The following is a 92,269-nucleotide window of genomic DNA, read 5'->3' as shown; positions in this document are numbered from 1 at the left end:
GCGCGGAAACCGCCATAGCATGGCCCTCGCTGCACCTGCCCCTCCCACTGGACAGCGTCCTGAGCTGATCGACTACACCGCCGAGGAGATCCGCCGCCTGCTCCACCAGACCATCTGGCACATCCACCACCTGCCCGTGGTCATCGCCGCCCAGTCACTATGGCGCCGCGCCCACCAAGCCGCCGCCCGCAAGATCCACTACGAGAAACGCCGACAACAAGCTCTCGAAGCTCCCCTGTAGTACCTGGAAGCCGGTCGACACGACGGTCCGGGCTTCGCAGGCGAAGGGTTTTGAGTTCGCCAACACGACGAACGAGGGGCGGAGCTGGTTCGGCACGGACGCGGACCGGCTGGTGCGCTTCCAGTCGCCGGACGGCCGTTCGGTCACCCTCGGCCTCGACGGCGCGGCCGGTGCGCTGAAGCCGGCGGCGAAGGGTTCCACGGTCACGTACAAGGACGCGGCGCAGGGCGCTGATCTGGAGTACGTGGTCGGTCCGGGCCGGGTGAAGGAGAACATCACCCTCGCCGAACGCCCGGACGACCCGCTGAAGTTCACGTTCACGCTGGACACCGACGGGCTGATACCGAAGGCCCGCAAGGACGGCTCGATCGCGCTGTACGGTGAGCTGCCGCACACGCCGGTGATGGTGATCCCGGCGCCGTACATGACGGACGCGAAGAAGGCGGACTCCTCCGTCTTCGGCCGCACCTACAGCACGAAGGTCACGCAGAAGCTGACCCGGGACGGCAAGTCCTGGAAGCTGACCGTCACTCCGGACGCGAAGTGGCTGGCGGCCAAGGAGCGGCAGTACCCGGTGGTGATCGACCCGACGATCACGATCGCGCCGTCACCGTCGCAGTCCCAGGACACGATGGTGCTGTCGGACCAGCCGTCGACGAACTTCAACACCACCTGGAAGCTGTCGGCGGGCCGTACCTCGACCACGGCGAACTCCCGTTCTCTGATCAAGTTCCCGTTGGACGAGATCCCGTCGGGCACGAAGATCGACTCGGCTCGGTTGGAGATGTACTTCGACCAGGCGCACACCACGGCCACCACGAACACGCAGATCGGTGTGTACCGGGCCACGAAGGCGTGGGACGAGACGACGGCGACCTGGTCCAGCACCAGCGACCTGGTGGGTGAGCAGTCCGCGACGACGGTGCAGGTCGACGACGAGGACGCGGGCACGGCGGCGGTCGGCGCCTGGCCGACCTCGGCGGCGACGACGAGCGCGGTCGGGGACACCTTCCGCTACAACCTCGACTCGATCACCGGCGACAAGTTCACCTGGCCGGTGCGGGTGCCGGAGACGGCCTCCTACCGGGTGGACGCGCACTATGTGCAGGGCGCCAACCGGGCCACCAACGCCCCCTACACGGTCACCGCGGCCGGCGGCGCGACCAGCACCTACACCGTCAACCAGACCACCGGCACGGGCGGTGTGTGGACGCCGCTGGGCGGCGACACCAACGAGCTGACCTTCAACAAGGGCGGCGCCTACAAGGTCGAGCTCAAGGACACCTCCGTGGCGACCAGTCAGGCGCTGGTCGCGGACGCGGTGCGCCTGGTCGACCCGGCGAAGATCACCAAGTCGGCGGGTCAGTACAACCGCTGGCACAGTTTCCCGGTCGGCGACACGGTGCAGAAGTGGGTGGACGGTACCGCCACCAACTACGGCTTCGTGCTGAAGGCGACCGACGAGGCGGCAAACCCCCTCGGCGGCCCGCGCTACGAGGCCGGCGACGGCGACTACGGGGGCGAGACCGCCACGATCCCGCGGTTGACGGTGACGTTCGGCAAGGTCGGCACCGAGCTGAACTCGCCGACCGTGATCCACTCCACGGGCCCGGAACTGAGCTGGAAGGCGTACTCCAACACCACCGGTGACGCCGACCTGAACATCGCCGAGTACCAGTTGCACCGCTCCACGCAGCAGGCGTTCACCCCGTCCGCGGCCACCCTGGTGGCCCCGATCGACAAGGGTGCGACGACCTACACGGACACCACCGCGACCCCGACGCCGGACTCCTCCAGTGCGGAGATCGGGCGGTCGTACTACTACCAGATCGCGGTGAAGACGGCCGACGGTCAGCTGCTCGGCTCGCCCACCCGGATCGTGGGCGTGCCGAAGGCGGGCCGCACCATGCGCCTGATCCAGGGCACCGCGTCCGGCACCGCGGACACCACCCTCTCGTCCACGGCGGCGACCACCAACCTCGACACCATCGACTCGGCGGGCGCCGGCCAGAACTGGCTGACGGTGGGCAACAACTCGCCCACGTACGGCAAGACGCGTACGGCGCTGAAGTTCCCCACCGGCGCTCTGCCCACCACCGCCACGGTGCTGGAATCGCGGCTGTTCATGTGGGGCGCGGAGACCACCACCGGCACCGACGGCGCGATCTACGAACTCCACGGTCTGAACCGGGACTTCAACGAGACCCAGGCCACCTGGAACAGTGCCGCCACCGGCACGGCGTGGACGACGGCCGGCGGCGACTTCTCCGCGACGGTCTCCGACACCGTCGCTCAGGTCTCCGAGGTGGGCCGGCACTGGTGGGACGCCACCTCGCTCACTCAGGGCTGGGTGAAGACCCCGACGTCCAACAAGGGCGCCCTGATCAAGCTGAAGGACGAGACGTCCACCGGGCCGCAGGAGCGGACGGTGTTCCTGGCCTCCGAGACCTCCGACCAGCAGCTCGGCCCGCTCCTGCGCGTGATCTACGTCGACTCGACGACCGAGGACACGTACTACGCGCCGCAGACCCCGGCCCGGATGACCCCGAACTCGACGTACACAGTGGACTTCACGGTCACCAACACCACGAGCTCCGCGTGGGCGAGCGGTGAGCGGCAGCTGTCGTACACCTGGAAGCTCCCGGACGGTACGGACGTCACCACCGGCGGCAACCAGCTCTCCACGGCGGTCCCGGCCCTGAGCCCCGGCCAGTCCGCGACCGTCCAGGCGCAGGTCAAGACGCCGATCAACTCGGACTCGGGCAGTAAGCGCACTGAGTACGTGCTCGGCTGGGACATCAAGAAGGTGTCCGACGGTAGTTGGCTGTCCGCCGGCACCGGCGGGATTCCGTCGCTGAAGCAGAGCGTGGCGGTGGAGGATCCGACGTCCAACGCCCTCGGCCTGGAGAAGTTCTACTCCTACACCGGCAAGAACACCGGTGCCGGGTCGACGTTGATGAACAACCTCGCCTCCGGCAACACGGTGTGGTCGTACAACGCGTTCAACAATCCGGGGCGCGGCCTTACGACGTTCGCGCGGTTCGCGTACAACTCGCTGGACACCTCCGACACGGTGACCGGTGCGGGCTGGTCGGCGCAGCTGGCAGGCCCGATCCGCCTCGGCGCGCCGCTCGACTTCCATCCCAACCCCAACTCCAACGCGACCGAGATCCGCCTTCCGGACGGTGACGGCACCACGCATGTCTTCCGCAAGCAGGCGGACGGCACGTGGAAGGCCCCTGCGGGCGTCCACTACCGCATCACCATGAAGGCGGGCCTGGACTGCACCCCGAACAAGGACCCGATCCCGGACGCGTGGACGCTGATGCGCCCCGACGGCACGCGGTTCCTCTTCGGCTGCGACGGCTACCTGACGTCCGTCGTGGACAAGAACGGCAACACGCAGGCGTACACGTACGAGGAACGCAAGTCCAACAACAAGCCGACCAAGTTCCTCACGTACATCACCGACCCGGCGGGCCGACAGTCCCTGCGCGTTGAGTACTACAAGAAGGGCGACGCGTCGTACGACTACATCGACGACACGGGCGCCAAGGTCACGGGTTCGAACCTGACGAACTCGAAGATCTACGACCACGTCAAGTCGATCACGGACATCTCCGCGTCCGTCTCCGGCCTGCCGGTCCGGAAGATCTCCTTCTTCTACACGACGAAGGGCCTGCTCGGTCAGTTCACCGACGGTGACGGCTCCAGCCAGCCGAAGGTCTTCAAGTTCACCTACGACGCCACCCAGGGCAACAAGAACGTCAAGCTGGTCAAGGCCACCGACCCGCGTGGCAACGGCACCGAGCTCGCGTACTACGCCCCGCAGGCGGGTGACGACCCGAAGTACCACTGGTGGACCAAGACCATCACCGACCGGCTGAGCCACGGCACGGGCTTCGCGTACGCGGCCAACGCGACGAACACGAAGTTCACCGACACCACCGTCACCGACGCCGAAACCCACGCCACGAAGTACGTCACGGACGACTTCGGTCGCCCGGTGCAGACCACCAACGCCAAATCCCAGACCACCAAGATGAGCTGGGACGCCGACAACAACGTCACTTACCTTGAGGAGGACAACGGGGCGAAGACCGCGTACTGCTACGACCAGAAGACCGGCTACGCGCTCTGGCAGCGCGACGCGGAGAACAACAAAACGGGCGTCCCGGACCAGACGACCACCTGCGTGACGGACACCACCAAGTGGCCGGCCAACACGTCGAAGTACGAGTACCAGACGCGCGCCGACGGCTACTCCGCAGACCTGTTCCGCAAGACCTCCCCGGAGGGCCATGCCTGGCAGTTCGGCTACGACACCTTCGGCAACTTGAAGTCAGTCACCGACCCTAAGGGCGTCGCCACCACGACGGCGGGTGACTACACCACGTCGTACGAATACAACTCCTACGGGCAGCCGACCAAGACGACCGACGCCAACGGCAACCCGACGACATACAGCGACTTCGAGCCCACCGGGTACCCGAAGACGATTACCGACGCAAAGAACTTCTCGGCCCATTTCGACTACGACGAGCGGGGCCAGGTCACCCAGGTCACCGACGCCAACAGCAAGGTGACCACTCAGACCTACGACACGTTCGGACGCCCGCTGGTCAAAACGGTGCCCAAGGACCAGAGCGCGGGGGTGCTGATCACCTCGCCCGCGCCGGAGTACGACGAGAACGACAACGTCACCAAGGCGACAGCGCCGAACGGCGCGGTCTCGACCGCGGTGTACGACGACGCGGACCAGATCACCTCGGCGACGGCTCCGGCGAACAACCAGACCGACCCGCGGACCACGACGTACACCTACGACAGGGTCGGCAATCCGAAGACGACGACGGAGCCCAAGGGCACGGCGACGACGACGGACACGATCGACTACGTCACAACCAACTACTACAACGAGATCTACCAGCTCGCCTCCGTGGTCAACGCGAAGGGCGACAAGGTCTCGTACGAGTACGACAACGTCGGCAACGTCACCAAGGTCATCGACCCGAAGAAGAACGCGACGACCGACACGACCGACTACACGACCAAGACCGACTACGACCTGAACCACCGGGCCACGGTCGTCACGGACGCGGCCGGCAAGACCACCAGGCGGGGCTACGACAAGGACTCGCTGGTCACCTCGGCCACGGACGCGGAGAACAACACCACGCTCATCAGCTACGACGAGCGCGGCAAGCAGACCGAGGTCAAGGTTCCGCACGACGGCACCACGTCGATCACGTACAACACCACGAAGTACGAGTACGACCAGGTCGGCAACACCACCAAGGTGCTCACACCGCGGGCGACGACGGCCGGTGCCACGGACGCCTTCAGCGTCCGTACGGACTACGACGAGCTGAACCGGCCGTTCAGGCAGTACCAGCCGTACGACCCGGCGGACAGCCGTTACAACAACCCGAACGTCTACACGGAGACCACGTACGACAAGGTCGGCCGGGTGGCGAAGACCTCGCTGCCGCCGTCGCAGGGTGAGACGGTCCGTAACGACACCACCTACGGTTACTTCGACAACGGCTGGGTGAGGTCGGCCACGGACCCGTGGGACATCAGCGCGACCTACGACTACAACGAGCTGGGGCAGCAGACCAAGCGGACCCTGACCTCGGCGGCCGGCTCCTCGGACCGCACGATGACCTGGTCGTTCTACCCCGACGGCTCGCTGAAGTCACGCTCCGACGACGGCGTCCCGGTGGGCAAGTCGGTCGTCCTGGTGGACAACTCCGACACCCAGAACACCTCGAAGACCGGCACCTGGACGAAGGGAGACATCACCGGCCAGCAGGGCTACAACCACGAGACCCACGCGGCGGGCACCGGCACGGACGCCTTCACGTGGACGCTCAACATCCCCAAGGACGGCACGTACACCGCGTACGTGAAGTTCCCCAAGGTCACGGGCGCCGCGACGACGGCCAAGTACACGCTCACCCATGAGACCGGGACGGCCGACAAGACGATCGACCAGAATGCGACAGCCAACCAGGGCACCTGGGTCTCGCTGGGCTCCTACTCCTTCAAGCAGGGCAACGCCGCCAAGCTGCAACTGTTCCAGAACAGCGGCGGCGTGGTCGTCGCGGACGGCGTGAAACTCGTCCGTGACACCAGCGGCGACCCGGCCGACACGGAGAAGAGCGACTTCGCCTACTCCTACGACCTCAATGGCAACCTGACGTCGATCGACGACACCTCGTCGACCGCGGAGATCGACGCGTACGCGATCACCTACACGGGCGTCAATCAGGTCCAGAAGGTGACCGAGGCTCTGTCCGGGCAGGAGAAGAAGTCCACGTCGTACACCTACGACGCGAATAGCCAGCCGGACACGATCACGCACCCCGACCAGTTCTCCAAGTACACGTACGACCTGCGTGAGCTGGTGAAGACAGTCTCGGTCGGCAAGACGGCGACGGACACCAATCCCAAGGTGACGTCCTACACCTACACCGACCGCGGCCAGACGTTCCAGCAGACCAAGGCCAACGGCAACAAGGTTGACTACAGGTACTACCTGGACGCGGCGCTGAAGTCGACCACGGAGAAGAAGCCCAACGGCACCCTTGTCTCCTCGCACACCTATGCCTACGACCCCAACGGGAACAAGTCGCAGGACGTGGCGCAGAAGATGAACGCCGACAACCACGCGGCGTACCTGTCGTCGACCACGAACTACACCTACGACCCGGCCGACCGCCTCACCAAGTCGGTCAAGACGGGCAACGGCGCGGAGACCGAGAGCTACGTCTACGACAACAACGCCAACGTCATCAGCCAGACCGTCAGCAACGTCACAACCAACTACGACTACGACCGCAACCGCCTGCTGAGCGCCACCGCTGACGGCGCAGCCACGTCGAACTACAACTACGACCCGTTCGGCCGCCAGGAATCCGTCACCTCGGGCGGGCAGATCATCGAGAGGAGCGTGTACGACGGCTTCGACCATGTCGTGGAGTCCCAGAAGAGGGACGACACAGGTGCGATGAAGTCCACCACGTACAGGTACGACCCGCTCGACCGCACCACGTCCAAAACAGCGGACGGCAAGACCACGGACTACGCGTACCTGGGCCTGTCCAACGAGGTCCTGGACGAGAAGGTCGCGGGCGAGCTGACCAAGTCGTACCAGTACAGCCCGTGGGGGGAGCGCCTGTCGCAGGTCACGCACAACGGCGACGGCACGACCGAGGACGGCTACTACGGCTACAACAGCCACACCGACGTCGAAACTCTCACGGACAACAACGGTGACACGAAGGCCACCTACGGCTACACCGCCTACGGCTCCGACGACACGTCCGAGTTCACCGGCATCGACAAGCCGAGCACCACGGATCCGACCAAGGAGACCTACAACCCCTACCGGTACAACGCCAAGCGCTGGGACGCTCAGTCCGGCACCTACGACATGGGCTTCCGTGACTACAACCCGGGCCTGAACCGCTTCACCAGCCGGGACATGTACAACGGCGCGCTCGCGGACATGGGCCTCGGTGCCGATCCCTTCACCGGGAACCGCTACGCCTTCACCGGCGGAAATCCCATTTCGCAGATCGAAGTCGATGGCCATACGTCGGTCGATGCCCTGTGTGGGGGGATCAGCGGGTGCAATGCCGTCACGATTGGCCGGAACGCACTTCCCGGAAAGACAGGGAACAAGACCAGTCGACACAATGCGGCCCAGGACCGTGCGATCCTGGAAATCGAGGCGCAAGCCGCAAGCATCGGGGCGACTGACTTCTCAGTGCTGCCGCCGACGAAGATTGACGGGGCGAACAAGGAGTGCATGTACCCCCGCAATGGCAATCGAGGGACACCGCGGAGGAACCGAGGACTCGCGGTTCCCGACTGCAGTGTCGGCACACCCGACATCCTCGGATACGACGCCAAGGCCGACGTCTACTACGTCTGGGAGGTCAAGTCGGCTGGGGACGCGAGCAAGGCGGTACCCGAGGCCCAGTGGTACGTGAACCGTCTCAAGGCCCAGGGGAAGAACGCAGTCCTCGGTTGGATGATCGGCGGGCCCTATGAGGTCGGAAACGGCGACAAGGTCATGGGGCCGGAGGAAGGCGCCGTCATTTACGGCAGGGACACGAACAAGAAGTTCAAGCAGATCTACAACAACAGCTCCATGGCAGCGGCGCGACAAGCCGCCGCCAGTCAGACGCCGAATCCATCGGCGGGTCCCGGACCTGGTGCATACCCAGGTACGGGTTATCAGGAGGGAGTTGGAACGAGGCCGCTGTCCAACAACGGCGGGTGGGACCCCTTGGTCATCCCGCTGTTCACGCTGGGCGGCGCGGCAGTGGTCGCGGGCGCGGCAGTGATGGGCCCGGAGGCAGCCGTAGGCGCAGGTGCGGCCGCTCTCACCGGGTACGGGCTGGCCGCTTGATGTTCGGAACCCCCGCGAATAACATATTCGCGGGGGTTCCCGCATAATCGAAATAACTGGTGGTGTCCGTGAAGGAACTGTCCGACTTCTTGAAAGAGTTTGTAACGCCCAAGTTGAAGCCCCTTGGCTTCAGAAAGAAGGGGCAAGTGTACAGGCTCGACGGTGACTCTGGGGACGTTGCCTTCATCCACTTCACGCCCATGCGTGTTGATCCTCAGGCAGTTGTTTTTCATGCCCAGTGTTCGTTCGTTCCGGAGCCTCATTGGCAGTTCTTGAACCGGCAGTACATGGTTGCCGGAGTTCCCGAGGTCAAGGAATCGGGAGCCCTGGCGTCCTACTCTTTGATGCCGCCGGATTCGGCGGCTCATGACCCTGCTTCGTCGGGTGTCTTCCGTACGAGATGGGCCTTTGGTGACAGGAACCGCGCCGAGGTGGGGAAGGTCCTTGGGGAAGCGCTGCTGGCCGAGGTTCCAAGGATCCGACAACTGCTCGTCCGAGAGAACCTTCTCGCGGCGATCCAGTCGTCGGAAACGCCGTCCATTCGTCGTCGCGGGGCGCTCCAGTCGGAGTTGCTGCTCATGGTTGACGACTATCCTCCGGAGAGGGTTCAGGATCTGCTCTCCAGGATGGGCGAAAACGATCCGTTCATTGAACTCTTCACCCAATGGGTCGATATGAGACGCGGTCTTCAGCCCTGACAGAATTGACGACGGTGCCGGTTCTCGTGGACCTGTACTGGAGGGACGCAAACTGTGAGTCACGCGTGCATCCAGGCGGACGCCCTCGGGCGGAGCGTCTGAGCCGAGGCAGATCGGCTACAACAGTGACGACCCCAGTCGCAGGGCATTTGAGATCCGTCAACGGCGGGCTGTTCGGCGCCGACCACAACGTCGCCGTGGCGAAGGTTCAAGGAGAGGCTGGGGCGATCCGGGAAGTCTCGGCCGTGAGTGGCCCCACTGGACACTCGGAACAGAAGATCCTGGATGAGCTCAGCGAAGGGGACAAGATCCTCAAGCTGTACAGCTAGCGCCAGCCCCGGAGCAGGGGCGCTTGGTGCGCCGTTGGAGTTGCACCCGAGGGCGAATGCCAACGCCACGGAGACCCGTCTGCCGGACGGTGACGGCACGACACCCGTCTTCACGAGCAGGCCGACAGCATGTGTAAGGCCCCGACGGGTGTCCACTACCGCATCACGATGAAGGCGGGCCTGGGCTACACCCGCACAAGGACCTGCTGCCGGACGCATGGACGCTCCTGCGTCCGGACGGCACGCTCTGCCATCAGCGTCACGCCGATCTACGGGAACGCCAACTCCGGCGTCCCGTATACGACCTCGGGTCGGATCCGGTGTACTGCACCGTCATCAATCAGCCGGCGAAGGGAGGTACGACGTGCACGTGACGGCTACTTTCGACGACCTGCGGGAACTGCTCGGCGAGCCGCGTTTCCTGTGGACCGATCCGGAGCCGTGGTCCAGCCTCGAGCGGGATCTCGGCATCCGGTTCCCGCAGGACTACCGGAAGTTCGTGGACGCCTACGGGCCGGTGCTGATCAACAATCAGCTGACCGTGTTCCACCCCGCGACGGTCTGGTACAACCTGGGTGAGGCGATCAGGGAAGAACCGGATAATTGGGCCGACTTCGCAGAGGAGGACCTGCCTCCGCATCCCCTCGGCACCGGTCCGGGCGAGCTCTTCCCCTGGGGGAATTCTGCCTCGGGAGAGGCGGTCTACTTCAGAGTGCCGCGAGATTCCTCGGAGCAATGGGGCATCGGGGTCATCGAGCACGACGAATCCGGGTACTACGAGTACGCGATGACATTCAACGAGTGGATGCTGGCGTACCTGAAGGGCGAGGAACTGACCGTCTGCTCACGAAACTTCGCGCCCGACCGACCCTTCTTCAATGAGCTGCCACAGCCCTAGCGGCTAGTACCGGCAACGAACACAGCGAAGGCTCGCCAGGGCATTCCTGGCGAGCCTTCGCCACCTATCGACCGGGCAACTCATGGCACCACTCCTCCCGCTACCGAGCAGCGGCTTCTGTTTCCGCACCGCAATGCACGGGGCTCGCGAAGAGGACGACTTGTGTCCCCTATCAGGCGACCCCACGTACAGTGGACGCCGGACCGTGCCCACCGGATTCCGGATATCCGCCTACGGGACGAACCCGCACGGATCCACCGGCGTCCAGATCGAGGCCTTCGCTTCCAACGCATTGTTGAACCGCCGGAACCTGGGCATGTTCAACGACCAGAACACCGGGCGGCAAATTCCCACCGGAGAGATGCCATGACCGGATCGGGCACAGCAGAAAAGGGGCAACAGCATGTCGGCGTGGGACGACCTTCAGCGCCTCATGCCCCGCACGGCCGAGAGCGGCACTTCGGTGGACTGGGGCCGCGTGGAACAGTCGTGGGGGAGGAGCTTCCCGTCCGACTACCGCCGGTTGATCGACTTCTACGGTGCGGGTGGAGTCGAGGACTGCCTGGGGATCGTCGCACCCGAGAACAGGCACGAACCCCCTGCCTCGCCCTACGGCGGCATGATCCACGAGACGGCCAACGCCGAGGGCCGACATTCTGTGCTGGGACGCCTCGGCAGAGGATCCGGACACCTGGCCGCTGCTCGTCTACAACCGGAACGACAACCTGTGGCGTCGCTACGACTGTGGCGTGGTCGAGTTCCTCGTCCGTGTCATTCAAGCGGAATTCGACGACTGCCCGCTCGGGGACGAGTCCTTCTGGGGTGCGGGCTCGGCCCTCTATCTCAACGAGGCCGAGGAGCGGCGCCGCATCGAGCAAGGCCTGGATCCGTGGACCGGTGGACCTGATCCCTTCGCGGGCATGTCCTTCGGCTGATGTGACCGGTGTGGGCCGGGTCGGGCTGCGGCCCGGCCCACACCCGGCCATGAGTCCCGATGTCAGAGGCGTGCGTTTCACTGTCTGTCATGAATGAAGAGGAACTGCTCGCAGCTGTCAACGGCTTGCTCCGGCCTGGGACGGGAACCTTGGAGTGCCGCGAGGCGGGGCACCCGGCAGGGCATGTGTGCCTGGCGGCTTCCGGCGAGGTCGGATCGTCCGCGCTGACCGAGGGTCTCAGCGGCCGGTACGGGCAGCCACGCGCTCTCGTCATGGGCGGGCACGTCGATCCGGCGGTGACCGAGAGGACAGGGCTGCCGCTCCTCGTCCCATTCGGCGAGCGGCTGGTCGAGATGCGGGCGTGGGCGTACGCCGGCCGATGGATCGGCTGCGGTGCGATGCGGACCAGCGAGGGCATGAGGCCCGTCGTGGTCGTCGCCGAGCGGCTCGATCCGGCGGTGGACGTGCTGCCGGAGGATGCCTCCTGGGTGGACCGCGTCGTCGCGGTCACCGGGTGGGAATCGGACCTGGCCCGTACGTTCGACTGGGCTGCGGTTGAGGACCGGCTGGGGAGCGCACTGCCCAACGACTACAAGCGGTTGGTCGAGTTCTTCGGCCATGGCGCGTTCGACGGCTTCCTCCAGCTCTCCGTACCCGATGCCCCGTCCAAGAGCGCCGACATCGTCCGGCACGCCGAGTGGCTTGCCGAGTGGTCGCGGGTGCGCGGTAACGACCTGTGGGAGCCGTACGACCTTTTCCCGGCTCCCGGGGGGTTGCTCGAGTGGGCCGGCTCCGAGCAGGCCGACCGGTTCTACTGGCTTACCGAGGGCTCCGACCCGGACAAGTGGCCCGTCGTCATGTCGGAGGAGGTCCCCGACTCCTGGCAGCGGTTCGACGGCTCGACCGCCGAGTTCATTCATCGCATGCTCACAGACCCGCACCACCCCTTCTCGACCGCCCGTTACTTCGACGTCCACTGGTTCCAGAGCTACGAAAGCCCTGAATCGGACGGCGACTGACCACATCGGCAGCCCTCAGTGCAGTTACTCGAGAGGCCCGAACGGGTTCGAGAACGAGGTCAGGTCGCTCACCCGGACCAGGCTGAGCTCGCTGGGTTCGGTCTCGAAGCCGGACAGGACCAGTTCCGTGCTCTCGACCCGTCCCCGTGCGACCCAGCAACGGTCGCTGCTGTTGCGCCAGAGTTCGAACGTCATGGGCTTCCCGTCCGTGGTGATGGTGACGGGTTCGGAGGTCGGCAGGCCGGCCGGGTATTCGTCGCCGGGGTGGTAGTACATCTCCAAGGCCCGCTCCAAGGTCTCGACGGCCTCTGCGTTGCCGGAGGAGGCGCTGAAGACCGTGACATGCTCGACCTGCGGGTCGTAGTACTGGGAGCCGAACCACAGGCGCACATAGATGTCGCCGGTGGCCTCGTCGTAGCCGTGCCCCATGACCTGCCGCGACTCCGGCCAGTTGGCGTCGACGGCGAAGACGCTGAAGCCTTCCCCGCAAACCCGGGCGCGCGAACCAACCGTCCCGTCGCCGCCGACGTACCAACGCCTCAAAGGTTGTGCATCTGCTGTGACTTACGTGTGTGCGAATCGTCACGCCAGTGACCCGTGATGTTCGTGAGGCGACATCCGCTTGATCGATCGGGAGTACCGGAAGCAGGTCTCCCGGCTGATCGAGCAGAGGGGTGGGGGTCCCATGAGTCCGCAGGACGGGCGTGGCACGGGCACCAGGAACATGCGGTCGTGTGCGGCGGAGTTCGTCGCCCGCGTCACCGCCCGCAACCGGTTGCCGCTGGACTACTCCGTGGCCAGCCTGCGCGTCGTGGACTTCCTGATCGACGGGCTGCGCAAAGGCGGTACCGGACGCGAGCAGGTGCGGGACACGCTGTTCGGGCTCGGTGCCTACGTCGGTGAGGTGCTCGTGCGTCGCGCGGGCGCTGTGTGGGTGGACTTCGACGCCGACCAGCGCGACTACTTCGGGCAGCCGGTGGGGGTGCGGATGCCGGACGGACGGGTCTGGAACCCGCTCGGAAGGGTCCGCAACCGCTTCGAACTCGGCGGACCCGGAGAATCCCTGCAGACCTTCTATCTGACGCTGCACGGTCGGGTCGGGAGAGTCGTCGCATGAGAAGGATCTCTGCCGCGACGGCGGTGCTGTTCGCCGCCGTGCTGACCGGCTGTGCGGCCTCCGTGGACGAGGGGAAGCCCGCGGGGTCCGCACAGACCACCGCCCAGCGCACCCAGGCCGCCCCCGCCGAGCCCGAACCGCCGCGCACCGCCGCCGAGTTCCTCGCCCGCGCCGAGGAGGCGATGGCCGGGCAGAAGGGGTGGACGTTCTCGGTGCGGGGCCGTGAGGCTCTGGTCCTGCCCGGCCAGGAGAGCGCCGCGACCTACACGGCCACCGTGCGCCGGACAACGGGCGACCGCTGGGCCCTGCACTCCACCGGCGCCACCTTGAGCAAGGGCGTGAGCAAGCCCGAGGAGATCTACGTCGCCGACGGGACCGCTTACGTCAAGAAGGGCACCGAGGCATGGGAACAGGGGCCCGTCACCGCCCCGGAGTTCGCGGACCGGGTGGAGGACCCCCTCGCCGCACTCGACGCGTTCCGGCGGTACGGCGACGAGGTCACCCTCGCCACGCCGGACGGCCGCGTCGAACTGCGCGCCCGCACGACTTCCGCCCCGCTGACCGGAGTTCGGGCTCGTGGCGTCGTACGAAAGGCCCTTCGCGAACTCGCCCCGACCCTGCGGCAGTTGCGCGCGGCCGGGGTCGCCGCGCCCGAGAGCGGGATCAGCGTCGGCGGCATCGAGGAGACGCTCGTCCTCGACGCCGCCACGTACCGGATCACCGGGCACACCTTCAAGTGCACCTTCCGGATCCCTTACGACGGGCAGCACATCCGGTACGAGCAGGATGTGACCGAGCGGACCTCGGGGACGTACAACGGGACCGTCTCACTGCCGGAGGGGTTGAAGTGATGGACACGGTCGAACTGGTCTACCGGCCGACACGCGCCGACATTCTCGCGGGCATCCTGGTGCGTGAGCGCCGTCGGGGTCTGTTTCTGGTCCGCTGGGGCCTCACCGGGCTGTTCGGGACAGCCGCCGTACTGGCGATGACCGCATCGAACGGCTCTGCGGTGTCAGGGGTGCTCGCCCTCTTCTGCGCCGCCATGATCTGGTCGATCCCCCGCCTCCAGGCCCACCACGTGCTGCGCACCGTCTCCTGGCAGGGCGAGTACCGGACGACCGTGAGCGGGACGGGGATCGCGACCGAGACCGTGCACACGACCCTCGTCCAGCGCTGGTCCATTTTCTGCGGTTACCGCGAGGCCCGCGACCACGTGGTCCTGCTCAGCCGGGACCCGAACATCCTGCTCGTGGAGTTCCTGCCCAAGCGAGGGCTGCGGTCCGAGCAGGACGCGGAGCGGCTGCGCGACCTCTTGAGCCGTCACCTTCCCCGCATCTGACCCGTCTGGGCCGTCATCGGCCCCGCATCTGACCCGCTGTCATCTGCCGCGTATCTGACCCGTCACGCCGCCCGGGCCTGCGTCGACGCCACCGGAAAGCCCTCCGTACGGAACACCCGCCGCTCGGCGTCCACGGCGAACACCTCGCAGCCCGCCCGGGACGCGGCCCACCCGACTCCCTCTCTGCCCACCGCGAACGCGGCCGTCGCAACCGTGTCCGCGACGGTCAGGGAGGACGCCACCACGCTCAACGAGAGCAGACCCGTCGCCGGACGCCCCGTGCGGCCGTCGATGATGTGGTCGCCGCGCTCGTAACGGGCGGACGTCGCGATCGCCCCGTCGGTCAGTTCGGCCACCGTGCACAGCTTGTCGGCCTGTTCGGGGTGCCGTACCCCCACCCGCCAGGGCCCGCCGGCGGCGACCACGTCACCGCCGGCGTTGAGCACGAAACGCCTCGAACCCGCCGCCCGCAACAGCTCGGCCGCCCGCTGCACGGACCAGCCCTTCACCACCGCGCACGGGTCGAGGCCACGTCCGGGCAGCCGTACGTCGAAGGCGCCGCCGGTGGCGATCCGGTACTCCTCGCACAGCCCCAGCACTTCGGCGAGGTCCGTGCTGACGTCCGCCTGCGCGATCTCGCCCCGGTCCAGTCGGCACACCTCGCTGTCCGCCTTGAACGGGCTGAACCGGGCGTCGACCTCACGCAGCCACGCGAACACGGCGTCCGCGGACTCGGCACACACGTGCTCGTCGTCGACCCGCAGCGAGACCGGGAACCCCATGACGTGTTCGACTCGGTGCATGATCAGCCCTTCGCGTCGATCGCGGCCTGCAACGATTCCCTGTAGCCGTCGCTGGTGATCGTCGCGCCGGAGACGGTGTCGATGTCCGCGCTCTGGGCCTGAAGCGTTTCCGCGACGAGCTTCGGGACTGCCGCCGTCGTCTGGGGGTGGTTCGGCTGCTGGAGCATCTTCACCGAGGCGATCTTGTCGCCCTCGAAGGTCACCTGGACCTGCACGGTGCCCTTGTCGGTGTTCACCGCCGAGCCGTCGACCGTCTGAGACTGCGAGGCGGCGGAGGACGAGGCCGCCGAGTCGGCCGAGTCCGCGTTCGCGTCGATGGCCGCCTGCAACGATTGCCTGTAGCCGTCGCTGGTGATCGTCGCGCCGGAGACGGTGTCGATGTCCGCGCTCTGGGCCTGAAGCGTTTCCGCGACGAGCTTCGGGACCGCTGCCGTCGTCTGCGGGTGGTTCGGCTGTTGGAGCATCTTCACGGCCGTGATCTTGGTGCCCGTGAAGGTCACCTGCACCTGCACCGGGCCCTTGTCGGTCTGCACGGTTGAGCCCTTGACCACGGTGCTGCCGGATGCCCCCGCGGGGGCCGATGCCGAAGGCGTCGAGGCAGGCGAGGCGGTCTCCGTGGTGGCCGTGCCGAGGGACGGCTCGTAGCGCCAGACCGGGATCAGGCCCGCGATGCTGAGGACCAGGACAGGTATTGCCCGCTTCATGATGTCTTTCCCGTCCCTTTCAGCCGGCCAGGCTGAAACGCTCGAAGTGGACCTGCTCCTTGGGCACGCCCAGCTCGCGCAGGCTGCCGATCACCGCGTTCATCATGGGCGGCGGGCCGCAGAGGAAGACGTCCCTGTTCGTGATGTCGGGGACCAGCCGTTCCAGCTCCGCCGGGGCCAGCTTGTCCGGCGTGACCGGGCCGGTCACCAGGTGCAGCTCGGCGCCCTTCGCGTGGGCGAGCTCGACCAGCTCGCCGTACAGGACCGCATCCTGGTCCGAGGCGACCCGGTAGATCACGACGGCATGGCCGTGCAGTTCCTCCAGCAGCGCCCGGATCGGCGTGACCCCGACGCCGCCCGCGATCAGCACGGCCTCCGGCCGGCTGCGGTGCAGCGCGGTGAAGGCGCCGTACGGGCCCTCGGCGAAGACGCGCGTGCCGACCTTGAGGTGCCGCAGCGCCGCCGAGCCGTCGCCGGCCGCCTTGGCGGTCAGCCGCAGCCCCCTTCCGTCGGGGGCCGCCGACAGGGAGAACGGGTTCGCCTGCCACCAGCGGTCCTTCGTCAGGAACCGCCACAGGAAGAACTGGCCGGCCCGCGCGGGCAGCTTGTCCAGGTCGCGGCCGGTGACGTAGATCGAGACGACGTTGTGGGACTCGGGCACCACCGCCGAGACACGGAACTGGTGGCGCCAGTTCCGCCAGAGGGGGAGGACGAGACGGCCGACGAACACCGAGGCCAGGGCGACTCCCCACACGCCGTACCAGTACGCCGTGGCGGCGGAGGAGGAGGTGAAGGACGTACCGACGGCGACCTGGTGCGTGAACGCCAGGACCACCGCGACGTAGGTGTACAGATGGATGAAGTGCCACGTCTCGTACGCCAGCCGGCGCCGCGCGAACCGGGCCGAGACGACACCGATCACGATGATGATCCCCAGCGCGACAACGGCGCGCAGCACGCCCTCGACCGTCTCGGCGAGGTCGATCAGCTGGTTCACCGGGTCCAGCGAGGACGACTCGGCGTAGCCGAAGACGATGAAGACGGCGTGCGCGAGCAGGGCCCACAGGACGCTGAAGCCGGTCCACCGGTGCCAGGACGTCAGCCGGTCCATGCCGATCCGGCGGTCGAGCCAGGGCAGTCGGGCCACCAGCAGCAGCTGGAAGGCCATGAGCAGCGCGCCGAACAGGCCGGCCAGGCGGCCGATCACGATGAGCGCGTTCGAGGCGAAGCCGGCGGCGAAGAAGAAGTAGAGCACCACGGCCACGTTCGCGGCCAGCACGGCGTACAGACCCGTGCGCGCCACCACCCTGGGGCGTATCGCCGTGGGGGGCGCAGGGGGCGATTGGACGGTCGTCACGGCGACAGCTCCTTGATCTCGTCTGTGGCTTTTGAGCTTGTCCGGCGAGAGCTGTCGAAAAGCTGTCGTACTTCTTTCAACTGGTTATCGATGTGGTCGTGGGCCCGCACCCGGCTCATGGGACCGGCGCCGGGTGCCGCAGTATGAACGCGTGGAGAAAGTACGCCTGCTCGTCGTGGACGACGACCCGCCCATCGCCGACCTCGTCGCGACGGTCGCTCGCTACGAGGGCTGGGACGCGGTCACCGCGAACTCCGGCGAGGAGGCGCTGCGGCTGGCCGCCGAGTTCCATCCGGACATCGTGGTGCTGGATCTGATGCTGCCCGACCTGGACGGCTTCGGCGTCCTGGACCGGCTGCGTGCCGCCGGGGCGATGGTGCCCGTGGTGTTCCTCACCGCCCGGGACGGGGTCGCCGACCGGGTGGCCGGGCTGACCCGCGGCGGCGACGACTACCTGGTCAAACCGTTCGCCGTGGAGGAGCTGATGGCCCGGCTGCGGACCGTGCTGCGGCGCAGCGCCGGGCCCGGCTTCCAGCGTTCCGTCCTTCGGGTGGCGGACCTGACGATGGACGAGGACACCCGCGAGGTCCGCCGCGGCGACAAGCTGCTCACGCTCACGCCCACCGAGTACGAGGTGCTGCGCTATCTGATGCGCAAGTCGCCGACCGTCCTCACCAAGGCGCAGATCCTCGACCATGTCTGGGAGTACGGCTTCGGTGGCCGCTCGAACGTCGTCGAGCTGGTCGTCAGCAGGCTGCGCCGCAAGCTCGACGACAGCGGCGCCCCCTTGATCCACACCGTGCGCGGCTTCGGGTACGTGATCCGGCAGGCCGCCGAGTGATCGGGCGGCTGCGGCGGGCGTATCGCGGGATGCGGCTCGGGACCCGGCTGGCGCTGGGCCTCGGGGTGCTGTCGCTGGTGGTGTTCGCGGTCGTGGGCACCGCGCTGACGACGTATATGCGCGACTATCTGTCCGCCCAGCTCGACACACAGCTGGCGCAGGGCCAGATCGCCCAGTCCAGGTCCATCGCGGACTACGGCACGCTCTCCGGCAAGAAGTACTACAGCTGGTTCTACGCCGTGTACGACGTGGCCGACGGCAAGCCCGTGCTGCGCAGGCCCGAGGACCCCGCCGATCTGCCGGCCGACGTCGACGACTTCACCTCCCTGGCCCGGCAGCAGGCCGGCGCGGACACCGAGGTCCTGCGCACCGAGCACCTGAAGGGCAAGGGCGAGTACCGGCTGCGGGCCTGCGAGGTCGAGCCCGGTGTGGTGCTGGTCAGCGCGGCGCCCATGGAGGACATCGAGGACACCGTCGGCCAGCTGATCACCATCCAGGCCGTCACCTTCGGGCTGGCGCTGCTGGCCCTCGTGGTGTTGGGGCGGGGGATGCTGCGGCGGGGCCTGAAGCCGCTCAGCGACATGGCGCACACCGCCCGCGGTATCACCTCGCACGACCTGACCGACTCGGGGCGGCTGCCCATACGGCACGACGTGCGCGGCGGCGGGCCCGAGGTGGAGGAGCTGCGCACCGCGTTCAACACGATGCTGGAGCACATCGACGACTCCCTCGCGGTACGCGCGGAGGCGGAACAGCGGCTGCGCCGCTTCGTGGCCGACGCCTCGCACGAGCTGCGGACGCCGCTGATGTCGGTACGCGGCTACGCGGACCTCTTCCAGTACGCCGCCGCCAACGCCCCCGAGGAACGCGACAGGCATCTGGCCCGGCTGCGCGCCGAGGCCGCGCGCATGGGGTTCCTCCTCGACGACCTGCTGCTGCTCGCCCGGCTGGACGCCGCCGAGGTCGAGACGCCGCTGCGGCCGCAGGAGGCGGACCTGGTGGAGCTCGTCGAGCAGGCGGCGGACGCGTTCCGGGTCACGCACGGCGACCACCCCCTGACGGTGGCCCCCGGGCCCGGCTCCCTGAAACTGCGTCTGGACCCCCAGCGCATCCGCCAGGTCCTCGACAACCTCCTGACCAACGCGGCGGTGCACACCCCGGCCGGCACCCCGGTGTCCGTGGCGGTGTCGGTCGCGGGCGGCACGGCCCTGGTCCGGATCGCCGACGCCGGCCCCGGCATCCCGCCCGCCGACCGGGAGCGCGTCTTCGACCGCTTCTACCGCGTCGACAAGGCCCGCAGCCGGGACCGGGGCGGCAGCGGGCTGGGACTGGCGGTCGCGCAGTCCCTGGTCCGGGCCCACGGCGGCCGGATCGACCTGACGAGCGAGCCGGGGGCGACGGTGTTCACGGTGACGGTTCCGCTGACGGTCGGAGCCCTTACGAACCCGTGACGTGGCGGGTGGCGAGCGTCAAGAACACCCCTCGCCGCCCTAGCGTGAGCGTATGCGCGTACTGGTCACCGGCGGTGCCGGCTTCATCGGATCCCAGGTCGTCGAGGCGCTCGTGGCGCACGGGCACGAGCCCGTCGTGTACGACGTCCGTACCGACCCCGGCTCGGACGTGCGGGACGCCGCCGCCGTCCGCCACGCCCTGACCGGCGTCGACGCCGTGTGCCACCAGGCCGCGATGGTCGGACTCGGCACAGGTTTCTCCGACGCCACGGAGTACGTCTCCCGCAACGACCTCGGTACCGCCGTGCTGCTCACCGCCATGGCGGAGACGGGCGTACGGCGGCTGGCGCTGGCCGGGTCGATGGTGGTGTACGGGGAGGGACGCTACGAGTGCGAACGGCACGGTGTCGTACGGCCGGGCCCGCGTGCCGTAGCCGATCTGGAGGCGGGCCGGTTCGAGCCGCCCTGTCCGGTGTGCGGCGCCGACCTCGCGCCCGGACTGGTCGGGGAGGACGCCCCGGCCGATCCGCGCAACGTGTACGCCACGACCAAGCTCGCCCAGGAACACCTCGCGGCGGCGTGGGCACGCGCGACCGGCGGCACCGCGGTGTCGCTGCGCTACCACAACGTGTACGGCCCCGGCATGCCCCGCGACACCCCCTACGCCGGCGTCGCCTCCTTCTTCCGCTCGGCCCTCGCGCGCGGAGAGGCGCCGCGGGTCTTCGAGGACGGGCGTCAGCGGCGGGACTTCGTCCATGTACGGGACGTGGCCGCCGCCAACGTGGCCGCCCTGGAGGCGAGTTCGACGGCCGTGGCGGAGGGCGCGCTCACGGCGTACAACACCGGCAGCGGCGACCCGCACACCGTCGGCGAGATGGCCCAGGCGCTCGCGGCGGCGTACGGCGGCCCCGAACCTGTGGTGACCGGTGAGTTCCGGCTCGGCGACGTACGGCACATCACGGCCGACTCGAACCGGCTGCGGGCGGAGCTCGGTTGGAAGGCGCAGGTGGGCTTCGCGGAGGGAATGCGGGAGTTCGCCGAAGCGGGTATGCGCTCGGCGTAGCCTGCCCAGGACCGGTGGTGCTGCCCGCATTCAGGAAGCGGCGGCGGGCAGCACCACCTCGAACCGGCAGCCGCCGGGAACGTTCCGCACGCTGGCCCGCCCCTGGTGCGCCTCCACGATGCCCCGCACGATGGCGAGACCGAGCCCGGCGCCCGCCGGGGGCGTACGGGCGTGCGTACCGCGCCAGCCGGTGTCGAAGACGCGGGGCAGGTCCTCCTCGGGAATGCCGCCGCAGCTGTCGGTCACGGACAGCACCACACCGTCGGGCGAGCGTTCGGCGGCGATGGCCACCGTGCCGTCGGCCGGGGTCCGCCGGATGGCGTTGACCAGCAGATTGCCCAGGACCCGGCTCATCTCCTTGCCGTCCACCTCCACCGGCACGCCCTCGACCCGTTCGCCGACCAGCCGGACACCGTGCTCGCGGGCCAGCGCGTCCGCTCCCGAGAGGGCGTCGCCGACGAGGTCGTACAGGGACATCCGGGCGAGCGAGAGCGTGAGGGTGCCGGCGTGTATGCGGGAGAGCTCGAACAGGTCGCTGACCATGCCGTTGAGGCGCTCGACCTCCATACGGATCTGCTTGAGGTAGCGGTCGGGGTCGGCGGCCACCCCGTCCTCCAGGGCCTCCGCCATCGCGCGCAGGCCGGCCAGGGGGGTGCGCAGATCGTGGGAGATCCAGGCGACGAGTTCGCGCCGGGAGGTCTCCAGGGCCCGCTCGCGCTCGCGGGACTCGGCGAGTCTCACGCTGGTCGCCTCCAACTCGCGGCTGAGTGCCGCGAGTTCGGCGGTGGCGGGGCCGTCGGGCGAGGTGAAGCCACCGCCGTCGCCGAAGGAGCGGGCGGCGAGCGCGAGGGCGTGGCTGCGGGCGACGACCCAGCGGCCGAGCAGCAGGGCGGTGGCCAGGGAGACCACGGCGGCCATGGCGACGACGGTCGTGACGACGGTCAGGTCGTGCCCGGACAGGAACATCGCCTGGGCCACCGCGAGTGTGCCCGCGAGCATCGCGGTGACACCGACGCCGGCGACCACGGTGAGGTGCGCGATCAGCGAGCGGCGCCGGACCAGGCGCAGCGCGCACGCGCCGAGCACGCCGGCCGCGGCCGCGCCCAGGAAGGCGAAGAGGGCGATGAGGAGGGTGTCGCGCACGGTCAGGCCTCCGGGTCGGGGGAGGGGCCGGGGGTGTCGAAGCGGTAGCCCACGCCCCACACGGTCTGGATCAGCCGTGGCCTGGCCGCGTCGTCCTCGACCTTTCCGCGCAGCCGGCGGACATGGACCGTGACGGTCGACAGGTCGCCGAAGTCCCAGCCCCACACCTCCCGCATCAGGTCCTCACGGCTGAAGACCCGGCCGGGGTGGCGCAGGAAGAAGGCGAGGAGGTCGAACTCACGGATGGTGAGGGCGAGTTCGGCGTCGCCCTTGAGGGCGCGGCGGGCCGCCGGGTCGACCGAGAGCCCGGCCGCGCGGAGTGTGCCCGCCGACTGGGCCGCGGGGGCGCCCCCCGCGCGAGCGGGCAGGGTGCGGCGCAGCACCGACTGGACGCGCAGAACGAGTTCGCGGGGGCTGAAGGGCTTGGTGACGTAGTCGTCGGCGCCGACCTCCAGACCGAGGATGCGGTCGTCCTCGTCGCCGCGCGCGGTGAGCATGATGACCGGGACGGGGGCGTCACCGCGGATCCGGCGGCACACCTCCAGGCCGTCCATGCCGGGCAGCATCAGGTCCAGGACGACGAGGTCCGGCCGGTGCGCGGCGGCTCGGGCGAGGGCGTCGGGGCCGTCGCCGGCCCGGTCCACGACGTAACCGGCGCGGTCGAGGTATCCGGAGACGACCTCCGCGACCGTGGGGTCGTCGTCGACGACCAGGACCCGGGTGCCGGCCTGTGGGTACGGCTGTTGCTGCTGCTCCATGCCGCCAGCCTCGCACCCCGCGCGCGCGTATGCGGCCGCCGGCTCCCGACGTCCTCGTTTCGTAAGGAGCCACTGCCCGATATGTCTGTTTCCCGCTCGTAGGGTGAAAGCCGTGACGACCCCATCCGCAGATACGAACGCACCGCTCACGGCGTCCGTCGACGTCGTGCTCCCCTGTCTCGACGAGGCCGAGGCACTTCCCTGGGTGCTGGAACGCATCCCGCCCGGCTGGCGGGCACTGGTGGTGGACAACGGCTCCACGGACGGTTCGGCCGCCGTCGCAAGGGCGCTCGGCGCGACCGTCGTCCATGAGGAGCGGCGCGGTTTCGGCGCCGCCTGCCATGCGGGGCTGACCGCCGCGACGGCCGACATCGTCTGCTTCTGCGACTGCGACGCCACGCTCGACCCGGGCGACCTGGTGCCCTTCGTGCGGCGGATCGCCGCGGACGAGGCCGACCTGGTCCTGGGCCGGCGCCGCCCCGGCACCCGTGCCGCATGGCCGCCGCACGCCCGCGCCGGCAATCTCGCCCTGACCCGGCTTCTCCGCCGCCGCACCGGTCTGCGCCTGCACGACATCGGCCCCCTGCGCGCCGCCCGCCGCGAGGCCCTGCTCGCCCTCGAACTGACGGACCGGCGCAGCGGCTACCCGCTCCAGATGGTCGTCCGCGCCGCCGACGCCGGCTGGCGCATCGCCGAGTACGAGGTGCCGTATCTGCCACGCACGGGCGCGTCGAAGGTGACGGGCACCTGGCGGGGGACCTGGCAGGCGGTGCGGGACATGAGTCGGGTGCTGGCTGAGGACGGGGGCGGCGCCGACCGCCGCGAACCCGCGCTCACCGACAGCCCCGGTGCCCGGCCGGTCACCCCCGCGCGGAAGGGAACCCGCCCGTGACCACGCTCCTAGTCATCGCCAAGGAGCCCCGTCCGGGCCGGGTGAAGACCAGACTGACGCCGCCCTTCACGCCCGAGGAGGCGGCCGCGCTCGCCGAGGCGTCCCTCGCGGACACCCTGGACGCCGTGGCGCGGACACCCGCACGGCGCCGGGTGCTGGTGCTGGAGGGCACGCCCGGGCCCTGGCTGCCGCCCGGCTTCGAGGTCGTACCGCAGTGCGCGGGCGGCCTCGACGAACGGCTGGCCGAGGCGTTCGCGCGCTGCGCCGGCCCGACCCTGCTCATCGGCATGGACACCCCGCAGGTGACACCGGAGCTGCTGACGGTGGACTGGACCGGGTGCGACGCCTGCTTCGGCCCCGCCGAGGACGGCGGCTTCTGGGCGCTGGGCCTGGCCGAACCAGACCCGGCACGGCTGCGTGGCGTCCCGATGTCGACGGCACGGACCGGCGCCGCACAGCGAGCCCGGCTCGCGGACCTGCGGGTGCGGGAGCTGCCCCGGCTGCGGGACGTCGACACGGCGTACGACGCCGACCTGGTCGCCGATGCGGCACCGGGCGGACGCTTCGCGCGGGCCCTGGCGCGCCTCGCCCCGGCGGCGGAACGATGAGCGGGCTGCGGGAGATGACGACGGCACGGATCGCCCGCCAGGCGGGCCCGGTCGACTCCGGCGGCCGGTCACCGGGAGCGGACAGCACCGGTCTTCGCCTCTCGGACACCCACCCCTCGACCGACCGCACCTGGTCCGCCGACCCCTACTCCCACGCCCTGCGCACCGGCCGGGGCCCCCTGTTCCTGCGCCGGACCGACGGCTGGCTGCTGCCGCTGGACGTGGAGCGCTGGTGCGCGGACGCCGACGCCGCCGATCTGGAGGTGCTGCGGCGATGCGAGGGCGTGGTGCTCGACGTCGGGTGCGGGCCGGGGCGGCTCGTGGCGGAGCTCGGCCGGCAGGGGCGGCGGGTGCTCGGCGTCGACGTCAGCGCGGCGGCCGTGGCCCGCACCCAGCGGCTCGGGGGACCGGCGCTGCGCCGCTCCGTGTTCGAACCGCTCCCCGGCGAGGGCCGCTGGGGCACCGCGCTGCTGATCGACGGCAACGTCGGCATCGGCGGCGACCCGGCGGCCCTGCTCGACCGGGTGGCCCAACTCCTCGCCCCCGGCGGCCTGTTGATCGTCGAGACCGCGCCCGACCCGGACCTCGACGAGCGCGTCCGGGTCCACGTCACCGACGCCCACGGCACCACCGGCGCCCCCTTCCCCTGGGCCCGCCTCGGCACCGCCGCCCTGCTGCGGTACGCGGAACGCGCCGGATGGCGGGTCGCCGAACTGTGGACGGCGGACGGGCGTTCGTTCGCCGCCCTGAGGACCGGCTGAGAAGCGACGGACGCACAGGTCGGTCCGGGTACACGTGTCACACACCGGCAGGAGGCCCGCAACACAAGCGGTCTAGACTCGGGCGTCAATGGCCCGGGCCCGTGGTCGAAAGCGGGCAAAATCTGCCAGACCCGAAGGGTATTCGGCGTTTTGATACGGATAGATTCAGTCACCAAGCGGTACCCGGACGGCACGGTGGCGGTCGACCAACTCTCGTTGGAGATACCCGACCGCTCCATCACCGTTCTCGTGGGGCCCTCGGGCTGTGGGAAGACGACCACGTTGCGGATGATCAACCGGATGGTCGAGCCCAGCGAGGGCACGATCCTCCTCGACGGCGTGGACATCCAGCAGCAGCCGGTCAACACCCTGCGCCGGTCCATGGGGTACGTCATCCAGAACGCCGGTCTCTTCCAGCACCGCACGATCCTCGACAACATCGCCACCGTGCCCAGGATGCTGGGCTGGGGCAAGGAGAAGTCGCGGGCGCGGGCACGGGAGCTGATGGAGCGGGTGGGCCTCGACGGGGCGCTCGCCAAGCGGTACCCGTACCAGCTCTCCGGCGGTCAGCAGCAGCGCGTCGGCGTGGCGCGGGCGCTCGCGGCGGATCCGCCGGTGCTGCTGATGGACGAGCCGTTCTCGGCCGTCGACCCCGTGGTCCGCAAGGGACTCCAGGACGAACTCCTGCGCATCCAGGAGGAGTTGGGCAAGACCATCGTCTTCGTCACCCATGACATCGACGAGGCCGTCAAGCTCGGCACGATGGTCGCCGTGATGCGCACCGGCGGCCATCTCGCCCAGTTCGCCCCGCCCGCCGAGCTGCTCTCCCACCCCGCGGACGCTTTCGTGGAGGACTTCCTCGGCGCCGACCGCGGCATCCGGCGGCTGTCCTTCTTCCCCTCCGCCGGACTGGAGTTGCTGACCGGGCCGATCGTCGCCGTCGACGCCACCGCGGAGCAGATAGCCGGCGCGAGCGCGGCCGACCTCCCCTATCTCCTCGTCACCGACCCGGACGGCAAGCCCCTCGGCTGGAGCGAGCCGCGGGAACTGGCCGCGGGCCGGATCGAGACGGGCCGACTGCTGTCGTACGGGCGGCCGTTCGTCGCCGGTACGGACTCACTGCGGGCCGCCCTCGACTGTGCCGTGCTCTCGCCCACCGGATGGGCCGTCGCCGTGGACGCCGACGGCCGGGCCGCCGGAGTCGTCTCGCAGCAGAGCATCGGCGAGGCCATCCGCGGCGCGCACGCCGAGGGACGCGGGGACGACGGACGTCCCGAGGGCCGTACGGACGTGAAGGTCGCCGGATGAACTGGGACCGCTTCTTCGACATACCCAGCGACCTCCAGGCCAGCTGGCTCGGGCTGATCGGGCTGCATCTGCGCGAGGCCCTGCTGCCGGTGCTGGCCGGACTTGTGGTCTCGCTGCCGCTGGCCCAGCTGTGCGTGCGGTTCCGCTGGCTGTACCCGCCGGTGCTGTGGGTGACGACCGTGCTGTACGCCATCCCCTCGCTGGCCTTCTTCGTGCTCCTCATCGACTACACCGGCCAGACCGAGCTCACGGTGATGATCCCGCTCACCGTATACAGCCTCGTCGTCCTGGTCCCGGCGATCGTCGACGGCGTCCGCTCGGTCCCGCAGGAGACCCTCGCCGCCGCGACGGCCATGGGCTTCGGTCCCGTACGCCGTTACGTCCAGGTGCAGTTGCCGATCGCCGTGCCCGCGATCATCGCCGGGCTGCGGGTGGCGACGGTGTCCAGCATCAGCCTCGTCAGCGTCGGCGCCCTGATCGGCAACCAGGGTGCGCTCGGCAATCTGATCAACGACGCCAACATCTACAACCGGCCCGAGCTCGCGCTGAACGCCGTGCTCACCATGGCCGTCCTGGCGATCCTCGCCGACGGTCTGCTGGTGGCCGTACGCCTGCTGCTGACGCCCTGGATGCCGCGCCGGGCGCGCACCACACCGAAGGCCGACCGGCCCGACCCGGCCGCCGCAGCCCTGGAGGACGCAGCCCGGTGAACCTGCTCAACTTCATCACTGACTTCTTCCGCGACAGCGCGCACTGGCAGGGCTACGACGGCATCCCCACCCGCGTGGGCGAGCACGTCCAGTACACCCTCCAGGCGCTCGGCATCGCCGCCCTGATCGCCCTGCCGGTCGGCCTGGTCACCGGCCACTACGGGCGCGGAGGCAACGCCCTCGCCTTCATCGCCGTCGCAGGGCGCGCCCTGCCCACCTTCGGCCTGCTGGTGCTGATGACCCTGCTGGTCGGCTTCGGCATGGTGAACGTGATGACCCCGCTGGTCGTCCTCGCCGTCCCGCCGATCCTCGTCACCACCTACGAGGCGATGCGCTCCGTCGACCCGTCGCCGGTGGACGCCGCGCGGGGCATGGGCATGAGCGAGTTCGGGGTCCTCTTCCAGGTCGAAGTCCCGGCGGCGCTCCCGCTGATCCTCAGCGGCCTGCGCTCCGCGGCCATCCAGATCGTCTCGACGGCCACCATCGCCGCGTACGTCGCCCTCGGCGGCGTCGGCCGCTACATCGTCGACGGCCTCTACCAGCGCGACTACGAGAAGGTCGTCGGAGGCGCCACCCTGGTGGCGGGGCTGGCACTGGTGACGCTGGGGGTCTTCTGGGCGGCGGGACGGTTCGCGGTGTCACCGGGGGTGCGGGGCCGGGTCTGAGCGTCCCCGGCAGTGCCCCGTCAGGGGCGCGGGGAACTGCGCGACCAGCCACGACGGCGCCGCAGACGAACGGACACCCCAGCCCTGTCTAGCGCGGCCCTCCCCGCGGAGCGGTACGCGCCAGCGCCAGTTCCAGTACGACCAGCAGCGCGTCCCGCACCGAGCCGCGCTCGCGGGCGTCGAAGACCACGACCGGGACGCCCTCGGTGACGTCGAGGGCCCAGCGGATCTCCTCCAGGCTGTGCTCGATCTGCCCGTCGAAGGCGTTGGCGGCCACCGCGAAGGGGATGCCCTTGTGCTCGAAGTAGTCGACGGCGGCGTAGCAGTCGTCCAGGCGCCGGGTGTCGACGATGACGAGGCCGCCGAGCGCGCCCTCCACGATGTCGTCCCACATGAACCCGAACCGCTCCTGGCCGGGCGTGCCGAACAGATACAGCTTCAGCGTCGGGTCGATGGTGAGACAGCCGAAGTCCATGGCCACGGTGGTCGTGGTCTTGCGCGGGGTGTGCGTGAGGTCGTCCACGCCGGCCGCGACCTCCGTGATGGCGGCCTCGGTGGTCAGCGGCTCGATCTCGGATATCGAGCCCACGGCGGTGGTCTTGCCCACGCCGAAGCCGCCCGAGATCACCATCTTGACCGGCAACGGCGGTCGTACGGTCGCCGGTTCAGTCGCTGTCACTGAGTATCCCTTGTGCGTCGGGGATGGCGCGCAGGCCGTCGATGACCCTGCGCAGGACGGATGCGTCGTGGACGACGCCGGAGTCGGGCACGTGCACCGTCAACTGCCCCGCCGCGCGCAGGTCCTCGGCGAGGACGCGCACCACGTTCAGGTGCAGCCGCAGCCGGGCCGCGATCTCCGCGAGGGACTGCGGCAGCCGGCACACGGCGACGATGTCGCGCTGCTCGAAGGAGAGCCGGTCGAGCGCGTCGATCCCCTCGGCGGTGGCCACCACCTGGGTCTCGACGGGCAGCGACGGGCCGTCGCCGCCGTCCGCCACCCGGCCGGCGGTGAGCAGGAACGGCCGTACGGCGGAAGCGAAGCCGACCGGGTCCGGACCGCTCGGGTCCGGCGGTGGAGTGCCGTCCGCCATGGCGTTGTCCGTTCTCCTCGACCGGGTGTGGCGTGTCCTCCCGGCCCGGTCAGCGGGCCGAGGCGGCGCCGACGCTGTTCTTCAGCTCCAGCACGAGCTGCGGGCTGAGGGCACTGCCGGCGCGGTTGGCGAACACGGTCATCTCGTAGGCGATGTTGCCCAGCTTGGCCTCCTTGTCGGTGACGACGCCGAGCACGGCGCCGCTGCCGATCGCGGAGACCAGGACATGGCCGCCCTCCAGGTCGATGATGACCTTGTTCAGGCCGCCGAGGCCGTAGTTGCCGGAGGCTCCGGCGGCGAGGCTGGTGATGCCGGAGACGATCGCGGCGAGCCGCTCGGAGTCGGCCTGCTCACGCAGCTCGGACACGGCGATGAGCAGTCCGTCGGACGAGACGGCGATGGCGTCCACGACACCCGCGGTCTCGGTCGCGAAGCGGTTGAGCAGCCAGGTGAAGTCGGCTGCGGCGGCCTTCAGTTCGGCCGGCGTGGCGCCTTTTGCCGGGGTGCCACCTGTCGACGTGCTCACTGCTGCGCTCCTTCCGGGAGGTCGTTCTGGTCGTGCGAGTGGGGGGTCGCGGGTGCGGCGGGCCGTGCTCCGTCGCCGGGTCTGCTGTCGCGGTGCGCGCGTTCCACGGCAGCCTCGAACTCGTCGAGCGCGGCCCGCACCGCCTCCGCGTCGAGGGCCGGTGCGCTCTGTCGCGGCACCGCCTGCCGGTCGGCGGCGTCGCCGGTCGTGCGCAGGGTGGCGCCACGGACGCGGCGACGCAGGGGGCGCGCGGCGGGAGCCTCGTCGGTGGCCGCGGGAAGAGTGGGCTTCCCGGCGGGCCGGGTCGCGGTCGCGGACGGCTCCGGCCGGTCGGCCCGGGCGTGGTCGGCGGGGGCCGGGTCATGGGCGTCGACCCGGGGCTGTGCCGCGGCGGGGCCCTCACCGGCGTGTTCCTCGGGGGCGTGCGGCTCCGCGTCGGACGCGGACCCGCGCTGGGAGACCCGGCGGGGGAGCGGCCGCAGCCCGTCGTCGTCGGCACCGTCGTCCGCCCGTACGGCGTCCATCTGCGCGGCGGGCGACGGCACCGGGCCGGTGGCAGCGGCGGCCTGGGCGGCGTCGTCCGTCTCCGGTGCCTGCGAGCGGCCGGCGATCGCGGCCAGCGCCGCCGTCGTCGTGGACCCCGTGGTGCTGCCCGTCACCAGCAGCGACGACGGCACCGTCACCTCGGCCGTCACACCGCCGCCCGGCGTCCGCGACAGCGTGACCGCGATCTCCCAGCGGCGCGCCAGGGTGCCGACCACGAACAGGCCCAGCACCTTCGTCGGTACGACGTCCAGCCGCTCACGGCGGATCAGACGGGCGTTCTCCTCGTCGAGGCGCTCGGGGCTCATGCCCAGGCCGTGGTCGGCGACGACGATCACCGCGTCGTCCCCGGCGGCCGACACCGCCACCTCGACCGGGCTGCCCTCCGGCGAGAACGACACCGCGTTCTCCAGCAGTTCAGCCATCATCAGGGTCAGGTCGCCGATGACCTCCGGCTCCACCACGGCCTCGGTCCGCGCCCGCAGCTCCACTCGCTGATAGCCCTCGATCTGGCCGAGCGCGGCGCGTACGACGTTGGTGAGCGAGGTGGGACCCGCGTCCAGAGCCGCCTCATGGATGCCGGCGAGCAGCATCAGGCTGTCGGCGTTGCGGCGCAGCCGGACCGCGATGTGGTCGATGGAGTAGAGCCGCTCCAGCAGCGCGGGGTCCGTCTCGCCACGCTCCACCGCGTCGATCAGCGCGAGCTGACGTGTCGTCAGGTTGCTGACCCTGCGGCCCACGTTGCCGAACATCTCGGCGACATTGCGCCGGCTGAGCACCTGCCGCTCCAGCAGCGCGGCCGCCGTGGTCTGCACCTGGTTGAACGCCTCGGCGAGTTCGCCGATCTCGTCGCGTGCCGTCACCGGCATCTCGCGCAGCCGCGGCGGACCGTCGTCCTCGGCGTCGTCGTCGGCCACCCGGGCCAGCTCCCGCTCGGCGACGTCGGCGACCTGCCGCGCGGCACCCGTGAGTGCCGTGACCGGGCGCACCACCGAGCGGCGCACCAGCATCGCGAGCACCAGCCAGACGGCGAAGCCGAACACGGCGCAGCCCAGCAGCAGGACCGCCCGCCACGCCGCCGTGTCGGAGGCGCTGTCCGCCTGGTCGGCGATCTGGTGGATGAGCGAGGTGGTGATCGCCAGCCGGGTCTTCGCCTGGTCGCGGTAGGCGCCGTAGGAGTCGAGCGCCGCCGCGAGCGACTGACGGATCTCGGCGGCCGAGTCGGCCTGCGCGGCGCCGGGGTCGATCTGCAGGTCGGCGTACTGCCGGCTGATGACGCTCTGCGCCGCGGTGTACTTGATCCCGGCGAGCTGGGCGGACTGCGCCTCGGTCGCGAACCGGGCGAAACGTTCGGCCTGGCGGGTGTACTCGTCGTAGGAGCCGATCGCGCCGATGAACTCCAGGAGCGCGTTGGAGTCACCGGTCGACGCGGAGAAGACGCTGGTCTCGAAGGCGCTGTGGGCGGCGCCCGCGCGCAGCAGGGAGTCGAGCAGGTTGCCGGTGAAGGTGGTCGCGAGATCGGGGTTGCGGTCCAGGCCCAGGCCGTCGATCAACTGCTGGGCGGCGTGCGTGTAGGCGGGGTCGATGTTGCTGGCCGGCAGATAGCCCTGCTCGATGGTGTCACGCAGGCTGCTCAGGCCCTCGACGCCCCTCAGCGCCTGCGCCTCGGTCTCCGGCAGCCGGTCCTCGAAGGCGTCGCGCACCCGCTGGACCTGGGCGTTGACCATGGACTGGGCGGTGCGGTAGGCGGCGGTCGAGGGTTCGTCGCCGTCGGTGGACTCGTGCCGTACGGAGAGCAGAACGGCCTGCTGGTGCTCGGCGGCCAGCCGGTCGACGAGGGTGGCGACCTCCGCGCTCTCCCGCACCAACTGCGCGGCGTTCGCCGCTTCGCGCGACTGCGCGGTCTGGTCGGCGATGAGGTAGGACAGCAGGATCGCGACCACGGCCAGCGGTACCCCGACGAGGAGATTCAGCTTGCGCTGGAAGGGCCAGCGGTCGACGAAGCCGCGTATGCGACGCGGGTGGGGTGCGCCCTCCTCGTTCGTGGACACCGACTGGCCTCCTTCTGGGCGTCGCACGGCGCGCGAGGTCTCACGTGACCGCTGTTGTTCGGGTGCGGAACGGCTTTGTGCGGGGACAGTACAGCCCTTTGAATGCCGTGACCGGAACTGTACGTCAAGAATCCGTTACAGCCCCCTGCACCCCAACCGTCCCCCCTTCACATCAGAATGCAACTGTCCGTTACCTTCGGATTTTTGAGGCCAATCGGTGACCTGACCGGTCTTGACTGACCGAGAACCGGCTGGATTGGATCAGTGGAAGAGCTCTCCCACCCCCCTGAATCCGGAACGGGAACCGTGACTTTCACCCCTTCACGCAGCAGGTCCCTCAGGAACCATCCCGGCGCGGCCACCATCGCGCTCGCTGCCACGGCGGCGCTGCTGGCGGGATGTTCCTCCTCCGACGACAAGTCCGACCCTCTGGCCGGGGACGGGGCGAGCGGTGACACCGTCGTCGTGGGCTCCAACAACTTCGCCGAGAGCATCCTGCTCGCCGACATCTACGGCGAGGCTCTGAAGGCCAAGGGCATCAAGGTCACCTACAAGCCCAACATCGGCAGCCGTGAGACGACGTACGGCCTGCTCAAGAACGGCTCCATCACGGTCCTGCCGGAGTACAACGGCTCGTTGCTCGCCTACCTCGACTCGAAGGCGGAGCAGAAGTCGGCCGACGCCGTGAACGCCGCGGCCAAGGGCAAGCTGGACCCCAAGCTGACGCTGCTGGAGTCCTCGCCGGCCGAGGACAAGGACTCCGTCAGCCTCAACGCCGAGACGGCGAAGAAGTACAAGCTGACCGCCGACTCCAGCCTGGAGGACCTCAAGGAAGCCGCCCCCGACCTGGTGTTCGGCGGTTCGCCGGAGTTCCAGACCCGGCACCAGGGCCTGAAGGGCCTGGAGTCCGAGTACGGCCTGCAGTTCAAGTCGTTCAAGGCGCTGGACGCGGGCGGTCCGCTGACCCAGGCGGCGCTGACGAAGAACACCGTGCAGGCGGCGGACATCTTCACCACGGACCCGACCATCACCAAGGAGGGCTTCGTCGTCCTGAAGGACCCGAAGAACCTCTTCGGCTTCGCCAACGTGACCCCGCTCGTCTACAAGAGCGGTCTCTCCAAGGAAGGCGTGGCAGCGCTCAACGCGGTCTCGGCCAAGCTGGACACCAAGACCCTCCTCGACCTGGACTCCCAGGTCCAGCTGGAGAACAAGGACCCGCTGGACGTGGCCAAGGGCTGGCTGAAGTCGGCCGGTCTGGGCTGACGTACGGCAGGCGGGCTTTCTCGCGGGGTTGTGACGGGTGCCCGTCACAACCCCGCTGTGCTTTTCAGTAGCCGATCTGGAAGGTGGCGTCCTGGCGCTCGGTGGCCGTGGAGACCGGATCGATGCGCAGGGCGTAGTTCGCGTGTCTGATGTAGCGCGTGGGGTTGTTGTACGAGCGGAACGACGCCCAGGAGGAGTCGGCGAGCCCGGCCGTCCGGTGGAAGGTGGCGTCGGCGGCGAACGTCGACGTGCCGTCGTTCTCGTCGAGGCGCAGCGCATAGCTGTAGTGCCGCAGATACCGGGCCGGGTAGTTGACCGACTGGAACGAGACGCCGGAGGAGTCGGCGAGCCCCGGCACCAGCTTCCACTGCGAGTCGGGGAACGGGTCGAAGGGGTACTCGTCGATCCGCCCGGCGAAGCCGCTGTGCCGGACGTAACGCGCCGGGTGGTTGTAGGACTTGAGCCGGTTCCAGACGGGGGTGCCCCACTTGGCCGTCAGGTTGCTGTACTCGGTCGATGTGATCGGGTGGATGCCGCAGTGCTTGGAGTTGAGGGGCTGGGTGTACAGCTTCTGGTCCAGGGCCGTCCAGGTCCCGGAGGCCAGGTCGCTCGTCTGCCAGACGTAGAAGACGCCGTTCGGCGTGTACGTGTCTCCCCAGAGGTACCACGTGTTTCCGGTCAGGGACCTGACCACCGTGGGGGCCTCCGTTCCGCCGTGGTTCACGGCCGTGCTGAACGGGGTGAAGCTGCCGGGGTTCAGGCTCGTCGAGCGGGCGCCGACCAGGGTGCCCTCGCGTTTGAAGTAGAGGTAGTTGACGCCGTTCACGCCGGTCGTGAGGTTGCCGTCGATGACGTCGTAACCGGGGTCGAAGAAGACCTGGGGGCTGGTCGTCGTACGGAAATCGGTCGTGTAGCTGACCATGATGACGTTGTGGCCGCTGCTGTTAACCGACGAGTAGAGGATGCCGTACTGACGGCGTGAGGCGTCCCAGAAGGCCTCCGGCGCCCAGCTGTGCGTGGTGGTCATGTCGTGCAGCTTCAGCAGCCGGTAGCCGGTGAAGGTGCGCAGGTCGGTGGAGTCCCAGACGTGGATGTGGACGCTGGTGCGGGTCCAGTCCGTGCCGCTCAGATCGGTGGCGAGGACGACGAACGTGCCGTCCTGCTTGCGCAGCAGGAACGGGTCGCGCAGACCGCCGGCGCCGAGGGTGGGGGTGGCGACGGGGTTGTTCTGGTTGAGCGGCGTCCAGCGCAGACCGTCGGTGCTGACGGCGAGGTGGAGGTTGTAGTTCGCCTCCAGCATGGTGTTGGACTCGGTGAAGTAGACCATCGCGTACGCCGAGTCGGCGGCGTGGGCGGTCCCCGTGCCGAGGGTCAGGGCGCCGGTGGCCGCGAGCGGGACGGTCGCGGCCATGCCGAGAAAGTGTCTGCGGGAGGGGTGTGACATGCGGCTCTCCAAGGGATGCGAGGGGGCTTTCCTTGCGGCTCATCGGTCGATATACCGAACGAAGTTCGGTGAACCGACCAGAAGGTAGGAGAGCGTTGATGGCACGTCAATCACATGGTCAGCCTTGGCGGATTCCCGCCACTCGGATACGACGCCTGCGGGCTCAGTCGGCCTTGCGGGCGTCCGCGATCAGCTGGTCGATCAGGGCGATCAGCACGTCCCGGCACGACTCGCGCTCCCGCGCGTCGCACAACAGCACCCGCACATGCTCCGGCAGGGCGAGAGCCTCCCGGATGTCCTCGGCGGGGTAGGGATGTTCGCCGTGGAAGCCGTTGACACCGACGACGAAGGGGATGTCCCGGCGTTCGAAGAAGTCGATCGCCGCGAAGCTGGACTCCGGCCGGCGGACGTCGACCAGCACGACCGCGCCCAGCGCGCCGATCGCCAGGTCGTTCCACATGAACCAGAACCGCTGCTGTCCGGGCGTACCGAACAGATACAGCACCAGCTCCCTGCTGATGGTGATCCGGCCGAAGTCCAACGCCACGGTCGTGGCGCGCTTCTGCTCGATGCCGTGGAGGTCGTCGATGCCGAGGCCCGCGATGGTCAACGGCTCCTCGGTGCGCAGCGGGGTGATCTCGCTGACCGACCCGACCATCGTGGTCTTGCCGACGCCGAAACCGCCGGCTATGAGGATCTTGACCGTGTCTGGCGGCGCGACCGCTTCCACGGTGGTGTCAGAGCCGGCCAAGGCCGTCCCTCACTTTCTGCAGCAGGTCCAGGTCCGGTGTTCGGGGGGTGACGGGGTGCGGCGGGTGGACGCTGATCAGGCCCGCCTCCAGCAGATCGCAGAGCATGATGGCGACCACGCTCACCGGGAGGTCGAGATGGGACGCGAGCTCCGCGACGGCGATCGGCCGGGCGCAGCGCCGCAGGATCCGCGTCTGCTCGGGCTGTGGGCGGGGCGCCCGCTCCGGCGGCGGATCCACCGCCGTCACCGTCGTGATCAGTGTGAAGTCGGTGCGGCTGGGCCGGGTCCGGCCCCCGGTCAGCGTGAAGGGACGGACCAGCCGACCCGCCGGATCATCTCCGCCCACCTCACGCGCCAGGGCCGACATGGGCCCGCGGTGCCGCCGAGAGGTGCTCGCCGATCTTCTTCACCAGCATGTTCATCTGGTACGCCACCACACCGACGTCCGCGCCCTGGTTGGTGAGGACGACCAGGTGGGCGCCGGGTCCGGCGGAGGTGAGGATCAGATAGCTGTTGGCCATCTCGATGAGCGCCTGGCGCACCGGTCCGCCCCGGAAGTCCATGCTGACGCCCTTGCTGAGGCTCATCAGGCCGGACGCGGTCGCCGCGAGCCGCTCCGCGTCGTCGCGCAGGAAGCCGGTGGACTTGCTCACCACAAGCCCGTCCTCGGAGAGCACCACGGCGTGGTTGACGTCGGCGACCCGCTCCACGAGTCCGGTGAGCAACTGGTCGAGCTGGGTGTCCGTGGCGGGGGTGGGGCGTGTCATGGCGATGTCCTTCATGAGCGGTCGGCGGGCGGAGTGGAGGACGTGGGAGCGGCGGCCGGGGAGGAGACGGCGGTGTCGCCCGCGGGCGGCTCGTCGGGACCGGTGTCATCACGCGCCCGGCGCGCAGCCGGAACCCGCTGGTCCCCGCCCGCGGGCGCGTCCGCCGCCGGGTCGCCGCCGTCGTTGTCGTGGGGTGTGTCGCGCTGGGGTTGGGCGGGCGCGTCCGCCGTCGGGTCGCCGTCGTTCCCGTGGGTGTGAGGTGTGCCGGGTTGGGGTTGGGCGGGGGCGGCCGGGTCCTGGTGGTGCGTGGTGTCGAGGGGGTGGCGGGTCTCGTCGCCGCTGTCGTCGCGGGCCTGAAGTGTGCCGCGCTGGAAGCCGGCAAGGGAGGAGGCGGCCTGCTCCGCGGTGAAGTCGTCGGTGTGGCCGTTCTGTTCGGCGGGCCGGGACTCCTCGCGCAGCTCGGCCGCCAGGCTGGTCTGCGGCACTCGGCGCGGCAACGGCGAGAGACCTCCCCCACCCTCGGCGCCGTCGGAGCGAGAGGTCCCCGGCCGGTCCGCGGCGGTCGCGGTTCGAGCCGGCACGACGGGGCGGGACTCCCGTACCGGCTCGTCCGGTTCGGCGGCCCCGGCGTGCTCCACCTCGTCCCGGTCGGGCGCGGGCACGTCCCGTACCACCACGTCGTGCGGGATCAGCACGATCGCCGTGGTGCCGCCGTACGGCGAGGAGCGCAGCGTGACCGCGATGCCGTGCCGCCGGGCGAGCCGGCCGATCACGAACATACCGAGCCGCAGGTCGTCGGCGAGCGCCACCACGTCGAACTGCGGGGGCTCGGCCAACTGGGCGTTGAACGAGGCGTAGTCCTCCTCGGACATGCCGAGCCCACGGTCCTCGACCTCCACGGCCAGCCCCTTGGCCACCATCGCGGCCCGCACCCCGACCGGCGCCGGAGCGGGGGAGTACAGCGTGGCGTTCTCGATCAGCTCGGCAAGCAGATGGATGACGTCGGCCACCGCGGGCGGCGCGAGATGCACCTCCTCCTCGGTGTGCACCTCGACCCGCCGGTACTCGGCGACCTCGCCGACGGCACTGCGCAGGATGTCGATCAGCGCGACCGGCTCGCTCCAGCTGCGGCCCGGCCGCTCCCCGCTGATGATGACGAGGTTCTCCTCGTAGCGGCGCAACTGGCTTGCGGTGGAGTCCAGTTCGTACAGGCCCTTGAGGACTTCGGGGTCCTGGTGCGCGCGCTCCAGCGCGTCCAGCTTGGTGAGCTGCAGATTGACCAGGTTCTGGCTCTGCCGCGCGATGCCCAGGATGATCTTCTGGAAGCCGCGCCGGGTGTCGGCGAGTTCGACGGCGGTGTGCACGGCGGTGCGCTGCGCCGTGTTGAACGCCTCGGCCACCTGGCCGAGTTCGTCGTGGCCGTAGTCGAGTGGGGGCGTCGCCAGCTCCACGTCGACCTTCTCGCCCCGCTCCAGCCGGGCCACCACATCGGGCAGCCGCTCCTGGGCGAGACCGAGGGTGGCCTCGCGCAGGCCGCGCAGCCGCCGGGACAGCGAGCGGGTGATCCGCCAGGACATCCCGACGCACAGCAGCAGGGCGATCAGCCCGCCCGCGCTCAGGGAGGCGGCCTTGATCAGCAGATTGTGCGCGTTGTCGGCGCTGCGCTGCAGCAGTCCGTTGGTCTGCTGCCGGATCAGCGTCTCGTACTCGTCGGAGACCTTGACCAGCGCGGTCCGCCACTCCTTCTGCGCGTCCGGAACGGTGATCCTCCCGTTCGGGCGGGCCGCCGCCCGGGCCGCGAGCACCTGGTCCTCCACGGTCTCCAGGGCCCGCCACTGCGAACTGCCCAGGATCCGCTCGGTCTCCGCTTTCGCGTTCCCCGCGAGCGCGGGCAGGATCTGGTCCCCGACCAGCCAGCGGCGGGTGTTCACCAGCTCCGCGAACTCGTTCCAGGTCTTCTCGTCCATCTTCCGCGACGGCGACGCCAGCGTCAGCAGCGCGTCCTCCCGCGACACCAGTTCCGCCGCGTGCTCCAGCGAGACGAGCGGACCGGCCTGCGAGGTCAGGTCGCCGTCGTCGACCTGGGAGAGCTCCTGGAAGGCGTGGATCTGGTCGTCGATGATCGACGTGTACTGGCCGAGCGCCTGAACGGCGGAGATGTCGGTGGGGTTGTCCACCTGGCCCCGGTAGTACTCCAGGCTGCTCGCGGACGCGACGACCGAGTACAGCCGGTCCTTGATCCGGGAAGGGGCCTGCTGGATCTCGTCCGACTGGGCGAGCAGCTTGGCGACCGCCTTGTCGGTCTTGCGGCGCTGCGCGTCCAACGCGGTGCGGGCCGCCTCCTGACGGGTGGCGAGCCATACGGCGGAGTAGCTGCGCTCCCGCTGGAGCGCGAGCGTGGCCTCGGTGCCCATGGCCCCGGTCGACCTGCTCAGCCCGGTCTGCGACCGCAGCCCCAGGCCCTCCGAGAACATCTGGATCGTCGTCACGCTCCAGACGGCGGCGAGCGTGACGGTGGGCACCAGCGCCAGCAGGATCAGGGAGAGACGTATGGAGCCGAGACGGCGCCGGGGACCTGTCCGTGGAGACATTTGTCGTCCTTGGGCGATCAGCGGAGGGCGGGCGGGGTCAGCGCGGAGACAAAAAGGGGCGGGGGACGAGCGCCAGGGGTGACTGCGTGTCCGGTACGTCACAGGGGGTGCGCAGGATGCTATCCGTACAAGTGAGCGTACGCGTCATGCGTGACCGAATCTTTGGCGACACCGTGGGGAGAACTGTCCGGTCAGCGGGTTCCGTTGGCGGCGAACCTCGCGACCGAGGCGACGTTCGCCTTCGTGACGAACGCGGGCCCGGTGAGCACGGGGGCCTCGCCGCCGCCGAGGGTGTTGCCGTTCTTCCGGTAGAGCCAGAGTGAGTCCACCGCGAGGTAGCCCTGGAGATACGGCTGCTGGTCCACCGCGAACTGTACATCACCGTGCTGGACCGCCTTGACCAGGTCCTTGTTGAGGTCGAAGGTCGCGACACGGGCCTTGGCGCGGGCCTGCTCGACCGACTTCACGGCGGCCAGCGCGAACTGCGCGCCATTGGTGACGACTTCGTCGATCGCCGGGTTCTGCGTCAGCCGCGCCGCGACGGTCGCGGTCACCGCGTCCATGTCGGTGCCGTCCACATAGAGATTGTCCGTCTCGCCGCCGAACGCCTTCTTCACGCCCGCGCAGCGCGCCTCCAGGGCCACGTTGCCGCGCTCATGGATCACGCACAGCGTGTGCTTGGCCTTGAGGCCGTCCAGCTTGTCGCCGACGGCACGGCCCGCGACGCTCTCGTCCTGCCCGAAGTACTCCAGGAGTCCGGCGGGCCGCCAGTCGTCCATACCTGAGTTGAGGCCGACCACGGGTATGCCGGCCGCGCGCGCCGCGGCGACGGGAGCGGCCATCGCCTTCGGCTTGGCCAAGGTCACCGCGATGCCGTCGACTCTCTGCCGGATCGCGTCCCGCATCAGCTCGGCCTGACCCGCAGGGTCGTCGTCGTTCGCGAAGGTCAGAGCGATGTCGTCCTTGGCGGCAGCGACCTGGGCGCCCTTCTGCACCAGTTCCCAGAAGGCGTCGCCCTCGCCGCCGTGGGTGATCAGGGCGACCTTCAGCCGTGCGCCGCCCGCCGTGTCCGTGCCGGAGGCGTCGTCGGTCGCGCCGACGCCGGAGCAGCCGGCCAGCAGCAGACAGCCGGCGGCGGCGAGGGCCATGACGCGAGTGCGGGCGGAGGAGGGGGATGGAGTCTTCATGAGGGTGCGGCACCTCGCTGTGCGGCCGAGCCTGAGGAACGAACGAGAGCACGGCCGGTGCCGAACGGGGGAGTTCGCCGAGCTGGTGCACTCTCGCTCTGGCGGAGCCAATCGCGTGTGACCATCGGCAGTCAAGTGTGCAACCACAAGGGGTGAGTTGTCGCTGCCACATCGTGATGAACCGCTGGCGGGAGGGCGGACCGGAACCCGGCCCACCCACACCGCTTGCGCTCGCAAACCACGTCGACTCGACGAGGTCCAGACCGGTGAAAACCCCTCGGCCGCACCCATGGTGCGCAACCGCATTGAGATGCCCCGCGCCGCGTGTTTCCTCCAGGTAGCTGCCGACGGGCATCTGCCCGGACAACACACCTACCGCGCTGTCGCGGCTTCCTTCCTCCGCTCCCGCCGACGACGCCGTGGCTCCTGATCCGGCAGCCACCCGAACGCGAGACAACTCCCGACCACACCGAGCAGCAACCCCACGAAGAACCCACCGAGATTCGACGTGAGCCAGGTCCCCAACGAGACCAGCACACCGGTGATCGAGTAGAAGAGCCGCTGCGTCGGATTGAACAGGACCAGCAACCCGAGCAGCAGCATCAGCGCCGGCAGCAGATACCCGGCCAGCCCCTGCATACCGACGTGCAGAATGACCTTCAGTGAGGCCTTCATCGTGAGCAGAATCCACGCCCCGCCCAGCGCGAGCAGCAGCCCGCCCCAGAACGGCCGGTCGGCCCGCCAGCGACGGAAGGCCGACCGGGATCCATCCAGGCCGCTCATCAGCAACCCGTGCTGCTGAACCGGAGTTTCAGCCCGGGGAGCTTGAACACCCCGGCGGTCGTCGCGTAGTTGGTCTGCCGAAGATTGGCGATGCGCACGGTGTCAGCCTGCTGGCTGAAGACACCGATCGGCCCCTTCACCCCGGCCTTGGTCAGCGTGCTCGCGTCGTTGCCGATCTCGATGTTGCCGAACACCGCGTCACCGGACAGCTCGGTCGAGTCGGTGGTCAGATCTCTCGCGATCACCTTCTTCGCCCCGCCGCCCGCGGTGATCAGCAGATTCGTGCCGCCGAGGTCGACGCTCTGACACAGCTTGGTGAGCTTGGCCTTCTTGATCGCGGACGTGACGATCAGCACCTGGCCGCCGGTGTCCCCCTCGTTGGGGCTGCCCGGTGCCATGCTGTCGAGGCCGCCGAACTGCTCGAAGCCGGTGCCGTTGAGCTCGGTCGCGGTGACCGTGAAGGGCATGCCGGAGATGGCGAACTGCACACCCAGCGCCCCCTCGGCGGTCAGTACCGCGAGGGCGCCGGCGACCAAGGTGGCCGGTACCGCCATCACGGCGGCGCGACGTGCTCGGACCCGACCGCGTCTCGCGGGACCGTCGGGGGTTTCGGATGCTTCGGGCGCTTCGGACGCTTTGGGCGCGGAAACGCTTTCCGGGTTGTCGGGGATGTTGCCGGCGGACGGGGTGATGTCCGGGGACGAGGCCATGACTGCTCCCAGGTGCAGAAAAAATGCGGGTAGGGCATCAGCGGCACGTTGTCCTGGCGCGGACAGCGCCCACGGCGCACGTCTCCTCGCAACTCCCGGCGGGTGCAAGGGCTTTCTCGTACTCCGCAGTAGCCGAGCCCGGAAGTTACCGGTGGTTACACCCGAGGGTCAAGATGGTTGTGTAAAAAGGGTGTCGGTTGTGTGTCACCTGTGGGTCATGGACATCCAAGGACCTCGAAATCTTGCCCCCGCATCATCAACTCCCTTGTGACGCCTTGACGTTGACTGCCCCTCAGGTCTACAACTCTCCCTGGTTCCCCTCTGGATCCGTGGCGCCGGATCCGCCGCCGCGTGGCCTCTGCCCGCGTTCCCGGCCTTGATGCCCTTCACGTTTCCCTTTCGCGAGATCACTCCACGGCGCAGGCACGGCCGTTTCCCCCCTCGGTCCGTGCCGACCGCCCCCCGCTCGGCCCGGCCGGAGCCCTTCCCACGGTCTCCGGCCGGCCACCGGCCGGGCTGCCGTTGCCGGTCCGTGTCGTACGGAGAAGGCGTCACGGACCGACAACGGCGCACACCGACTCGCGCGCCCCCCACTCTCACCCCCTGAACTCCCTGAGCCCTCGGGCCCTCAGGGTCACCCCCGCAACGAAAGACGAGGTACACCCGCATGCGTACACGCACCCTCCTCACCCTCGCCGGCACCGTCGCCGCCCTCACACTCCCCATGGCCGCCCCGGCGTCCGCGGCCGACGGTGCCGTCCTCACCACCGGCTCCGTCGGCGGTACGGCCGTCGCGGCAGGCGAGGTCCTCACCGCGCCGCTGGCGAGCGGCACCACCGCCACGTTCTACTCCAGCGCGACCGGTACGAGCGGCATCTCCTGCAAGTCATCGCAGTTCACGGCCACCGTGACGGACAACCCCGGCGCGCCCGGGACCGCGACGGAGTCGGTCTCCGCGCACACCTTCGACGCCGCCAGCTGCACCACCAACGTGGTCGGCGTGCTCGGCGTCACCGGCATCACGGTCAACAACCTGCCGTACAGCGCCGCCGTGTCCTCGGACGGCACCGTCACCGTCACCCCGGCCGCGGGCTCCACCATCCAGACGACGGTCGTGCTGCGGACCCTGCTGGGCAGTATCAACTGCGTCTACCAGGCCCCCAGCCTGGCCGGCACGGCGAACAACGACGACAACACCATCAACTTCGCCGCCGCGCAGTTCACCAAGGTCTCCGGCTCGTCCCTCTGCTTCGCCAACGGCTACTTCACCGCCAAGTACGCCCCGGTGACAGGCAGCGGCGAGGCGGTCTACGTCAACTGACGCCCGGCGCGTCGGAGTTCACCTCCGACGCAACCGCAGGACCAGGGCGGCGCCCCCGGTGAGCAGCAGCACCGCGGCGGCGCCGCCCGCGAGCAACGGCGTCGACGGTCCCGTGCCGGCGGCGCCGGTGGCTGCCACCGGGGTGCTGTCGCCCTGGGTGCGCGGGGTCTCGGCGCCGGCCGGCGAGGACGGTGTGGGCGAGGTGGTCGTACGCTGCTCGCTCGCCCGCGGCTCGTCGGTCGGCGTAGGACCGGTGGTCGTACGGCCGTTGCCGCGATCCTCGTTCGGCGGCGCGGACGTCGTGCTCCCGCCGCCGGCGCTCCGGGAGCTCCCGCCTCCCGGGAACACCACGTCCGAGCACGAGTAGTACGTGTCCGGCGTGCTGCTGTTCTGCCAGATCGTGAACAGCACATGCCGACCGGAGCGATCGGACGGCAGCGTCGCCCTGATCCGGTACGCCCCGTCCGTCAGCGCCGGGTCCCGCACCTCCGCGAACGGCCGTTCCGGGAGGGCGGACCAGGTGAGCGGCTTCGTCGGGTCGTAGCCCGGCTTGGTGAGGTAGAGCCGGAACGTGCCGGTGTGCGGGATCGTCGAGACGTACCGCATGGTCAGGGCGGCGCCCGGGGTCAGCCGGGTCGACGGCCAGTCGGCGCGGGCGAGGTCGAGGCCCCGGTAGGCGGGCAGTCCGCCGCTGCACAGCCGGCCGTCTGGCACGACCTGCCGGTCCCGGCCGTTCACGTTCGCGATCCGCAGATTGTCCCAGGCAGTGAAGGGCGCGCCGTTCGAGGCGACCGCGGCCCGGCACGCCGCCGACCTCGAAGCGCTGCCGCCGTCGGGCGAGCAGGCGTACACCCTGCTCACCGGATCCGTCGGCGCACCGTGCGCACGGGCCGGGCCGGCCGCCCACATCGTGAGCAGCAACGGCGTGACGGCGGCGGCCGCCAGGGCGGAGCGGTGCGATCTCATCCAGGGCATCCGGGACATCCGGAACGTCTCCTCGGCCGGCAGGGGAAGGGTCCTCGTCCAGTACGGGGGAGAGGCCCGGCGCGTTCACTGCGTGACGAACCGGGCAGAGCCCGTCATTACCGGTCAACCATCCGACGTAGAGGGTGGGTTTCCGGCCGGATCGAGGGTTTCCCCTGTATCCCGATGACCTTCTCTTTGCCTATCGTTCGACCACAGCCGACCCACAGGTAACCCCGAACGGGTCGGCGCGCGCGCCAGGCCGGCCACCGTGCCCCCGCACTTTCGAAACACCCCCCGCCGCTTCGAGGACGAAGCGAAGACGTCCGCCGCTCCGCGCTGCCCGGAGTACGGCCGGCCACGAAAGGCACTCCCCATGCGTACCTCCACACCCCTCAGACGGAAGCTGATATCCGTCGCCGCGGTCTCCGCCGCGCTGTTCACGGCCGCCACCACCGTCGCCGTGGCCCAGGAACCCGCTTCCCAGGAAGCCGCAGTACCCGCGGCACAGGCCGAGACCGCACCCGGCACCCCGGCCGAGCGACTCATCGTCGGCTACAAGTCCGGCGCCGCCGAGGCCAAGTCGAACAAGGCCGCCGAGGCCGACGCCGCCGCCAAGGGCAAGGAGGCCGGCGAGGACCTCGACTTCCAGCGCCGCCTCGGCTCCGGCGCCGCCCTCGTCGACCTCGGCGCGAACCTCACCAGGACGGACGTCGCCGACGTGGTCGCCGAGTACCAGGCGGACCCGCAGGTCGCCTACGTCGTACCGGACCGGCTGAACAAGCCGCTGGCCACCCCCAACGACACCGAGTACACCAAGCAGTGGGACCTCTTCGAGACCACCGCGGGCATGAACGTGCCGGGCGCCTGGGACGTCGCCACCGGCAGCGGGGTGACGGTCGCCGTCATCGACACCGGCTACGTCAGCCACTCCGATGTCGGCGCCAACATCGTCGGGGGCTACGACTTCATCTCCGACGCCGCCGTGGCGGGCGACGGCAACGGCCGCGACAGCGACCCGGCCGACCCGGGCGACTGGACCGCCGCGGGCGAGTGCCAGGCGGGCGACCCGGCGTACGACTCCTCCTGGCACGGCACTCACGTCGCGGGCACCATCGCCGCCGTCACCAACAACGGCAAGGGTGTCGCGGGCATCGCGTACGGTGCGAAGGTCTCCCCGCTACGGGTGCTCGGCAAGTGCGGCGGCTACGACTCCGACATCATCGACGCCATCACCTGGGCGTCCGGCGGTACGGTCTCCGGTGTCCCGGCGAACGCCAACGTCGCCAAGGTCATCAACATGAGCCTGGGCGGCGGCGGAACGTGCTCCACCGCGACCCAGAGCGCGATCAACGCCGCCGTGAACCGTGGCACCGCGGTCGTCGTCGCGGCGGGCAACAGCAACGCCAACGCGGCCAACTACTCGCCGGCCAGCTGCAACAACGTCATCAGCGTGGCGGCCACCGACCGCCAGGGGAACCGCTCCTACTACTCCAACTACGGAACGGTCGTCGACATCGCCGCTCCGGGCGGCGAGACCAACTCCGTCACGGCCAACGGCATCCTGTCCACGCTGAACTCCGGCGCGCAGGGCCCGTCCGCCGAGAGCTACGAGTACTACCAGGGCACCAGCATGGCCGCCCCGCACATCGCGGGCCTGGCCGCGTTGATGAAGTCGGCCAACGCGACGCTGACGCCGGCCCAGATCGAGTCCGCGATCAAGACCAACTCGCGTGCTCTTCCCGGTACTTGCTCGGGTGGCTGCGGTGCGGGCCTCGCGGACGCGGCCAAGACGGTGCAGGCGGTGAGCGGCAGCTCCGGCGGCTCCACGGGGGGCACCACCTTCACCAGCACCACCGCGGTCTCCATCCCGGACAACGGCTCCGCGATCGAGTCCCCGATCACCGTCAGCGGCCGCACGGGCAGCGCCCCCTCGGCCCTTCAGGTCGGCGTGGACATCACCCACACCTACCGCGGTGACCTGGTGATCGATCTGGTCGCCCCGGACGGCTCGACGTACCGCCTGAAGTCCGCCAGCTCCTCGGACTCCGCGGACAACGTCAGCGCCACCTACACGGTGAACGCCTCCAGCGAGACCGCCAACGGCACCTGGAAGCTGCGTGTCCAGGACGTGGCGGCACAGGACACGGGCCGGCTCAACAGCTGGAAGCTGACCTTCTGAGCCGACCTTCTGGGCCGACCTTCTGGGCCGACCTTCTGGGCCGACCTTCTGGGCCGACCTTGTGAGTGCGGCTGACACAAGCGGGCGGGCCGGCCGATGCGGATGGGGCATCGGCCGGCCCGCCGTTCGTTGCGATCACCGACCGGAGTGGCGGAAACCGTCACTCCGGTCGGTCCTCGTTCACTCAGCGTAGGCACAGATTCAGGTCGGCCTGGTCGATGCCGGCTTCCTCGATGGCCGCCAGCACGCGTACTCCTCGGTCGGGTTCGCGGTCGATGCCGGTGAGCAGTGCGGGCACCGCGATGCTCGGCAGCAGGTGCCCCCACAGGACCGAGATCCGCTCCGCCAGATCGCTCCGGTCGGTCAGCGCCCTGGACATCAGCTGGACACCGGCGAAGGCGCCGACCAGCAGCTCCACCGTCTGCCGCGGCTCTACGGTGGGCAGTAACTCGCCCTGGTCGCGGGCCTGTTCGAGCACCCCGACCAGATGGTCCGCCCACTGCCGGAACGGTCCGGAGTGGTCCACGCCGGCCGGCGCGCACTGGTCCACCGCAAGCCGCACGCTGCCCTTGAGCAGGGTGTTGGTGAGCAGCCGCTGTCCGAACACAAAGGTGACGTCGACGAGTTCCTGGAGCTTGCACGGCTGCGGCGGCACGGCGCCGAGCGGCAACTGCTCGTCCAGCACGGCCTGGGCGAGGGATTCCTTCGAGGGGAAGTGGAAGTAGAGGGCGCCCTTGGTCACGTCGGCGCGCTCCAGGACCATCGCGATGGTGGTCGAGGTGTATCCGTGCTCGTCGAAGACCGCGCCCGCGGCCTCCAGGATCACCTTCCGCGTTCTGATGGCGCGCTCCTGCCTCGCCATAACAGCCCCTCCGTACTTCCGGCCCCGCCGAGTCGATCCGTGCGCCCGCGTGCGCCGGAGCGGTTCCGGCCATGGCCGAGCGACCCTCGAAGCCGCATTGAAAACAAACCGGTCGGCTCGTACTCTAACGCTCGCGGCACGGGCACTCGCCGTCTGTCAGCGCACATCTCGCCGTCTGGCAGCGCACATACGGGGGACCCGAGGAGGGGACATGTCTGATCCGCGGCGGCCCGCCACGATCCCGCTCGCCGAAACCCCCGAGGCGTCACCGGACCTGACGGCCACCGTACCGCGCCAACTGGTGCACCGAGCCTCGGTGGCGGAAACGTTTCTCACGGGTGTGACCAGCACCGACACCCACCAGTTCACGGCCTTTGCCGAGTGGCCGCGCGCCCATCAGTTACACGTGTCGCCCGACCGTTCGACGTACGAACCGCTCCTCGTCGCGGAAACCGTCCGCCAGGCCGGCGCACTTCTCGCGCACACCGCCTACGAGGTCCCGCTGGGCCACCAGTTCGTGCTCAGGGAGCTCGCAATCAACACGCGTCCCGGGCGGTTGGCCGTCGGTGCGGCACCGGCCGAACCGGTACTGCACCTCACCGTCACCGACCTCGACCACCGCGGCGGCCGCCCGGCCGGATTCCGCTACGAGGCCGACGTACGGCTCGGCGGCGAGCGCGTCGCGACCGCGCACCTCACCGTCACCTGGACCAACGCGGCCGTCTACCGCCGGCTGCGCGGCGGCCGGACCGCCGACTCCGTGTGCGCGCTGCCGGTTCCGCCCGGTCTGCCGCCCGCCGTCGTGGACCGCGCCCTGCCCGCGGACGTGGTCCTCAGCCCAACCGGCCACTCCGACCGCTGGCGGCTGCGAGTCGATACCGCACATGCCGTTTTCTTCGATCACCCGCTCGACCATGTGCCCGGCATGCTGCTGCTGGAAGCCACCCGCCAGGCCGTGCGCGCCCGGACGGGGAACGGCCGGCGAACACCCGTCTCCTTCCACGCCGTCTTCCACCGGTACACCGAACTCGACCTGCCCGCCTGGATAGAGACGGTCGACAAACCGGGTGCGAACGGAGCCGACGTACAAGTCGTGGGACAGCAGGGAGAGTCGACGGTCTTCGAGTGCGGGGTGGTCACCGTGGCCGGGTGAGTTATCGTGTACAGGGAGTAAGAAACAAACGGCATGACCCGTTCTTTTCCCGGTCCCAGGAGAGTCCAGCCGATGGCGAGGCAGTTACGCGCGGAACACACCCGCACCACGATCCTCACGGCCGCCGCCGAGTTGTTCGACCGTCACGGCTATGAGTCGACCAGCCTCAGCGACATCGTCGAGCACGCCCAGGTCACCAAGGGCGCGCTGTACTTCCACTTCGCCGCGAAGGAGGACCTCGCCCAAGCGATCATGGAGCTGCAGTCCAGGGCGTCCCGGCAGATGGCGAGCGAGATGGACGCCCGGGGCCACACCTCGCTGGAGGCGTTGATACGCACGACGTTCGGCATCACACGCCTCGCCGTCGAGGGCCCGATCACCCGGGCCGGCCTGCGCCTGGCCACCGGGTCGGTGGTGATACGGCCGCCCCTGCGGCACCCCTTCACCGAGCTGCTGGACATCGCCACGCGCAGACTCCACACCGCCGCCAAGGAGTCCGACATCCACCCGGACGTCGACGCCGAGGCCGCGGCGCACGCCCTGGTCTGCTTCTACGTCGGCACCCGCGTCGTCGGCCGCTCCCTCGAACCCGTCGCGCGCCAGCCCCGCAGAGTGGCCGAGATGTGGCACATCATGATCCGTGGCCTGGTCCCGGTGCCCCGCCGGGCCCGCTATCTCGCCCTCGCGACACAGCTGGAGCGGGAGATCAAAGCCGTATGACGCGGGCGGTACGGTGAGGCCCATGCCCGAGAGGTCCGACATCCCGCCCGCGCCCGTGCTCCTCGGGAACGAACCCGGCTCGTTCCCGCACAGCGTGCTCGCCGAACGGCATCCCGCGATCATCCGGCAGGTACGGGAATCCTTCCCGTACGGCCCCGAGCGGCAGCGCGCCCTGGACGCGCTCCTCGCGAGCTGCGCCGAGGGCGTGATCGAGCCGCTCCCCGCCGACGCGCACGACGCGGACCGCTGGACGGAGTGGGGCGCCGAGGCGTACACCGGCCGGTCGTGGTTCGACGTACCGTGGCTGTGGTCGGAGAGCTACTTCTACCGCCAACTCCTCGAAACCGTCGGCTACTTCACCCCCGGCCCCTGGCAGGGCATCGACCCCTTCCGCCCGTCCAAGCTGGCCGAACTCGACGCCCCGGAGACGGACGAGGAGCTGTCCGCCCTCGACGACCTCGCGAACCGGCCGGCCGACGAACAGGACCGGGCGCTGCTGCACGGTTCGCTGTGGGGCAATCGCGCCGACCTCGGCTTCCGGCTGTCGGCCGAGCACGACGAGACCGCCTCGGACACCCCGCCGTTGGTCGCCGACGACAGTGAGACCCTCTGGTCCCTGCTCCCGCCCACCGGCGCGGCCACCCTGTGCCTCATCGCCGACAACGCCGGCCGTGAACTCGTCCCCGACCTGCTCCTCATCGCCCACCTCCTCACCCAGGGGCGGATCGGGCGGGCCGTCCTGCACATCAAGCCGTATCCCTACTACGTCTCCGACGCCACACACGCCGATGTGCTCGACGCCCTGCGCCGGCTGACCACGGCACCGGGCGCGGCCGCGACCTACGGCCGCACTCTCTGGTCGGCGATGACGGACGGCCGCCTCACCGTCCGCGCCCACCCCTTCTCCGGCGGGCCACTACCCTTCGCGGCGATGCCCGCCGACCTCCGCGAGGAGCTGGCCGCCGCCACCCTCACCGTCGTCAAGGGCGACCTCAACTACCGCCGCCTCGTCGGCGACCGGCTCTGGCCGCCGACCACACCGTTCACCGACGTCACCGCCCACTTCCCCGGCCCGGTCGCCGCGCTGCGCACCCTGAAGTCCGACGTCATCACCGGCCTGGACGCCCGCACCGAGGCGGCGCTGGTGGCGGCGGAGGGCCAGAAGTGGCGAACCGGTGGGACGCATGCGCTGATCCAGGTGCGGACCTGAGGCACTCCCGGCTCAAGTGACGTGCATCGGCAGTGACTTGAGTCCGTTGATGAAGTTCGACACCAGCCGCTTCGGCGGCCCCGCCGGGCGCAGTACGGGCAGTGCCCGCAGGGTCTCCCGATAGAGGACCCGCAGCTGGAGTCGCGCGAAGTGCGCGCCCAGGCAGACATGCGGGCCGTCCCCGAAGGACACATGCGGGTTGGGTGCGCGGGACAGGTCCAGCCGGTCCGGGTCGGCGAAGACCCGTTCGTCGCGGTTGGCGGAGGCGTGGAAGACGACCACCTTGTCGCCCGCGTGGATGCGCCGCCCGGCCAGCTCGGTGTCCTTTGCCGCGGTGCGGCGGAAGGTGAGCACCGGCGGGTGCCAGCGCAGCAACTCATCGACGGCGCCTGTGAGTTCCACGCGCCCTTCGCGGAGGTGCGCGTACGCCTCCGGATGCTCGGCGAGGGCGAGGAGCCCGCCCGGCGCGGCGCTGCGGACGGTGTCGTTGCCCGCGACGGTGAGCAGGAAGAAGAACATCTCCAGTTCGGGTCCGGCGAGTTCGGAGTCATGGGCGAGGGTGGTCATCACGTCCGATCCCGGGAACCGCCGTTTGTGTTCGGCGAGATGGCGGGCGTAGTCGAACATGTCCCGGAGCATCGCGGGCGACCGCGGATTGACCGGCCTGCCCTGAGCGTCCCGCACCTGCGGACCCGCCTCGTCCGGGTCCTGGTAGCCGATGACCCGCTGCGTCCAGTGCAGCAGCAGCTCGCGGTCGGCCTCCGGCACACCGAGCAGGTCGGCGAGGTTGAGCAGGGCGTAGTCGTCGGTCACCGCCGTGACCAGGTCCACGGTGCCGTGCGCCGCGCGGGCCGTGTCCCGGGCCTGGGCCAGGAGCGTACGGGCTCGCCCCTCCGCCACCCTGGCGAAACGGTCGATGCGGCCGGGCGTGAAGGCCCGGCTGACCAGTCGCCGCAAACGGCCATGCCCCGGCGGATCCTGATTGAGCATCATGCGCCGGATGAACGGCAGGTCCTCCGGATCGGGATCGCGGATCTGGGTCGCGCCGAGGTGCGAGGAGTACGTCGCCGAGTCCTTGAGCACCCGCACGACATCCGCGTGCCGGGTCACCGCCCAGAATCCGGGCCCGGCCGGCCAGCCCAGCACCTCGTGCTCGTCCTGCCGGACGACCGGGTGGTGGTCGCGCAGGACGCGGTAGGCGGCGTAGGGCACGCCGGTGGCGTACCGCCGGGGGTCGAAGACGTCAGGGACGGGGGGAGCGACGTGGATCCCCGGGCGCCCGGTCACGCCTGCTCGCTGTTGCCGTCGCTGTCGAGCCGGTGCGGGTGGGTGGAGGAGGTCATGTGACCAAGGTGACGTATACCGGTGAAGACCGACAGCATCTCAGCCCGTCCGGCGTTTGAGGACGAGGCCCTTTCGGGGCCGATGGGACGGGTAGGGGCGGCGGGGCGAGAAACCCCGTGCTGCCCCCCGGGGCCCGTCAGCTCACCCGCACGTCCTGCCACAGCATCCGGTGATCCGACGTCGGCACGGTCGTCCCGTCACCCACCAGCCGGTACAGCGGATCGTCCGACGTCGGCCAGAAGACACCGTTCCCACCCGGTATCAGTCCCCTGGACGGCAGCACATAGTCGACCCGCAGATTCCCGGGCGCGCGGTCACCGAAGTCGGATGTGTCGTACGCCGGATCCCCGAGATGCGAGGCATTGGCGCCGCCTTGAAGCCGCGCGGCCTCCACACCCCCCGCACTGGCCGGAGGAGCGGCCGGCACCCGCACCGCCGGGTGGTCGAGCAGCTGCAGGATGGCGTGGTCGTAGCTGTCGCCGTCGTACGGGTCGGCATTGTTGTCACCCGCGATCACGAACCGCGCCCCGGCCCGCAGCCCCCCGCGCCGCCCCTTGTCGTCGTACAGATAGGAACTGCGCCGACGCCCACCGACATAGTCGGCCCACAGCCGGATCTCGTCGTGATTGCGCCGCCCGTTACGGTCCTCGGTGCCGTCGAAAGTGGGCGGCGTCGGATGCGAGGCCAGGAAGTGCACGGTGTCGTGCCCGATGCACACCGGCACGTCCCAGTGACTCTTCGACGACAGCCGCAGGATCGCACGGGCCTCGTCGCTGTAGTAACCCGGCGGCATGAGGTGGCCCGGCATGTCCTTCCACAGGAAGCGCTGGAAGGTGCGCACCGCGCGCGTGTCGATCGGGAACTTCGACAGGACGACCATGCCGTACTGCCCCGGGAACCAGCCGTACCCGTACGCGTCCTGACCGTACGCGTCCGAACCGGGCGTGGTGACCGCGCCGTTCTTGCCGTCGAGGTCCACGCCGGTGGCGACGCCCGTGTTCACCGGACCGGTGAAGTGGTACGGGAAGTGGACCGGCTTGGCGCCGCGCTGCCCCACGGCCAGGTAGTTGCGCAGGAACAGGCGGACCGCTCCGCCCTGCTCGTCGTAGTCGAACTCGTTGATGAGCAGGACGTCCGGGTCGACCCGCTGGATGGTCTCGGCGACATTGCGCGCCTGGGCGTTGTCCGGCGTGGACAGATCGGTGATCAGCGCGCCCTGCGTGGCGCGGTTCAGGGAGGCGTTGAAGGTGGCGAACCGGACGGACCGGCGGTCGTGCCGCTCGGTCGCCGAGGCCGGGAACGCCGCGGTCGTGGCCAGCGCCGCCCCCGCGAGGGAGGCCAGCGCGGTGCGGCGGGAGAAGGATCCGGTGTGGTTCATCGCGACTCCGGTGCGGGAGGGGACACGGGACACGGGGACACATCGAGCTCGAGAAGTCTGCGCGCGTAGAGATGAACGCCACAAGGCCCGGCGAGAACTCCCGGATTCACCCATGATTCACGCGATGGTGTGATCATGTCCCGCGCGGCGGATGCCCGTTGAAGGCCGCGGGTAGGGCCCGGCCATGACGCAGCAGCCCTTCGAACTCCCGCACTTCTACATGCCGTATCCCTCGCGGCTGAACCCCCATGTCGACGAGGCCCGCGCCCACTCGACCGCGTGGGCGCGCCGGATGGGCATGCTGGAGGGGTCCGGGATCTGGGAGCAGGCCGACCTCGAAGCCCACGACTACGGCCTGCTCTGCGCCTACACCCACCCCGAATGCGACGGCCCCGCGCTCTCCCTGATCACCGACTGGTACGTGTGGGTCTTCTTCTTCGACGACCACTTCCTGGAGATCTTCAAGCGCACCCAGGACCGCGCCGGCGGCAAGGCCTACCTGGACCGGCTGCCCCTGTTCATGCCGATGGACCTGTCGACGCCGATGCCCGAGCCGCAGAACCCGGTCGAGGCCGGCCTCGCCGACCTGTGGACACGCACGGTGCCCAAGATGTCCGCCGACTGGCGCCGACGCTTCTCCGTGGCGACCGAGCACCTCCTCAACGAGTCCCTGTGGGAGCTGTCCAACATCAACGAGGGCCGCGTCGCCAACCCCGTCGAGTACATCGAGATGCGCCGCAAGGTCGGCGGGGCGCCCTGGTCGTCGGGCCTCGTGGAGTACGCCACCGCCGAAATCCCCCTGTCGGTCGCCGAGTCGCGGCCGCTCCGGGTGCTGATGGAGACGTTCTCCGACGGCGTGCATCTGCGCAACGACCTCTTCTCCTACCAGCGCGAGGTCGAGGACGAGGGCGAACTCAGCAACGGCGTCCTGGTCCTTGAGACCTTCTTCGGCTGCACCACCCAGGAAGCCGCCGACACCGTCAACGACGTCCTCACCTCCCGGCTCCACCAGTTCGAGCACACCGCCCTCACCGAAGTCCCCGCCGTGGCGCTGGAGAAGGGGCTCGGCCCCGACGAGGTGGCCGCGGTCGCCGCGTACACCCAGGGACTGCAGGACTGGCAGTCCGGCGGCCATGAATGGCACATGCGCTCCAGCCGGTACATGAACGAGCGCGCCGAGCCCACCACACCCTGGCGGACCCCGACCGGTCGCGGCACCTCCGCCGCCGACGTCGGCGCGCTGCTGGCGGCGGCCGGCGCCGAGCGACTGCGCGCCTACACGCACATGCCCTACCAGAAGGTCGGCCCGTCCCGGCTCCCCGACTTCTATATGCCCTTCGCGGTCGAGCTCAGCCCGCACCTGGACGCCACCCGGGGGCGCCTGACCGGGTGGATGCACCGCATGGGCATGCTCCAGGAAGGCGTCTGGGACGAGGACAAACTCGCCGCCAACGACCTTCCGCTGTGCTCGGCGGGCCTGGACCCCGACGCCACACCCGAGGCCCTCGACCTCAGCGCCCAGTGGCTCGCGTGGGGCACCTACGGCGACGACTACTACCCCCTCGTCTTCGGCCACCGCCGCGACTTGGCCGCCGCCCGGCTCACCACCCATCGTCTGTCGGACTGCATGCCCGTCGACGGTGAGCCGGCGCTGGTCCCCGGCAACGGCATGGAACGCGGCCTGGCCGACCTGTGGGCCCGTACCACGGCGGAGATGACACCCGACGGACGCCGCACCCTGAAGGAAGCGGTGAACGTCATGACCGAGAGCTGGGTGTGGGAGCTGTCCAACCAGCTCCAGAACCGCATCCCCGACCCGGTCGACTACCTGGAGATGCGCCGCGCCACCTTCGGCTCCGACCTCACCCTCAGCCTGTGCCGGATGGGCCACGGCCCCGCCGTACCGCCGGAGGTGTACCGCAGCGGGCCCGTCCGCTCCCTGGAGAACGCCGCAGTCGACTACGCCTGTCTGCTCAACGACGTCTTCTCGTACCAGAAGGAGATCGAGTACGAGGGCGAGATCCACAACGCGATCCTCGTCGTACAGAACTTCTTCGGCATCGACTACCCCACCGCGCTCAATGTCGTCCACGATCTGATGACCCAGCGCATGCAGCAGTTCGAGCATGTCGCCAGGCATGAACTGCCCATCGTGTACGAGGACTTCGGCCTCTCGGACGAGGGCAGGGAAGTCATGCGGAACTATGTGCTCGACCTGCAGAACTGGATGGCGGGCATCCTGAACTGGCACCGGAAGGTGGACCGCTACAAGGCCGACTACCTGGCCCGTCGCTCCCATGGCTTCCTGCCGGACCGTGCGCCCGCCGTGCCCGTCCTCAGCTGACCTCCCGCACCCGCGCCGCCGTCACCTCGGCGAGCTCCCGGACGCCCTTCGCGGCGTTCTCCGAGAGCTCGCCGAGTATCGCGTCGGCCGACGCGAGGAGAGCGCGCGCTTCCCTCGACCGGTCCGCGTCGGCCAGGGCGCGGGTGAGCCGGTAGTGCTCCTCGGCGATGAAGCGGCCCAGGTTCACCTGCTGCCAGTGACGCAGCGAGTCGTCACCGGGGGTGGCCAGGGCGTCCCGCACAGCGGCCAGCGCCCTTGTGGCGTCGGACAGTTGGCCCGCTTCCCGCTCCAGCCGGGCTTGGGTGTGCCTTGCCGAGACCCGGTCCCACGCCGTCTCCTGAAGCGCGGCGTTCAGCCGCTGGGCACGCAGCGCCTGGGGCAGGTCGCCGAGTTCCTCGAAATCACGGGCGAGTGCGCGCAAGGGGGCCGTGGTCAGCGCGCGCGATGCGTCGGGGCGGCGGAGTCTGCCCTGGTCCATGACGATCTCGTCGAGTTCGCGGATCAGCGTCACCCGGGCGAGCTCGGTCATGCCCTGGTCGCGGGCCAGGTCGGTCCAGGTGCTCACGGGCTCGTCCGAGGGGTCCGCGCCGAACAGCGAGTCGTCGAGCTCTCGCGCCCACTCCCGCAACTCCTTCGCGCTCGCCCCGGGCTCCGGTATGCCGCCCAGACCGCACGCGGTGTCGAAGTCCGTCTCCTTCACCTCGTGCAGCAACGGCAGGTCCGCCACGTCCCCGCGCAACCCCACCAATACCGCGGCCAGCCGCAGTTCGTCCGTCATCGACGAGCGCGTCTCGTGTCGCAGCAGATGCCGCAGCAGCTCCAGGTCGCCCTCGGCGCGGTGGAACTGCGCGGCCCGCAGCGCGAGTCGGCGCCGTACGGCGTCATCGGCGACCTCCTCCCACGCCGTGCGGTCGCCCGCGCGCAGCAGGGTGAGGTCGGCGCGGCCACGGGCCAGCACCAGCTCCCACAGGGGTGGGCGCGGGTAGGTGTCGAGCAGCTGGTAGGCGTTGTGCTCGATGTCGTTCAGCAGGACGAAGTCGGGCTCGGTGCGCAGGAGCGCGGCGTGGAGCATGGCTTCGAGCTCCGCCTGAGAACGGTCCGGAAAGCCGAGCGCCGCGCGCAGTTCGGCCCGCGCCTGCTCCAGTTCACCCTGCCGCTCGGGCTCCTCCTCGTCGTCCTCGGCTTCCGCCAGACCGATCTTGATCTCCAGCGCCTCGTCGACGCTGGAACCGATGATCCCGGCCGAGCCCTCCGAGTCGGCGTACAGCATCGAGCCGTCCGCGCACACGAAGTACGTACCCCCGGTGGCGTCCCCCGCCACTATGTCGAGCGGGCCGCCCGAGGCGAGCCGGACGTCCTCCACATGGCCGTGAGCCGCGCGGCGGATATCGAAGTCGAAGGGAAAGGCCGCCAGTTCGGCCAGGCGGGGGTTCTCTCGGAGCGCCCGCAGCGCTTGATCGGTCATGTCACAGAACGTAACAGCCGCCACCGACAACGGACTTCCCGCCTCCGGATGCCGTTTCCGAAACTTTTCGTGCGGAACGGGATATTCAGGGAACTTCGCAGGTGCGGAGGGAGTCTTCTGGGGTGAGGGGAACAGACTACGAGAACACACGGGGGTGTTCGACCTTGACCGACATCATCGAGAGGTTCACGGACAGCGACACCGAGGCCAGGAGGGAGGAGCAGCCGCTCGACACCGGCGAGCTCACGCCGTACGTGGCCCCGCTGCCCGTCCCTCCCGTCCTGCGCCCGGCCTCCGACGACGTCCTGCGCGAGACCGAGATCGCCTTACGCCCGACCTGGGTGCGCCTGCACCCGCAGCTGCCGCCGACCCTGATGTGGGGGTACGACGGCCAGGTGCCGGGCCCGACCATCGAGGTGCGGCGCGGACAGCGCGTGCGCATCGCCTGGACCAACCGCATTCCCAAGGACAGCGAGTACCCGGTCACCTCGGTGGAGGTGCCGCTGCGCACGGACGGCCGACCGCAGGCCACCACCGAGCCCGGCCGTGAGGGCGTCGAGCCCAACAAGGACGTCACCGCCCTGCCCGCCTGGTCGGTGACCCATCTGCACGGCGCCCAGACGGGCGGCGGCAACGACGGCTGGGCGGACAACGCCGTCGGCTTCGGCGACGCCCAGCTCTCCGAGTACCCGAACGACCACCAGGCGGTGCAGTGGTGGTACCACGACCACGCGATGAACATCACGCGGTGGAACGTGATGACGGGCCTGTACGGCACCTACCTCGTCCGTGACGACGAGGAGGAGGCCCTTCATCTCCCTTGCGGGGACCGGGAGATCCCACTGCTGCTCGCCGACCGCAACCTCGACACCGACGAGGACGGCAGGCTCAACGGCCGGCTGCTGCACAAGACGGTGATCGTCCAGGAGAAGAACCCGGAGACGGGCAAGCCGGTCTCCATCCCGTTCAGCGGCCCGTACACCACGGTCAACGGCCGCATCTGGCCGTACTCCGAGGTGGACGACGCCTGGTACCGCTTCCGGCTGGTCAACGCGTCCAACGCGCGCATCTACGACCTCGTCCTGGTCGACGAGGACGACAACCCGGTCCCGGGCATCGTCCACCAGATCGGCAGTGACGGCGGTCTGCTGCCGCGCCCGGTCCCGGTCGACTTCGACGGCGCGCTGCCCACGCTGACCGCGGCACCCGCCGAGCGTTTCGACCTGCTCGTGGACTTCCGCGGTCTCGGGGGCCGGCGGCTGCGCCTGGTCAACAAGGGCCGCAACCAGCCGCCCGGGGTGTCCGACCCGGCCGGTGACGTGCGCTATCCGGCGGTCATGGAGTTCCGGGTCCGGGAGAGCTGCGAGACGGACACCTTCGAACTGCCCGAGGTGCTCTCCGGCTCCTTCCGCCGGCTCACGCACGACATCGAGCACGGCCACCGGCTGATCGTCCTCACCCCGCCCGCCACCAAGGGCGGCGGCGGGCACCCGGAGATCTGGGAGATGACGGAGGTCGAGGACGCGGCTGACATCCAGGTCCCCACCGAGGGCGTCATCCAGGTCACCGGACCGGACGGAAGGACCAAGACCTACCGGCGCACGGCCCGTACGTTCAACGACGGCCTGGGCTTCACCATCGCCGAGGGCAGCCACGAGCAGTGGAGCTTCCTCAACCTCGCGCCGATCGTGCACCCCATGCACATCCACCTGGCCGACTTCCAGTTGCTCGGCCGGGACGCCTACGACGTCTCCGGCTTCGACCCGGCGGTCGGCGGCACCCGCGGCCCGATCCGCCACGACGCCGGCACCACCATCCCGCTGGCGCCCAACGAGCGCGGCTACAAGGACGTCTTCCGGGTCCCGGGGAACCAGATGCTGCGCGTGATGGGCAAGTTCGACGGTGCCTACGGCCGGTTCATGTACCACTGCCACCTGCTCGAACACGAGGACATGGGCATGATGCGGCCCTTCGTCGTCATGCCCGCTGAGGCCCTGAAGTTCGACCACGGCGGTGCACACGGCGGCCATGGGGAGGGACACACCGGCTGAGGTACGCGCGCGTGGCGGTGCCGCGCATCACGCGCGCGTAGCGGCCTTCCGCGCCGCGTGCTCGACCGCGGCTCGCGCCAGCGCCCGGACGACCGGGTGCGGGCGCGAGCCGTCGCCGGACAGCTCCGGCTGGAAGAGCGAGGCCAGGAAGAAGGAATGGCCGGGCAGTTCGGCGATCCGCACATGACCGTCCTCGTCGTACCCGGTGAAGCGCAGTCCGTGCGCGCGCAAGGTGTCGAGGTGGCGCGAGGGGCCGTACGCGCAGAAGTACCGCTCGACGGTCCGCTCCGAGCCGATCGCGGCCTGGGCGAGCGAACCGGGCTCGATCCGTACGACCGCCTCGTGACCGACCAGCGAGCAGGCGAGGGGTTCGATGAGGAAATCGTCGGCGTCGGGGTCGTTCTCGGCGTGGGCGACCCCGGTCAGCCCGCACACATGACGCGCGTACTCGAGAAGCGCGTGCTGGAAGCCCCCGCAGGTGCCGAGGAAGGGGATCCCCTCCTCGCGCGCGGTGCGGATCGCCGACAGCACACCCGCCTCGCTGCGGTACGGGCTGCCCGGCAGCACCCACACGGCGTCGAACCCGCACACCGCGTCGTCGGCCTCCGCGTCCCGCGAGGGGATCCAGTAGGCGTCGAGGACGAGCCGGTCGCGTTCGGCGAGAGCGTCCAGCAGGAGCGGCACGCGCGTGTGCGAGGCGACGTTGGGGGAGCGATCCCCGACCAGGGCGAGCTTGGCCGTCCGAGCGGCGGTGTTCGTCATGGGCTCATCCTGGGCGCGGCCCCGAGTTCACGTCCAACGATGATTTCTGCATGCTCGATAAGCGTGGCTGATGCGGTACGGGATGCTGTCGCCCATGGACCCGCATCTGCTGCGCACCTATGTCACCGTCGCCCGTCTCGCCTCGTTCTCCGAGGCCGCACGCGAACTGGGCTACACCCAGTCGGCGGTGTCCCAGCACATCGCCGCGCTCGAACAGGACCTCGGCGCCCCCCTGCTCACCCGCCGCCCCGTAGCGCCCACGGCGGCCGGTGAGCGGCTCCTCGAACACGCGGGCCCGTTGCTGCTGCGCCTGGAGGCGGCCCGCGCGGACGTCGTACGGATGGCGACCGCGCCCGACCACGGACTGACGCTCGCGACATCGCCGACCGCGCTCGGCCCCCAAGTCCTCGCCGCGCTCCCGGCATCCGGGGTGACGCTGTGCGTGCTTCCCCGTGCCGAGGTCCCCGCGGCCGTCGCCACCGGCACGGCGGACCTCGGCCTGTTCGACGGACTGGCCGCCCCCAGCGACCCGCTGCGACTGCCCGACGTGGCACCGCTGACCACACACGGCGTGGCGGAGGAGCCGGCCTGTGTCCTCCTGCCCGACACGCATCCGCTCGCCCGCCGCCCCGGCCTGCGCCTCGGCGACCTGGCCGACGCCCGCTGGCTCGACGCCCCCGACACGGCCCTGCCGCTCGCCCACCTCCGCGCCGCGAACGGCGGCCACGGCTTCCGCCCCGCCCTGCGCTACGACGGCACCGACGTCCGCACCCTCACCGCCCTCGCGGCCGCCGGCCACGGCCTGGCCCTGCTGCCGCACTCGGCGGCCACCGGAGTGCCCGGCACGGTCGCCGTACCGGTCACGCAACCGCGTGTCGTACACCGCACGGAACTGGTGTACGCGGGGGCACCCGGGGGAGCGGCGGCGATCGTCGCGGGGGCGCTGGCCGAGCGGGCGTGAGGCGGGCCGGGCACCCTCTCCGACGTGGTGTTCTCGCCGTGACGCCGATGCTTCCCGCTTCTGACCACCGGTCAGTCTCACTCGTTCGTGGCTCGTTGTGCGCCGGTGCGCGGGGTAGTCACCAGCCGGAGGCGATCCGATGGAACAGACCGCGTTGCGACCCAAGCCGATGCCTGGTCAGGGGCCAGGTGACGATCCCACGTCCGGCCCCGGCGGACGGCGTCCGCACGCCGCGCCCCGGCGGCGCGCCCGACGGCTCACGACCCTGTTGTGCGCCCTGCTGGCCGGGCTGGTCCTGGTTCTGGCCGGGGTCGGACTCGGCACGCTGGGCGCCACGGTGATCGGCATGAGCAGACTCGCCGAGTTGCAGCGGCAGACAGGACAGGGCGCCCCCGCGGGCCCGGCGAAGTCGGCAGCTCCGGAGTCCCCGGCCCCGACCACCTCCCCGTCGCCCGCCGTCGTCGCGACCCTCGGCGTGGAGGCCGTGGACGCCGAGAAGCCGGGTGCCCTGGTCGTCGGCGTCCACGTCCCGGGCCCGGGGTACACGGCCGGGCTGGTCCGGGGCGACGTACTCCTCGCGTTCGGCAGGACCCGAGTCGACTCGGCCGCCGACCTCGCGCGAGCCGTCGCCGGGTCCCGTCCCGGCGACCAGGTCACCCTGACGGTGCGCCACCGCAGCGGCGGCTACCAGCAGCTGACGGCGGTCCCGGGCGTCGTCGTCTGAGCCCCCCGCGGCCCTGCGGGAGTCCGCGAAAACCACTGGTCACCTCCCGCCGACAGGGTCACGATGGCCCCATGCCGACCACTCTCATCGCCTTCCTGGGGGCCTGCACCCTCGTCGCCGCCTCGCCCGGCCCGAGCACGGTACTGATCATCAAGCAGTCCCTGCACAGCAGACGTTCCGGCTTCCTGACCGTGCTGGGCAACGAGACCGGTGTCTTCATCTGGGGAGTCGTCGCGGCGCTCGGCCTGACCGCGCTGCTGACGGCCTCCGAGGTGGCGTACGACGTGATCCGCGTCGTCGGCGCGGTCGTGCTCGTCGGCTTCGGCATCCAGGCCCTGCGGCAGGCGCGCCGCGCCAAGGGCGCCGAGGAGGGCGCATGGGAGGTCACCCACAAGAGCGGCTGGGCCTCCTACCGGGGCGGGCTGCTGCTCAACCTCGCCAACCCCAAGGCGGCCGTCTTCGCGATGTCCTTCCTGCCGCAGTTCGTGCCGCAGGGCGCCCCGCACCTGCCGGCCATGGTCGGCCTCGCCGCGCTCTGGGCGGTCTACGAAGTCGGCTACTACGGCCTGTACGTCTGGTTCGTCGGCCGGCTGAAGTCCGTGCTGTCCCGCGCGGGCGTCCGCCGGCGCCTGGAGCAGGTCTCCGGAGGGGTGCTGCTGCTCCTCGGCGTCCGCATGGCGCTGGAAGGCTGAGCCGTGCCGGAGCCGTGCGAAAGTCCCGCCGACCGGCTCGCGCCGCCCCCTGCGTCCGGGCAGGATGCTGCCCGTAGTCCTTTCACGCGCCCAGGGAGGCCCGGATGACCGGCACCGCACCCGCGCCCTTCACCGCCGACGACTACCGGGCCCGTATGGGGCGTGCCGCGCGGACCGCCGCCGACGCGGGCCTGGCCGGACTCCTGGTGGCGCCCGGCCCGGACCTGGTCTGGCTCACCGGCTACGCGCCCACCGCCGAGACCGAGCGGCTCACTCTGCTGGTCCTCGTCCCCGGCCGGGACCCCGTGCTCGTGGTCCCCGCCCTCGAGGCCCCGGACGCCGCCAAGGCCACCGGCGCGCCCGGACTGACCCTGCGCGACTGGACCGACGGCAAGGACCCCTACGCCGCCACCGCCGCCCTCCTCGACGGCAGCGGCCGCTTCGGCATCAGCGACAACGCCTGGGCGATGCACCTGCTGGCCCTGCAGAAGGCGCTGCCGGGGACCTCGTACGCCTCCCTCACCGACGCCCTGCCGATGCTGCGCGCCGTCAAGGACGCCGCCGAGCTGGAGCTGCTGACGGCCGCGGGCGCGGCCGCCGACGCGACGTTCGAGGAGATCCGGAAGGTTCCCTTCGGCGGCCGCCGCGAGTCCGAGGTCGCCGCCGACCTCGCCCACCTGCTGCGCCGCTTCGGCCACTCCCAGGTCGACTTCACCATCGTCGCTTCCGGCCCGAACGGCGCCAACCCGCACCACGAGGTCGGCGACCGCGTGATCGAACGCGGTGACATGGTCGTCCTCGACTTCGGCGGCCTAAAGGACGGCTACGGCTCGGACACCTCCCGCACGGTCCACGTCGGCGAACCCACCGACGAGGAGCGCAGGGTCCATGACCTGGTGCGCGAGGCCCAGGAGGCGGGGTTTCGCGCCGTACGGCCCGGCGTCGCGTGCCAGGAGGTCGACCGGGCGGCCCGCGCGGTCATCGGTGACGCCGGGTACGGCGAGTACTTCATCCACCGCACCGGGCACGGCATCGGCGTCACCACGCACGAGCCGCCGTACATGATCGAGGGCGAGGAGCAGCCCCTCGTGCCCGGCATGTGCTTCTCGGTGGAGCCCGGCGTCTATCTGCCCGGCCGTTTCGGTGTGCGGATCGAGGACATCGTGACCGTCACCGAGGACGGCGGCAGGCGCCTGAACGACACGACCCGCGAGCTGGTCATAGTCGACTGACCGCCGACCGACCCGGCGCAAGGAGCCCCCGCAGACCCCGGCACAGACCCCCGAGCGACTACGGCGCGACCATGACCCAGGCACCGACACCCACCGCGGACACCGTCCGCCGACTGGTCCGTTCCCTGCTCAAGGACGGCGTGTCCGACTCGGCCGGACCCGAGGTCCGGCCCGCCGCCCCGGGCGCCGAACCCGCCACCTGGTGGATCGGCACCCGCCATGTGCTGCGCCTCGCCCCCGACCGCGAGGCCGCCGCCCGCCAGCGCCGCGAACTGCGCCTGCGTGACCTCGTCCGTACGCACATCCCGGTCGCGGTGCCGACGAGCGTGGCGTACGGCGAGTGGGCGCCGGGGCTGACCTACACCCTGGACACCAAGGTCCCCGGCGGATCGGGCGCGCGGCACGACGTCTCCGCCGTCGGCGAGGCCGACCTGGCCGGACTGCTCACGGGGCTGCGCGAGGTCCCGGTACGGCAGGCCGAGACCCTCGGCGTGCCGCGCGCCGCGCCGCGCTCCCTGGAGGCACTGCGCCGGACCGCCGAACACGCCGCCGCCCGCCTCGCCGACGCGGACGAGTTCGACGCCGCCCGGCTGCGCCAGCTCACCCAGCCGGCCGCCGTCCAGCTCGCGGCCCAGCCCGGCACCGCCGTCCTCGTCCACCACGGCCTCACCGGCGACCACCTCGTCGTCAGCGCCGACGGCCGGGTGCGCGGCGTCCTCGGCTGGGCCGACACCGTGCTCGGCGACCCCGCCGAGGACATCGCAGGCCTCGCCCGTGCCGTCGGCTCCCCGGCCGCCGTCCGCGCGGCCACCCTCGCCGGCTACGGCGCCCGCCCCTGCCTGCGCGGCCTCTGGCTCGCCCGCTGCGACACGCTCGTCCACCTCGCGGACCGCCTCGACGGCGAGGGCGGGACCCCGCTCCCGTCGCTGCGGGGACAGCTCCGCCACGCGTGGGAGGCGATCCTGCTGGAGCGCGTCACGGAGCTGAGGGAGGACGACGGGGACGAGGAGCTCCAGTAGCTCCCAACAGCTCCCCGCGTCACCCCTGGGCCTCCGCCGTCACCCCTGCGCGCCCCTTGAGCTCACCCCTGCAACAGCACCACGGCCGACTCCCCGGGCACCTGCAGCACCCCGTCGGCCCCCGGCGACTCCACGGGCTCCCACGCCGCCAGTACGGCAGCCTTGCGCGGCCCCAGCGGGATCGCGGCCGGCTCCCCGGCGAGGTTGACGGCCACGCGTACGTCGCCGCGCCGGAAGGCGAGCCAGCGCTGCTGCTCGTCGTAGGCCACCTTGGTGTCGGCGAGGTCGGGATCGGTGAGGTCGGGCTGCTCGTGCCGCAGGGCGATGAGGCGGCGGTACCAGGCGAGCACGCGCGCGTGGGGCTCGCCGTCGAGCTCGGACCAGTCGAGGCAGGAGCGGTCCCGGGTCGCCGGGTCCTGCGGGTCGGGCACGTCCTTCTCGGCCCAGCCGTGCGCCGCGAACTCCCGCCGTCTGCCCCGCCGTACCGCGTCGGCGAGCTCCGGGTCGGTGTGGTCGGTGAAGAACTGCCAGGGTGTGCCCGCGGCCCACTCCTCGCCCATGAACAGCATCGGCGTGAAGGGCGCGGTCAGCATCAGCGTGGCCGCGCAGGCCAGCAGACCGGGGGAGAGGAGGGCCGCGAGCCGGTCGCCCTGGGCCCGGTTGCCCACCTGGTCGTGCGTCTGGCCGTACCCGAGGAGGCGGTGCGCGGCGACGCGCGCACGGTCCAGGGGGCGCCCGTGGCCGCGGCCCCGGAAGGTCGAGTACGTGCCGTCGTGGAAGTAGCCGCCGGTGAGGGTCTTGGCGAGGCCCGCCAAGGGGGCGCGCGCGAAGTCGGCGTAGTAGCCCTGGGACTCGCCGGTCAGCGCGGTGTGCAGGGTGTGGTGGAAGTCGTCGTTCCACTGCGCGTGCAGACCGAGGCCGCCCTCCTCGCGCGCGGTGATGAGCCGAGGGTCGTTCCGGTCCGACTCCGCGATCAGGGACAGCGGCCGGCCGACGTCGGCGGAGAGGGCGTCGACGGCCGTCGACAACTCCTCCAGGAAGTGGCACGCGCGCGTGTCCACCAGAGCGTGCACCGCGTCCAGGCGAAGCCCGTCGATCCGGTAGTCCCGCAGCCAGGCCAGCGCGCTCTGCACCAGGAACGAGCGGACCTCGTCCGAGCCGGGCGCGTCCAGGTTGACGGCGGCACCCCAGGGCGTCTGGTGCGTGTCCGTGAGGTAGGGACCGAAGGCCGGCAGATAGTTCCCGGAGGGGCCGAAGTGGTTGTGCACCACGTCGAGGAGCACGCCGAGGCCCAGCTCGTGCGCCCGGTCGACGAAGCGTTTCAGCGCCTCGGGCCCGCCGTACGGCTCGTGCACGGCCCACAGCGAGACGCCCTCGTATCCCCAGCCGTGCCGCCCCGGGAAGGGGTTCACGGGCATCAACTCGACGTGGGTGACTCCCAGTTCGGCGAGATGCCCGAGCCGTCCGGCCGCCGCGTCCAGCGTGCCCTCAGGCGTGTACGTGCCCACGTGCAGCTCGTACAGCACCGCACCGGGCAGGGCCCTGCCCGCCCACTCCGTACGCCACTCATAGCGCCCGTGGTCGACGACCGCGCTCAGCCCGTCCGGGCCGTCCGGTTGCCGGCGCGAGCGCGGATCGGGCAGCACCGGGCCGTCGTCGAGTGCGAAGCCGTACCGGCTGCCGTCCCGCGCCTCCGCCTCCCCCCACCACCATCCCGCGCGATCGGGATCGCGCTCCAACGCGCGCGTGACACCCTCGCAATGGAGCGTCACACGGTCGGCCTGCGGTGCCCACACCTCGAACTGCACGGACGGTTCCCCTTCGTCTGCTCACCGTGATGTAGCCCGTCCATGGTGCTTCAAACGAGATCAATCCGCTTTTGAATCTTCCCTTTCGCGGCGGGTGTCGCCGGGAGTTCCGTCGATCACGTGCGTGTGGTGGCCGTTGCGCCGTTTTCTGGACACCCGGGGTCCACTGACCGACAATCAGCACCGTGACGTCGTCCTTCGAGTTCAACACGTACCCCGCGCGGCTCTCCGACGCGGAGCGCGACAAGGCGCTGAAGGTGCTGCGTGACGGCGTCGCCATGGGCCGGCTGTCCCATGACACGTTCGTGCGCCGGATGGAACTCGCCCTGGCCGCCCGCCGCGCGGACGAGCTCGCCGTGCTCACCGCCGACCTGCCCTCCGAGAGCCGGCTCTCGCGTCTGGTGTTCGGCACCGTCGAGGCGGTCTCCGGCTTCACCGTACGGCTGCGCAGGGCGTGGCAGGCCGAGCGGCTGCCCAAGCTGCTGCTGCCGCACGCCGCGTCCGGTCATCCGCTGCGCATAGGCCGCGACCCCGCCAACGGGCTGCGGCTGACCCACGAGACGGTCTCCCGGGTGCACGCCGAGCTCAGTCACCAGGGCGGTCTGTGGGTCCTGCGCGACCTCGGCTCCACCAACGGCACCACGGTGAACGGGCGACGCGTCGTCGGCGCCGTCGTGGTCCGCGAGGGCGACCAGATCGGCTTCGGCCGGATGTCGTTCCGGCTCGCCGCGCACTGAGCCGAACCTCGGCTCCGGCCCTGGCCCATGTGGAGCCCCGATGCAAGTCCCTTTGCCTTTCGCGGTGTTGACGTACTGGTCAACTCGTGACTGACTGTGCGTACACCATGCACACCAGGTGAATCGACGGCACCACATTGTGGAGGTGTGCCCTGCCGCCACTCCTCCGCTACCCGACCGTCGACGAGCTCGGCGCCCGGGCGGCCGCGCTCGTCGCCCGCCGCCCCCGTGAGACGCGACTGCGCCGGGTCGGGACGTCCCGCGCGGGCACGCCCCTGTGGCTGCTGTCCGTCGGCCACGGCAGCCGCCAGGCCCTTGTCGTGGCCGGCCCGCACGCCAACGAGCCGGTGGGCGGAGGCACCGTGCTGCGGCTGGCCGAACGGGTCCTCGCCGACCCGCGTCTGCACGAGGGCGCCGACGCCACCTGGAACCTGCTGCTGTGCCTCGACCCCGACGGCCTGCGCCGCAACGAGGGCTGGCTGCGCGGCCCGTACGCCCTCGGCGGCTACTTCCGGCACTTCTTCCGGCCCGGCTTCCTGGAACAGCCCGAATGGCTGCCCGACGGCGCGGACGCCGCCACGCTGCCCGAGACCCGCACCCTGCTCGAAGTCCAGGACGAACTGCGGCCCTTTCTCCAGTGCTCGCTGCACGGCGTCGACGTCGGCGGCGGCTTCGTCGAGCTGACCCACGACCTGCCCGGCCTCGCCCAGCGCGTCGCGCACTGCGCCGCCCGCCTCGGCATCCCGCGCGAACTCGGTCCCTACGACACCCTGTACTGGCCGGAACTGGGGCCCGCCGTCTACCGGATCCCCAGGCCGCGCCGGGGCGACCTCACCGCCGCCATCACCGAGGCGGCCGTCGAGTCGACGTGGTTCCATCCGCACCGGCACGGCACGGTCACGGCGGTCGTCGAGGCCCCCATGTGGGGTGTGGCGGCCGTGGAGGACGCTGCCCCGCACGTTGATGAGGAAACGGTCCTGCGCACGGTGAGCCACACCCTGCGCCACGACGCCCGCCTCCTGGAACGGCTGCTGGAGCGCCTGCGGCCCCACCTTCCCGCCGGACCGGAGACGGCCCGGCTGCTCGCCCCGGTCGACGACTATTTACTGGTCTGCCCGGGGCTCGCCGACACCTGGGACCCCGATGTCCAGGACCCCGTCGGCGCCCACCCCCTTCCCCCGCTCAGCACCGCCCACCTGGCCGCCCTGCGGATAGCCGGACGGCGTCTCGCCCTGCGGACCGCCGGGCTGCTCCACCAGCTGGTGACCGCAGCAGGGCGCGATCCGGCCGGGGTGCTGCCGGAGCTGGATCGCCGGCTCGACGAGTGGTGCGACGACTACCGCGACGGCTGCGGAGCCCGCTGGATACCGGTCGCGCGTCAGGTGGAGTACCAGGCGCGGGTGGTGCTCGCCGCGTTCGAACTCGCCGGACGGCACGCGCCCGCGTGCTCCCGTTCGGGTGAGTCGGGGTGGAATGCCGAAGCCGCCGTGCCGATACACCGGGAATGACCCGACGCATCACAGCGGTACGAGGCGGCCTCCTCGCGGCGGCCGCCGCCCTCGCCCTCGGCATGACCACGCCCCCGGCGACGGCACACGACCCCGACCCCGCCAACTGGCTCTTCGTCACGGTCACCCACGGCGACGGCGACCGCACCGAAGCGCCCGGCAGACTGCTGCTGTGCGACCCGCCCAGGGGCCACAACAAGGCGGCCGAGGCCTGCGCCGACCTCGACCGGGTGGGCGGTGACATCAGCCGGCTCCAGCGCAAGGACGCCTTCTGCCCGATGATCTACGCGCCGGTGACCGCCCACGCGCGCGGGGAGTGGAACGGTCACCCGATCGAGTACCGGGAGACGTTCTCGAACGGCTGCGGGATGGCGGCACGTACGGGGGCGGTGTTCGCGCTGGACGGCTGATGCCGTGCGGCAGGGCCGCGTTTCACGACACGCGGCCGTACGCGCGCGTGGTGGCGTCTGGCCGTACGCACGCGCGCGCGTACGGCGGCGCCGGCTCAGGCCGCCCGCTCGCGTGCGTGCATCGCCGCCGCCACGACCGTGCGGGACTGGTGCTCGACCTGGTGCTCCAGGGGAACCCAGCGGGCGCGGAAGCGTTCGGCGAAGGCGTCGCTCCAGGTCGCCACCAGGTGTTCGAGACGCGCGGCCCCTCGGTCGTCTCTCTCGTGCAGGACGCGCAGCAGCATGGCCGCCGCGCGCAGCGGCAGCCGCCGCCCGAAGGCGTCCACGCTCCCGACGTAGGCCATGGTGTTGTCGGCGGGCGGTGTGTGCGTCCAGTCGGCGGCCAGCCCCGGCACCACCTCCAGCGCCCACTTCGCGGCCCGCAGCAGGGGCCCGTCGACGCCGTCCAGCCGGGGGAGCGCCTCGGTGAGCACCCCCTCCACCTCCAGCGCGTCCCGCAGCAGCCGGGCCCCCAGCCGTCGCATCGCCCCGGCCGGGTCGGGATGCGGAGCCGGGTCGTCCACCAGGTCGCTCGCCCACATCGGCACCTCGACGACCGCGGTCAGCCCGCCGTACCGGTGCACGTGGTACCAGGTGCTGTTGCGTGCGTCGTCCGGCATGCTCGGATAGGCCGCTCCCGCGCCCGGCGCCGGCATCACATGCACCCCGGGTCCGGCCGCGGGCCAGCCCGCCGCGTCCGAGGCGCCGGTCTCCACCGGGATGTGCAGCTCGGCCGCGGACTTCGCGAAGGGTTCGGCGAGTCCGGGGACGTCCTTGGTCAACTGCACCCAGCTGCCGCCCAGATCGGTGCCGTGCAGGGTCACCTGGATGTAGGGCCGCAGCTCGTCGATGACCCGGGTCAGCGCGCGTGTCTCGGGCGGCAGCCGGCCCGGCGGGAGCGCGGCCGGTGCCCACTCGGGCTGCTCCGCGGCAGCGGGCCGGAAGAAGCCGAGGTGGTAGTCGAGCAGGCTGCGGGGCGCCGGGGTGACGTGCAGGCTCGCCCCGTCGGGATCCGCGCACAGCAGGAAGTGCCAGGAGATGTCGGCCCGCAACTCCTGCTCGCGCAGGACCCTTTCGGCGACCGCGAGGAGGGTGGGGCCGCCCGTCGGTTCGTTGGCGTGCGCGCCCGCCACCACCAGGACCGCGCGTCGCGCATGGCCGATGGACAGCAGGTGAAGGGGTCTGCCCGCCCGGGAGGCCCCCACCTGTCTCAGCGTGCACAGTCCCGGTCGGTGAGCGGCCAGTGCGCGGGCGGACAGCACCAGTTCGGCAGGCGTGGGGTAGCGCAGCTCCGGCAGGAGACTCACCCCCGTCACATCCGCCCGGCTTCGCAATCCGCAGTACCCCATGGTCTGGTTTACCTGTCAAGGACTTCACGGGGGAGGCTCCCGGGGGCGCCCAGATGCATTGACCGCCGACGGGTAGCGGCACTTGGCGTCAGCGGGAGTGCGGGGTCCGTTCCGCCGGGGTGTCGCACACCCTTGTCCTGCCCTGATGGACACCGGGCGCCTCGGACATGAAGCGGCCCCGTCGCTCATCACCACACGCCGGCCGCCGTGCACAAGCCCCAGGAGTGTGCGCGGGCCCGAGCCGGTCGCGGGCGCGGTCCGACGGCGCGCGGGAAAGCCGTACGCGCCGGAAGTGCGCTCGGCTCACACCGCCTCCTCCCCGCCGACCCGCTCCAGCAGCGCCACCGGCAGCCGCGCGAAGAGCTCCTCCACGCGCGCGTGGCCGATGAACTCCCGCTCCGGAGCCAGCACATCGGCCCACCGCCCGGGCGGCAGCGGCAACAGCGTCTCGCGCCAGCCGCCCGACCGCGCCAGCCGCAGCGACAGCCGCGTCACGGCGGTGACCACCTGCCCGGATCGTACGAAGGCCACACAGTGGGCGCCCGCGGGACCCTCCGCGGGCAAGGGCGTGTACGACGCCGAGTCACCGAACACCTCGGGCCGCCGCCCGCGCAGCCGTAGCGCCGCCGCCGTCACCGCGCCCTTCTCGCCGGGGTCCGGGTGCGGGAAGCCCACGGCCCGGCGGTTGTCCGGGTCCACCAGGGCCCGGTACTCGCCCTCCGTGCCCTGGTAGATGTCCGGCACGCCCGGCATCGTCAGCTGGGCCAGGGCCATGCCCAGCATGTTGGCCCGGATGTGCGGCTCCAGACCGCTGCGGAAGGCGGCCACACGCTCACCCGGCGCCCCGCACGGCCCCGCGGCGACGAACGCCGCCACCGCCTCCTCGTACGGCGGCTCCTGCTCGGTCCAGCTGGTGAACAGCCCGGCCTCGCGGACATGCTTCAGCAGCGCCTCCCGGACGCGCTCCACGTCCGCCTCGCCCAGCCCGAACACCGTCTGCCAGGCGGCCCACGCCAGTTGCGCGTCCGGTACGCCCTCGCCGTCGACGGTCGCCTCGGCCAGGACGTCGGCCCAGCGCTCCGGGCACTCGGTCAGCACGGCCAGCGCGGCCCGTACATCGGCACTGCGCTTGGTGTCGTGCGTCGAGGCCACCGTCCCGGTCGCGGGCCAGTCGCGCTGCACGCGCGCGCAGTACGCGTGGAAGGCCTCCGGCGAGATCGCGGGGCTGCCCGGATTCCCGCCCACCTCGGTCGCCGACAGCAGGGGCACATAGCGGTAGAACGCCGTGTCCTCCACCGACTTGGCCCGCAGCGCCGACGCCGTCTGCGCGAACCGGGTCCGGAACTCCACATGCTCCGGCCCGTCCCCGGCCCGCCCGAGCACCAACTCCCGCACGACGTCGACCGCACCTGCCTCCTCGGGCACGACGAAGGCCAGCCGCGCCTGTGCCGCGGCCTCCTCGGTGACCACACGGGCCGCGTCACCGGGGCCGTACGGCCGGTAGACCTCCAGCCGGACGAGGAGTTCCTGGAGCGCCGTGCGCAGCGCCCAGGGCGCCCGGTCGCGCAGTGCGGGCTCCGGGGACGTGGCGCACACGCGGTGCGCGACCCGTGTCAGCCGGTCGATCTCCGCGGCCAGCTCGTGGGTGAGGACCTTGTACGCCGCCCGCCGTACCGTCGCCTCCCAGTCGCCGCCCCGGTCCGTCTGCGGGGCCGCGAACCGCCGGTACTGGCCGAGGAGTTCGCCGAACCCCGCCGGGTCGGTGAACAGGCCGTCGATGTGCCGCAGGGCGTCGTAGCCGGTGGTGCCCGCGACGGGCCAGGAGGCCGGCAGATGCTCCCCGTCCGACAGGATCTTCTCCACCACCGTCCAGCGCCCCCCGGTCGCCTCGTGCAGCCGCCGGAGATAGCCGTCGGGGTCGGCGAGGCCGTCGGGATGGTCGATGCGCAGCCCGTCGATCACGCCCTCATGGAGAAGCTGGAGGATCTTCGCGTGGGTGGCCTCGAACACCTCCGGGTCCTCGACCCGCACCCCGATCAGCTCCGAGATGCTGAAGAACCGCCGGTAGTTGAGCTCCGTGCGGGCCAGCCGCCACCACACCGGCCGGTACCACTGCGCGTCCAGGAGCTGCGGCAGCGGCAGTTCCCCGGTGCCCTCCCGCAGCGGGAACACATGGTCGTAGTACCGCAGGACGTCGCCGTCGACCTCCAGGCGGCCGAGTTCCTCGCCCAGCGGGCGCCCCAGCACCGGCAGCAGCACCTGGCCGCCCTGCGCCTCCCAGTCGATGTCGAACCAGCGCGCGTACGGCGACTTGGGGCCCTCGCGCAGCACCTCCCACAGGGCGTGGTTGTGGCGCGGGGCCATGGCCATGTGGTTCGGCACGATGTCCAGCACGAGCCCCAGACCGTGCTCCCGCGCGGTGCGCGCCAGCGCGCGCAGCCCCTCCTCGCCGCCCAGTTCCTCGCGCACGCGCGCGTGGTCCACGACGTCATAGCCGTGGCCCGATCCGGGGACCGCCTCCAGGACGGGGGACAGATGCAGATGTGAGACGCCGAGCGAGGCCAGGTACGGCACGGCCGCCGCGGCGGCCCCGAACGGGAACGCGGGCTGCAGCTGGAGTCGGTAGGTGGCGGTCGGCACCGTCGGGTCGGGTCGCTCAGGTGTCATGGAAACCTACGTACCCGCCCTGGCGTCCTTCGTGTCATCGTCCCCTCCACGTGGGCCCACGCGCGTGCCTAGCTTCGAGCGATGAGGAAGCGATGAGGAAGCGGGCGAGCACGGCACGACGTGGCGCTTCGGCGACCTACCGCGAGGTCATCGGCCTGACCGGGCCACTGCTGCCGGTCATGTCCTTCCTGGCCCGGCTGCCGACCGCGACCATCCAGTTCGGCAGCGTGCTACTGGTCGCGCGGACCAGCGGCTCCCTCGCGGCGGCCGGGCTGACCGGCGGCGCGCTCGCCCTCGGTCAGGTGGCCTGCGGCCCGCTGGTGGGCCGACTCGCCGACCGGCACGGCCAGCGGGCGGTCGTGCTCGTCTTCTGCCTCGCCAACGCCCTAGCGGTCACCGGGCTGGTCGCCGGTGCGCTCACGGGGCTGCCGACGCCGGCGCTGGCCCTGCTCGGGGCGGCGGCCGGAGCCACCGTGCCGCAGATCGGGCCCATGGCCCGGGCGCGTCTGGTCGCGCTCGCCCGCCGGGCCGGAGCTCGCGAGAGCACGGTGGGCGCCGCGCTCTCCTTCGAGAGCACCCTGGACGAGATCTCCTTCGTCCTGGGACCGGCCCTGGTGGGCCTTGCGGCGGTGACGGCGCATCCGGGGTACGCCCTGGGCGGTGCGGCGGCACTGGTCGCAGCCTGCGGAACCGGCTTCGCGCTGCACCGGACCGGCGCGGTACCGACGACGTCGCAGCAACGACGAGCCGGCCGCGGCCCGACGACGCAGGGACGACGAGACACCCCCGCCTCGGCCCGCGTCCCCCGCGCCATCCACCCCCTCCGGGCCGCCCTCGCCCTCCAGGGCGCCATGTTCGGTGCCTGCCAGGCCGGGATCACCGCCCTGACCGAGCGCCTCGGACAGCCGGACCAGGCGGGGCTCGTCTACGCCGCCATGGGAGTGATGAGCGCCGTCGCGGGCCTCTCCATGGCTGCCGTGCCGACCCACGTCGGGCTGAGCGCACGCTGGCGGGCGGCCACCGCCGCCGCGTTCGCGCTGTCCCTGCCCCTGCTGTGGGCCGACGGCCTCCCCGCCCTCTACGCCACCGTCACCGTCCTCGGCGTCGCCTACGCCCCGCATCTGATCACGGTGTTCGGGCTCACCGAGCGCGTGGTGCCGCCCGCGCGGCTCGCCGAAGCGATGGCGGTGGCGACGAGCGCGCTGGTCGGCGGACAGGCGCTGGCGGTCGCCGGCGCCGGCCGCCTCGCCGAGTCGTACGGCCCCGCGGCGGCCTTCGGGGCGGCGAGCCTCGCCGCGGCGCTCGCCTGTCTGATCGCGCTGACGGTACGTCCGGGGTCGTACCCCGGACGCACCGCCGAGAGCCACCGCCACGCGCGCGTGCCCGAGCAACCACCGAGCCCCTCGCTCTAGACCGGCCGTTGCAGCACCGTCATGCTCCGGTCCACCAGCGTCAGCCGGTCTCCGTCCGTCACCTTCTGGCCCTCGCCGGGCGGGACTCCGTCCGCGCGGGCGGTGTCGACCACGACCTGCCACTGCCGGCCATGGTTGACGGGCACCACGAAGTCAAGTGTTTTCGGCGAGGCGTTGAACATCAGCAGGAACGAGTCGTCGCTGATCCGCTCCCCGCGCGCGCCCGGTTCGGAGATCGCGTTGCCGTTGAGGAACACGGTCAGCGCCGACGCCCGCGCCGAGTCCCAGTCCTCCTGGGTCATCTCACGGCCCTCCGGAGTGAACCAGGCGATGTCCGACAGCTCGTCATGGGTGCCCTCCACGGGCCGTCCGTGGAAGAAGCGGCGCCTGCGGAAGACGGGATGGTCCTTGCGCAGCCACACCATCGCGCGCGCGAAGGCCGGCAGCCCGCCGTCGTCCTCGCCCTCCTCGCCGGGGATCGGCCAGTTCACCCAGGCGAGTTCGTTGTCCTGGCAGTACGCGTTGTTGTTGCCGCGCTGGGTGCGCCCGAACTCGTCGCCGTGGCTGATCATCGGCACGCCCTGGGACAGCATCAGCGTGGCGACGAAGTTGCGCATCTGGCGGGCGCGCAGCTCCAGGACGTCCGGGTCGTCGGTCTCGCCCTCCGCGCCGCAGTTCCAGGAGCGGTTGTGGCTCTCGCCGTCGCGGTTGTCCTCGCCGTTGGCGTGGTTGTGCTTGTCGTTGTACGACACCAGGTCGTGCAGGGTGAACCCGTCGTGGCAGGTGACGAAGTTGATGGAGGCCAGCGGACGCCGCCCGTCGTCCTGGTAGAGGTCGGACGAGCCCGTCAGCCGGGAGGCGAACTCCCCCACCGCGCGCGGTTCGCCGCGCCACAGATCCCGTACGGTGTCGCGGTACTTGCCGTTCCACTCGGTCCACAGCGGCGGGAAGTTGCCCACCTGGTAACCGCCCTCGCCCACGTCCCACGGCTCGGCGATCAGCTTCACCTGGGAGACCACCGGATCCTGCTGCACCAGGTCGAAGAACGACGACAGCCGGTCCACCTCGTGGAACTGCCGGGCCAGGGTGGCCGCGAGGTCGAAGCGGAAGCCGTCGACGTGCATCTCGGTGACCCAGTAGCGCAGCGAGTCCATGATCAGCTGGAGGACGTGCGGGGACCGCATCAGCAGCGAGTTGCCGGTCCCGGTGGTGTCCATGTAGTAGCGCGGGTCGTCCGTCAGGCGGTAGTACTGCGGGTTGTCCAGGCCCCGGAAGGACAGCGTGGGGCCCAGGTGGTTGCCCTCCGCGGTGTGGTTGTAGACCACGTCGAGGATGACCTCGATGCCGGCCTCGTGCAGCGCCCGCACCGCGGACTTGAACTCCAGGACCTGCTGGCCGCGGTCGCCCCAGGAGGCGTACGCGTTGTGCGGGGCGAAGAAGCCGATGGTGTTGTAGCCCCAGTAGTTGTTCAGGCCCATGTCGACCAGGCGGTGGTCGTTGACGAACTGGTGGACCGGCATCAGCTCCAGCGCCGTCACGCCCAGCTCGGTGAGGTGCTCGATGATCGCCGGGTGGGCGAGGGCGGCGTAGGTGCCGCGCAGTTCCTCGGGGAGCCCCGGGTGCAGCATCGTCAGGCCCTTCACATGGGCCTCGTAGATCACCGTGTGGTGGTACTCCGTGCGCGGCCGCCGGTCGTCGCCCCAGTCGAAGTACGGGTTGACCACGACCGACGACATCGTGTGCGGTGCCGAGTCGAGGTCGTTGCGCCGGTCGGGTTCGTCGAAGTGGTAGCCGTACACCTCCTCGCCCCAGCGGATCGAGCCGCTGATCGCCTTGGCGTACGGGTCGAGCAGCAGCTTCGCGGAATTGCAGCGCAGCCCGCGCTCGGGGGCGTACGGGCCGTGCACCCGGAAGCCGTACCGCTGTCCCGGCATGACACCCGGCACATACGCGTGCCGTACGAAGGCGTCACTCTCGCGCAGTTCCACCGCCGTCTCCGAGCCGTCGTCGTGCAGCAGACACAGCTCTACTCGGTCCGCGGCCTCCGAGAAGACCGCGAAATTCGTGCCGGCGCCGTCGTAGGTGGCACCGAGTGGATATGCCTCTCCAGGCCAGACCTGCATGGACACGACTCTTTCAGCTGGAGCGCGCCGTCGGGGGCGCCTTGGCGTCGAGTCTCCCCGAAAGTGATGGAACCACCTATGACTTAGGTCCCTCTTACCGGTCGACCAGTGCATACGCGGTATGCCGAACCAGTGGGGCAAACACATACTCCCGGGGACGTACGGGGAGTAGGGGGAAGATGTGCGCAAGATAGTGCACCGCCATCTGGGCAAGGTGGTGGCAGGTGCGGCCATCGCGGTGGCGGGGACGGCCGTGATGGTCGGAATCACCCTGCCGGGGACGGCGGGGGCCGACGAAACGGGAGGGAACAGCAGCGGTCGGTCCGCCCAGCAGGCGGCCGAGGAACAGGGAGCCGGCGCGGTGCCGCCGGGCGTCGTCGAGCAGGCCCCGAGCGAGGGTGACAAGGGCACGGGCAACGACCCGCTGACCGACGACGAGATGGACCGGGCCGCCAAGCTCGCGGCGAGCCCGCAGCTGCGCAGCGCCTTCGAGGACGTCGAGGGCGACCGCGGTCCGCAGCGCGTCGGCGTCGACCTCGCCGAGCCGGAGTCCGGCGAGTCGGACGACCCGAGCGCACCGCGCCGCGCCGAGGTGACGTTCTACGACTACAAGGCCGACGCGCTCGTCACCAGGACCGTCAACCTGGACACCGGCAAGGTCGAGCAGACCGTCACCGAGCACGGCGTCCAGCCGCCGCTGAGCCGCGCCGAGTACACGGAGGCGGCGAAGATCATGCTCGCCGACCCGCTCGGCGCCGGCATGAAGGCGGACTTCAAGGACGCCACCGGCAAGGAGCTCACCTCCCCGGACCAGCTGCTGCTCAACGGCGCCGTGTACCGGGCCGCTCCGGGCGCCCAGCCCGCCGTACTCGACAAGTGCGGCGAGCACCGGTGCGTGCGGCTGTTCCCGAAGGTCAAGAACGGGCCCTGGATCGACGCCCGGTCCTTCGTGATCGACCTGAGCGCCCGCAAGGTCGCCAAGCTCGACATGGGCTGAGCCGCACTCGGTTCACTTTTCCAACTCGCACGTCACGTACTGACACCTCACGTACTGACACCTCACGTACTTGCACCTCCTGTAAGGGAGTCACTTCTTCATGCGCGTGAACAGAAACAGCCGTGCCCGCAGGGGCGCCGCCGTCGGCCTGTCCCTGGCCGCGTTGGCCGCCGGCGCGACGACCGGTGCGGGCACCGCCTCCGCCCAGCCGAAGAACGCCCCGGCGCCGGCCGCCGAGTGCAGCGCGGCGTACCGCATCGAGCAGAAGCTCACCGGCGGCACGACCTGGCGGATGTGCTGGCGCTACGACGGCAAGGCCGGGCTGGTCCTGGAGAAAATCTCCTACCAGCCCAAGGGCGAGACCAAGCCGATCAAGGTGCTCAACAGCGCCCGGCTCGGCCAGATCCACGTCCCGTACGACGACGGAAGCGTCGAGTACGACGACCTGACGGGCTTCGGCTTCGCCCAGGGTCTGATGACCCTGAACCCGGCCGAGTGCCCCGGCGGCACGATCAAGACCGTCAAGGTCCCCGAGGCCTGGGATCCGGCGAACCAGAACGTCAAGGGCCTGTGCACCACGACCCGCGCGCGTGGGCACGCCTACCGCATGCAGGGCGACACCGCGAACAAGGTCTACCAGGCCCAGGGCAAGGACCTGCTCGTCTACACGGTCAACCAGGTCGGCTGGTACGAGTACATGACCGAGTGGCGCTTCCAGGACGACGGCACGGTCACCATGAACGTGGGCGCGACCGGAAGCCTGTCGTACGACGACTACGACGCCGGCGACGGCCGCGGCTGGCCCATCGGCAAGGGCGACCGGGCCAAGGCCACCAGCCACAGCCACAACGTCTTCTGGCGCCTCGACTTCGGCCTTGACGGCTCCACCAAGAACCGTGTCGAGCAGTACGACTCGACCGTCACCGCGCCCACCGCCGGTGACCGCGCCCCGAAGACCAAGACCGGTGTCACCAAGGTCGGCAAGGAGCTCTCGGGCGACGCCAAGGCCTACCGCTGGTGGCGCATGGTCAGCGCGACCGGCAAGAACAAGGACGGCCACGCACGCTCGTACGAGATCGTGCCCGGCGCCACCACCAAGTACCCGGGCCGCAGCTTCACCAAGCACGACGTGTACTTCACCGAGTACGACAAGTGCGAGAAGTTCGCCACCGACAACCCCGGTTGCGGCAACGGCCACCCCAAGTCGGTCGACAAGTGGGTCGGCGGCCAGAACCTCACGCACCCGATCACCTGGATGAACGTGGGCTTCCACCACATAGCCCGGGACGAGGACCAGCAGCCCATGCCCGTCCACTGGCAGGGATTCTCCATCGTCCCGCGGGATGTGACGGCTATGAATCCGCTCACTCCGAGTGAGCTCGCCTGGCAGAACGGGCACTGGAATCCGCGCAGTTGAGAAACGACCCGGCCATCCGGCTGCACCGCCTGCCGCTCCCGGAGTACCCTTCCTTGATCGTTGGGACGGGAAGTGCTCGGGGGAGCGGAAGGCGGTGCGCGGGTGGGCTCGGGAGGGCTGGAGTTGCCCCCTGGTGACGAGGGTCACGAGGGGAACTCCACAGAGGTCCCGCCCGGCACGGTGTCCCTGGCGAGGCCGATGGAGACCAACTCCATCGGCCCGGAGCTGGACTGGGACACCGACGCCTGGCGCGAGGTGCGTACGCGCGCCCAGCGAGCCGGCCGGGCATACATCTGGCTGAACCTCGTCGAACAGCGGCTGCGCGCGGTCGTGGCCGCTGTGCTGCGCCCCATCTACGAACCCGTCCACGGCGACGACTGGGTGGTCGCGGCGGCCGGACCGGCCGGCCAGGAGTGGGTGCAGCGCGCGGTCGCCGTACGCGAAGTGAGCCGCCGCAAGGGCTACTTGCTGGACCCGGCCGACGACAACGTCCTCAGCTTCCTGACGCTGCCGCAGCTGCGCGAGCTGATGGTGCAGCACTGGCCGTGCTTCGAGCCGTACGTCGACGACCGCCGGGACGTCGAACTCGCTCTGGACGAGCTCGAAGTGAGCCGGAACGTCGTCTCGCGCAACCGGGCCCTGTCCGAGGCCGTCCTCAACCAGGCCGAACGGGCCTCCGCACGCCTGCTGGAGATCCTCGGCACGGGCGGCGACGTACCGTCGGCGCGCCGGCTGCCCATCGACGCAGTCGAGGACCTGGTCGGCGACCGCTACGCCGATGTGGTCGCCGTGCACTCCGACCGGGTACGGCTGCTGCGCCAGTTCCCGGCCGAGGACATCTTCGGCGGCGCACGCCGGCTCGACGCCATCGGCATCGGCCTCAACCTGCTGGTGCAGAACTTCTCCGGGCGACGCCTGGTGCGCCTCGCCGAGTCCGGGTGCCGGATGCGGCTGCTGTTCCTGAACCCGGCCTCCAGCGCGGTCAAGCGGCGCGAGCGTGAACTCGGCATCAAGCGGGGCGAGCTGAGCCGCGCGGTCGAGATGAACATCCTGCACATGCGCCGGGTGCGGTCCCGGCTGCGTGACCCCGGTGCCTTCGAGATCCAGGTCTTCGACGAGACACCCCGCTTCACGGCCTACCTGGTGGACGGCGACGGCGCGGACGGCATCGCGGTCGTACAGACCTATCTGCGGCGGATGCGCGGTCTGGAGGCGCCGGTCCTGGTGCTGCGCAACGGTAGCAAGGTGGTCAAGTCGGACGAGATCGACGAAGGCGGGCTCTTTCCGACGTATCGCGAGGAGTTCGAACTGATGTGGGCGGATTCGCGGCCGGTGTCCTGAACTGTCTTCCCGTTCGGGCGGGTCCGGCAGGTGTTCCCGCCGCCCAAGCGGAATGCGGTCCTCTGATTGTCAGTGGCCCATGGGAAGGTGGAGACCACTGGGGGAACGCACCACAAGAAGGGGGACCGCCCATGGGCTGGCACCGTGAGCTGCTGATCGGCTTCGACCTGGAGACGACCGGCACCGATCCGCGACAGGCGCGCATCGTGACGGGGGCCGTGATCGAGGTCAAGGACGGGCAGCCCCTGGGGCACAAGGAGTGGCTGGCGGATCCGGGCGTGGAGATCCCGGCGGACGCGGTCGCGGTCCACGGCATCAGCAACGAGCGCGCGGCCGCCGAGGGCCGCCCCGCCGACCAGGTGGCGGACGCCATCGCGGACGTCCTCGTCGGCTACTGGAAGACGGGCGTGCCGGTCGTCGCCTACAACGCGGCCTTCGACCTGAGCCTGCTCACCGCGGAACTGCGCCGGTACGGACTGCCGTCCCTGCGCGACCGCCTCGGCGGCTCGGACCCCGCTCCGGTCATCGACCCGTACACCATCGACCGCTGGGCCGACCGCTACCGCCGCGGCAAGCGCAACCTGGAGGCGGTCTGCCGGGAGTACGGCATCGCCCTCGACTCCGCGCACGACGCCTCCGCCGACGCCCTCGCCGCGGCCCGGCTCGCCGGCGCGATAGCCGTCCGCCACCCCAAGATCGCGGCCCTCGGCCCGGCGGAGCTGCACCGCCGTCAGATCGAGTGGTACGCCGAGTGGGCGGCGGACTTCCAGAGCTTCCTGCGCCGCAAGGGCGACGCGACGGCGGTGGTCGACGGGACATGGCCGCTCAGGGAGCCGGCGGGGGAGACGGTGGCGGGCGAGACGGTCTGAGTCCCGGCGAGGTCAGCCGAGCTCTCCGTCACACCTGTGCCGGTGTCGCGATGCGCTCGATCCGCGGCTTGGCCAGCCGTTCGTAGTCGGCCCCCGAGACGAGCAGTGAGCGGTCGAGCCGCGCGGCGTTGAAGTACAGCTTCGGCTGGGCCACCACGTCCGGATCGGCGACGACTTCGAGGTCGGCGTCGAAGCTGAACGGCAGGACGGTGCCGGGCACGGTCCGGGCCAGTCGCTCGGCGGTCTCCGCGTCGCTGAAGCCGACATAGCGCGCGTCGAACAGCGCCCGGACGGCGTCCAGGTCGACCCGCCGGTCCCCGGGCACGACCGCGAGGACGTGGCGTGTGGTGCGACGGTCCATCTTGACCCGCAGCACGATGCACTTCGCGGCCTCGGAGGCCGGGTGGCCGCGCAGGGCGCAGACGGCTTCGGTGCTGCCCTCGGGCTCGTGGTCGAGCAGGCGGTAGTCGACGGAGGAGGAGTCGAGCAGGGAGATCAGCTGGTCGTAAGTGTCGTACGTGCCGTGGGCGGGCTCGGACATGCGGAGTCCTTACTGAGGGCTGAGGTTGGGGCGGGTGCGGGGGCCGGGGCGCCGGCGTGGGCCGAGGGGAGCGGGAGTTCTGGTGCGCTGCGATGAGCCCGCTCCACCGCCTGGCCCCAGTAGGTGCCGGCGACCATCAGGGCCGCCCCGACACCGGTGAGCGGGGTGAGGTGCTCGCCGCCAAAGGCCACGCCCACCGCGACGGCCCACACCGGTTCGGTGCCCAGCAGCAGGCTGGCCCGGCTGGCGGAGGTGCGCTGCACGGCCCAGGTCTGGACCAGGAAGGCGAACACGCTGCAGAACACGGCGAGATAGAGGAGCTGGGCCCAGGTCGCCGGGTCCGCACGGACCAGCGTCGGCAGGTCGAGGGCCGCGACCGGCAGGAACAGGGCGGTGCCGACGAGGGTCTGCACGGTCGTCAGGTGCAGCGGCCGGATCGCCCGCCCCGAGGTGCAGCGGCCGACGAGGGCGACATGCACGGCGCGGATCAGCGCGGCGCCGAGCATCAGCAGGTCACCGAGCCGGGGCGCGTGGAAGCCGTTGCCGGACATCAGAAGCCCGACGGCCAGGACGCACACACCGGTCGCGGCGAAGAAGGAGGGAGGCAGTGCGCCGCGGTGGCCGCCGCGGTCGAGGAGCGGGGTGAGGACGATGGTCAGGCTGATGATGAGGCCGGCGTTGGCGGCGCTGGTGTGGGCGACGCCGTAGGTCTCCACGACCAGGACCACGGCCTGCGTCACCCCCAGGGGCACACCGGTCCGTAGTTCGTCACGCGTCCACAGCCGCGACCCGCGCCGCCGGGAGGCGATCAGACCGAGGCAGGTGACGGCCGACAGGGCGTAGCGGGCGAACAGCACGAGCAGGACGGGCAGCGCGGCCGTGGCCGTCTGGGCGGACAGATAGCTGGAACCCCAGACGAGCGCGACAAGGAGGAGTACCGCATCGGTACGGCGGACGTCGGACATACGCCTACCGTGCACCGAAGAGGTCCATGAAGCCCAGTACCACCTTCTAAAACGATCATTTAGCGCGGCTACATCGTCCCTACACTGGGGGAATGGACGAACGCCAGCTGAGGATCCTGCGGGAGCTCGGCGAACTGGGCAGTGTCACGGCGGTCGCGGAGGCGCTGCTGGTGACGCCGTCGGCGATCTCCCAGCAGCTGCGGCTGCTCCAGCGCGCGATCCCGGTGCCGCTCACCGAGCGCCAGGGCCGCCGGCTGGTGCTCACCGACGCGGGACAGGCGCTGGCGGGCGCGGCAGTCGAGGTGGAGACGGCGCTGGCACGCGCACGGCACACCGTGGAGGAATTCGTCGAGCGGCCGGACGGGGAGGTGTCGGTGGCGGCGTTCCACAGCGCGGGTTCCGCGTTCTTCCCGCTGCTGCTCCGCGCGCTCGCCGGACCGGGCAGACCGGTTGCGAGGCTCGCCGACGAGGACGTACCGCAGGATGATTTCCCCCGGCTCACCCGGGAGTACGACATCGTCCTCGCCCACCGCCTGGACCACGCCCCGCCATGGCCGGACACGGTGGCCGCGACGACGCTGCTGCGCGAGCCCCTGGACGTGGCGATGCCCGCCGACCACCCCCTGGCCGCCAAGCGCCGCGTCACCCCGCGCGATGCGGCCGGCGAGCCCTGGATCACCGTGCACGACGGCTTCCCGGTCCTGGCGGTCATCGAGGCCATCGCCGCGGCGGCCGGCCGTCGTCTTCATCTGGCCCACCGCATCAATGAGTTCGCGGTGGTGGCCGAGGCGGTGGCGGCCGGCGGCGGCATCGCCCTGATGCCGCGTCTGACGATGCTCCCGCATCCGGCGCTGGTTCTGAGACCCCTCAGCGGAGTGCGGGCACGACGTCACATCGACGCCCTCTACCGCCCCGAACGGACGGCCAGGGCAGCGGTCCGCACGGTACTGACCGAGCTGGTCCGAGCCGCGCGAACAATTCAGGAACGGGACGTGGACGCCCCAGGGGCGCGGGAAGCTGCGCGCCCAGCCACATGACACCCGGCCGCCGTGCCACACAGCCCCCTGTCAGCCCCCTGCCAGTGGGCGCTCAGAACGGATACCACCGCACGGTCTCGTCCCCGTCCCGCAAGGACGCCACCCTCCGCTCGAACTCCGCCAACGCCTTCGGATTGCTCGCCGCATGCTGAGCAACCCACGCGCAACTGGCCGTCTCCCGAGCCCCCCGCAGCACCGAACACCCCTCCCACTCCCGCACATCCCAGCCGTACGCCGCCACAAACGACTCATAGGCCGCCGCGGGCACCCCGTACCGATCCCGAGAAAGCACCATCACCACCAGATCATGCTCACGCAGATCGAAGGAGAAGGTCTCCAGATCGACCAGCACCGGCCCCTGAGCTCCCACATGCACATTGCGCGGCAACGCGTCCCCATGAATCGGCCCCGGCGCCAGCCGCGGCGTCAGCCCGGACGCAGCCGCGGCGAACCCGTCCCGCCGCTCCCGCAGATACGCCGCGTCCGCCGGATCGATCGCATCGCCCGCCAGCCGCAGCCACCGCTCCACACCCCCCAGTAGTTCACGCGGCGGCAACTCGAAGGAGGGCGCGGGCAGCTCGTGCACGACCCGTAGCAGTTCGGCCAAATCCCTTGGCTCGGCGGGCCGTAGCGGATCCGGCAGCCGGTGCCACACGGTCACCGGGTGCCCCTCCACCAGCCGTGCCTCGGGCTCGGCCGCCCGCACCGCAGGCACGCCCGCCTCGTCCAGCCATAGAGCGATGTCGAGTTCGCGCCGCGCCCGGTCCAGGAGCTCCGCGTCCCGGCCCACCTTGACGACCAGGTCACCGGCGGCGAACACCGCGTTCTCGCCGAGGGCGAGCAGTCGCGCGTCCCGTGCCGGTCCGGGCAGTACTCCCGCCGCGGCCAGTACGTCCCGCGCCTGTGCCTCGTCCATCGTCCGCCTCCGTGTGGTCGTACGCCTCCATGAACGGCGTCGGATTCCCGCCATCGCCGCTCAGTCTCGCATTTCCACAGGTCGGACCGCGTGCGCGCGGCCTTGACGGGGTACGGCGCCTTCACGACCATGACGGGGCCCACCCGAGCCGTGCAAAGGGGCTGATTCCGTGACATCGGTGACCGAGGCGGAGAGGCCGGTGAGACCCGCGCCGGGCGGCACGGGGCGACGGCGCGTCACGGATCACGGCGCCTGGTTCCTCGTACTCCCCGCGCTGATCCCCATCCTGATCCTGAGCGTCGGACCGCTGCTCTACGGCATCCTGCTGGCCTTCACCGACGCCCAGTCCGGACGGACCCGGCCCACCCAGTGGATCGGCGCCCTCAACTTCCGGGATCTGCTGCACGACACGCTGTTCTGGGAGTCGTTCCGGATCGGCCTGGTCTGGGCCGTCGGCGTCACCCTGCCGCAGTTCCTGCTGGCGCTCGGCCTCGCCCTCCTGCTCAACCAGGACCTGCGGCTGCGCTGGCTGGCCCGCGCCCTCGCGATCGTCCCGTGGGCCATGCCCGAGGTCGTCGTCGGCGTCATGTGGCGGCTGGTCTACAACCCCGACGCGGGCATCCTCAACGAGACCCTCCGCGATCTGGGCCTCGGCGACGGCCGCGACTGGCTCAGCGGACTCGGCACGGCCCTGCCCGCCGTGATCGTCGTGGGCGTCTGGGCGGGCATGCCGACGACGACGGTCGCCCTGCTCGCCGGCCTCCAGAACACCCCGCGCGAGCTGCACGAGGCGGCGGCCGTGGACGGCGCCGGCGCCTGGCGTCGCTTCCGCACGGTCACCTGGCCCGCCCTCAGACCCGTCGCGCTCTCCATCACGGCACTCAACCTGATCTGGAACTTCAACTCCTTCGCCCTGGTCTACGTCCTCACCAGCGGCGGCCCCGGCGGCCGCACCCGGCTGCCGATGCTCTTCGCCTACGAAGAGGCCTTCCGCTACGGCCAGTTCGGCTACGCGGCGGCCATGGGATGCGTGATGGTCGCGGTGATCTCGATACTCCTCGCTGTGTTCCTGGTCGGCCGTCTCAAGGGGGGTGACGAGCGTTGAGGACCAGCCGGACCGGCCGCGCCGGACAGTACCTCGCCCTGCTCGCCTACCTTCTCTTCCTCGCCCTCCCCTTCCTCTGGCTGCTCTCCACCGCCTTCAAACCCCCGCGCGAGCTGGGCAGTCTGCACCCCACCTGGATCCCGAAGGACCCCACCCTCGCCAACTTCCGCCAGGCCTTCGACGAGCAGCCCCTGCTGCACGCCGCGCTCAACTCCCTGCTCGCCGCGCTCGGCGCCGCCCTGATCGCCGTACTCCTCGCGACCCCGATGGCGTATGTCATGGCCCGCCGCCACCGCACCCCGCTCGCGCGGGCGGCGACCGGCTGGGTGGTCGTCAGCCAGGCGTTCCCGCTGGTGCTGGTGATCATCCCGCTGTTCCTGGTGCTGAAGAACCTGCGGCTGATCAACTCGATGCCGGGGCTGATCATGGTGTACGTGGTGTGGGCGCTGCCGTTCGCGCTGTGGATGCTCGTCGGATACGTCCGTGCGGTGCCGCCCGAGCTGGAGGAGGCGGCGGCGGTCGACGGGGCCGGGCGCCTGAGGACCCTGGTCTCGGTGACCGCGCCGCTGCTGGCGCCGGGGATCGTGGCGACGGGGCTGTTCGCGTTCGTCACGGCGTGGAACGAGTTCTTCTTCGCGCTCGTGCTGCTGAAGACCCCCGAGAAGCAGACCCTGCCGGTCGTCCTCACCCATTTCATCGGCGCGGAAGGGGTCGCCGACCTCGGCCCGCTGGCCGCCGCCGCGTTCCTCGCGACACTGCCCTCGCTGGTCGTGTTCGCGGTCCTCCAGCGACGGATCACGGGCGGCATGCTCGCCGGGGCGGTGAAGAGCTGATGCGTACGAGACTGCTGTCGGCCCCGGTCCTGGCTCTGGCCCTCCTGCTCGCCGGATGCAGCGGTGACGACGGTGACACCTCGGGCGGCCGGATCACCCTGCGCTTCCAGTCACTGGCCTGGCAGGAGGAGTCCGTCGAGGTCAACAGGGAGCTGGTGAAGGAGTGGAACGCGGCCCATCCGGACGTCAAGGTCGAGTATGTCCAGGGCAGTTGGGACGGCGTCCACGACCAGCTGCTCACCTCCTTCGAGGGCGGTGAGGCGCCGGACATCATCCATGACGCCTCGGACGACCTCGCGGACTTCGCGTACGGCGGCTACCTCGCCGATCTGACCGACCTGCTGCCCGAGCGGCTCAAGTCCGATATTCCGGGGCGCAGTTGGGAGACGGCGACCTACGGGGACGGCATCTACGGTGTCCCGTTCCTCCAGGAGCCGCGCGTGCTCATCGCCAACGCGAAGTGGCTGAAGGAGGCAGGCGTGCGCATCCCCACCGCCGAACAGCCATGGAGCTGGGCGGAGTTCCGGGACGTCACCGAGCGACTGAGCGGCGACGGCAAGTACGGCGTGGCCTGGCCGCTCAAGGAACCCGTCTCCGCCACGCTCAACCTGTCCCTGTCGTCCGGCGGACAGCTCTTCCACCGGGGCGCCGACGGCAAGGTGACCGTCCGCTTCGACGGGGCCGACGAGGTCATGCCGCGCACCGTCCACGACCAGGTCAACGCCGACCACAGCGCCTCGCCCACGACCCTGGGCAGCGGCGGCTCGGACACCCTGCCGGGCTTCTTCGGCGGCCGGTACGCGATGGTCCCGCTCGGCTTCTCGTACCGTCAGCAGATCGTGCAGCAGGCGCCGAAGGGCTTCGACTGGCAGGTGCTGCCCGCCCCGGCGGGCGCCGACGGTCTCGCCCAGGGGGTCAGCCCGCAGACCCTGTCCATCGCCGAGGACAGCCCGCACCAGCGGGAGGCGGCCCGGTTCATCGACTTCCTGCTCCGCCCCGAGAACATGGTGCGCCTCGCGCTCGGCGACTGGATGCTGCCCACCGGCACCGAGGCACTGAAGGACCCCGCCCTGCACACCACCGAGAACGACTGGGCCACCGGCACCGCCCTCGCCGAACACCTGCGCTCGGCGCCCGCCCAGTCGGTACGCGGCTACCCCGAATGGAAGGACAAGGTCGCCACGCCCGCCTTCCAGGAGTACTACAGCGGCGCGATCGGACTCGCCGAGCTGCGCGAACGGCTGGAGGAGGACGGAAACCTGGTGCTCGCCCGCTACCAGCGCTGAAGCGAGGCGGGAGCAATTCGGTTGCCCGCGACTCCCCGCCTGGCGTCCGTCCGCGGCAGCCACACCCCGTACGAATGCGCCGCGGCCCGGGCCCTGACCGGCTCGCGGAGCCAAGCCCGCTGGTCCGTCGCGAACCAGACGGGCGCCCCTGCTGCTCGAAGTCGGCACCGGGAAAGGTGAGTTGACCGAATTGCTCGCCCCGCACCGTCAACGCTTCCTCGCCTACGAGATCGCCCCCCGGCTCGGCCCTGCCCTTCGCTCACGCTTCTCGGACACACCTCAGGTCCGGGGCATGGGCGAGGACTTCCTCACCGCCCGGCCTCCGCGCACACCGTTCTCGGGCGCCGGGAACGTGCCCTTGCTGACGATCCTGACCTGGCCGCGCCCGTGCCACGGGTGGACGCCGGGATCGTACGGATCGACGGGCGTCGCACCCCGCTGGTCCTCGTCGATGAGGCCCCGTCGGGGGCGTGGCTGAAGTTGCACGACGTGCCGGCACCCTGAAACGACGTTGCACGAGACGTATCGTCTCGATTAGTGTCCCTGTCATGACCAGTCCCGCTCACATCGCCATGTTCTCCATCGCCGCCCACGGCCACGTGAACCCCAGTCTCGAAGTGATCCGCGAGCTCGTGGCGCGCGGGCATCGGGTCACGTACGCGATTCCGCCGGCCTTCGCCGAGAAGGTCGCCGGGACCGGTGCGGAGCCGAAGCTCTGGAACTCCACGCTGCCGGGGCCGGACGCGGACCCCGAAGCCTGGGGGAGCACTCTGCTGGACAACGTCGAGCCGTTCCTGGCCGACGCGATCCAGGCCCTCCCGCAGCTGATCGAGGCGTACGAGGGGGACGAGCCGGATCTCGTCCTGCACGACATCACCTCGTACCCGGCCCGCGTCCTCGCCCACCGCTGGGGCGTACCCGCGATCTCGCTGTCGCCGAACCTCGTGGCCTGGGAGGGCTATGAGGAGGAGGTCGCCGAGCCGATGTGGGCGGAGCCGAAGAAGACCGAGCGCGGACAAGCGTACTACCGGCGCTTCCAGGCATGGCTGGAGGAGAACGGCGTCACCCGGCACCCCGATCCCTTCGTCGGCCGGCCCGACCGCTCGCTCGTCCTGATCCCGCGGGCCCTGCAGCCCAACGCCGACCGTGTCGACGAGACGGTGCACACGTTCGTCGGTGCCTGCCAGGGCGACCGCGCCGCCGAGGGCGACTGGCAGCGCCCGGCGGGCGCCGAGAAGGTCGTACTCGTCTCTCTCGGGTCGTCCTTCACCAAGCAGCCCGCCTTCTACCGGGAGTGTGTGCGTGCATTCGGCGATCTGCCGGGCTGGCACCTGGTGCTCCAGGTCGGCCCGCATGTCGACGCGGCCGACCTGGGCGACGCACCCGCGAACGTCGAAGTGCGTTCCTGGGTCCCGCAGTTGGCGATCCTGAAGCAGGCCGACCTGTTCGTCACCCACGCCGGCGCCGGCGGCAGCCAGGAGGGGCTGGCCACGGCCACCCCGATGATCGCCGTACCGCAGGCCGTGGACCAGTTCGGCAACGCGGACATGCTCCAGGCGCTCGGCGTCGCCCGGCACGTCCCGACGGAGCAGGCCACCGCGCGGAAGCTTCGCGAGACCGCCCTCGCGCTCGTCGACGACCCCGAGGTCGCCCGGCGGCTGAAGGACATCCGGACGGAGATGGCCCAGGAGGGCGGTACCCGGCGTGCCGCCGACCTCATCGAGGCGGAACTGCGGGCGGCCAGGGCATGAGCGAGGGCCCGTTGGTTCCCCCGGAACCAACGGGCCCTCTGTCGGGCAGGCGGGGTCAGACCGGCACCCGCTCACCCTCGTCGTCCCGAGCGGCCCCCCGGGTCACCGCCTCCGGCGCCTCGTCGTGGGTCAGGTCGGGCAGGCGGCGCAGCCACTTCGGGAAGTACCAGTTGCGCTCGCCCAGCAGGGCCATCACCGCCGGGAGCAGGACGCCCCGGATGATGGTCGCGTCGATGAGGACGGCCGCCGCGAGGCCGACGCCCATCTGCTTCATGGACTGCATGGACAGCGTGCCGAAGATCGCGAACACGGCGACCATGATGACCGCGGCGCTGGTGACGACCCCGGCCGTGGTGACCACGCCGTGCTGGATCGCGTCCCTCGTGGTACGGCCGCGCAGACGTGCCTCGCGGATCCGCGAGACCACGAAGACGTGGTAGTCCATCGACAGGCCGAACAGGATCACGAAGAGGAACAGCGGCAGCCAGGTGATGATGGCGCCGACGCCCTCCGCGCCCACCAGGGACGCACCCCAGCCGTGCTGGAAGACGGCGACGAGGATGCCGTACGCCGCGCCCACCGACAGCAGGTTCAGCGCGATCGACGTGGCGGCGATCGTCAGCGAGCGGAACGACAGCAGCATCAGCCCGAAGGCGAAGACCACGACGAAGGCGAAGACCGGGATCACGGATCCGGCCAACTGGTCGTTGAAGTCCTTCGAGCCGGCGACCTGCCCGGTGATCGGCGCCTCGACGCCGTCCACCTTGCCCAGCGTGGCCGGGCGCACATCGTCGCGCAGCTTGTCCAGGCTCGCGCCCGCCTTGTCCAGGTCGGAGCCGCCGACCAGCGGGACATACACGAAGGCGACGTTCTGCTCGTCGTGCAGCTTGATCTCGACCGGGCCGCGCGAGGCACCCGAACTGATCGCCCGGTCACGGAAGTCGGCGAGCGCGGACTTCACCTCGGGAGCGTTGATGTCGGCGGCCTTGACGATCACCTCGGCCGGCTCGGAACCGCCCGGGAAGGCCTCGTTGACCCGGTTGTAGGTCTGCACGATGGGCAGCGAGTCGCCGAACTCCTGGTCCAGCGTGAGGTTCTGCGTCTTCATGCCGACCGCGGGAGCCGCGATGGCGAGCAGGGCGCCGGCCGCCACCACGACCGAGATGACGGGCCGTGCGAGCACTCCCTTGAGCACGGCCGTCCAGAACCGGCTCTCGCGGTTGCCGCGGCCCCGGTTGCGGCGGAGCCGGCTCTCCGGGTGCAGGAAGGGGATCTTGCCCTTCTCGACCCGCTCGCCCAGCAGCGAAAGCAGTGCCGGCAGCACGGTGACCGAGCCGACCATGGCGACCGCCACGACCATCAGCGAGGCCAGGCCCATCGCCTCGAACTCGGCGAGACCGGTGAACAGCATGCCCGCCATCGCCACGCACACCGTGACACCGGAGACGATGATCGCGCGGCCGCTGGTGGCGGCGGCGACCCTGAGCGCGGTCTGCGGGTCCCGTCCGGCCTGGCGCTCCTCACGCTCCCGGCGCAGATAGAACAGGCAGTAGTCCACGCCGACGGCGAGGCCGACCAGCAGCATCACGGAGTTGGCGGTGTCGCTCATCGGCATGACATGGCTGACGATGCCCATCAGGCCCATCGTCGCCATGATCGCGGTGACCGCCAGCAGCACCGGCAGCAGGGCCGCCACCAGCGCGCCGAAGGCGATGAGCAGAATGCCGAGGGCCACCGGCACCGCGGAGTACTCGGCCTTCTGGAAGTCGTCCCCGAACGCGTCGTCGAACGTCTTCATCATGCTCGCGCCGCCGATCTCCTCGATCCGCAGCGAGCCGTGATCCTTCTGGACGTCCTCGACCGCCTTCAGCACCGGCTCCACGCGCTCACCCGCGGTGTCCGAGTCCCCGCGGATGTCGAACTGCACAAGCGCGCTGCGGCCGTCCTTCGAGATCGTCCGCGTGTCGTACGGCGATGTCACGTCCGTGACCTTGCCGGTGCCCTCGACCGCCTTGACTACCGCGGTGACGGCGCTGCGGAACTCACTGTCGGTGGCCTTGACCGAGCCGTCCTTGGCCTGGATCAGGACGGTCTCACTGGCCGGCTCCTCGATGCCGGCGTCCTCGATGATCTTGGCGGCGGTGTGTGTCTCGCCCTTCAGCTGGTCGCTGTCCTTGACGTCGACCCGGCCGGCCGCCGAGCCCAGTCCCATCGCCAGGACGACGAACAGCACCCAGATGCCGACGGCAGCCCATCGGTGCCGGGCGCTCCAGCCTCCGGCGCGAGCGGCGAGACCCCGCACCCGCGTATCTCCGTTCACCATGACGGGCTTGCCCCCTTGTATTGCGGTGGCGGCCCCCTGCCGCCTCCTTTCGTTCGAAGGTATGGGGCGGATAAAGCCATCTCGTCGTGCTGCCCGGTGAAGTGCGGCGGCCGGAACTCATCCCCTCGGCCCCCGGGCTCTCCCCACTGGGGAGGATGGCGGTCCCTTACATCTATCCGGCCCGGTCGGGGGTGGAGATCAGGGGGAGGAGGCCGTGGACCGGGCGAAGGGTTGTGCTTCTTGCTGACCGGTAAGTAACTTACGGGTTCCGGTCGTCGTGCCCGCCCCCACTGGGCGCGACGGCCACCCTCATCCGCTCACGCCGCTTTAAGGTGGCCGAATGACGACGTATGCGGCGCTGCTGCGCGGGATCAATGTGGGCGGCAGCAGAAAAGTCCCGATGGCGGAGCTGCGCACCCTGATGACCGGCCTGGGCTACGGCGACGTACGCACCTACCTCCAGAGCGGCCAGGCGGTGTTCGCCGCCGACCACGGCGACGAGGGGTCCCTGGCGGCGGAGCTCACGACAGCGATCGAGAAGCGCTTCGGCTTCGCCGTGGACGTGATCGTGCGCGACCACGCCTACCTCGCGGCGGTCGTGGACAACTGCCCCTTCCCCGCAGCGGAGTTGGAGCCCAAGCAGCTCCATGTCACCTACTTCTCCGCCCCGGTCGACGCCG

78 protein-coding genes and 2 pseudogenes (1 of these 80 running past the window's edge) are annotated in these 92,269 nt (G+C 70.5%); 48 read left to right on the top strand and 32 right to left on the bottom strand.

Going from position 1 to position 92,269, the window contains the following annotated elements; genetic code table 11:
• From ACZ7NC_RS19140 to ACZ7NC_RS19105, 8 genes and pseudogenes are all read left to right on the top strand, one after another.
• A pseudogene (locus ACZ7NC_RS19140) lies at positions 1 to 241 on the top strand (hypothetical protein); the annotation flags it as partial.
• Positions 242 to 353: 112 nt separating this feature from the next.
• Positions 354 to 8,663, top strand: a complete 8,310-nt coding sequence (locus ACZ7NC_RS19135; protein WP_471489714.1) for a golvesin C-terminal-like domain-containing protein — start codon at positions 354 to 356, stop codon at positions 8,661 to 8,663.
• A gap of 68 nt (positions 8,664 to 8,731) precedes the next feature.
• A complete protein-coding gene (locus ACZ7NC_RS19130; protein WP_471489712.1) occupies positions 8,732 to 9,361 on the top strand; it encodes a DUF4304 domain-containing protein in 630 nt (209 codons plus the stop codon).
• Positions 9,362 to 9,486: 125 nt separating this feature from the next.
• Complete coding sequence (locus ACZ7NC_RS19125) at positions 9,487 to 9,690, top strand: hypothetical protein (protein WP_471489710.1); 204 nt, start codon at positions 9,487 to 9,489, stop codon at positions 9,688 to 9,690.
• A gap of 370 nt (positions 9,691 to 10,060) precedes the next feature.
• Positions 10,061 to 10,588 (top strand): SMI1/KNR4 family protein, encoded by a 528-nt coding sequence (locus ACZ7NC_RS19120; RefSeq protein WP_471489709.1) that lies wholly within the window; start codon positions 10,061 to 10,063, stop codon positions 10,586 to 10,588.
• A gap of 205 nt (positions 10,589 to 10,793) precedes the next feature.
• Positions 10,794 to 10,958 carry a hypothetical protein gene (locus ACZ7NC_RS19115; RefSeq protein WP_471489707.1) on the top strand — a complete coding sequence of 55 codons (165 nt, stop codon included), beginning with the start codon at positions 10,794 to 10,796 and terminating at the stop codon, positions 10,956 to 10,958.
• Between the two features lie 379 nt (positions 10,959 to 11,337).
• Positions 11,338 to 11,523 carry a hypothetical protein gene (locus ACZ7NC_RS19110; protein ID WP_471489705.1) on the top strand — a complete coding sequence of 62 codons (186 nt, stop codon included), beginning with the start codon at positions 11,338 to 11,340 and terminating at the stop codon, positions 11,521 to 11,523.
• Positions 11,524 to 11,612: 89 nt separating this feature from the next.
• A complete protein-coding gene (locus ACZ7NC_RS19105; RefSeq protein ID WP_471489704.1) occupies positions 11,613 to 12,542 on the top strand; it encodes an SMI1/KNR4 family protein in 930 nt (309 codons plus the stop codon).
• 24 nt (positions 12,543 to 12,566) lie between these two features.
• Here the strand turns inward: ACZ7NC_RS19105 and ACZ7NC_RS19100 are convergent, their stop codons facing one another.
• Positions 12,567 to 13,085: a hypothetical protein gene (locus tag ACZ7NC_RS19100; RefSeq protein ID WP_471489702.1), complete on the bottom strand. Its 519-nt coding sequence runs from the start codon at positions 13,083 to 13,085 to the stop codon at positions 12,567 to 12,569.
• A gap of 142 nt (positions 13,086 to 13,227) precedes the next feature.
• Between ACZ7NC_RS19100 and ACZ7NC_RS19095 the strand changes: the two genes are divergently transcribed.
• Genes ACZ7NC_RS19095 through ACZ7NC_RS19085 form a run of 3 tightly spaced genes read left to right on the top strand, consistent with a single transcriptional unit; the run spans position 13,228 to position 15,001 of the window.
• Positions 13,228 to 13,659, top strand: a complete 432-nt coding sequence (locus ACZ7NC_RS19095; protein WP_471489701.1) for a hypothetical protein — start codon at positions 13,228 to 13,230, stop codon at positions 13,657 to 13,659.
• Positions 13,656 to 14,510, top strand: coding sequence for a hypothetical protein (locus tag ACZ7NC_RS19090; RefSeq protein ID WP_471489699.1), 855 nt, complete (start codon positions 13,656 to 13,658; stop codon positions 14,508 to 14,510). The genes ACZ7NC_RS19095 and ACZ7NC_RS19090 overlap by 4 nt, the downstream gene beginning before the upstream one ends.
• Positions 14,510 to 15,001 carry a PX domain-containing protein gene (locus ACZ7NC_RS19085; RefSeq protein WP_471489697.1) on the top strand — a complete coding sequence of 164 codons (492 nt, stop codon included), beginning with the start codon at positions 14,510 to 14,512 and terminating at the stop codon, positions 14,999 to 15,001. The genes ACZ7NC_RS19090 and ACZ7NC_RS19085 overlap by 1 nt, the downstream gene beginning before the upstream one ends.
• A 62-nt stretch (positions 15,002 to 15,063) precedes the next feature.
• Here the strand turns inward: ACZ7NC_RS19085 and ACZ7NC_RS19080 are convergent, their stop codons facing one another.
• The 3 genes from ACZ7NC_RS19080 to ACZ7NC_RS19070 are packed head-to-tail and all read right to left on the bottom strand — an operon-like array spanning position 15,064 to position 17,865.
• Positions 15,064 to 15,804, bottom strand: coding sequence for an FAD:protein FMN transferase (locus ACZ7NC_RS19080; RefSeq protein ID WP_471489695.1), 741 nt, complete (start codon positions 15,802 to 15,804; stop codon positions 15,064 to 15,066).
• A gap of 2 nt (positions 15,805 to 15,806) precedes the next feature.
• Positions 15,807 to 16,508 (bottom strand): FMN-binding protein, encoded by a 702-nt coding sequence (locus ACZ7NC_RS19075; RefSeq protein WP_471489693.1) that lies wholly within the window; start codon positions 16,506 to 16,508, stop codon positions 15,807 to 15,809.
• Between the two features lie 19 nt (positions 16,509 to 16,527).
• Positions 16,528 to 17,865: a ferredoxin reductase family protein gene (locus ACZ7NC_RS19070; RefSeq protein WP_471489691.1), complete on the bottom strand. Its 1,338-nt coding sequence runs from the start codon at positions 17,863 to 17,865 to the stop codon at positions 16,528 to 16,530.
• 151 nt (positions 17,866 to 18,016) lie between these two features.
• Between ACZ7NC_RS19070 and ACZ7NC_RS19065 the strand changes: the two genes are divergently transcribed.
• The 3 genes from ACZ7NC_RS19065 to ACZ7NC_RS19055 are packed head-to-tail and all read left to right on the top strand — an operon-like array spanning position 18,017 to position 21,220.
• Positions 18,017 to 18,706 (top strand): response regulator transcription factor, encoded by a 690-nt coding sequence (locus ACZ7NC_RS19065; protein WP_471489689.1) that lies wholly within the window; start codon positions 18,017 to 18,019, stop codon positions 18,704 to 18,706.
• On the top strand, positions 18,703 to 20,157 hold the full coding sequence (locus ACZ7NC_RS19060) for a sensor histidine kinase (protein WP_471489687.1): 1,455 nt from the start codon (positions 18,703 to 18,705) through the stop codon (positions 20,155 to 20,157). The genes ACZ7NC_RS19065 and ACZ7NC_RS19060 overlap by 4 nt, the downstream gene beginning before the upstream one ends.
• A 52-nt stretch (positions 20,158 to 20,209) precedes the next feature.
• Positions 20,210 to 21,220 carry an NAD-dependent epimerase/dehydratase family protein gene (locus tag ACZ7NC_RS19055; RefSeq protein WP_471489685.1) on the top strand — a complete coding sequence of 337 codons (1,011 nt, stop codon included), beginning with the start codon at positions 20,210 to 20,212 and terminating at the stop codon, positions 21,218 to 21,220.
• A gap of 30 nt (positions 21,221 to 21,250) precedes the next feature.
• Here the strand turns inward: ACZ7NC_RS19055 and ACZ7NC_RS19050 are convergent, their stop codons facing one another.
• Both ACZ7NC_RS19050 and ACZ7NC_RS19045 read right to left on the bottom strand, forming a co-directional pair.
• A complete protein-coding gene (locus tag ACZ7NC_RS19050) occupies positions 21,251 to 22,363 on the bottom strand; it encodes a sensor histidine kinase (protein ID WP_471489683.1) in 1,113 nt (370 codons plus the stop codon).
• A 2-nt stretch (positions 22,364 to 22,365) separates the two neighbouring features.
• Entirely contained in the window at positions 22,366 to 23,121 is a 756-nt protein-coding gene (locus ACZ7NC_RS19045; RefSeq protein ID WP_471489681.1) for a response regulator transcription factor, read from the bottom strand.
• Between the two features lie 103 nt (positions 23,122 to 23,224).
• On the opposite strand from ACZ7NC_RS19045, the gene ACZ7NC_RS19040 reads away from it, so the two are divergent.
• From ACZ7NC_RS19040 to ACZ7NC_RS19015, 6 genes are all read left to right on the top strand, one after another.
• A complete protein-coding gene (locus ACZ7NC_RS19040) occupies positions 23,225 to 24,013 on the top strand; it encodes a glycosyltransferase family 2 protein (RefSeq protein WP_471489679.1) in 789 nt (262 codons plus the stop codon).
• A complete protein-coding gene (locus tag ACZ7NC_RS19035) occupies positions 24,010 to 24,621 on the top strand; it encodes a TIGR04282 family arsenosugar biosynthesis glycosyltransferase (protein WP_471489677.1) in 612 nt (203 codons plus the stop codon). The genes ACZ7NC_RS19040 and ACZ7NC_RS19035 overlap by 4 nt, the downstream gene beginning before the upstream one ends.
• Positions 24,618 to 25,382, top strand: coding sequence for a class I SAM-dependent methyltransferase (locus ACZ7NC_RS19030; protein ID WP_471489675.1), 765 nt, complete (start codon positions 24,618 to 24,620; stop codon positions 25,380 to 25,382). Before ACZ7NC_RS19035 ends, ACZ7NC_RS19030 begins: the two co-directional genes overlap by 4 nt.
• A 150-nt stretch (positions 25,383 to 25,532) precedes the next feature.
• Positions 25,533 to 26,690, top strand: coding sequence for an ABC transporter ATP-binding protein (locus ACZ7NC_RS19025; RefSeq protein ID WP_471489673.1), 1,158 nt, complete (start codon positions 25,533 to 25,535; stop codon positions 26,688 to 26,690).
• Entirely contained in the window at positions 26,687 to 27,400 is a 714-nt protein-coding gene (locus ACZ7NC_RS19020; protein WP_471489671.1) for an ABC transporter permease, read from the top strand. Before ACZ7NC_RS19025 ends, ACZ7NC_RS19020 begins: the two co-directional genes overlap by 4 nt.
• Positions 27,397 to 28,065: an ABC transporter permease gene (locus ACZ7NC_RS19015; RefSeq protein ID WP_471489669.1), complete on the top strand. Its 669-nt coding sequence runs from the start codon at positions 27,397 to 27,399 to the stop codon at positions 28,063 to 28,065. Before ACZ7NC_RS19020 ends, ACZ7NC_RS19015 begins: the two co-directional genes overlap by 4 nt.
• Positions 28,066 to 28,153: 88 nt before the next feature.
• On the opposite strand, the gene ACZ7NC_RS19010 is transcribed toward ACZ7NC_RS19015, so the two are convergent.
• Genes ACZ7NC_RS19010 through ACZ7NC_RS18995 form a run of 4 tightly spaced genes read right to left on the bottom strand, consistent with a single transcriptional unit; the run spans position 28,154 to position 32,276 of the window.
• The gene (locus ACZ7NC_RS19010; protein WP_471489725.1) at positions 28,154 to 28,696 is read right to left on the bottom strand and encodes a GTP-binding protein; all 543 of its coding nucleotides are present in this window, start codon (positions 28,694 to 28,696) and stop codon (positions 28,154 to 28,156) included.
• 34 nt (positions 28,697 to 28,730) lie between these two features.
• Positions 28,731 to 29,156 carry a DUF742 domain-containing protein gene (locus tag ACZ7NC_RS19005; RefSeq protein WP_471489667.1) on the bottom strand — a complete coding sequence of 142 codons (426 nt, stop codon included), beginning with the start codon at positions 29,154 to 29,156 and terminating at the stop codon, positions 28,731 to 28,733.
• Between the two features lie 49 nt (positions 29,157 to 29,205).
• Entirely contained in the window at positions 29,206 to 29,682 is a 477-nt protein-coding gene (locus tag ACZ7NC_RS19000) for a roadblock/LC7 domain-containing protein (protein ID WP_471489665.1), read from the bottom strand.
• Complete coding sequence (locus tag ACZ7NC_RS18995) at positions 29,679 to 32,276, bottom strand: sensor histidine kinase (RefSeq protein ID WP_471489663.1); 2,598 nt, start codon at positions 32,274 to 32,276, stop codon at positions 29,679 to 29,681. The genes ACZ7NC_RS19000 and ACZ7NC_RS18995 overlap by 4 nt, the downstream gene beginning before the upstream one ends.
• A gap of 306 nt (positions 32,277 to 32,582) precedes the next feature.
• On the opposite strand from ACZ7NC_RS18995, the gene ACZ7NC_RS18990 reads away from it, so the two are divergent.
• Positions 32,583 to 33,539: an ABC transporter substrate-binding protein gene (locus ACZ7NC_RS18990; RefSeq protein ID WP_471489661.1), complete on the top strand. Its 957-nt coding sequence runs from the start codon at positions 32,583 to 32,585 to the stop codon at positions 33,537 to 33,539.
• A gap of 64 nt (positions 33,540 to 33,603) precedes the next feature.
• Here the strand turns inward: ACZ7NC_RS18990 and ACZ7NC_RS18985 are convergent, their stop codons facing one another.
• From ACZ7NC_RS18985 to ACZ7NC_RS18950, 8 genes are all read right to left on the bottom strand, one after another.
• A complete protein-coding gene (locus tag ACZ7NC_RS18985) occupies positions 33,604 to 34,983 on the bottom strand; it encodes a glycoside hydrolase family 43 protein (RefSeq protein ID WP_471489659.1) in 1,380 nt (459 codons plus the stop codon).
• A 163-nt stretch (positions 34,984 to 35,146) separates the two neighbouring features.
• Positions 35,147 to 35,734, bottom strand: coding sequence for a GTP-binding protein (locus ACZ7NC_RS18980; RefSeq protein ID WP_471489657.1), 588 nt, complete (start codon positions 35,732 to 35,734; stop codon positions 35,147 to 35,149).
• A complete protein-coding gene (locus ACZ7NC_RS18975; RefSeq protein WP_471489655.1) occupies positions 35,721 to 36,101 on the bottom strand; it encodes a DUF742 domain-containing protein in 381 nt (126 codons plus the stop codon). Before ACZ7NC_RS18975 ends, ACZ7NC_RS18980 begins: the two co-directional genes overlap by 14 nt.
• Positions 36,082 to 36,501 carry a roadblock/LC7 domain-containing protein gene (locus ACZ7NC_RS18970; RefSeq protein WP_147997842.1) on the bottom strand — a complete coding sequence of 140 codons (420 nt, stop codon included), beginning with the start codon at positions 36,499 to 36,501 and terminating at the stop codon, positions 36,082 to 36,084. Before ACZ7NC_RS18970 ends, ACZ7NC_RS18975 begins: the two co-directional genes overlap by 20 nt.
• Positions 36,502 to 36,512: 11 nt before the next feature.
• A complete protein-coding gene (locus tag ACZ7NC_RS18965) occupies positions 36,513 to 39,092 on the bottom strand; it encodes a sensor histidine kinase (RefSeq protein ID WP_471489652.1) in 2,580 nt (859 codons plus the stop codon).
• A 191-nt stretch (positions 39,093 to 39,283) separates the two neighbouring features.
• On the bottom strand, positions 39,284 to 40,279 hold the full coding sequence (locus ACZ7NC_RS18960; RefSeq protein ID WP_471489651.1) for a substrate-binding domain-containing protein: 996 nt from the start codon (positions 40,277 to 40,279) through the stop codon (positions 39,284 to 39,286).
• 372 nt (positions 40,280 to 40,651) lie between these two features.
• The gene (locus tag ACZ7NC_RS18955; protein ID WP_471489649.1) at positions 40,652 to 41,062 is read right to left on the bottom strand and encodes a DUF6114 domain-containing protein; all 411 of its coding nucleotides are present in this window, start codon (positions 41,060 to 41,062) and stop codon (positions 40,652 to 40,654) included.
• Complete coding sequence (locus tag ACZ7NC_RS18950) at positions 41,062 to 41,772, bottom strand: DUF6230 family protein (protein WP_471489647.1); 711 nt, start codon at positions 41,770 to 41,772, stop codon at positions 41,062 to 41,064. Before ACZ7NC_RS18950 ends, ACZ7NC_RS18955 begins: the two co-directional genes overlap by 1 nt.
• A 667-nt stretch (positions 41,773 to 42,439) precedes the next feature.
• Here ACZ7NC_RS18950 and ACZ7NC_RS18945 point away from each other — a divergent pair.
• Complete coding sequence (locus tag ACZ7NC_RS18945; protein ID WP_471489645.1) at positions 42,440 to 43,093, top strand: Tat pathway signal sequence domain protein; 654 nt, start codon at positions 42,440 to 42,442, stop codon at positions 43,091 to 43,093.
• 18 nt (positions 43,094 to 43,111) lie between these two features.
• Here ACZ7NC_RS18945 and ACZ7NC_RS18940 read toward each other — a convergent pair whose 3' ends face one another.
• Complete coding sequence (locus ACZ7NC_RS18940; protein ID WP_471489723.1) at positions 43,112 to 44,068, bottom strand: lytic polysaccharide monooxygenase auxiliary activity family 9 protein; 957 nt, start codon at positions 44,066 to 44,068, stop codon at positions 43,112 to 43,114.
• A 364-nt stretch (positions 44,069 to 44,432) separates the two neighbouring features.
• Between ACZ7NC_RS18940 and ACZ7NC_RS18935 the strand changes: the two genes are divergently transcribed.
• The gene (locus ACZ7NC_RS18935) at positions 44,433 to 46,238 is read left to right on the top strand and encodes a S8 family peptidase (protein ID WP_471489643.1); all 1,806 of its coding nucleotides are present in this window, start codon (positions 44,433 to 44,435) and stop codon (positions 46,236 to 46,238) included.
• Between the two features lie 184 nt (positions 46,239 to 46,422).
• On the opposite strand, the gene ACZ7NC_RS18930 is transcribed toward ACZ7NC_RS18935, so the two are convergent.
• A complete protein-coding gene (locus ACZ7NC_RS18930; RefSeq protein ID WP_471489641.1) occupies positions 46,423 to 47,100 on the bottom strand; it encodes a ScbR family autoregulator-binding transcription factor in 678 nt (225 codons plus the stop codon).
• Between the two features lie 211 nt (positions 47,101 to 47,311).
• On the opposite strand from ACZ7NC_RS18930, the gene ACZ7NC_RS18925 reads away from it, so the two are divergent.
• The 3 genes from ACZ7NC_RS18925 to ACZ7NC_RS18915 all read left to right on the top strand — a co-directional run bounded on the left by ACZ7NC_RS18925 (position 47,312) and on the right by ACZ7NC_RS18915 (position 50,183).
• A complete protein-coding gene (locus tag ACZ7NC_RS18925; protein WP_471489639.1) occupies positions 47,312 to 48,253 on the top strand; it encodes a ScbA/BarX family gamma-butyrolactone biosynthesis protein in 942 nt (313 codons plus the stop codon).
• Between the two features lie 72 nt (positions 48,254 to 48,325).
• Complete coding sequence (locus ACZ7NC_RS18920; protein ID WP_471489637.1) at positions 48,326 to 48,973, top strand: ScbR family autoregulator-binding transcription factor; 648 nt, start codon at positions 48,326 to 48,328, stop codon at positions 48,971 to 48,973.
• A 22-nt stretch (positions 48,974 to 48,995) separates the two neighbouring features.
• Complete coding sequence (locus ACZ7NC_RS18915) at positions 48,996 to 50,183, top strand: damage-control phosphatase ARMT1 family protein (protein WP_471489635.1); 1,188 nt, start codon at positions 48,996 to 48,998, stop codon at positions 50,181 to 50,183.
• Between the two features lie 12 nt (positions 50,184 to 50,195).
• Here the strand turns inward: ACZ7NC_RS18915 and ACZ7NC_RS18910 are convergent, their stop codons facing one another.
• Together ACZ7NC_RS18910 and ACZ7NC_RS18905 are read right to left on the bottom strand one after the other, a co-directional pair.
• Positions 50,196 to 51,470, bottom strand: coding sequence for a cytochrome P450 (locus tag ACZ7NC_RS18910; RefSeq protein WP_471489633.1), 1,275 nt, complete (start codon positions 51,468 to 51,470; stop codon positions 50,196 to 50,198).
• A 193-nt stretch (positions 51,471 to 51,663) separates the two neighbouring features.
• Entirely contained in the window at positions 51,664 to 52,905 is a 1,242-nt protein-coding gene (locus ACZ7NC_RS18905; protein ID WP_471489631.1) for an endonuclease/exonuclease/phosphatase family protein, read from the bottom strand.
• Between the two features lie 184 nt (positions 52,906 to 53,089).
• On the opposite strand from ACZ7NC_RS18905, the gene cyc2 reads away from it, so the two are divergent.
• A complete protein-coding gene (gene cyc2, locus ACZ7NC_RS18900) occupies positions 53,090 to 55,249 on the top strand; it encodes a germacradienol/geosmin synthase Cyc2 (protein WP_471489629.1) in 2,160 nt (719 codons plus the stop codon).
• On the opposite strand, the gene ACZ7NC_RS18895 is transcribed toward cyc2, so the two are convergent.
• The gene (locus ACZ7NC_RS18895) at positions 55,242 to 56,714 is read right to left on the bottom strand and encodes a hypothetical protein (RefSeq protein ID WP_471489628.1); all 1,473 of its coding nucleotides are present in this window, start codon (positions 56,712 to 56,714) and stop codon (positions 55,242 to 55,244) included. The two genes, cyc2 and ACZ7NC_RS18895, sit on opposite strands and share 8 nt — an antisense overlap.
• Positions 56,715 to 56,878: 164 nt before the next feature.
• Between ACZ7NC_RS18895 and phsA the strand changes: the two genes are divergently transcribed.
• Entirely contained in the window at positions 56,879 to 58,765 is a 1,887-nt protein-coding gene (gene phsA, locus ACZ7NC_RS18890) for an O-aminophenol oxidase PhsA (protein ID WP_471489626.1), read from the top strand.
• A gap of 27 nt (positions 58,766 to 58,792) precedes the next feature.
• Here the strand turns inward: phsA and ACZ7NC_RS18885 are convergent, their stop codons facing one another.
• The gene (locus ACZ7NC_RS18885) at positions 58,793 to 59,527 is read right to left on the bottom strand and encodes a CTP synthase C-terminal region-related (seleno)protein (protein ID WP_471489624.1); all 735 of its coding nucleotides are present in this window, start codon (positions 59,525 to 59,527) and stop codon (positions 58,793 to 58,795) included.
• A 94-nt stretch (positions 59,528 to 59,621) separates the two neighbouring features.
• Here ACZ7NC_RS18885 and ACZ7NC_RS18880 point away from each other — a divergent pair, with 94 nt between their 5' ends.
• The 5 genes from ACZ7NC_RS18880 to ACZ7NC_RS18860 all read left to right on the top strand — a co-directional run bounded on the left by ACZ7NC_RS18880 (position 59,622) and on the right by ACZ7NC_RS18860 (position 64,155).
• Complete coding sequence (locus tag ACZ7NC_RS18880) at positions 59,622 to 60,488, top strand: LysR family transcriptional regulator (RefSeq protein ID WP_471489622.1); 867 nt, start codon at positions 59,622 to 59,624, stop codon at positions 60,486 to 60,488.
• 139 nt (positions 60,489 to 60,627) lie between these two features.
• Positions 60,628 to 61,212, top strand: a complete 585-nt coding sequence (locus ACZ7NC_RS18875) for a PDZ domain-containing protein (protein ID WP_471489620.1) — start codon at positions 60,628 to 60,630, stop codon at positions 61,210 to 61,212.
• A gap of 71 nt (positions 61,213 to 61,283) precedes the next feature.
• A complete protein-coding gene (locus ACZ7NC_RS18870) occupies positions 61,284 to 61,904 on the top strand; it encodes a LysE family translocator (RefSeq protein ID WP_471489618.1) in 621 nt (206 codons plus the stop codon).
• A gap of 104 nt (positions 61,905 to 62,008) precedes the next feature.
• The gene (locus ACZ7NC_RS18865; protein WP_471489616.1) at positions 62,009 to 63,136 is read left to right on the top strand and encodes an aminopeptidase P family protein; all 1,128 of its coding nucleotides are present in this window, start codon (positions 62,009 to 62,011) and stop codon (positions 63,134 to 63,136) included.
• Between the two features lie 71 nt (positions 63,137 to 63,207).
• On the top strand, positions 63,208 to 64,155 hold the full coding sequence (locus tag ACZ7NC_RS18860) for an aminoglycoside phosphotransferase family protein (RefSeq protein ID WP_471489614.1): 948 nt from the start codon (positions 63,208 to 63,210) through the stop codon (positions 64,153 to 64,155).
• Positions 64,156 to 64,217: 62 nt separating this feature from the next.
• On the opposite strand, the gene treZ is transcribed toward ACZ7NC_RS18860, so the two are convergent.
• A complete protein-coding gene (gene treZ, locus ACZ7NC_RS18855) occupies positions 64,218 to 65,963 on the bottom strand; it encodes a malto-oligosyltrehalose trehalohydrolase (RefSeq protein ID WP_471489613.1) in 1,746 nt (581 codons plus the stop codon).
• 185 nt (positions 65,964 to 66,148) lie between these two features.
• Between treZ and ACZ7NC_RS18850 the strand changes: the two genes are divergently transcribed.
• The 3 genes from ACZ7NC_RS18850 to ACZ7NC_RS18840 all read left to right on the top strand — a co-directional run bounded on the left by ACZ7NC_RS18850 (position 66,149) and on the right by ACZ7NC_RS18840 (position 68,618).
• Entirely contained in the window at positions 66,149 to 66,700 is a 552-nt protein-coding gene (locus ACZ7NC_RS18850; protein ID WP_471489611.1) for an FHA domain-containing protein, read from the top strand.
• Positions 66,701 to 66,837: 137 nt separating this feature from the next.
• Complete coding sequence (locus tag ACZ7NC_RS18845; RefSeq protein WP_471489609.1) at positions 66,838 to 68,208, top strand: M14 family zinc carboxypeptidase; 1,371 nt, start codon at positions 66,838 to 66,840, stop codon at positions 68,206 to 68,208.
• Positions 68,205 to 68,618, top strand: coding sequence for an SSI family serine proteinase inhibitor (locus ACZ7NC_RS18840; RefSeq protein ID WP_471489607.1), 414 nt, complete (start codon positions 68,205 to 68,207; stop codon positions 68,616 to 68,618). Before ACZ7NC_RS18845 ends, ACZ7NC_RS18840 begins: the two co-directional genes overlap by 4 nt.
• Before the next feature lie 95 nt (positions 68,619 to 68,713).
• Here the strand turns inward: ACZ7NC_RS18840 and ACZ7NC_RS18835 are convergent, their stop codons facing one another.
• Together ACZ7NC_RS18835 and treY are read right to left on the bottom strand one after the other, a co-directional pair.
• Positions 68,714 to 69,964 (bottom strand): M14 family zinc carboxypeptidase, encoded by a 1,251-nt coding sequence (locus tag ACZ7NC_RS18835; RefSeq protein ID WP_471489605.1) that lies wholly within the window; start codon positions 69,962 to 69,964, stop codon positions 68,714 to 68,716.
• Between the two features lie 345 nt (positions 69,965 to 70,309).
• Entirely contained in the window at positions 70,310 to 72,673 is a 2,364-nt protein-coding gene (gene treY / locus ACZ7NC_RS18830) for a malto-oligosyltrehalose synthase (RefSeq protein ID WP_471489603.1), read from the bottom strand.
• A 92-nt stretch (positions 72,674 to 72,765) separates the two neighbouring features.
• Here treY and ACZ7NC_RS18825 point away from each other — a divergent pair, with 92 nt between their 5' ends.
• Positions 72,766 to 74,085 (top strand): MFS transporter, encoded by a 1,320-nt coding sequence (locus tag ACZ7NC_RS18825; protein ID WP_471489601.1) that lies wholly within the window; start codon positions 72,766 to 72,768, stop codon positions 74,083 to 74,085.
• Here ACZ7NC_RS18825 and glgX read toward each other — a convergent pair.
• On the bottom strand, positions 74,082 to 76,208 hold the full coding sequence (gene glgX, locus ACZ7NC_RS18820) for a glycogen debranching protein GlgX (RefSeq protein ID WP_471489599.1): 2,127 nt from the start codon (positions 76,206 to 76,208) through the stop codon (positions 74,082 to 74,084). The two genes, ACZ7NC_RS18825 and glgX, sit on opposite strands and share 4 nt — an antisense overlap.
• 181 nt (positions 76,209 to 76,389) lie before the next feature.
• On the opposite strand from glgX, the gene ACZ7NC_RS18815 reads away from it, so the two are divergent.
• The 4 genes from ACZ7NC_RS18815 (at position 76,390) to ACZ7NC_RS18800 (ending at position 80,832) form a co-directional block, all read left to right on the top strand.
• Positions 76,390 to 77,205, top strand: coding sequence for a Tat pathway signal sequence domain protein (locus tag ACZ7NC_RS18815; RefSeq protein ID WP_471489597.1), 816 nt, complete (start codon positions 76,390 to 76,392; stop codon positions 77,203 to 77,205).
• Positions 77,206 to 77,305: 100 nt separating this feature from the next.
• Positions 77,306 to 78,622: a copper amine oxidase gene (locus tag ACZ7NC_RS18810; protein WP_471489595.1), complete on the top strand. Its 1,317-nt coding sequence runs from the start codon at positions 77,306 to 77,308 to the stop codon at positions 78,620 to 78,622.
• Positions 78,623 to 78,724: 102 nt separating this feature from the next.
• Positions 78,725 to 79,963, top strand: coding sequence for an SAV2148 family HEPN domain-containing protein (locus tag ACZ7NC_RS18805; protein WP_471489721.1), 1,239 nt, complete (start codon positions 78,725 to 78,727; stop codon positions 79,961 to 79,963).
• Between the two features lie 131 nt (positions 79,964 to 80,094).
• Complete coding sequence (locus tag ACZ7NC_RS18800; RefSeq protein WP_471489593.1) at positions 80,095 to 80,832, top strand: exonuclease domain-containing protein; 738 nt, start codon at positions 80,095 to 80,097, stop codon at positions 80,830 to 80,832.
• A gap of 28 nt (positions 80,833 to 80,860) precedes the next feature.
• Here ACZ7NC_RS18800 and ACZ7NC_RS18795 read toward each other — a convergent pair whose 3' ends face one another.
• Together ACZ7NC_RS18795 and ACZ7NC_RS18790 are read right to left on the bottom strand one after the other, a co-directional pair.
• On the bottom strand, positions 80,861 to 81,373 hold the full coding sequence (locus ACZ7NC_RS18795; protein ID WP_471489591.1) for a YbaK/EbsC family protein: 513 nt from the start codon (positions 81,371 to 81,373) through the stop codon (positions 80,861 to 80,863).
• Positions 81,328 to 82,338 (bottom strand): DMT family transporter, encoded by a 1,011-nt coding sequence (locus ACZ7NC_RS18790; protein WP_471489589.1) that lies wholly within the window; start codon positions 82,336 to 82,338, stop codon positions 81,328 to 81,330. The genes ACZ7NC_RS18795 and ACZ7NC_RS18790 overlap by 46 nt, the downstream gene beginning before the upstream one ends.
• Before the next feature lie 92 nt (positions 82,339 to 82,430).
• Here ACZ7NC_RS18790 and ACZ7NC_RS18785 point away from each other — a divergent pair, with 92 nt between their 5' ends.
• On the top strand, positions 82,431 to 83,375 hold the full coding sequence (locus tag ACZ7NC_RS18785) for a LysR family transcriptional regulator (protein ID WP_471489587.1): 945 nt from the start codon (positions 82,431 to 82,433) through the stop codon (positions 83,373 to 83,375).
• 52 nt (positions 83,376 to 83,427) lie between these two features.
• Here ACZ7NC_RS18785 and ACZ7NC_RS18780 read toward each other — a convergent pair whose 3' ends face one another.
• A complete protein-coding gene (locus tag ACZ7NC_RS18780) occupies positions 83,428 to 84,291 on the bottom strand; it encodes a phosphotransferase enzyme family protein (protein WP_471489585.1) in 864 nt (287 codons plus the stop codon).
• Between the two features lie 169 nt (positions 84,292 to 84,460).
• Here ACZ7NC_RS18780 and ACZ7NC_RS18775 point away from each other — a divergent pair, with 169 nt between their 5' ends.
• The 5 genes and pseudogenes from ACZ7NC_RS18775 to mgt all read left to right on the top strand — a co-directional run bounded on the left by ACZ7NC_RS18775 (position 84,461) and on the right by mgt (position 89,266).
• Positions 84,461 to 85,396, top strand: coding sequence for a carbohydrate ABC transporter permease (locus ACZ7NC_RS18775; RefSeq protein ID WP_471489583.1), 936 nt, complete (start codon positions 84,461 to 84,463; stop codon positions 85,394 to 85,396).
• Positions 85,393 to 86,229 carry a carbohydrate ABC transporter permease gene (locus ACZ7NC_RS18770; RefSeq protein WP_471489582.1) on the top strand — a complete coding sequence of 279 codons (837 nt, stop codon included), beginning with the start codon at positions 85,393 to 85,395 and terminating at the stop codon, positions 86,227 to 86,229. Before ACZ7NC_RS18775 ends, ACZ7NC_RS18770 begins: the two co-directional genes overlap by 4 nt.
• Positions 86,229 to 87,515: an ABC transporter substrate-binding protein gene (locus tag ACZ7NC_RS18765; RefSeq protein WP_471489580.1), complete on the top strand. Its 1,287-nt coding sequence runs from the start codon at positions 86,229 to 86,231 to the stop codon at positions 87,513 to 87,515. Before ACZ7NC_RS18770 ends, ACZ7NC_RS18765 begins: the two co-directional genes overlap by 1 nt.
• 103 nt (positions 87,516 to 87,618) lie before the next feature.
• Positions 87,619 to 87,959: pseudogene (locus tag ACZ7NC_RS18760) on the top strand (rRNA adenine N-6-methyltransferase family protein); the annotation flags it as partial.
• A 104-nt stretch (positions 87,960 to 88,063) separates the two neighbouring features.
• A complete protein-coding gene (mgt, locus tag ACZ7NC_RS18755; RefSeq protein ID WP_471489578.1) occupies positions 88,064 to 89,266 on the top strand; it encodes a macrolide-inactivating glycosyltransferase in 1,203 nt (400 codons plus the stop codon).
• A gap of 55 nt (positions 89,267 to 89,321) precedes the next feature.
• On the opposite strand, the gene ACZ7NC_RS18750 is transcribed toward mgt, so the two are convergent.
• The gene (locus tag ACZ7NC_RS18750) at positions 89,322 to 91,589 is read right to left on the bottom strand and encodes an MMPL family transporter (RefSeq protein WP_471489577.1); all 2,268 of its coding nucleotides are present in this window, start codon (positions 91,587 to 91,589) and stop codon (positions 89,322 to 89,324) included.
• A gap of 340 nt (positions 91,590 to 91,929) precedes the next feature.
• Here ACZ7NC_RS18750 and ACZ7NC_RS18745 point away from each other — a divergent pair, with 340 nt between their 5' ends.
• On the top strand, positions 91,930 to 92,269 hold the 5' portion of the coding sequence (locus ACZ7NC_RS18745; RefSeq protein ID WP_471489575.1) for a DUF1697 domain-containing protein. The gene runs 206 nt beyond the window's last position; only the first 340 of its 546 coding nucleotides appear in the window; its start codon is at positions 91,930 to 91,932; the stop codon falls past the right edge of the window.

Source organism: Streptomyces sp. NPDC111802 (assembly GCF_055634335.1).
This window is presented reverse-complemented; position numbering and strand designations above follow the sequence as displayed.

What these genes read in the sequence shown, in the direction of transcription:
- ACZ7NC_RS19105 (WP_471489704.1), top strand. Translation starts at nt 11,613, where the DNA reads ATGAATGAAGAGGAACTGCTCGCAGCTGTCAACGGCTTGCTCCGGCCT.
- ACZ7NC_RS18790 (WP_471489589.1), bottom strand. Translation starts at nt 82,338, where the DNA reads ATGTCCGACGTCCGCCGTACCGATGCGGTACTCCTCCTTGTCGCGCTC.
- ACZ7NC_RS19030 (WP_471489675.1), top strand. Translation starts at nt 24,618, where the DNA reads ATGAGCGGGCTGCGGGAGATGACGACGGCACGGATCGCCCGCCAGGCG.
- ACZ7NC_RS19010 (WP_471489725.1), bottom strand. Translation starts at nt 28,696, where the DNA reads ATGGTGATCTCGGGCGGCTTCGGCGTGGGCAAGACCACCGCCGTGGGC.
- ACZ7NC_RS19045 (WP_471489681.1), bottom strand. Translation starts at nt 23,121, where the DNA reads ATGGAGCAGCAGCAACAGCCGTACCCACAGGCCGGCACCCGGGTCCTG.
- ACZ7NC_RS18765 (WP_471489580.1), top strand. Translation starts at nt 86,229, where the DNA reads ATGCGTACGAGACTGCTGTCGGCCCCGGTCCTGGCTCTGGCCCTCCTG.
- ACZ7NC_RS19005 (WP_471489667.1), bottom strand. Translation starts at nt 29,156, where the DNA reads ATGGCGGACGGCACTCCACCGCCGGACCCGAGCGGTCCGGACCCGGTC.
- ACZ7NC_RS18935 (WP_471489643.1), top strand. Translation starts at nt 44,433, where the DNA reads ATGCGTACCTCCACACCCCTCAGACGGAAGCTGATATCCGTCGCCGCG.
- cyc2 (WP_471489629.1), top strand. Translation starts at nt 53,090, where the DNA reads ATGACGCAGCAGCCCTTCGAACTCCCGCACTTCTACATGCCGTATCCC.
- ACZ7NC_RS18965 (WP_471489652.1), bottom strand. Translation starts at nt 39,092, where the DNA reads ATGTCTCCACGGACAGGTCCCCGGCGCCGTCTCGGCTCCATACGTCTC.
- ACZ7NC_RS19090 (WP_471489699.1), top strand. Translation starts at nt 13,656, where the DNA reads ATGAGAAGGATCTCTGCCGCGACGGCGGTGCTGTTCGCCGCCGTGCTG.
- ACZ7NC_RS18930 (WP_471489641.1), bottom strand. Translation starts at nt 47,100, where the DNA reads ATGGCGAGGCAGGAGCGCGCCATCAGAACGCGGAAGGTGATCCTGGAG.
- ACZ7NC_RS18960 (WP_471489651.1), bottom strand. Translation starts at nt 40,279, where the DNA reads ATGAAGACTCCATCCCCCTCCTCCGCCCGCACTCGCGTCATGGCCCTC.
- ACZ7NC_RS18780 (WP_471489585.1), bottom strand. Translation starts at nt 84,291, where the DNA reads ATGGACGAGGCACAGGCGCGGGACGTACTGGCCGCGGCGGGAGTACTG.
- ACZ7NC_RS18785 (WP_471489587.1), top strand. Translation starts at nt 82,431, where the DNA reads ATGGACGAACGCCAGCTGAGGATCCTGCGGGAGCTCGGCGAACTGGGC.
- ACZ7NC_RS19055 (WP_471489685.1), top strand. Translation starts at nt 20,210, where the DNA reads ATGCGCGTACTGGTCACCGGCGGTGCCGGCTTCATCGGATCCCAGGTC.
- ACZ7NC_RS19075 (WP_471489693.1), bottom strand. Translation starts at nt 16,508, where the DNA reads ATGAAGCGGGCAATACCTGTCCTGGTCCTCAGCATCGCGGGCCTGATC.
- ACZ7NC_RS18885 (WP_471489624.1), bottom strand. Translation starts at nt 59,527, where the DNA reads ATGACGAACACCGCCGCTCGGACGGCCAAGCTCGCCCTGGTCGGGGAT.
- ACZ7NC_RS18865 (WP_471489616.1), top strand. Translation starts at nt 62,009, where the DNA reads ATGACCGGCACCGCACCCGCGCCCTTCACCGCCGACGACTACCGGGCC.
- ACZ7NC_RS19080 (WP_471489695.1), bottom strand. Translation starts at nt 15,804, where the DNA reads ATGCACCGAGTCGAACACGTCATGGGGTTCCCGGTCTCGCTGCGGGTC.
- ACZ7NC_RS18880 (WP_471489622.1), top strand. Translation starts at nt 59,622, where the DNA reads ATGGACCCGCATCTGCTGCGCACCTATGTCACCGTCGCCCGTCTCGCC.
- ACZ7NC_RS18945 (WP_471489645.1), top strand. Translation starts at nt 42,440, where the DNA reads ATGCGTACACGCACCCTCCTCACCCTCGCCGGCACCGTCGCCGCCCTC.
- ACZ7NC_RS18905 (WP_471489631.1), bottom strand. Translation starts at nt 52,905, where the DNA reads ATGAACCACACCGGATCCTTCTCCCGCCGCACCGCGCTGGCCTCCCTC.
- ACZ7NC_RS18970 (WP_147997842.1), bottom strand. Translation starts at nt 36,501, where the DNA reads ATGACACGCCCCACCCCCGCCACGGACACCCAGCTCGACCAGTTGCTC.
- ACZ7NC_RS18925 (WP_471489639.1), top strand. Translation starts at nt 47,312, where the DNA reads ATGTCTGATCCGCGGCGGCCCGCCACGATCCCGCTCGCCGAAACCCCC.
- treY (WP_471489603.1), bottom strand. Translation starts at nt 72,673, where the DNA reads ATGACACCTGAGCGACCCGACCCGACGGTGCCGACCGCCACCTACCGA.
- ACZ7NC_RS18875 (WP_471489620.1), top strand. Translation starts at nt 60,628, where the DNA reads ATGGAACAGACCGCGTTGCGACCCAAGCCGATGCCTGGTCAGGGGCCA.
- ACZ7NC_RS19020 (WP_471489671.1), top strand. Translation starts at nt 26,687, where the DNA reads ATGAACTGGGACCGCTTCTTCGACATACCCAGCGACCTCCAGGCCAGC.
- ACZ7NC_RS19095 (WP_471489701.1), top strand. Translation starts at nt 13,228, where the DNA reads ATGAGTCCGCAGGACGGGCGTGGCACGGGCACCAGGAACATGCGGTCG.
- ACZ7NC_RS18825 (WP_471489601.1), top strand. Translation starts at nt 72,766, where the DNA reads ATGAGGAAGCGGGCGAGCACGGCACGACGTGGCGCTTCGGCGACCTAC.
- ACZ7NC_RS18920 (WP_471489637.1), top strand. Translation starts at nt 48,326, where the DNA reads ATGGCGAGGCAGTTACGCGCGGAACACACCCGCACCACGATCCTCACG.
- ACZ7NC_RS18840 (WP_471489607.1), top strand. Translation starts at nt 68,205, where the DNA reads ATGACCCGACGCATCACAGCGGTACGAGGCGGCCTCCTCGCGGCGGCC.
- ACZ7NC_RS18915 (WP_471489635.1), top strand. Translation starts at nt 48,996, where the DNA reads ATGCCCGAGAGGTCCGACATCCCGCCCGCGCCCGTGCTCCTCGGGAAC.
- ACZ7NC_RS18800 (WP_471489593.1), top strand. Translation starts at nt 80,095, where the DNA reads ATGGGCTGGCACCGTGAGCTGCTGATCGGCTTCGACCTGGAGACGACC.
- ACZ7NC_RS18860 (WP_471489614.1), top strand. Translation starts at nt 63,208, where the DNA reads ATGACCCAGGCACCGACACCCACCGCGGACACCGTCCGCCGACTGGTC.
- ACZ7NC_RS18975 (WP_471489655.1), bottom strand. Translation starts at nt 36,101, where the DNA reads ATGTCGGCCCTGGCGCGTGAGGTGGGCGGAGATGATCCGGCGGGTCGG.
- ACZ7NC_RS18955 (WP_471489649.1), bottom strand. Translation starts at nt 41,062, where the DNA reads ATGAGCGGCCTGGATGGATCCCGGTCGGCCTTCCGTCGCTGGCGGGCC.
- ACZ7NC_RS19085 (WP_471489697.1), top strand. Translation starts at nt 14,510, where the DNA reads ATGGACACGGTCGAACTGGTCTACCGGCCGACACGCGCCGACATTCTC.
- ACZ7NC_RS18810 (WP_471489595.1), top strand. Translation starts at nt 77,306, where the DNA reads ATGCGCGTGAACAGAAACAGCCGTGCCCGCAGGGGCGCCGCCGTCGGC.
- ACZ7NC_RS18750 (WP_471489577.1), bottom strand. Translation starts at nt 91,589, where the DNA reads ATGGTGAACGGAGATACGCGGGTGCGGGGTCTCGCCGCTCGCGCCGGA.
- glgX (WP_471489599.1), bottom strand. Translation starts at nt 76,208, where the DNA reads ATGCAGGTCTGGCCTGGAGAGGCATATCCACTCGGTGCCACCTACGAC.
- ACZ7NC_RS18940 (WP_471489723.1), bottom strand. Translation starts at nt 44,068, where the DNA reads ATGCCCTGGATGAGATCGCACCGCTCCGCCCTGGCGGCCGCCGCCGTC.
- mgt (WP_471489578.1), top strand. Translation starts at nt 88,064, where the DNA reads ATGACCAGTCCCGCTCACATCGCCATGTTCTCCATCGCCGCCCACGGC.
- ACZ7NC_RS18795 (WP_471489591.1), bottom strand. Translation starts at nt 81,373, where the DNA reads ATGTCCGAGCCCGCCCACGGCACGTACGACACTTACGACCAGCTGATC.
- ACZ7NC_RS18870 (WP_471489618.1), top strand. Translation starts at nt 61,284, where the DNA reads ATGCCGACCACTCTCATCGCCTTCCTGGGGGCCTGCACCCTCGTCGCC.
- ACZ7NC_RS18985 (WP_471489659.1), bottom strand. Translation starts at nt 34,983, where the DNA reads ATGTCACACCCCTCCCGCAGACACTTTCTCGGCATGGCCGCGACCGTC.
- ACZ7NC_RS18895 (WP_471489628.1), bottom strand. Translation starts at nt 56,714, where the DNA reads ATGACCGATCAAGCGCTGCGGGCGCTCCGAGAGAACCCCCGCCTGGCC.
- ACZ7NC_RS18950 (WP_471489647.1), bottom strand. Translation starts at nt 41,772, where the DNA reads ATGGCCTCGTCCCCGGACATCACCCCGTCCGCCGGCAACATCCCCGAC.